The sequence below is a fragment of the Roseinatronobacter monicus genome, from assembly GCF_006716865.1.
Taxonomy (GTDB): domain Bacteria; phylum Pseudomonadota; class Alphaproteobacteria; order Rhodobacterales; family Rhodobacteraceae; genus Roseinatronobacter; species Roseinatronobacter monicus.
Genome location: NZ_VFPT01000001.1, coordinates 2,717,088 through 2,832,430, shown reverse-complemented (window position 1 = coordinate 2,832,430; position 115,343 = coordinate 2,717,088). Strand labels below are relative to the sequence as shown.

Genomic DNA, 115,343 nt, shown 5'->3' with positions numbered 1-115,343 from the left:
CGCGCGCCCGTCGATTGCATCGACAAATTCGAATGGGATCGAGCACGCTGACAACTGACACTTGATCTTGTCACGCCGGTCCGTTGCATCCTGTAAAGACACAACAAACACCTGCCAATGATCTGTCCCATCAAGTTGCATCTTTTGGTGCACCGAAGCCCCTGAATTTGCGAGAAGCTTTGCCTGTCGCGGCAGTCCCCGTTGCGATAACCGCCCGAGGCGTGAATGGATTATGATGCTCTCGGCGTCAAGTATGCAGTAATGAACCGCTACAGCGCGCAGTGTTCTTGCAGTGACTTGGAAAATTTGGCTGGGGTGGTAGGATTCGAACCTACGATACACGGTACCAAAAACCGATGCCTTACCACTTGGCTACACCCCAACTCTGCGGCGGGTTTTATCCAAGCATGCGCGGGGCTGCAAGCCCATTCTTCAGGCCATTTTACAACAATTTTGCTTGCCCCCGGACAGGGGCAGTCATGCCGGGCAGATTGCTGCTCGCAACAGGCATGGCAGAGTGCCGGGCGCGGCTGCAAATGCGCAAACGCCCCGCCCTGCCCATCTGCCAACCCGGCGCCTAACTGCGGCCACGTGTCGTGAAGCGGGGCAGCAGGGCCGAGAAATCGCGCCCGCGCCCATCCTCGTTCTCGACAAAATCGGTATAGAGCTCTGTCGCCCGCGCGCCCATCGGTGTATCGGCATCCACCGCGTCTGCGGCTTGCTGCGACAGGCGCAGATCCTTGAGCATCAACTCGGCTGCGAAGCCGGGGCGATAGTCGTTATCTGCCGGGCTTTGCGGGCCGATGCCGGGGGCGGGGCAATAGGCATTCATCGACCAGCTATAACCCGACGAAGTGGACACCACATCGAACATCCGCGCGCGATCCAGCCCCAGCTTGTCGGCCAGTGCGAAAGCTTCGCAGGTGACCGCCATGGTTGCGCCAAGGATCATGTTGTTGCAGATCTTGGCGGCCTGTCCGGCCCCGGCGGCGCCGCAATGCACGGCCTTCTGGCCCATGATCTCGAACAAGGGCAGAACGGTCGCAAATGCGCTGTCGCTGCCCCCCACCATGAAGGTCAGCGTGCCCGCACCAGCACCCCCGACCCCGCCCGATACAGGTGCGTCCAGCGCGCCCAGCCCTGCGGCCAAGGCCATCTGTGCCACGGCGCGGGCACTTTCGACATCCACAGTCGAGCAGTCGCACAGCACAGCACCACTTTGCATGGCCGGAATGACCTGTGCGGCCACATCGCGCAGAATCGCGCCGTTGGGCAGCATGGTAATGACCACATCGGCCCCGCGCACCGCATCATCTGCGTCTTGCGCCTTGTTCACGTCCTCGGGGCAGGGGGCGGCAAGGTCGAAGCCTGTCACCTCATGGCCCGCGCGCGCCAGATTCGCGGCCATCGGCGCACCCATATTGCCCAGCCCAATGAAACCGATTTTCATTTATGTGTCTCCTCCAATGTCTCGAATGTCAGCTCATCCGCGCCAAGCGCGGCCAGCATGGCGCTGGCCTCGGCCTGTGTTACGTCTGCAAGATGGGCATGGCGCCAGCGGGGGGCGCGGTCCTTGTCGATGATTGCCGCGCGGATGCCTTCGAGAAAATCCGCGTGCTCCATGGCGCGCCATGTAAAGCGGTATTCCTGCGCAAGCGCGTCGCGGATGCTGGCTTGCGCACCAAGATTGCGCAGCATGGCAAGCGTGCAGGCCATGCTCAGCGGTGAATTGCGCAGCAGGGCTTGCAGTGCCTTGGCGGCGAATGTGCTGTCATCTTGCTCGAGCGCCTGAGCAATCGCGGGCAGGCTGTCTTGGCCGAAAGCGGCATTAATACTGTCGTGATGGGCCGCAAGTGCGGCCTCTGGTGCGGGGCTGCCCTGTAGCGCGCCAGTGTCACCTGTGGCCACAAGCTGCGCTTTCAGGCTGTCCCAGTGATCCTGCGGGATGAACAGATCGGCAAAGCCCGCGCGGATCGCATCCCCCGGCCCCATACGCGCGCCTGTCAGGCCCAGATAGGCCCCCAAGGCACCGGGTGCGCGCGACAGTATCCATGACCCGCCCACATCGGGCACCAGACCTATGCCGCATTCGGGCATGGATATCTGGCTCGTCTCGCCCACAATCCGGTGACTGGCGTGACACCCCACCCCGACACCGCCGCCCATTACGAAACCTTGCAGAAAGCTGACGATGGGCTTGGAGTATTCCGCCAGTCGCGCATTCATGCCGTATTCATCTGACCAGAACTGGCGGCCATAGCTGTAATCGCCCGACTTGCCTGTGGAATACATCTGAGCAATGTCACCGCCTGCGCAGAATGCCTTGTCACCGGCCGCGTCGATCAGCACGAGTGCGACCGCGTCATCGCGCGCCCAGTCTTTGAGCGCCGCGTCGATGGCAAGACACATCTCATAGCTCAGCGCATTCAGCGCCTTTGGCCGGGTCAGGGTGATCCGGCCTGCGCGCCCCTCAATGCGGATGTCAATATCTGTCATCAGCGCGCCGCCAGCATTTGCCGCGCCACGATCAGGCGCATGATTTCATTCGTGCCCTCTAGGATCTGGTGCACCCGCAAATCGCGCACCAGCTTCTCGATGCCATAATCGGCCAGATAGCCATAGCCGCCATGCAGTTGCAGGCATTGGTCGGCAATGCGGCTGCCTGCCTCGGTCACGAATTTCTTGGCCATTGCGCAGAATTTGGTCGCGTCGGGTGCGCCTTGGTCCAGTTTCCACGCGGCTTGGCGCAGAAAGACCCGCGCGGCCTGCAACTCTATCTCCATATCGGCCAGCCGGAATTGCAGCCCCTGAAACTGGTCGATGCTTTGCCCGAAGGCGCGGCGCTCGCCCATATAGGCCAGTGTTGCATCCAGCGCCGCTTGCGCCCCCCCAAGCGAGCACGCCGCGATATTCAAGCGCCCGCCATCCAGCCCTGCCATGGCATAGGCAAAGCCGCGCCCCTCTTCGCCGAGCAGAGCATCTGCGCCCACGTGGCAATCGTCAAGCTGCACCTGCCGTGTGGGTTGCGAACGCCAGCCCATCTTGTCTTCCAGCCCGCCGAAACTCAGACCTTGCGCGCCGTCCATCACCACCAGTGCGGAAATGCCCTTTGGCCCATCTTCGCCGGTGCGCGCCATAACGATATAGCCATCTGAATAGCCGCCCCCTGAGATGAACGCCTTGGTTCCGTTCAGGATATAGCCTTCGTTGTCGCGCACCGCCCGCGTCTTGAGCGCTGCCGCATCCGACCCCGACCCGGGTTCGGTCAGGCAATAGGACATGAAGCATTCAAGCGCGATCACGCGCGGCAGAAATTCGGCCCGCATCGCGTCCGATCCGAATTTGTCAATCATTGCCGCGCACATGTTGTGGATCGACAAAAAGGCCGCAACCGATGGGCAAGCCTTTGACAACGCCTCAAAGATCAATGTCGCCTCCAGCCGCGACAGTCCTGCGCCGCCCGACTCTTCGCGGACATACAAGCCCCCGAAGCCAAGTTCTGCGAATTGCCCCCACAACGCTTTCGGGATCGTGCCTTGTGCTTCCCAGTCGCGGGCGAAGGGGGCGATATGCTCTGCCCCGAAACTTTCGGCCATGTCGAAAATCGCGCTCTGTTCCTCGGTCAAAGCGAAATCCATGCAGATGTCCTTCCATTCCAGTGCTGCGCCAAGGTCGTGCTAGGCGCAAATTGTTGCAGCAATTTTACAAGGCTCGCGCGCGGCGCGCGGTGCTGAGACGTGGTGTCGCATAGATATGGCCCCACTGCCCTTTCCCCCCATATATGGATCAAAAAGGAGTCGGAGATGTTTGATTTTGACCAGAACCAGACCGAGAATTTGACCCAGCACCATGCACCCCGCGACATGTCAGACAGGGTTGCGCTGCGGATCGTGAAATTCATGCGCATTTTCGCAGATGCCTTCTTTTCAAAACGCTACGGTCACAGGGCTGTCGTGCTGGAAACAGTTGCCGCCGTGCCGGGCATGGTGGGCGGCATGTTGCAACACCTCAAGGCGATCCGGCGTATCCGCGATGATCAGGGCTGGATCCGTGAATTGCTGGACGAAGCCGAGAATGAGCGGATGCATCTGATGGCCTTTATCAAAATTGCCCAGCCAAACCTGTTGGAGCGTGCGTTGATCCTGATCGGGCAGGGGGTGTTTTTCAACCTGTATTTCCTGCTCTATCTGCTGGCCCCCAAAACCGCCCACCGCGTTGTCGGGTATCTGGAGGAAGAAGCCGTCATCAGCTACACCCAATATCTGGAGCAGGTGGATGCAGGTCATGTTGAAAATGTGCCCGCACCGCAAATGGCGATCGAATACTGAAAACTGTCCCCTGATGCCCGCCTGCGCGACCTGATCATCGCTGTGCGCGCCGATGAGGCAGGCCACCGCGACAAGAACCATGATTTCGCCAATGCCATTTCCGACGGGCGGCATGACTGATCTGGAACGCTGGTTTGGGGGCAAATGCCCCCCAAACCTGTCGCTTATTCCATCGCCTTGAAGTTAAAGGCAGCCCCTTCCTTGATCCCGCTGGGCCAGCGCGATGTGACCGTCTTGGTGCGGGTATAGAACTTGAAGCTGTCCGGCCCGTGCTGATTCAGGTCGCCAAAGCCGGATTTCTTCCAGCCGCCAAAAGTGTGATAGGCCAGCGGCACCGGAATTGGCACATTGATCCCCACCATTCCGATGTTGATTCGGCTGGCGAAATCGCGCGCCGCGTCACCATCGCGGGTAAAGATGGCTGTGCCATTGCCATATTCATGGTCCATCGCCATACCAAGCGCGTCTTCATAGCTCTCGGCGCGCACCATCGTCAGCACAGGGCCAAAGATTTCCTGTGTGTAGATGTCCATATCCGTGGTCACGCGGTCAAACAGATGCGGGCCGACGAAAAAACCTTCTTCATAGCCCTGCAAGCTGAAATTGCGCCCGTCAACGACCAGCTCGGCACCCTGTGCAATCCCGGTTTCAACCAGTCGCAGAATGTTCGCTTTCGCTGCCGCCGTGACGACAGGGCCGTAATCGACATCATCGCCGCCTGTCCAAGGGCCAACTTTCAGCGCCTCGATCTTGGGGACAAGACGTTCGCGCAGCGCATCCGCTGTGCCTTCGCCCACTGGTACCGCCACTGAAATCGCCATGCACCGCTCGCCTGCTGCGCCGTAGCCTGCGCCGATCAGCGCGTCGGCAGCCTGATCCATATCGGCATCGGGCATGATGATCATATGGTTCTTTGCGCCGCCAAAACACTGTACGCGCTTGCCGTTAGCGCAGCCACGCGAATAGATATATTGCGCAATCGGGGTGGACCCGACAAAGCCTACGGCCTGCACAGTTTCATTGTCCAAGATCGCATCAACCGCGTCCTTGTCGCCATTGATGACTTGCAACACGCCATCGGGCAGGCCGGCTTCCTTGAAAATCTCGGCCAGCATCAGCGGCACCGAAGGGTCACGCTCGCTTGGCTTGAGGATCATAGCATTCCCGCAAGCCAGGGCCGGGCCCATTTTCCACAGCGGAATCATGGCTGGAAAGTTGAAAGGTGTGATGCCTGCGACCACGCCCAAAGGCTGGCGCATGGAATACATGTCAATGCCGGGGCCAGCGCTGTCGGTGAACTCGCCCTTCAGCAGATGCGGCGCGCCGATGCAGAATTCGATCACCTCCAGCCCGCGCTGGATATCGCCCTTGGCATCGACAAAGGTTTTGCCATGCTCAGATGACAGCTTTTCGGCCAGCTTGTCCATGTCGCGGTTGATCAGCCCGACAGCCGCCATCATTACGCGCGCACGCTTTTGCGGGTTGGTCGCGCCCCATTTCACCTGCGCTTTTGCAGCGCGGGCGATGGCATCGTCCATCTCTTCTTTCGAGGCCAGCGGCACGCGCGCCTGCACTTCGCCAGTTGCCGGATTGAACACATCCGCAAAGCGGCCTGACGTGCCTGCAACGCGCGCGCCGTCGATCCAATGTGAAAGGTTTTCCATGTCATCCTCCTCAAGGTGATTTGGCCACAGGATAGGCTTGCAAATTCGCCAATGGAATAGGGAATATTTCAAATAAGCCTTGCAAAAATGCAATACCGTGGCACAGTCCCCGCATGATGGACTGGGATGACATGCGCGTGTTTCTGGCGCTGGCAAGGATGGAAAGCCTTGGCCGCGCAGGCCAGCATCTGCGCCTTGACCCCGCCACTGTGGGCCGCCGCATCGCGCGGCTGGAAGAAGGGTTGGGGCGGCGCCTGTTCACCCGCTCGCATCAGGGTTACGCGCTGACCGATGAAGGGGCGCGTCTGTTGCCCCATGCGGTTGCGGCTGAGAACACAATGGCCGCCGCAGCACAAGAAGCGGGCGAGGCCAGCACTGGCCTAAGCGGGCAAATCCGAGTGGGCGCACCGGATGGCTGCGCCAATTATCTTTTGCCGCAGGTTGTTGCCGCGATATGCGAAGCAAACCCTGCGTTAGACGTTCAGATCATCGCGCTGCCGCGTGTCTTCAACCTCTCGCGGCGCGAAGCGGATATGGCCATTGGCGTTTCTGCCCCGCAAACCGGACGGCTGAGCGTGCAGAAAATCTGCGATTACCGCCTGCATCTGGCCGCTGCGACCCGCTATCTCGACCGGCACCCGCCGATCACCAAGGCCGAAGATCTGCGCCAGCACCGGGTCATTGGCTATATTCCCGACATGATCTTTGACAGCGAGTTGGATTATCTGGCCGAACTGGGGCTGGAGCGGGTAGCGCTCGGCTCGAACTCGGTCGCGGTGCAATTCAACTTCATCCGCCACGGGGCCGGGCTGGGTGTGGTGCATGATTTCGCGCTGCCCTCGGCCCCCGGCCTTGTGCGCATCCTGCCACATGAATTCAGTCTGAAGCGCAGCTTCTATCTGATCCGGCATCTGGACGACCGCCGCGTCAGCCGCCTGAACTGCTTTTCCGAAGCGCTCTATCGCGGCATCCGCAAAGAACTGGTCCGGCTTGAAGCGCTTGTGGACGGGGCGCGCGTGACCGAACCAGAGGCGCCGTAAGCCTCACAGCGCAAGTTCGGCCCAGATCGGCACATGGTCCGAGGGTTTCTCGCCTGCGCGCACATCGCTGTCGATCCGGCAGTCCTGCAACAGATCAGCGGCATAGGCATTCAGCAAAATATGGTCGATGCGAATGCCGTCATTGCGCTCGAAGGCCCCTGCCTGATAATCCCAGAAACTGTAATGCCCACCCCCTTGAGTGCGCGCACGGAAGGCTTCGGTAAAGCCCAGATTCAAAATGCGACGGTAAGCCTTGCGCGAGGGCAGGCGAAACAGCGCATCGTCCCGCCATGCGTCAGGGCGCGCGGCATCCTCGGTCTGCGGAATGATATTGTAATCGCCCATCACCGCCAGTGGCATTTCCAGCGCCAGCAATTCGCGCAAACGTGCCTCCATCCGGGCCATCCAAGCCAGTTTATAGGCATATTTCCCGCCTGCAACGGGGGTGCCGTCGCCCTCCAGCTCGACCGGGTTGCCATTGGGCAGATACAGCCCCACCACCCGCAACGCGCCTTGCTCGGTACTGACCGTCGCCTCGATCCAGCGCGCCTGCGGGTCGCTGTCATCACCGGGCAGGCCACGCGTCACATCTTCCAGTGGCAGTTTCGACACGATGGCCACACCATTAAAGCCCTTCTGGCCATGTGTTTCCAGATTATAGCCCAAATCCTCGATCAGCGCGCGGGGAAAGGTGTCATCCGTTGACTTGATTTCCTGCAACACCGCCAGATCAGGCTGCGCGCTCTCCAGCCAGCGCACAAGGGCAGGCCCGCGCGCCTTGATCCCGTTAATGTTGAAACTCGCGATTTTCATATGCCGTGCCCCGTTTTTGCCACGGCGGACACTGCCATTCCTGCCTGTGATCGGCAAGAGTGGATCAGGTGCGCGCACCCCGCCCATTTTCTTGCGACAAATACTCTCGCCGAAGGCCGCGCGCGCAGCGCGCGTTTCTTAACGCGATTAAAAATTAAGACTATGCGCTTAATTTTTAATCGAACCGCTAATCCTGAAGCCCTGTTCCCGTTCTGCCTTGCTGGCATGGATTGCGCAGATCGCTGGCAAAAGGACATCAGGTGCCTGAGGGGGCGCAGATGAACGCACAGGCCATGATCAACCCGCACCAGCGTAGCGCAGGCCATGCCAGCGCGCGGTTTGCACAGCGATCAGGTCGCCCCTCATTGATGGATTTGTGCCAGCACGGCTCTGCCAAGGCGATTGTGCTGGAACATTCGGACATCGTGTTTCTCAACACTTCGGGCGGGCTGACGGGCGGTGACAGGCTGGATTACCGCCTGTCCCTTGGTGCGGGCTGCCGGATGACGGCCACCACCCAGACAGCCGAACGCGCCTATCGCAGCACATCGGGGGCCGCGCGCATGTCGGTGGATCTGACTGTGGGCGAAGGCGGCCATCTGGACTGGTTGCCACAGGAAACAATCCTGTTCGACCGCGCGCAATTGCGCCGCCGCACGCAGATCACGCTGGCCGCTGACGCAACCTGCCTGATGGCGGAAGCGGTTGTTCTGGGCCGTGCGGCAATGGGCGAGACGGTCAAAGAACTGGATTTCCACGATTGGCGGCAGGTGCAGCGCGGGGGCACGCCGCTGCATCTGGAAGCGCTGCATCTGAATACTGAACGGCTGGCGGCGGGGGCGGCGGGCTTGGACGGCGCGCGGGCTTTTGCCACGGTTGTGATGGTGGCCCCGAATGCCGCCGATGCGCTTGGCCCGGTGCGCGCCGCGCTGGACTGCGCACAGGTGCGCGCCGCAGCCTCGGCCATGGAGGGCCGACTTGTGATCCGCCTGCTGGCCCCGGATGGCTGGCCCTTGCGCCGCAAGCTTGCCCAAATTCTGACCCTGCTGCGCCGTGCGCCCTTGCCGCGCGTCTGGCAAATATAAGGAAGGTTTGATGTTTCTGAACCCCCGCGAAAAGGACAAGCTGCTTGTCTCTCTGGCTGCAATGGTCGCGCGCAACCGCCTTGCGCGCGGCGTCAAGCTGAACCACCCCGAAGCGATTGCGCTGATCACCGATTATGTGGTCGAGGGCGCGTGCGATGGCCGCTCGGTTGCCGATCTGATGCAGGCAGGGGCGCATGTCATCACGGTTGATCAATGTATGCCGGGCATCCCCGAGATGATCCATTCGGTGCAGGTCGAGGCGACCTTCCCCGATGGCACCAAGCTTGTCACGGTCCACCACCCGATACGCGAAAAGGAGTGAGCCATGATCCCCGGTGAAATCATCTGCCCCGAGGGCGAGATCGAGGTCAATGCAGGCCAGCCCGTCACCACGCTGGAAGTGTCCAACACAGGCGACAGGCCCGTACAGGTCGGCAGCCATTACCACTTTGCCGAAGCCAATATCGGCCTTGCCTTCGACCGCGATGCCGCGCGCGGCCAGCGGCTGGACATTCCCGCAGGCACCGCTGTGCGGTTCGAGCCGGGCCAGACCCGCGAGGTGCATCTGGTCCCTTACGGCGGCGGGCGCGTGGTTTATGGGTTCAATGCCAAGGTTATGGGGGTGCTGTAAATGTCATACAAGATTGGACGCGACGCCTATGCCGATATGTATGGCCCCACTGTGGGCGACAAGGTGCGTCTGGGGGACACAGACCTGATCATCGAGGTCGAGCGTGACCTGATTGTCGAGCGCGGTGGGCATGGCGAAGAGGTCAAGTTCGGCGGCGGCAAGGTCATCCGCGATGGCATGGGCCAAAGCCAGATGACCCGTGCGCAAGGGGCGATGGACACGGTCATCACCAATGCGCTGATTGTGGATCATACCGGCATCTACAAGGCCGATGTCGGTTTGCGCGACGGGCGCATCCACAAGATCGGCAAGGCGGGCAACCCCGACACGCAAACCGGCGTGGATGTGATTATCGGCCCCGGCACCGAGATTATCGCGGGCGAGGGCAAAATCCTGACCGCAGGCGGGTTTGACGCGCATATCCATTTCATCTGCCCGCAACAGATCGACGATGCGCTGCATTCTGGCCTGACCACGATGCTGGGCGGCGGCACTGGCCCGGCGCATGGCACGCTGGCCACCACCTGCACACCGGGGCCGTGGCATCTGGGCCGGATGATTCAGGCGGCGGATGCGTTTCCGATGAATCTGGCCTTTGCGGGCAAGGGCAATGCCTCGCTGCCCGGTGCGCTGCATGAACAGGTGCGCGCAGGGGCGGCGGCGCTGAAGCTGCACGAGGATTGGGGCACCACCCCTGCGGCGATTGATTGTTGCCTGACCGTGGCCGAGGAAACCGATGTTCAGGTCATGATTCACACCGATACGCTGAACGAATCGGGGTTTGTGGAAAACACGCTCAAAGCCATCGCGGGCCGCACGATCCATGCGTTCCATACCGAAGGGGCGGGCGGCGGGCACGCGCCTGACATCATCAAGGTTGTCAGCAGTCAAAACATTCTGCCCAGTTCAACCAACCCGACCATGCCCTATACCGTCAACACGATCGAAGAACATCTCGACATGCTGATGGTCTGCCATCATCTGGACCGCAAGGTGCCCGAAGATGTGGCGTTTGCCGAATCGCGCATCCGGCGCGAAACGATTGCGGCTGAGGATATCTTGCACGATATGGGCGCCTTCTCGGTCATCTCGTCAGACAGTCAGGCCATGGGCCGCGTGGGCGAGGTGATCACCCGCACATGGCAGACCGCCCATAAAATGCGCCAGCAGCGCGGGCGACTGAGCGAGGAGACGGGCGAGAACGACAATTTCCGCGTGCGCCGCTATATTGCGAAATACACCATCAACCCCGCTATCATACATGGGATGAGCCGCCATATCGGCAGCATTGAGGAAGGCAAGCGCGCCGATCTGGTGCTGTGGCACCCGGCCTTTTTCGGGGCCAAGCCGGATATGGTGCTGATGGGGGGCTCGATCATTGTGGCGCAGATGGGCGACCCCAACGGCTCTATCCCTGTGCAGCCCATGCATTCGCGGCCCATGTTTGGCGCATTTGGGCGCGCGGTCGAACGCGCGGCCGTGGTGTTCGTGTCGCAGGCGGGGCAAGAAGCGGGCGTGCGCGACACACTTGGGCTGGCCAAGGACACAGTGGCGGTCGAGGGGTGCCGCGGCATTCAGAAATCCGACATGCGCCACAACAGCGCCACCCCCCAGATCGAAGTGGACCCCGAAACCTATGAAGTGCGCGCAGATGGCCTATTGCTGACCTGCGAACCGGCGCAAAACCTGCCGCTGGCACAACGCTACTTTCTGTACTGAGGGGGGGAAAGATGCGCACAAACCTGACGCAGAAATGTGGCTTTTCTGCACCGCAGCAAAATGTGAACAGGGCGGGCCGAGAAAACACGGATTATTCATGTTATATCTCTATCAGGGAGGGTGTCTTACGCCTGATGGAGATGCCGATGCCGATGTCGCTTCGTCCCGCAAATTCCCGGCTTAGCCCGCGCCAGTCCTTGCAGCTTGACTGGTTCCTTGCCGATACAGGCCTTGGCTGCAACCCCGCTCAGGACCGCGCCGCGCGCGAAGCTGAATTCGCCCGCTTGTCTGCCCTGCCCGATGGCGCTTTGCGCGCTATGGGGTTGTCGCGGCAGGGTTTGGCCGCGCATGTCTACCGTGATCTGTTTCATATAGGTGTCTCATGACCGATCTGCCTCCTGTTCGACGTCTGCTGAAAACCAAGCCCCTGCGCTGTGATGGCGCGGTTATACTGGATTATGACGCCCGTCTGATGCGCCGCAAACGCTTGCTGACCGCACAAGGGCGCGGGTTTCTGGTCGATCTGGCCGAAGTCACCAATCTGGATGAGTGGTGGGGGTTCGAGCTGGAAGATGGCACCTGTCTGGAGATTGTGCCCGCAGATGAGGCGCTGGTCGAAGTCAGTGGCGATCTGCCGCGTCTGGCATGGCATATCGGCAACCGCCACACGCCCTGCCAGATTGAAGACACCCGCCTGCTGATCCGCCATGACCATGTGATCGAGGCGATGCTCAAGCAGCTTGGCGCGCGAATGCGCCCCTTGTCCGGCCCCTTCACGCCTGAAGGCGGTGCTTATGGGCACGGGCGTACGATGGGCCATGACCACGGGCACCAGCACAGCCACGCCCGCCAGCACGACCACGACCACGCGCATTGACCATGCTATCCCCCGAAGCGCTGACGCTGAACCATTGGCTGTCGCCTGCCTTTCCAACGGGCGCTTTCGCCTATAGCCACGGGCTGGAACAGGTGATCGCGCGGGGCGATGTCACCGATGCACCGGGGCTGGAGTATTGGCTGGCCGATGTGCTGCGCTTTGGCAGCGGGTGGCAGGACAGCGTTCTGCTGGCCTGCGCGCTGGCAGACGGGGCCGATACGAGCGGTTTGGATGCACTGTGCCACGCGCTGCAACCCTGCGCCGAGCGTTTGCAGGAAACGCAAGAACAGGGCGCTGCCTTTGCCCGGACAGTGGCGCAGATCACCGGCCGCGATTTGCCGCCCCGCACATTGCCCATTGCTGTGGCCGAAGCGGCGGCCCCCTTGGGCTTGGCCCCGCAAACCGTGATCGCGGCCTATCTGCAAGCCTTCCTCACCAATCTGGTGACGATCGGCATTCGCCATGTGCCGCTTGGGCAGGGTGCGGGGCATGGGGTTCTGGCGCGCTTGCTGCCTTTGGTGCCAGCGCTTGCACAGGCGGCCAGCCTTGCTAGCGCTGATGATCTGGGCAATTGCTGTCTGGGGGCCGATATGGCCGCGATGGAACATGAAACCAAGGATGTAAGGTTGTTTAGAACATGAGCAAACACGGTTCCAGCAAACACGGGCCTTTGCGCGTGGGTATCGGCGGCCCTGTCGGTGCCGGCAAAACCACGTTGACCGAAAAACTGGCGCGCGCGCTGGCGGCGCGCTGCTCTATGGCGGTCATCACCAATGACATTTACACCCGCGAAGATGCGGATGCGCTGCTGCGTGCGCAAGTGTTGCCCGCAGAGCGCATTCGCGGTGTTGAAACCGGCGGCTGCCCGCACACGGCGATCCGCGAAGATGCCAGCATCAATCTGGCCGCAGTCGCGGATCTGACCCGCAAGATCCCGGATCTGGACCTGATCCTGATCGAATCCGGCGGCGACAATCTGGCGGCGACCTTTTCGCCGGAACTGGCCGATGTGACCATCTATGTGATCGACACAGCGGCAGGGCAGGACATTCCGCGCAAGCGCGGGCCGGGGCTGACGAAATCTGATCTGCTGGTGGTGAACAAGACCGACCTTGCCCCTTATGTGGGCGTCGATCTGGTCTTGCTGGAGGCGGATACAAAAGCCGCGCGCGGCACGCGCCCCTATTTGCTGGCGCGGTTGCGTGAAAGTATCGGTGTGCAAGAGGTCGTGACCTTCCTGCAACATGCGGGCGGATTGCAGCTTAAGGAACCCACCGCCTGAGCGATGCTATGGGCGATCTGTTCAGGCCAGCAACTGGCCGCGCGCGGCCCCGGTGATCGTGGCTGATACGATTGCGCCTACGGGCTGAGGGGTGGCAAAGCGCACTTCGGTGAATTGCGCTGTGCGCCCCATATGCGCGCCCTCGATCAGCACGTCATGCTGCTGGCCCTGCTGTGCCGCCAGATGCGCTTGCAGCGCATGCGCGCCCGCCATGCGCAGCCGTGCGGCGCGCGCGCGGATCACGCCCCCGTCCAGTTGCGGCATCCGCGCGGCAGGCGTGCCCTTGCGCGGGCTGAAGGGAAAGACATGCAGAAATGTCAGCCCACACTCTTCCACCAGCTTGAGCGAGTTTTCAAACATCGCCTCTGTCTCGGTCGGGAAGCCCGCGATGATATCTGCGCCAAACACCATATCGGGCCGCAAGGCGCGCGCCTGTGCGCAGAACTGGATTGCATCATCGCGCAAATGGCGGCGCTTCATCCGCTTGAGGATCATGTCATCGCCTGCTTGCAACGACAGATGCAGATGCGGCATCAGGCGCGGCTCGGTGGCGATGGCGTCCATCAACGCGTCATCCGCCTCAATCGAATCGATTGACGAGATGCGCAGGCGCGTCACATCGGTCAGCCGCAGGATACGCCGCACCAGATCGCCCAGACGCGGGCCACCGGGCAGGTCCGCCCCCCAAGAGGTCAGGTCCACACCTGTCAGCACGACTTCATGATAGCCTTGCGCCACCAGCCGCGTGATCTGTTCAACCACCACGCCTGCAGGCACAGAGCGCGAATTGCCGCGCCCAAAAGGGATGATGCAAAAGGTGCAGCGATGATCGCAGCCATTTTGCACCTGAACATAAGCGCGCGCCCGCGTGCCGAAACCGTCGATCAGATGGCTGGCCGTTTCACGCACTGACATGATGTCATCGACCTGCACCCGCTCGGTTGTACCAATCAGGTCGGGCACCATCTGCGCCCATGTTTCGGGCTGCATTTTCTCGGTATTGCCGATAACGCGGGTCACCTCGGGCATGGCGGCAAAGGTCGCAGGCTCGGTCTGGGCGGCGCATCCGGTCACGATGATGGGCGCGCTGGGGTTTTCGCGTCGCAGTCGCCGGATTTCCTGACGCGCCTTGCGCACGGCCTCGGCGGTCACGGCGCAGGTGTTGACGACCAGCGCATCGCGCAGGCCCGCCCCCTCGGCCAGTGCTTTCATGGCCTCTGTTTCATAGGCATTCAGGCGGCAGCCCAATGTGGTGAAATGCGGGCCGGTGCTCATGTCGCGCGGGCCAGAAATTCAGGGGTGAATGTGCCATCGAAGACATGTGCCACTGGCCCTGTCAGCCAGACACCATCGTCGCGCCAGTCCACGTCCAGTCGCCCGCCATCCGCCGTAATCGCCACGCGCCGCCCCGTCAGCCCGCGCCGGTGCGCGGCCACCGCTGTGGCACACGCACCAGAGCCGCAGGCAAGCGTGATGCCGGTGCCGCGTTCCCACACCCGCAAGCGCAGATGATCGGGCGCGATGAGTGAGACGAATTCAACATTCGTCGCCTCTGGGAACAGCGCGTCATGCTCGACCAGCGCGCCTTGTGTGGCGACAGGGGCCGCTTCGGCATCATCCACAAAATGAATGCAATGGGGGTTGCCCATGCCCACAGCCGCAGGCGCACCGGGCAGGGGCAGGGCGTCCAGATCAACCGCGCGCGCAACTGGCACCGCGTGCCAGTCGAGTAGCGGCGCGCCCATATTCACCCAAACCTGTCCGCCCCGACGCTCGGCCAGCAACACCCCGCGCGCTGTGCGCAAGCTCAGGCTGTCGCGGGCCAGCTCATCCATGACGCGCACCGCGACGCAGCGCGTTGCATTGCCGCAAGCGCCCGCGCGCGATCCATCGGAATTCCAGAAATCAAGGTCCAGATCGGCGGCATCAGAGACGCGCAATTCCGCCAGTTGATCAAACCCCACGCCCCGGTGCCTGTCCCCAATCGCGCGCGCCAGCGCAGCTGTCATCACCCCACCCGCGGCCTTGCGCGAGTCGATGATAACAAAGTCATTGCCCGCGCCATGCATCTTGGCAAAGGGCAGAGGGGGGAATGCATCAGACATGTCGGCGATATAAGGGCCGCGCCCTGTTCTGACCAGAGATCATTTGCACCGCCGCGCACGAATAGTGCCGAGCGCGACCGATTAGCCCTTGACCCCACCCCCACGCTTTTCTAAGTAGCGCCACATGTGTGGGCCGGTAGCTCAGTTGGTAGAGCAGCTGACTTTTAATCAGCGGGTCACAGGTTCGAATCCTGTCCGGCTCACCATAATATCCTGTTTGTGTGAAGCGTCACTAGGTTTTGCCTTTTGCGTCAGGGATTTTTCCTTTTTGGTCACGAAGACTTTCCTTCGAGCGTGATGCACGCGTCAAAGGATCAAAAGACGTGATCGCTGACCAACCCAGACCTGGCGCAGTCATCTCAGGCCACCACAGCATTTCAAACCGCGCAGCAAGAACATTGCGGCAACTTTTTTTGTCCTGAGAGCGACCTGCTTCGCTTCAGCGAGCTACGAGCGAGCTACGGGGCGCTTAAGATATGCGAGAGAGAGGCACGTCACCTTGCAACATTGCAATTGCGCGCACACTGAAGCTGCCAGTCGCCTCGCGTACTCTCGACGGCGGCAGCGTGGTGGGAGTTCCGTCGTGCTCACCTCAGGCGACATGCCCGGCCCTTTGCGGTCAGCCATCGTCGGTGGCACGCTGCAGTGCGGCTTCACCAAACCGGCCAATCGTGCATCGCGCAGCATTTTTTGCTATTTAGCGTCGCTGATGCGGGACCTTTCTGCCGTTCGCGGCGCCTGCGCAAAAACCATTCGTACTTGCCGCATCACGGACATGGAGGACCGGACCCGTAGGAACTGAGCAAGGAAACAAACTGCGCAGTGATTGCATTCTGTCGCCCAAATTTTTTAACTTTTACCTTAAGTTTGGCAGGGCACTATGAAATTACGGAATCTATAAAAACTCTTCAATTAGACTGAATTCCAACTGAGTCACATCAGTGCTTCCCTCGAGATATATGGAAATCTCATCGAAGATTTTTCCTGTATCAACAAGCTGCTCATCTGTATATATGAGGGTTGTAATTCTATACTTGCGAAAATAGTCACGCAACTTTCCGGCTTCTTTTTCAAAATTCTTCAACGCTTCCGCATTTATTACCTTTTGTGATTTCTTATTGGTGGACGCAATGTGCCCATGTGTGGACCACGGCGATAGCTCAAAACCTATTTTCTCAAGAGTTACAGGGTCGATCACGCAAAAGTCGAGCCTATACTTGTGCCTTTTCTCTTTGCCACGGTAGCGAAGCTCTGGGATCAGAAGAGGAACGTCTTCTGGATTTTTCTGCGACTTTACATAGGTACAATAAAGCGCCGCGATCTCCCTCTCGTATTTCGAGCCAGAAGGCCGCACCAGTACCTTGGTGAAGAAGTTAAGGTAGTCGTCTATGGTGCCAAAGGTTATAGGATTGGGGTCACCTTGAACGACCAGTCCGGTGACAAGCCAGGAGAATCGCTTTTGGACATGACTGCGTCATTGAGTGGGTTGCGCTTGTTGACGTGATGGATTCTGGATGGTGGCGTCATCATTTTGGAGCCTCCGGTCATGCAGATTTTCCTCGACGCCTTTGGCAATATTCCCGACCCGCGGGCCAGCAATGCCCGTCATGACCTTGGCGAGTTGCTTGTGATTGCGTTTGTTTCAGTGCTCTGCGGCTCCAGTTCCTGCGCGGAGATGGCAGAGTTCGGGCGTGCAAAAGAGAACGTTTTCAGAGACTTCCTGAAGCTCAAGCACGCCATACCCTCGCATGACACGTTTTCAGATGTGTTCGCGATGATCGACCCCAAGGCGCTGGATGCGGCCTTCGGCAAGGTGTTGGCCGAGGTCGCGGCACTGTTGCAAGACGGTGATGTGATCGCCATCGACGGCAAGGCATTGCGCGGCGCCCGGGGCAAAAGCGAGAGTGCGAAAACGCGGATGATGGTCTCAGCCTACGCCTCACGCCTGCGCCTGACGCTGGCCACGGTGCCCGCTGATCGGGGCGCGGAGTTGGAGGCCGCCATCGAAGCCCTCGGACTGATCGCGCTGAAGGGCAAGGTGGTGACGGGCGATGCGCTCCATTGCAACCGCCGCACCGTGGCCGCAATCAACGCCCAAGGTGGCGATTGGTGCCTGGCGCTCAAGGGTAATCAGGAGTCACTCTTGTCGGATGCGCGGGGCTGCTTTTCTGAGCCGCCCGAAGGTTACCCAGAAGCTATCACGGATGAGATGAACCATGGTCGCCGGGAGATCCGAAAGGCTGTCGTAGTATCAGCCAAGTCATTGGCAGAACATCATGAATTCCCGGGCCTCAAGGGCTTCGGTCGCATCGAGGCTACCCGCGAAGTAGACGGCAAGGTGACCTCAGAGACGCGCTTCTTCGCCCTGTCCTGGCTGCCCACGCCCGAGGTTTTGCTAGCCACGGTCCGCGCCCACTGGGCCATCGAGAACGCCCTACATTGGCAACTCGACGTGTCGTTTCGCGAGGATGACGCGCGTAACCGCAAGGACAATGGGCCAGCCAACATCGCCGTGCTCCGACGCCGCGCCCTTGACGTTGTCCGCCGCGATACATCCAAAACGTCGCTGTCCCTCAAACTCAAACGAGCAGGCTGGGATGAAGCCTTCCTGCGCAAACTTCTCACAAATATCTCAACGGCTTAGGCCAAAAGCGATTGCCCTGGGTGACAAGCAGGTGGCCTATCGTCCAGTATAACTTCGGAAAATGCCTGATTTCACTCTTGTCATTCTCCCAATCTCCGTTTGCATTGAACCTTGGAGTTATGAGAATGCCGTAATCACTATTGTTTTGCCCGATCCAAATCTCCGAGTCTGCAACAGCAGGTCGATTCCGAACCAGCTCATCGTAGTGGCGAAGGAATGACCTTTGAAGAAAAAGAAGAAAGTAACGCTTCGTCGCGTTGGTTTTAACTAAAGTGTTGAAATTCGATTTCAAAGTTGTCGAGCTGAAAGAAGTGCCCCCTGCGGTCCAACGGTCAGTTTCTCGAGCCTTTTTGAAGCCACGCAAGTAATCTGAAATATACTCATCAGATGACTTTATAACCTTCTCCTTCAGATCTATGAAAGTAGCAGCTTTTCCCCCGATCAATGCATTGAATGACAATTGATTGTCGTATCCGCTATCTATAGAAACTTGTGGCCACAGCTCGGCAAGCTCGGAAGTGATTTCCGGCTATTTCGCGGTTTGTGTGGGTGGCTTGGTTTCCGTTCATTTGCCTGTGGCACAAGATGTTGTGCGGTAGGGTGACGCTGGTAAGTGGGTGAGATTGCCTGCGATGAGGTATGACATGTTGATGAGGTTGCGGGTTTTGCGATACCCGCGCGCCCGAGCCTTTGCGGCCTGAATTAGGCCGTTGATGGCTTCGACAGCGCCGTTGCTCAGATCGCTGTCAAAACCGTTAAGTATACCATCCCAGTGCGCCTTGAGTGTCAGAGCGAGTTTCTTGAATGCTGGCAGCCTGCTGCGGCGCGCCCATTGAAACCAGGCGGTAAGCCGTTCTTCGGCCTCTGCCTTGGACTCGGCTTCAGCAAAGATGTCGCGCAAAGCCTCTTTCAAGCGAAACGCGCGTCCTGTTTTCAGGTGCATCCGAGATAGATCATGATGCTGTGTGATCTGCCGCTTCGTCCATCTCTTCTTGTCCTTGAGCCACATCCAGCGGCTGTGTTTCAACTCAGGTCTGCTGCGTACTTCGGCGCGGCGAACCTCTTCAAGCGCCACATTGGCCAGTTGGATGACATGGAATGGGTCGAAGGTAACATCCGCGTTCGGCAGATGCTTTGCGACGCCAGAAATGTAGGCCCTACTCATATCGATACAGGCAGCGGAGATGGCATCGGGATCACCGCCATGGGCGCGCAGATCTTCACCGAAAGCCGCCACAGTCTTTGCATCACGTCCTTCACAGGCAAAGAGAAGCCTGCCGGCCAGAAGGTCGTGAAATAGGGTGATGTAATTATGCCCGCGGCGCGCAGCTGTCTCGTCAATCCCAAGGGCGGTCACGGCGCTGAAGTCTTCGCGATCTCGCGCTGACGACACGTAATGGTCAAGAACCCGCCAGAGGCGATCGTCACCAACATCAAGCATATCAGCAACAGCCTTCACCGGCATCTGTCGCACCAGCGCAATCACAAAGGCTTCAAACAACTGACTGAAACCGCTGCCACTGCGCGCCCAGGGGACCGGAACCTGTCCGGTCTTGCTACATTGGCTGCAAGCAACACGTGGCACATCGGCATGGATGAAAGCCTTGTGCTCGAAAAAACGCAGGTGTTCCCAGATCCTGGATCGCGTGTCATGGACGGGCTGATCGGGCGCGCCACAGGAGGGACAAGCAAATCGACTTCCCGCCTTGAAGCGGACGTCAAAGTGGATCTCTTTGAGTTTGGCGTCAAAACGTACGTCCGTGACACTCCACGGAGCCTGCAGGCCAAGAGCTGTCGTGAACAAACTTGTCTCGGGACCCATGAATGCCTCCTCATCCGCTGGTTTCAGGAAGCTTCACCCTATCCAAAAAAACTGCCGCAGCTCAACAGGCTCGGCGCGTCTGACGCTGCGATATTTGAGGTCTCCGCGACAGACGCGCCTTATGTTGTGACCACAATATCTGGTAGAAGATTCAATCCGCCGCCCACCAGCAACCCACACAAATCGCGAAGGGACCTGATTTCCTTATCTCTTCTGTTACGCGCAGTTTTGTTTGGATCTCTTTTGGCCAAATCGATAACCCCAGCTTCGATGATCATACGCAACCTGCCAAGTGCCGCTCTTTTACACAAGTAGAATTTCGCCCGAGCGGTTCAATGTGTAGGTAAAGTGAGACCACCATTGGTAAGAGAAGCCACTGTGCATGTGAGAGCGGGCATCTGGCACGCGTATTCTCATTGGTGGTTTTGGGCTGGCTATGATGCTTCGCCTTTGAAGGGGCCTTTCATGCTGCGGTCTGCACGAATGTCGCTGATGGGCTCGAAGCCGCCCTGCGGCGGTGCAGCATGGCCCGCCGACTCTTCGAGGTCGACCATCGACACACCCGGCCCAGAGCGGACGGTCGAACTGGACCTATGCTGCATTGCCACATTCCCGGAAGCCGACATTCGACTGGCAGTGCAGCGAAGTCACGGCCAAGATCTCAGCCCGGAGGGGCGTTGCAGACGTTCGCGCGGCTTCACAATGACCTGTCCAGGACTGTCTCGACAGAATGACGGCGGAAGCGGGCACTCGCAGCAGCATGCACGAACGACCGGCCTGGGGCCGAGGATGACCGGTGGCTTTTCGATGGTAACGCAGGCTCTTCGATTGAGATCTACCCTCAGTGTTCCAATATTCCCGGCGAGCTTGCTGTACACGAAAGCGGTACTGGCCTTCAGTCAGCGCCCTGTCTCGTAGCGCAGTACATCAACTGTCTTGGCATGAGGCTGGTTTTCGGTACTTCGTGACGATGCCTTCCGGATTCGACGGGTGACAGCCCAAAGCGCTGATCGTCTCGCCACCCGAGAAACTCCCGGCCACAATCGACGCCCTCACGATATTCAGGCCAGTCCCGTCGGCGCAATTATACTCACTCGCACTCCCGCTTCCGCTCTCCTACAATGTCAATCGGGGATTGATTCGTGGGTGGGATATTGGAAGTCGACAAAAAACGCGAAGCAACAGCTTCAATTAGGGGCTATTTCTACCAGCTCGATGCAGCGTTACTTGAAATCCTGAACGCCGGCCTGGACGAGAGGGTTCTCATCGAGGGCATTGAAGACTTCGACCACTATACCGATGAAGGCGTCATTTACGGCCAGGTGAAATACTATGCGGAGCAAAGCTTGACAGACTCGGTACTGCGTGACCCCCTGCATAAGCTCTTTGTTCATTTCCATGGGCTCCAAGAAGCACAGCGGACAGGCCGAAAATACCTGCTGTACGGGCACTTTTCAAAAGTTAAGATCGATATTGGTGAGCTTACCGTCGAGCGCTTTAAATCGGTCATGGAATACCGAAAGGAAGTGAAGGCCGCTGACGGTACAAAATCCTATGAAAAGAAGTCTTTGCTCGACGGCATGGCCGCACCAGATGAGCTGATTGTGGCGTTCTGCAAGAGCTTCAGCATACAAATCTCGACGGAATTTTCTGAACATCGCAATCTCGTCATCGAGGCAATAAGGAAAAACCAGAGCGTCTCCGCGGTTGAGGCCGAAGGTTTTTACTATCCAATGGCGTTCGACTTCATCGCCACACTCGCCACGAAAAAAAATCACAACGATCGCAAGGTCACCCTTCGTAATCTGCTGGAACTTTTCAAAGGTACTCAAGCTATTCATAATCGTTGGCTTCTTCGGGAGAAGGAAGCGAGCGAGTACGCGAAACATATGAAACGCCTTTACTTCTCGCCCACGAACGGCGCAGGAATCGCACGTGCTTTCATCATTGAATGCAGTGCGGCAACCGACTGTTCGGTTGTCTGCGACCAACTCAGGGCAATCGGCAAAAACTGGAGTTCGGCTAAGACGCGCCGCATACAGAATTCCGAGCGCTACGCGCCATTCATTCTGCTACGCGGCGCGGATGAAAAGCTCATCATGCAAGTGAAGAACGAGCTTTTCGATACCGGAACTTTTTTCGTAGACGGTTATCCATATCGCGGATCGCCATTCCGCATCGATCACGTTAATAGCCAACAGACCCAAGAGCGCCAGATCGAAATTCGTCTTGTTGACGACCTCGACCAGTTGCTGGAGACCCTCGCTGGTGTGGGACGTAAGGTGTGCCATATCTACGACTTCTTCCTTGAACGTCCAGTAGCCATGGCTCCGCCTAGTCCAAAGACTCGGATGTATTCAATCCCCGTCAGCAGCATCTCCACAATCACGAAAATTATTTGAGGAAGAACAATGACTGAGGAAATCGCCAATGCTGAGGTTGTCGCCGTTTATCCCAACAAAGTCCGAGTGGCCGTCGATGATCTCTTGAACTTCCAGGCGGCGGGTGAGTCTCTTCGCGTTGGATCCTTTCTCAAGGTCTCGGACAATGACAACGTTTCTCTCATCTGCGTCATCGAAAGCTTTTCAATCGAGATGAAAGAGGTGAAAGGCGACGGCAGCAGTGACTACAAGCGCGTCTATATGATTGATGCTTATCCTCTCGGGACCCTTAAAGATGGAAAGTTCAATCGCGGCGGTGACGAACTCGCCATTCCGCCAAAGAAGGTCGTCCCGGCGACGAAAGCGGAAATCGCAGCCATCTATGCAGATTGCTATGCGGCTGAAGACCGCTTTTGCTTTTCATCACTGACCAGGCAACGTGATATCGTAGTACCTGTTCATGGGGACCGGTTCTTCAACAAACATATTGCCGTTGTGGGTGCTTCGGGATCGGGGAAATCATCGAGTGTGTCGTCAGTTCTGCAAAAGGCGATATCTGCCAAATTGGGCGAATACCAAGGACTCAATAACTCCCATATCCTGATATTCGATCTTCATTCCGAATATGCCACGGCGTTTCCGACGGCGAATGTCATCACCGTGGATCACCTCGTCTTGCCATATTGGCTTCTCAACGAAGACGAGATGGAGGACATGTTCCTGGAGTCCGGCGACAATAACAATTACAATCAAGATTCGCTGCTACGATCTGTGGTGACCATTGCCAAGAAGATCAGCAATCCTGACGTCGAAAAGGTAAACTTCGACAGTCCGCTTCGATATGACATTCAGCACGTAGCGAATGCTTTCCGCAACCTGACGCGGGAAACAAAAGACGCTGAAAACTCGCTGCATATCAAGTTTAAGGACGGTACTACCGAAACGTTCGATGATGTCGAGGGTCAGCTTGAGCATTATTGCAAGGCGCTGCGGGATTTCGCGCCCACGGAACGCAGCAAAATCAATAAAGGCCCCTATGCCGACGGTAGCATCGACAAATTCGAGCGTCGGATCAGATCAAAGATATCGAACTCTCGGCTTGACTTCATATTCGGTGCGAAGGCCAAAGCTGCGACATTGGAGCAGGTGCTTGAACAGTTTACCGGCTACAAGGCGGGAGGCCGATCGAATGTCACAATCATCGACCTCAGCGGCATTCCCTTTGAGCTGCTCAGCATTACCGTCTCGCTGATTTCCCGTCTAATGTTCGATTTTTGTTACTATGCGCGGCGTGTCGAAAGCAAAACAGAGCAACCGTTCCTCATGGTGTATGAGGAAGCACACAAATACGCACCAAAGAGCGGTCTTGCCCGCTACAAGGCTTCCTTAGCTGCAATCGAGCGCATTGCCAAAGAAGGCCGAAAGTACGGTATCAGCCTTCTGATTTCGAGCCAGCGCCCGTCTGAAATTTCAGAAACTATCTTTTCGCAATGCTCCAATTTCCTGGCAATGCGTCTCACCAACCCCGATGACCAAAGTTATGTCCGCCGACTATTGCCGGATACACTGGGCAATCTCACTGAGGGTATGCCTGCCCTTGAGCAAGGGGAAGCACTACTCATCGGGGACGCCGTCATCATGCCTTGCGTCGTGTATGTGGAGAAATGCGACCCAGAACCCTCATCCAGTGACGTGAAATACTTCGCGCTTTGGAAAGAGGCGTGGAAGGAGATCGACTTCAAAAAGCGTGCCGATAACTGGCGAGGGTGAGGGGCGCTGATCAAGGATCACAGGTCCGGATGTAACCACCCGATTTGAACCGCCTGCTTCTGGGCGCTTCGCGATGTTATGAGATGTCTTTAACGACGTCGTTAACGACGTCCCTTATTGGAGGCATTGATGCGCGGAGAAATACTTGGGGCTGAACGGCGGCGACGTTGGAGTGATGAGGAGAAGGTGGCAATCGTACGGTCAGTTGGAGTCGGTGGGGCGACAGTGACCCAGATTGCCCAGCGTCATGATGTGACGCGGCAGCAGATCTATAGCTGGCGATACGATCTGAAGAGGAAGGGCCTTTTGCCATACGACCCTGAAACGGTGTTTTTGCCGGTCGAGTTTTTGGAAATGGACCCTGAGGCATCGAGACCTTGTGCGGTTAGTGATGAGCAAGACGGGCGGGTTGAGGTTGTTCTGCGCAATGGCCGGAGTTTGCGCATTGATACAGATGTCGATGCGTCTGCCTTGACCCGGCTGATAAAGGCGGTGGAAGCGGCATGATTGGTCCGGGCACTGGGGTTAGGGTCTATCTGGCTTGCGGCTACACTGATATGCGTAAGGGGATTGCCGGCCTGTCGGCGATTGCACAGGATGTGCTACGCCAGCGCCCTGCGAGCGGCGCAGTCTTTGCATTCCGTGGGCGTCGGGGAGATAGGATAAAGCTGCTGTTTTGGGACGGACAGGGATTTTGTCTGTATTATAAAGTTCTCTCGAAGGGGCGTTTCCCATGGCCTTCGGCCTCTGACGGAAGCGCGCGTTTGACCTCTGCGCAGCTGGCCATGCTGTGGGAAGGAATGGAGTGGCGAAGGCCGGATTGGGGCGCGCCGCCAGCCCGTGTCGGATGATTTATCTTGCTGTAATTGCTTGTTTTTAGTGGATATAAGGCTTGGGATATGGTATAAATTTCCATGTCCCAAGCAGCGATTTCTCTCCCCAACGATCCGGCCGCTCTGAAGGTGATGATCACCTCTTTGCAGGCAGAGAACCAGAAAATCCTGGCCACCTTGCGCGCGCATGACTTGCTCGTTCAAGCCCTGCGCATCCGGATTGCCAAACTGAAGAAACAGAAGTTCGGTTCCAGCTCGGAAAAGATCGAGCGTGAGATCGAACAATTGGAACTCGCGCTGGAAGACCTGAATGTCGCTGTTGCCGAGGCACAAGACACGTCGCCAGATGAGAGTGAGGACGCTGACACGGACGCAGACGCGCGTAATACCACAGCAGATGCGCCAGAAAAGAAGCAACGCCGTCGTCCTAAAGTGTCGCCTGATACCCCCCGCGAACGCCGTGAGCTTGATCCTGGTGACACATGCCCCGACTGCGGTGGCAATCTGCGGGTGGTAGGTGAGGATGTCAGCGAGTTGCTTGATATGATCGCAGCGCAGATGAAAATCATCGAAATCGCGCGCATCAAGAAATCTTGCCGGTGCTGCGAGAAGATCGTTCAGCCACCCGCCCCCAGCAGACCAATCCCGCGCAGCATGGCGGGCCCAAACCTGTTGGCATTCATCCTGGTCTCGAAATACGATGATCAGCTGACTTTGTATCGCCTCAATGAAATCTTCGCCCGGATGGGAGCAGATATTTCCGATACAACGATGGCCGACTGGTGCGGCGGGGCAATGAAAGCACTGGCGCCACTGATCAAGATGATCGAGGACGCAATCATGGCCAGCGATCTGCTACATGCAGATGATACACCTATCCGGGTCCTTGATCGAAGTCGACGAGACAGAGGGCTTGGAAAAGGTGTGAAAAAAGGCCGCCTGTGGGCCTATGTTCGCGACCAGCGCCCTTGGGCGGGAGGAGCCCCGCCGGGGGCTGTCTACCAGTTCGCCCCTGACTGGAAAGAAGAGCATGTCCTGACCCACCTCGCCAAATCCAGCGGCATTTTGCAGGCCGATGGCTACAAAGGGTATACCAAGCTCTATGCTCCTGATCTCAACGGCAAGAGCCAGTTCCGAGAGGCTGCATGTTGGGCCCACCTGAGGCGCGACTTCCATGATGTTTGGATTGTGACGAAATCTGAAATCGCGCGCGAAGCGCTCGACCGGATCGGCGCGCTTTATGATATCGAGCGCCAGATCAACGGTCAGCCCGCAGACATACGCAAAGCAGTGCGCCAGGAAAAAACCAAACCCAAGGTCGAGGCCTTCCGGGTCTGGGCAGAGCAGCAATTAACACGCATCCCCGGCAAAAGCGATCTGGCCAAAGCGTTCCGGTATGGGCTGAGCCGCTGGAAGGCACTTACGCTGTTTCTCGATGACGGGCGCGTGGCCATCGATAACAATGCTGCTGAGCGGGCGCTCAGGCCGATCGGAGTCGGGAGACGGAACTGGTTATTCGCAGGCTCAGATGCTGGGGGCGAAACTCTTGCGCGTGCCATGACCATTATCGAGTCAGCAAAGATGAGCGGTCTTGATCCACAAGCCTATCTGGCAGATGTTCTGGATCGCATCCATGATCATATGAACCCCCGCCTTGGGGAACTGCTGCCCTGGAACTGGAAGCCAAAAACCTGAAGCCGCAGGATGACCACCGTGACTAATCTCTGCACCCTCGAATATGTCGCGGAAATGCTCGGCGAGGACCTCGAGATGTTGGAGGCTGTCATTTGGAATGATGACAACCTCAGTTATGGTGCGATCGTCAGCGTCCACACTGGAGCGGACGAATCCATCACGACCTTAACCGACGATGGTATCGAAGAGCTCAAAGACATGCTCAGCGATGCGCGCATATCACAGGATACATGGCATGCATTCCTCGAAGACTTCGTCGATGACCCCGAAATAATCGCACGCGTCAAGGATAAATGGCCGCGGTAGAAATCGGGCGGTTACGTCCGGATTGTAGATACGGATAAATAACCGAATGAAATGAGGCTGCCTGAGGGAGCTGTGAACCCCAAACCCGCCAGACCGCCGTAGGCTTCGGATGTGACGTTTCATCCGAGGCTCTGTGAGTGGCAACTTTCCCGCACACATAGATCTGACCTGCCAGTCCGCTAAATGGTTAGGGATGCTCATTCCGGCGGCGGTTACGGCAAAACTCCAACATCGGCTTCAGCCGGTCATGTCCGCTGCACCTGCGAAGCTCTCTGGCACGCTGCGACTTCTTTGAATGTCTCTGATTGGCTCGGAGTCGTTACCGAACCGTCAATTGGTAAGTCGGCCCCCTGCGCCGGTGGTCGAGCGTCCGGTTTGGCATTTCGGCGCGATTGTCGTGCTGCACGGCCTTCAGACGGCTTTCCGCCCTCCGCGTCGATCGTCTAGCAGACATAGTACCTTGTGTGAGGCCCCCACTAAAAAGGTGGTTCTTGTAATTCATTGCGGCCGATATGAATAGAGACTCACTGGGTGACCTTTTGATGATGGATTTTTATTTGGACGAACCATGCTATCATCATCAGCGACTTGAAAAGCTCAACGGCAGTCCATTCAGATCAGCCCGGACCTGACGCCATCCAGGCATGTGACGGTCTAGAACGGCAATGAATAGGTCATCATGTCGGCGAGAGATGAAATGAGCCATTTCGTGCAGGACCACATAGTCCAGAGCCTGCGACGGTTTCTTCGCTAGATCGAGGTTCAGCCAAACAAGGTGCTTTTCCGGATTACAGCTCCCCCATTTGGTGCGCATAAACCTAACACCCCATCGTGGCAGGGGTACCCCCAGAATTCCAGCCCACCGCTCAACCCGCGGACTTGCCCGGCCTTTCAGCTCTTCTCTGTACCAGTCGGATAACCATCGTGCTTTCTGGCTGGTCATCGCCTCCGGCGGGGTAACCATGATCAATCGGTCAGCCCCGTTCCGGAAAATTTGACACCCACTAGACCCCGTGGGCCTGACCTGCAGACGCAGGGGCGTTCCCCACAGGTAATGGGTCTCTCCGGACACGAAGCGCCGTTCTGGCTCTCGAGCCTGACCAGCGAATTCGCGTTGTTTCTTCTTGATCCATCCCAACCGTGTGACAATCGCCACACGGATCGCGTCTTCGCTGATGGCGGGAGGTGCGGCCACGCGGACGCGACCCTGCGGGGGATAGACCCCGATATGCAGGTTCTTGATCGGCTTCCGGACAAGCTCGACCGACAACCCTGATACCTCGATCAAGTCAGTATTCATCATGTGACCGGACAATCTCGATGATCAGATCGATCGCTTCTTCACTCTCAAATACCTCTGCCAGTTTTTTCCGGAGCATCCTTTCCTTCATGCGATTACCTCGCCATCCAGATTGAGCGTTATCACGGATCAACTGATCAACCGCTAAGGCATGCGCCTCATCCTGACCCAGATTGTCGAACAGAGCTTTGCGTCCTGGGGTCGCCATGGATGCAGGGTATTCCCCGCCATGTCCGGCTTTCACGGATCGGACAAGCTCGGCGATCTTCTCCAGATACTCTGCGTAAGCGATTGCGTCATCCCGGCGCTTCCGGACCAGATCAGTCAGCAATTCTGACATCCGCTCATAGAATTTCGGGTTCACCGGGGTTTCATCGATGATCAACCTGCGGACATTGTTCTCGATTGCCTCGGCCACATTCTCGCGATTTCCCTTCAACCCCTTGGGCAACCCATCTTCAACCGAGGCGCCCTTGCTGGCCACAAGGTCAATCAGGCTGATGTCATCGAGATGCGAAATCACCTCGGACCCGTCCGCTTTGATATAGCTGTCGATCAAATGGCGCATAGCAGGTTCGAACTGCTTCATGTCGACCGCATCGCCGCTGTGCAACCGCACGGCATCTCTGATGGAGAGGGCTTTCTCGACCTCACCACGATACTGGGAAAGCTGCAGGTCATTCACGCCGCTTGCAGCAGGGTCTTCCGCAACGGATGCGAAGGCCCGCGCATATGCGCCCGCCAATTTGTAAAGCGCCTGACGCCGCCGGGCTTTCTCTTCAGCGGCCGGGTCATTCTCCCACCCGTTGGGGCTTGAAAAGTATGCGTAAAGCTCAGCATCCCCTTTTGGCTGCTCCACAGGGTCCAGCAGCCCGAACCAGGCATCCCGTGCGGTATGCAGGTCAACCCCGGCCTTTTCGGCACGGTTCGAGATCAGCCCCTCGACATCCTCGGCGTCAAAGGCATCGAACGCTTCGGATGTGTAATCATCCACTGCCGCCTCGATATTCTTGAAGAGGTCCTTGTAATCCACGACATAGCCGTAATCCTTGTCCTCGCCGTCCAAACGGTTCACCCGACAGATCGCCTGGAACAGACCATGATCCCGCATCTGTTTGTCGATGTAAATGTATGTGGCCGTAGGGGCATCAAAGCCGGTCAACAAGCGGCTGACCACGATCAGCAACTTCATCTGCGCCGGTTCCTTACGGAATTTGCGCAGGGCCTCAGACTCGTAAGCCTCTTCATCCGTGCCCAAATCGGTCATCAGCCGGTCATAGACGCGGTAGACATATTGCTTTTCCGTCTCGCCCATCCCGGCCTCTTCGCCAGTCAACTCGGATGCATTGCGCTGGTAGGAGGTGACGATGGCGCACTTACCGGACAGCTCAGACCCGGAATTGCGGAAAATCTCGAAGAACCGGCAGGCCTCGGGGATAGACCCTGCCACCAGCATCGCGTTGCCGCGCCCGGACGCCAGACGCGGCTTGGTCGCCATGTCCATGATGATGTCATTGGCGATCTGTTCCAGCCGGTCCTTTGATGACAACACCCGCTGCAAGGTGCCCCAGCGTTGTTTCAGGGTTGCCTTGGCCACGGGGGTCAGCCCCTTGGTCTTGGCCTCGAACCACTCGTCAATCTTGGCGGGTGAGCTGATGCGCTGATCGATATCCCGCGCCTCATAGCGCAGGTCCAGAACCACCTCATCCTCGACCGCCTCGTTGAACCGGTAAGGCTTGCCGATATATGGCCCGAATGTCTCAAGCGAGGTCTGTTTATCCGTCTTCAGCAAGGGCGTCCCCGTGAACCCGACGAACACCGCATTCGGCAGGATCATCCGCATCGCACGGGCCAGCTTACCTGATTGCGTCCTGTGCGCCTCGTCGATGAACACGAAGAACTCGCCCACGGGCGCACCGATTTGGCCGCGCTGGATCTCGGCGATCATGGCGCCCATCTCATCCTCTTCGCGGCGGCCGAATTTATGCACCAGGGACGACACCACTCGTTCCTTCGGGTCGGCCAAGGCCGCGAGCAGGTCCGCCCCGGATTTCGCACGGCGCACCTTGTCGCCGGTGTTGCCGAACACGGCCTCGATCTGGTCGTCCAGTTCCTTCCGGTCGGTCACCACCAGAATACGGGCATCGGGCAGCGCCTCGCGGATCCAGCGGGCCAGCATCACCATGATCAGGCTTTTCCCCGATCCTTGGGTTTGCCAGATGATCCCGCCTTGCCGTGCCCTCACAGCATCTTGTGCGGCTTTCACGGCGAAATACTGGTTGGGACGGGTGATTTTCTTGATCCCTGCGTCATACAGGATGAAATCGTTGATCACCTCCAGAAACCGTGCAGGCGTCAGCATCTGCGACACATCGCGCGCCAGCGGGGCGGTGATATCGCTGTCTTCCTTCCAGGCCAGCCAGTAATTCTGGGGCGTCTGGATCGCGGCATAGCGCAGGCCCTGCACCTCGTTGCCGGCAAGGGTCAACTGCACCGTCGTAAAGAAATGCGGGATGAATTCGGGGCGCTGGTTGTCCAGCGTCTGGCGGATACCCTCGCCCAGATCGACCGTGGATTTCTTCAACTCCACCACGCCCAGGGCGATCCCGTTCACATACAGCACCAGATCGGGGCGCTTGTTATAGGCCTTGGGGTTGCGGGCGGAAATTGCCACCTCTTCGGCCACGCCCATGTCATTGGCCGCCGGATTGTCCCAATCGACAAAACGCACGGTCACGGGGGCCTCTCCGGGGCCGGGAGTGACCTGGACGCCATAGCGCAGCATGTCATAGGTGGCGCGGTTCGCCTCATAGAGCTTCAACCCGTCCATGCGGGCGGCCCGTTGCAATTCGGCGATGGCCTTGGTCACCACGTCCTTGTCATAGCCCCGAGAGAGCAGCCACGGGCGCAGATAATCGGGTTCGATATTGGCGTTGCTGCCGCGTTTCTGCCAATCGCCAAGGTATCGCCAGCCGAGGCCGCCGACCTTGCCAGAGGTATCGCCGCACATCTGGGCGATCATGCGGTTTTGCGTGGCGCGTTCCGGCTGGCCTATGGTCATGCGCGAAAATCCTTTGAGAAAATGGTATCCAAATCAAACGAGGCGCACCCGCCCTGTCAAAAGGTTTTGCATCATCCCCTCTTTGATCGCCCTTGCTTTGGTCAGGCGAGACTCGAGGGTCTGGATTTCGGCATCCATGTCAGAGAGGACGGCGGCGATGGCTTGTTGTTCCTTCGGTTCTTCTGGGACCATCAGTTCAAGAGAGGAAAGCGTTGTCTGATTGAGATTAATCATCGTTGTACCAACGGAACTCTCTTCAATTTTTTCAATTACTGCGCGACTAGCCAAATAGGCGCGGAGGAGTTGAGAATTCCCGTTTTCCTTGGGCCTTACAATCATCGAACCTGTACCGCAGAGAAATCCGACATGTTGGTTCGTCACGACCGCACACCGCCCCATTTCGCCACGCCTTCCAATCACGATATCGTTCTCTTGCAGAGCAAAAACTGATAACTTGTGAGCAAGATCGGGAGAGACGGCAATTGCCTCGTCAGGAATGATTTCACCGTCAACGATGTGCGAAGGGTTTATCAATGGAACACCGCCGCGTTTGTAATCTGACTTATGGAAAGTGCTTCCAAAAGGGCCGGTTCGAAAGTCTGCAAGCATGGAGAGTGCTACATTGATCCAACCTTTGGGAACTTTGACATGCTCTGAAGTTGGGTCGCCCCAGCCTGCGAGGCGGCGGCGGGCGGTGAGGAGGTCTTGCATCGCCCCCTGTTTGATCAGGCGCTTCTTCGCGATCACCCGCTCCAACCCCGCCACCACCCCATCCGCATCCGACAAAGCGGCGGCAATGGCCTGTTGTCCACGCTCATTATCTGGAAGCAGAATTTCGAGCGATGAAAGCGTTCCTTGGTTCAGGTTGATCATTGTTGTGCCGACCGAGTTTTCTTCGATCTTTGCGATTGCCCTGGGGCTTGCCAGAAAAGCCTGTAATAGTTCAGGGCTTACTCCGGAACGAGGTCTGACAATCATTGAACCGGTCCCGCACAGAAAACCTGCTTGATGTGACCGCACAACTGCACAGCGTCCCATATCACCACGTCGGCCAATAACGATATCGTTTTCTCGAAGAGCGAAAACGGACAGGCTGCTGGCAAGCTCAGGCGCAACCGCAACTTGCTCATCCGGTACGATTTCCCCATCAATAATATGCGACGGATTAATCAGTGGAACCCCACCACTCCGATAGTCTGACTTGTGGAAAGTGCTGCCGAATGGGCCTGTCCTAAATGACGCTAGATCGGCCAAAGGAACCGCCTTCCAGCCTTCTGATGCGCATTCTGACACTTGGGCAGAAAAGTCACTCATCCCGCCACCCCCATCGCCGCCAGATGCCCGGCCACCCGTGCCTCCAGCCCCGCCAGATCGTCCATGATCTGCGGCAGGGTCTGGCCATAGCGTTCGGTCAGCACCCGCACGCGGGCAGTCAGGCTTTCTGTCCGCGCCTCCACCTCTGCCCCGATGGCCGCCGTGATGTCGGTGATCCATTTATCCTGCACCACAAGGGTGCGGATGTCGTCTTCGGTCAATTCGGGGTATGCCTTGAACACGGCGGTGGTCAGCGCTGCCTCGGCCTCTTTCGCGGCTTTTTTCGCCGCCGCCTCTGCCGCGATCAGTTTCGCGGCCTGTTTCAGCAGGGGACGTTCCTCGGCATCTGCCTCGCCCGATTTCTCGCGGGTTTTCACCGATGCGGCGGTCAGTTTGCCGGTATCGGTCAGGGCATCCGCCAACAGCCCGCCCTCGGCCCCGTGTTCCTCGGCCAGTTCGTCAATCTCGCGGCCCAGTTCCTCGGCCCGTGCGGTGGCGGCATCAAGGGCATCCTTCAATTCAGGGAAAAACCGCGCCGTGATCAGGGCGGGCGGGATGACATCGGCCACAAGGCGGATTTTGTTCACCGTCAGGTCGCCCTCTTCCAGCCATTTGGTTTTGCCGTCCGCCACTTCCTTGCGGGCCTCTCGCAGATCACGGGCGGCCAGCCAGCCCCCGCCCGCAATGATGAAGACATCATCTTGCATGGTGGTGGACCAATAGGACATCAGGCGCTGATAGGCCTCATATTTATCGACCAGCGGGGCGGTGGCGAAGCGGGTCAGCATATCCTCGGCGATGTTGTCGATCAGGGCCTTGGGATGATCGCCTTGGGTGATGCCGGTCAGGTGGGGCGTGTTCCGGGTGATCCAGCCGTTCAGGATATCGGTGATCTGGCTGCGGAAGGCCGCGAAATCGGGATGGTTGCGGATGGTGCTGCGCACGCGGTCGGGGGCCACCAGCGGATCGGCATAGCCCGCACGGGGATTGGGGCCGAAGATCGTGGCCCGCAGGGTGGGCATGACATCCCAGAATTCGGCCAGGGCGTCGATGTCACGCTCTGGCACGCCGCCATGCAGATGGGCGGTGATGTCTTGCAGGTCTTCGGGGTCGGACCCGTCGATATAGCGGGGGATGTTCAGGTTGAAATCGTTGCGGGTGATCTCGGCAAAGGGGACAAGGCGGGAATAGCCGGGGATTTCCTGCGCCTTGGTGAAGGCATCGGTGATTTTATGGATATCCCGTTCGCGCAAGCGGTTCTTGTTGCCGTCCTTGATGAAGCCCTTGGAGGCGTCGATCATGAACACGGGGCGGTTTTCCTGCGCCTGAGATTTGTCCAGCACGATGATGGAGGCCGGGATGCCCGTGCCATAGAACAGGTTGGCCGGCAGGCCGATGATGCCCTTGATATAGCCCCGTTTCAGGATTTTCTCACGCAGGCGGGATTCGGCATTGCCCCGGAACAACACGCCATGCGGCAGGATGACCGCGCCCGATCCGGTGGCTTTCATCGACGTAAGGATATGCAGGAGGAAAGCGAAATCCCCGTTCTTTGCCGGGGGTTCGCCATCTGTGAAGCGGCCGAACTTGGTGTCTTCGGTCAGGCCCGAGGCCCATGCCTTGGCCGAAAAGGGCGGGTTGGCCACGACGAAATCGAAGGTCTGGAGCATGGTTTCATTGGCCAGGAAATGCGGTTCTGCGATCACGTCGCCCTGGGCGATTTCGGCGGTGGCGCGGTTGTGCATGATCATGTTCATGCGGGCGAGGCCACGGGTCGCGATGTCCATCTCCTGCCCGAAGATCGTGATGGGAACAGCGGCGGTTTCAGCGGCCTTGAGCAGCAGCGATCCCGATCCACATGTCGGGTCATAGACGGATTGTTTGGGACTGGTGGCCCGGCTGACCCCGGCCACCGTTGCCACGATGCGGGACACCTCGGCCGGGGTGTAGAACTGGCCCTTGGATTTGCCTGATTCAGTCGCAAAGTTGCGCATCAGGTATTCGTACGCATCGCCCAGAATGTCATCGCCATCGGCGCGGTTTTTCGAGAAATTCAGCTCTTCCCGGCTGAAGATGTTGATCAGCGCGGTGAGGGTGTTTGTCATCTTCTGGCCACGCCCGAATTTCTCGGCGTCGTTGAAGAAGGCCCGGTCGATCACCCCGGAAAGCTCGTTTTCTTCGGCGATCCGGGCGATGATCTTGTCCATCCCCTCGCCAATATCCTTGGACCCGCGCAGGGCTTTCATGTCGTTGAACGACGCTCCAGCGGGAACCTCGATCAGCGCATCCGCCTGACCGGCGCGGTCGGAGACGTATTTCACGAACAGGAGGGTGAGGATGTAATCCTTGTAAAGCGAGGCATCCATGCCGCCCCGAAGCTGATCGCAGCTTTCCCACAGGGATCGATAGATGTCACTTTTCTTGATGGCCATGCTGCCCCCATGTTTCTTGATTGTCGTGAGGGTACAGGGATTTGCCCGGAGATGACAGTCGGGAAAGCCGTCCGTCGTTATGGGGCTATGAAACAGATCGCTATGTCGCAATCGTTCTTTGTCGCTACTTGGCGCCGGTCTGCCTTTGGAGCGTTCGATACACCGTCGGTCGCGATACAGAGAACACCTCTGCCAGGTCGCTAACCGAATACTCGCCTGTATCATACATGCGCCGCAGTTCACGCGACTGGCGGTCGGATAGTTTGGGTTGCTTTCCTCGCAGCTTACCCTTGGCGCGGGCAATGGCCATCCCTTCACGGGTGCGCATGCGGATTAGGTCAGATTCGAATTCCGCGAATGTGGCCAGAATGTTGAAGAACATTTTGCCCATGGGGTCGCTAGGGTCATACACGGATGCGCCGAGCGCCAGGTTGACGCCCCGCGCCTGCAACTGATCGGCAATGTCACGAGCATCGGGGACGGAGCGCGCTAGTCGGTCAAGTTTCGGCACGACGAGAGTATCACCTTCCCGCACCGCCGCCAGGGCCTGATCCAACCCAGGGCGCGCTCGATTGCTGCCAGTCAGTCCGTGGTCAGTGTAGATCCGATCCTTTGCAACGCCGAGATCCTCGAGTGCCTTCTTCTGCGCCGACAGGTCTTGCCTGTCAGTCGAGCAACGCGCGTATCCTATTTTTGTTACAGCCATGCGAAGATAGTACGTATAGGGTGCCTCATGTGCAAATTTAATCGTACTATCTTTATGATACAATCAAGGCGCTCTTTTTTGCGATGTTCCTTTGCAAGCCAAGACGTCCGCTGATCGATCCCCTTACGGACGCCCGCAGTTACCTTTAGCCTTTAGCTGTTTTCATCCAGGCCCTGGCCCGAACGTCCCCCCCGATTCACTGCCATCTGGCAATATACAAAAATTTGATGCGAATGATCTTCAAGGTTTTCCTCTCTCACTTGCATTCAGGCTGTGAAATCGAAGCTTGGCGACGCAGGCACGTTCGATGGGCTAATTTCGGACCCCTTCTGCCGTTCGCGCCATCCATCTGATGCCCCTTCGCAGTTGCGGCATGACCGACGCAGAGGGCGGACAGCGGACTGACGGCAGTGCGGCATTGCGCTTGCAGCATCTGATGAAAGCGGCCGGTCGTTGCGGCACTGGCCCGCAGCGCCGGGCACGCGGTTGGGTGGCAAAGCTGTAAGTGTCGATCGATTGGAGTGATGTGGACACCGAGGCGGATGTTCGGTCGTCGTGATGCGACAGTTGCTATGCGCGCAGGCTGCAAGTCAGGGTGATGATCGGTGGTTTTCGGGGTGATTCGAATCACCTAGCGGTGTTCCCGCTATACCCCCTATAGTTCAATAGCTAAACTACCGCCTTTTTGGGCTGTTTTTTGGGGTAGCATAATACCTGCGGGCGGAAATCCGCCCGGAGGGGTCAAAATCGGGCGGATTTTCGCCCGACCAAGCGGTCGAAAGTTTTGCAATATCGTTTTATTACAGCCGCTTACAGGATGTGCATTTTTTTGAAGATTTTTGTTGATTTTGCTCAAACTTCTGCTCGACCGTTTTGGCTCAGCGTGCATCCAAACCCGCGATGCGACTGATGTAGCGTGTTTATAAGGAGACTTCCCATGCCAATGCCGGCGTATCTGACCATTGAAGGCGAAACCCAGGGCCTGATCACCCAAGGGGCGACCACATTTGATTCCATCACCAATGAATGGCAAGCAGGCCATGAAGACGAGATCATGGTGCAGGCGTTCTCACATGCGGTGATCACACCGCGCGACCCGCAGTCGGGCTCACCCACGGGCACCCGCATCCACCAGCCCTTTACCTTTACTTGCACGCTGAACAAATCGGTGCCGCTTTTGTACAACGCGCTGGTCACCGGCGAATTGCTCACCAAGGTCGAGCTGAAATGGTACCGCACCCAGGCATCCGAGCAGGTGCATTTCTTCACCACCGCGCTGGAAGAGGCTTTGATCGTCGATATCAATTGCGACATGCCACATTGCAAGGACATGACCTCCAAGGATTACACCCAGCTTGTGCAGGTCAAGATGACCTACCGCAAGATCATGTGGGATCATGTGGTCGCGGGCACATCCGGCTCTGATGACTGGCGCAATCCGATCCAGGCGTAATTAGCAACCATTTGATCCGCCTCAGGCATTTCCGCCCGAACCAACCCACTATTTCGGCTCGGGCAGAATATCTTGCACTTGGCCACGCTTAGGCTGTGCAGGGCGCTCCTTGATTGCTATCGGGGAGGACGTGTGAGCGTTACAAGTTTGACCGGCATGTCAGCGGATCTCGTAACGCCCCGTTCGGGGCACACTCCTCCGGCCCTGTCTGTGCATGTGGCGCAGATGGGGCCGGAGCCACCCTTGCGGCGCTCCCCTGAAGCTCTTGGAGTGGCCACAGCGGCGGGTGTAATTATGATTAGAGGAAAGTTCAGATGGGTGCATTCGAGACGATATCCAGCCTTGCGCAGCGGTTTCTGGATCAGGATCAGGATCTGGCCTTCGGGTTTGAAGCGGCGGCGGGGCGGTTCACGGTTGTGGGGTTCTCGGTGCAAGAGGCGATCAACACGCCCTTCGAGATCGTTGTGGATCTGGCCTCATTGGACCCTGATATCGATCTGGCAGCCCTGCTGGATGCGCCGGCCTGTCTGGGATTGTATAGCAAATACCAGGCCCCGCGTCATTTCCACGGGATTGTCACAGATGCCATGCGCGGCGATAGCGGGTACCGGCGCACCTTTTATACGCTGGTGCTGCGCCCGAGCCTGTCGCGGCTCGATCATGGCTCGGATTGGCGCATCTGGCAGGATATGACCGTGCCCGAAGTGGCCGCGCAATTGCTGTCCGAACAGGGCGTCACGGATGTGGATTGGCGGCTGGCTGAGACCTATCTGCCGCGCGAATATCTGACCCAGGCGGGCGAGACCAACCGCGCGTTCCTGGAGCGCATTCTGGCCGAGGAAGGGATTTTCTACGCCTTCGCCCATTCGCCCGACGGCCATAAGCTGATCGTGACCGATGCGCCGCTGGCCATGCCGATGATCGCCGATCCGGTGCTGGCCTATAATGCCAATCCCGGCGGGCAGTCGCGCGGGGTCTGGGTCAGCCGCTTCAGTCAGACCGAGCGGCTGCGCGCCTCGCATTATGCGATGGAGGATTACACGTTCCACAACCCCCCCGCCGGGATGGGCACGCTGGCCGTGGGCGAGCGGCTGGACGGGCTGAAAGGGCGCTACGAGCATTTCGCCTATCCCGGCCGCTACAAAGACCCCGCCAGCGTGGGCAACCGCTTCACCCGCCACCGGATCGAGGCTGAGCGGGTCGATGCCACCACTGGCGCGGGTGAGACGAATTGCCTGCATTTGAACGCAGCCTTCCAGATGACGCTGGCCGCCCATACTGACCCGCGCGCCAATAGCCGCCACCGGCTGCTGGCCGTGTCGCATTCGGGCCAGCAATCCGCCGCGCTGGAAGAAGATGCAGGCGACGCGCCCACGACCTATTCCGCCAGCTTCGTCACCCAGCCCGGACATCTGCCCTATCGCCCCGCAGTGCCGCGCAAACCGGTGGTGGACGGGCCGCAAATGGCCGTGGTCACCGGCCCCCCCGGAGAAGAGATTTATTGTGACAATTTTGGCCGCGTGAAGGTCCAATTCGAATGGAATCGCCACACACCTGCCGACGAACACTCCAGCTGCTGGATCCGCGTCAGCCAGAACTGGGGCGGAGGCGGCTGGGGCCATATGGCCATCCCGCGCATTGGCCAGGAAGTCATCGTGGATTTCTTCGACGGGGATGCCGACCAACCCATCATCACCGGCCGTACCTACAACGCCCGCAACCGCCCTCCTTACAAACTGCCCGAACACAAGACCCGCATGACCATCAAGTCCGACACCCACAAGGGCAAGGGTTTCAACGAGCTGCGGTTCGAGGATGAGGCCGGGCGGGAGGAAGTGTTCCTGCATGCGCAGAAGGACAGGAACGAGAAGATCCGTAACAACCACACAGAGCGCATCGACAATAACTGGGTGCAATCTATTGGTAACCACAAGGTCGTAGAAGTGGATGGCAGCCATAGTGAATCCGTGCACGGCAGTATGGCGGTTCACATCGGTCGAAGCAGTCGGGGACGCGCTCTTGCAAACTCAGATAGGTCTTCGCAGCAAGGTATTGGCGACATCGCGGTGAAGTTAGGAATCCCGGGCCTGCGCGATGCTGCGGCCGGATTCTATTCATTACATGCTGATGCGGTCATCTCAGAAACAACGCCTGGCGTGAAGTCGCAGGTCATTGGTGTGAGTAAATCCGTCCAGGTTGGCAGCACTTTGGTCGAGCAAGCAGGGAACTCAATCCAGCTTGCTTCCGGCTCTCAGATGTCCATAGATGCAGGGGACACGGTTACTGTCACCAGTGGAGGCGAGATTGAAATCCGGGTCGGTAAAGCGGAATTGCGGATGACTGCGGATGGTTTCATCAGGCTCAAGGGAGACACGCTCTACCTCGATTTCGAAAATGGCGTTGAGGTTGAGGGCGGCAAAGAGATCAAGATGGCCGCTTCAAAGATAAATCTGAATTGAGGTAAGAAGAATGAAAAAATTCCTAGCCATCGCGGCGGCCGTTGTGGCGGTTCTGTATATCGTGTTGTTACTGATCGGTCAGTCAACAATGAAACGATTTGAAGAGAGCCGACCTGTCGGCGAAGTCATATCGCCTTCCGGTCGGTTGGTCTGCTCATATGCGGCGTATATGGACTACGTTCAGACCAGTCTGAAGATTGCAAATGCTCTACTACAGTTTTATCCCTATCTCGAAAGTGAAGAAGATGTTGACCGACTTTTGGCCGCTTTTGACGCACTCGAGCTTGATGGCCCGGAAACAACCTTCGTTGCCGCGCATATACCCACAGGTGACACCTATACCCATACCTGTGAAGAAGAACCCTGCTCTGAACGTGACGCGTTGCACGCATGGTCCGAATGTCGCGAAGCTACGCTCGGCGTAGATTTAGGGGGTTATTGCATCGAGTTAGCAGTTCGCTTTCGCGAGCAAGACCACTGCCTGATCGCACCATTTCAGGGGGACCAATGAGCAATACATTTCCATTTGGCAATGACCTTAGCCAAGCCGAATCTTGGTTAGGGCATATGAACGCAAAATCATCGACTTGGCGTGTGGTCTATGACGGTGGCTTCGCGATCGGTGCTGGCTATCACAGTTTCATTTTCCTCGGCTTGGACAGCCTGACTATTGCTCTTGTACGATTTTACGGGGTCGGGCCGGCGGTCTCGGCACCATACGGAAAGGTGTTCAAGGCTGCTGGCGCGAGCGCAAGAGCCGCTTATCGCGCCGCCAGGACCTATGGCGCGGGAAACATGATATTTGGTTTGGCCGCTGAAATCGCCACGAGGCGTGAACAGAGCGCAGCCGAAACAGGAATGGACCTGTATCGCCGTTCGCTTTCGGCTTTGCCTGGACCTGTTAGACTTCGCCGACCTTTCTCGCTTCATGATATTGCAAATACGCGTGGTTCAATAATTGCTGCCGAAGTCGAGGTGATGGCTGCCGCGGGCGGCTATCAAATAAGTTCAGAAGGGCTGTTCGACGCCACCATTCCGAACACCGGAGACGGATTGGTCAATGCAGGTTTAGGAGCTATGTCTGGCGTCTGGAGCGTTGAGCGTTGGCATAATCTGTATCATGAACTAGGAGATTCAGCGCAAGCCCGCTGCGCCATTGAAAACCAAAGCCCAAGTTACGCTCAGCCCTACAGGCAAATTGCAGATGTCCATCCAATTATCGCCCAACTACCACCAGCTGGCTGCAGCATTTCAGAAACCGAGTTCAACCCCGCTTCGTTGCTCCCCCAATGACTGAGAACCGGCAGATGCACGATACCGTGTTCGATGATCCAAAAAACATGGCTTTGGCTGGGGCAATCCGCAGCGCAGGTGGTCAGACTTTACCCAACCTTTGGCGCATCTTGCATGACAATATGTTCCTCAAACTTCGCTTCGGGATGATTGACACACCTAGCGGAGACGGGAGCACATTGCGCATGATCGCAGATTCGGAAGCCGAATAGGCCGCTGACCTTGCAAGCGTTGCTGTACAGGATTGGGAAAACCTTTGCGCAGCAGCCGGTTGGACGGCAACGGGCGCCGCCGCTCTTTCCTGGTGCCAAGGCGCCACATTGCCCCAGGTCCTCGACGGTTGGCTCGCATCGGGGTTCCCGCTCAAGCCTCTGCCCGAGTATGAACGCCCTGCGCGCTACATCAACCCGGCGCTTTTGCGCCAGACCCGCAGCCTCTCGGCGTTGGTAGAGGCCGCGCAACCCAATGCCTTTGCGCTCTGCGTCATGATTGCCCATTCCCCCGAGCCGCTGGACTTCGATATGTCACTTGAGGCCCTCCAGTCAGTTCCCCAACCCCAGCTCGCAGCTTTCTTCAATGTTGAGCGACAACCACCTTGGCCGGTAGCGACAACCATCTTGGCCGGTGGCGCTGATCGGAGGGCGGGCTTGCCCGCCTGGAGGTCAGCGCCACCGGCCAAGATGATTTTGGGTTAGGTGCTGGTCGCTGCGGGTTGATAAGCCGGAAGCCTCTACGTTCCAACGGAGGACCCCGGTTGGCCTATCAATCCATCACCGACCAGCAATTGAGATTATACATGACCGACCTCAAAAATCACAGCCAATGCACATCAGCCGCCCGTGCCGGGTTCAGCGAAAGAACCGCTCGGCGATTTGATGCAGATCCAACGCCCCCTTCACAGCGCAAGATTGTTCACGGGCGTACAGTATCCGATCCTCTTGAAGGGTATTGGGAGAATGACATCCTTCCTGTTCTGGAGAACGACAATGCCCTGCAGGCCGTGACGTTGTTGCGTCACCTCCAGGGTCTACATCCTTTGGCTTTTCCAGATGATCGCATCCGCCGAACCCTGGAGCGAAGGGTCCGGCAGTGGCGCGCGCTTAAAGGCCCGGAGCGCGACATCATTTTTCGCCAGACACCAGAGCCAGGCTATATGGCACAGTCCGACTTCACCCATGCAGCCGAGCTGGAAGTGACCATTGCAGGCGCACCATTCCCGCACCTGCTTTATCATTTCGCAATGGTCTATAGCCGCTGGGAACATGTTGGTGTTGTCTTGGGCGGGGAGAGTTTTACGGCCTTGGCCGAGAACCTCCAGCAGGCGTTGTGGGCCTTGGGGGGTGTTCCACAAAACCATCGTACGGATAGTCTTTCAGCCGCATTTCGAAATCTGACGCGTGACGAGTGTGAGGATATTACCAAGCGCTATGAAGCGTTCGTCGGTCATTATGGTATGGATGCCAGTCGCAACAACCGTGGTGAAGCCCATGAGAATGGCGCCGTGGAATCGCAGAACCGTCACTTGAAGAAGGCCATCGCACAGGCACTGATCCTGCGCGGCAGCCGTGATTTTGCATCTGTGGCCGAGTATCGTCGTTTCATTGATATGCTGGTGGCGCGGCGCAATCGACAGCGTATGGAAGCGGTTGAGGTAGAACAGCTGCATCTTAAACCTTTGCCGCCGCGGCGCACCACAGACTATACGGAAGTTATCGTGCCGGTCACAAGAATGGGCGGCTTCAGGGTCAAAAGCATCTTTTACAGCGCGCCGTCACAGCTCATCGGGCAGCGTTTGCGCATCCATCTATATGATGACCGCCTCGACGCATTCTTGGGCAGCACCCTTGTCGCAACGCATCCCCGTGGCCGAGGCCGTAACGATGGCCATCGTGTCCATGTCATCAATTACCACCACGTTATCCATGCCTTGAAGCGCAAACCACAGGCTCTTTGGAGCTCGATCTACCGCGATAGCCTCTTCCCCCGCACCGAATACGCGCAGGCCTGGGAAGTGCTACAGCACAGCCTGCCGCGACGCGACGCCTGCCGCCGCATGGTCGCTCTGCTCTTTATTGCCCACGATCAAGCCTGCGAAGCGGAATTGGCACGTCTTCTTGCTGACGATCTCGGCTCTGGTTTGATACCGGACCCAAAGACGCTCGCGACACAGCTCACCCCTAAACACGCTGCCAAAGGATGTTGTGGTTTCTCATCCGTCGCTGGACAGCTTCGATGCGCTGCTGGAGGTACGCGCATGACCTCCCGGGAGATCGACATCCACACGCTGCCCAGCATGCTGAGCGCCCTGCGCTTACCCAGCTTCCACAAGCTATGGCAGGAAATCGCCACACGAGCCGATACCGAAGGCTGGCCGGCTGCGCGCTTCCTGGCCGTGCTGGCCGAATACGAACTCGCCGAGCGGGACATGCGCCGCATGCGCCGTCATCTGAATGAATCCCAGCTCCCAGCTGGAAAGACTTTGGCAACCTTCGATTTCAAAGCTCTGCCTACCTTACCACGCGCCCGGGTCGAAGCTCTGGCTGCGGGAGATTGGTTGGACGGCGGCGCAAACCTGATCGCCATTGGCAACTCCGGCACGGGCAAGACCCACATTCTCTGTGCCATTGGCCATGCCCTGATCGAAGCAGGCCATAGGGTCTTCTATACCCGGACCAGCGATCTTGTCCAAAGACTGCAAGCCGCACGTCGGGATCTGGTGCTCGAAGCAGCTTTGGCCAAGCTCGACAAATTTGACCTGATCATCCTTGATGACATTACCTATGCCCACAAGGATCAGGCCGAAACCGGGGTGCTCTTCGAACTGATTGCCCGGCGATACGAATATCGCAGCATCGCCATCGCGGCCAATCAGCCGTTCAGTGGATGGGATCAAATCTTTCCCGACAAAGCCATGACCGTCGCGGCCATCGACCGACTTGTCCACCATGCCAGCATTCTTGAGATGAATGCGCAAAGCTTTCGCCAAAGAAGCGCTGCGGCCAACATGAAAATGCAAAACGAAGCCTCAGCGACAACCAAAAACGACAACCAAGAAGAAGGAAAAAACCTGACCTAAAGACAGTAAAAAACACAACCCCGGCGGCCGCTATAACCGGCCAAGGTGGTTGTCGGCACCGGACAAGGTGGTTGACGCGCTACACTTCAAGTCACGCATGTTGCAAAAACCCGTCCGAAGCCCTGATGAAGACCAGCTGATCGTGATCTGGACTGCGACGGTAAAGGGCACGGAGTTCGACATATGGGAGGCCGCGTAATGCCCGCAATCGCCCGCGTTGGAGATGTTCATGACTGCCCCAGGCATGGAAAGAACACGATCACCGAAGGAGGATCAGGCGAGGTCGATGGCCGCGCGATTGCCCGCTTGGGCGACGCCTGCGCCTGCGGCGCGCTAATCACCGAGGGATCATCAGTGGCCGGGCTTGACGGCAAACCCGTGGCATATGTTGGGTGCAAAACCAGCTGCGGCGGCACAATCACCAGCGGCTCAGATACCGGCGAGGTTCCGGCGTGATGCCAAGCGGAAACAAGACCTCTGCGCCGGGCTCAGTTGCGCGGCTGCTACGATGCTGCGCAATGCACGAGTGACCGGTTCGGGAAAGCTGCACCGCGGCGCTGTGGTCATCCCGACCGGCAGCTGTGGGCCGGGTGTGTCGATGGTCGACCTCGAAGAGTCGGCGGGCCATGCTGCACCGCCGCAGGGCGGCTTCGAGCCCGAAAGTGCTGGTCACTTCTTGGCACAAGTGCCAAATGCCGCATCAAAACGAGGCCGATCAAGAAGATTAAGATGCTTAACCGCTGTAACCCACCGAAACTCGACCCATCGCACTGTTTGCGCGGCTGTTTGGCGCTTTAAACAGCAACTTTCGGCAGCAAAATGAGGAAAAGCAAGGCTGGCACTACAAGGAATGCGAGCAGTATACCGCGTTGAAATGAGGCGCGCAGTGCCAATCTTATCGCCACATAGATTGTGGTGATCAGATAGAGTGTGAATAAAAAGTATATCAACGAATACTGTTCGTCGGCAAAGCCTGCGGCAGCTCCTACAAAAAAGAAAACGACCAACACCAAGCCGCCAAAGCCAATGCCGATGAGGGCAGTGAGTGCGCCAAAAATCCGCAATGAGATTTCGACGGGCTTGCTCAACGCGCCATCTCCGATCGTGGGTCCTTTGTCCTAACTTGGTAAGTAAAAACCGCAAGAGGCACAACGGAAAGTGTAGTCTGCGATATTTTGAACGGCTTGCTGTGACTGCAAGGTCACGCCCCTTGCATTGCTTCCAGGAAATGATCCAGCTCCGCCGGACGCGGCCAATCGATGACACCCTCGCAGCCAACAGCCGGGGGCGAGGCTATTTAGGAAAAGAGCTCTTGGCCCCACCCGCCTCAACATAAAAGCTCACGCACTACCCCCCACGTGCCGATTCGCCCAGCTCGAAGCGTTTATGTCACCACAGACGCCGCTCGTGGCGAAAAACGCTTGCTCAACTGGCGCAATCAGGCGATCTTGACGTCAGACGGCAGGCCACGTGGGGGAAGCCGGGTGACATCACAAGGTGCTGCTACGGACTGGATATACCCATAGTGCGTGGCAGTGATTTAACTCTGTAGCGTGATAAGATTATGAAAAAGCATCGCATCCTTAGCCAAATTATCGGGATTTTTATCATAGCCTTGCCGGTCTACGCGGATGAACCGGGTACCGACAATCCGCTGGTCAGTCGTTACAGTGGTGCCGTCATGCATGGCTATCTGGAGCGCGAATATGATGCGGTTTCCCTGCCTTCCGGCCCCTTGCACATTGAGGCTTACCATAATCGGCGAGGTTGGGATGCCGAGATTCTTCAGGCTGTCGAAATACCCCTTGAGGGACGCGTGACGTGGATTACTTATCAAGCACCTGAAAATAGAAGCGTACTGGAAATCCTGCGCAATTATCAACAGGCGCTGGTAGCGGACGGTTTTGACCTACAGTTCGAGTGCGTTGATCGAACAGGCTGCGGCAGTTGGATGAGCAAGTACGTCCGCGATATGGTTATGCCTCGTAGTTACCAGCGACAACTGCGTCGTTCAATGGTACCGCCCACGTCCTTTCACGGGCGAGCATCGCTGGCAGGGCGTGAAAACCAAGCGGGCAGCGCCCATGTGTTTCTGTTTATTATGGATATGGATCAACCGGTCATTCATAAGGTGGTCGTCGAAGGGGTAGCCATGCAGGCTGGTCTGGTAGAGACCGGCGTGCGTAGCGCCGATGAACTTCAGGCATCACTGACTACCGTGGGTAAGGCGATTATTGATGGCATCTTCTTTGAGCACGACAGCGCCGATATTCGGCCTGAATCGATAGATGCCCTGGCGCAGATGGCGCAACTACTGGAGAACAATCCCGACATCAACGTACTGGTCGTTGGTCATACCGACAATCAGGGTAGCTTTGATTATAATGCTGACTTGTCCTTGCGGCGTGCCGAAGCCGTGCGTCGCGCACTAGCCAGTGATTATGGTATTACCACGAACCGCATGGTGGCCAAAGGCGCGAGCTTTATGGCCCCCGTCGCCAGCAATACCAGCGAAGAAGGGCGCGAACTAAATCGTCGGGTAGAGTTGGTGCTCAAATAAAGTAAGCCAATACATGAAGGGAGTATCATACTTGTCAGGCGTACTCGTAGCTTCTGATGCAGCGACCGACCGGAAGGCCCCGCATCAGCGACATTGTTCTGCAAGAGTCAGCGCGACATATCTCTCCTGAGTGACCGGTTCAGCGAAAACCGCGCCGCAGTGGTCGTCTCGATCGGCCGGAATGGGCCGGGAACGTTGGAGGTTGACCCTCATGGATGTCTCCATTGTAACTTGTAATTTCTTTGAGTAACGCACTGATAAAAATCACAGCGCCACTCAGGACACCTTTGCAATGAATATGATTGATGCCACAAAAGTTTGTTTTACCAAATACGCACAATTTCGGGGACGCGCGCGGCGAGCGGAATTCTGGTGGTTCATGTTGTTTTTGACACTTGCTGGCATCGTAGCTGATCTTATCACGATGATCTTGGGCTTCCATTGGGGAGTGCTTGGCCCCATCAGCGCAGTGTTCTCGCTTGCAACCTTCTTACCGGCGATCGCGGTTGGAGCTCGTCGCTTGCACGACATTGACCGCAGTGGTTGGTGGCAACTTCTATTGTTTGTGCCCATCATTGGGTGGATTGTGTTGATTGTCTGGTGGGCAACATCTGGTAGCAAGGGTGAAAACCGTTTCGGCTCAGATCCAATCTGAGCGACCGCAAAGTCTTTCACCAGCGACTTTGGCCGGCATGTGAGAATCGCTACGGCGCTCCTGAGTGACCGGTCAAGGGAAGCTGCACCGCGGCCCAGTAGTCATCCCGACCGGCCGCTTTGGGCCGTAAGTGATGTTGGTACAGGCGGCGCTACGCAAGGTTGCCAAGGCGCATCAGTAGTCCGAAGTGAGCCGTCGACGGCCAAGACTCACAAATCTTCCCGCCATTTAACGGCAGTCATCTGTAGCCAGCTGGGCAAGAACGGTTTCAAGGTCGGTGTTAGGTCCTCAGTGGCGGCGTTTCGAATCAGATTGAGAACCGACTTGTCATTGCGGCTGAGTGCTCGTTTCGGCCAGGCGCCCTTGATGCCATCTACCGCTTGCGCGAAGCCCTCGGTCCAGGCCTGGAAGCGCTTCAGGGGCAAGTCTGTGACCTCTACGCCGACCACGCCGAGGATAACAGCCTCGTTCAGCGCGCCATACCGCAACATAAGGATGTCGAGGATGCGCTGAATGGAGCCGTGACCCTTCACCTCGATTCCGTCCATCAGCGGCATCAGCCACTCATTTGGTGGCGTGAATTCCGGCGCGATCAGAACTGCGGTGAGGTAGCCATCGATCTGATCCGGTTTGAGCGGGCTACCCTTGAGCAACTTGGTCAGTTCTCCCGGTCGTTCGGGCTCGATTTCAGGCGTTTCAAAATCTCCGTTATCCCATTCCAAATCTTCGTCGAGATCGTCCATCGCGCGCGCCGCCGCCACTTCCAGCGTTTGCCCCAAGATATCCTCAAAGACGGGTATTTTCTTGATCTCTTGTCCAGCCTCCAGCGCCTGAGCAACAACGGCAAAGCTCATCCACGCCTCAGGCGGAGCGCTGCGGTCGTGGCGCAAGATCAGCGCTGATCGGGCAAAGAGTTTTGCCCAGCGTTCACGCCCCTCCTCAAGACGCCCTGCGACGATCTTATTTGCGCTGTGGGTGCTTGATGCCTCTTCTAGCGCTGCCATCAAAGTGGCATCAGAGGCGAACCAGCTGCTAGAGATGTCGTGCTCAGAGAACCAGTCTCTGCTCTTGTTTATCAACCGGCTTCGGCGGTTGTCTGATAGAGCCGCAAGCTCACCGTCCGGATCAACAGCTGCGAAAAGTGCCGTGTTCCCTCCTGGTTGAGGCGTTACATCGCCAATGCCGAACATCGGTGCGACATCCAAGAAACCTTGTGCGGTTACCGCACCGCGCGCCTGCCCATCGGCAAGGGCGCAGCGAATGGCGGGGGTGATGTATGCAGGCAACACGTCATGCATCGTCATTACTTGTTCAATTTGCTCAACGATGGTTTTCTGATCCCCTCTGCTTGTACAAGGAATAACATACGCGTCCTTTATCCCGTGCCCTTCCTTGATCATTACGGCGGCCACCGCGCGCGTACCTCCACGGCTACAAACGCCCAAAATGCTTTGCGAGCCGGTGCCGTCGGGAAGCGACGTCATCACCCGGTGAAGCTGCCACGGTCGCGGGACATTTCCACCTGACGGTTCCCGTCGCAGCGCAGCCTTGATCAGTGTATCGAGCGCTTTGCCGTTTGGCAGCCAGTTACGGATCAGGATAAGGTCGGACAGCAGGGCAGCATCCACATTTGCGTTTCCGGCAAGCAGCTCGAACCCGGCGATGGCCGCCCCGCGCATCTCAGCAACTGGATCAAGTAGAAAGTACCGCCCCACGGCAATCATGCGTGGATCGCCTTGCCCAATCATCTGCGTCAGAAATGCCGTTGTCATCTGAGCGGGCATGGCGCCGACAATTTCACGAAGCCCGGTATAGGTCTCAAAAGGCGTGGACCCCTCTGGGACAAGCGCTTCCGCGAGGTCCGCGACATCCGGAAGCTCGGGTATCTCGTCTTCCGCAAGCGCCTCGAAAGCGTCGGGTGCCGTGCGCAACTGGTCGGGGGGTGTGAGGCCGGAGCGCAGGTAAGCCTGGCAAAGTTGGAAGCAGGTCTCAGCGCCAAGCTTACCTTCCTCAGTCCGTTCTGCCAGGCCCTCAGCAAGGATCTGAAAAAAGTCGCGCGGCCCCGACCCCTCGTTTTCACGGTTCATTCGCGCCTCGTCCAGGATGCGCGACAAAAGGGCAAGACAGTTATCGGTGCTTTCTGTGTCAGCGTCGGACAGCGTGTCAACGAGCTCCAGAACAGTTTCCGGATCATCCGAAAGAGCCGCCGCCCAACGATCTACCCAAAACAGCATTTCTCTTGGATCATCTGTGGTTGGAAGATCCATAAGACAAGTTTCGACGATTTCAGTCACCTCTGCCCCCTAATTAAACTGCCAACCGCGTCAAAGGCTTTAGCGCGTCGCCATTCTAAATTCAGATTAACACGGACAAGTGCCGTCCAAAAGTCGGCTTCGTTCGTAGGCAGTGTGAAATCGACTGGGCCCGGCAACTGTGGGCCGAGTGTGTCGATGGTCGACCTCGAAGAGTCGGCGGGCCATGCTGCACCGCCGCAGGGCGGCTTCGAGCCCTTAGCTGCCACCGCTCAACCGGGGAAACTGCGCGACTGCACGGCTGAAGCCATGTGATTGAAACGGCCGAGAAATGAGTGTGCGCGTGGTCGTGGGTCCATCAGGTACTGCTCCGGACCAAGCATCTTCCTTGCATTTAAGTCTTTAGTTTCAAGAAGGTCGAAGTCCACGCCTACGATTTTGCAGTGCCAACCGGGGGCCGAAACCTTTGACCATCCCGAAATGTGATGAGCAAGGAGGTTTTTTCTGCAGGAATACCCACGGAAATCAAAGGCAAGGACGCCATCGGTTACGAAAATGTGGTTGCCGGCATGGCCTTTGCCCGGAATGATTCTCTCGGCGTAAAAACCAGCGAGAGGTGCAGCTTCAAGATAGATGCCCGCCAAGATATGACATGCGCCGTGTCCGAAGAAAATGCGGTCAGGCAGCTGCCACCGGCGCTGCGGGTCTTGCTTGATGCCCGGCTTCAGTTTGTACATGCGGTCATGATAGCCCAACCCGAATGGAACGAAAGTCCGCATCGTCCGCATCAGCGACGTTCAATAGCAAAAAATGCTGCGCGATGCACGATTGGCCGGTTTGGTGAAGCCGCACTGCAGCGTGCCACCGACGCTGACTGACCGCAAAGGGCCGACCACGTCGAACCGCGGGTCGACTTCGCAACGGGCGGAAAGCGGACTGTGACCTTGCAGCAATGCCCCCGCGGCATCTTGCGAAAGCGGATGGCCAGGCTTCAAAGAAAACGCCCAACCAAATGGCCGGGCGCAGTATCTCTTTCAGACAATATTGTCAGAACCGCATCCCGTAGTTCAGGCCAACACCGACCGACGGCGTGCTGCCGTAAACCGCCTGACCCACGCGCACAGTGCCGCTCAGGCTTTGGCCATTCCCGAAGTCATGGGTATAGCCCGCCGTCAGGAAACCGCGTGTCTTGTTGGTCTGGAACGTGCTGCCGATGTCAAAGGTCGCCAGCCCCGGAATGTCCGAGGTGCCGGTCAGGCGCGGCGCGGTGACCGACAGGTCATGCTCCACCCCCGCGCCCAGCGACAGACGGCCTTGCTCGCCCAGTTTCATGTCGCCCGCCACCCCCAGGGTCGCGACCGTGCGGCTGGTGGTCATCGCGTCATAGCTTGCGTTAAAGGCCGCACCCGTTTCGGTATAGGCCGCGCGGGTGGTGTCGTAATGCGCCACCCCGAGGCTGGGCGTCACCAGCCAGTCCCCCTGCATCATGCCATAACCAAGGCTCGCCTGCACCGCGCGGGTTTCCACGGCCGATTGCCCGGTCGCCAGCACAACATCGGTCAACAGCCGCCCGCGCGAAATATCGCCGGAATTGCGCGCATAGCCAAGGCTGCCGCTGGCCTGCAACCCCGTCTGGTCTGCGCCGCCCGCGCTGTAGGTCCCCCAGATCGCCCCAGCGAACCCGGTATCCATGCTGAAGGCGTTGTTTTGCAGGCTGGACCCCTGCGCACTGATCGTCGCGCCGAGGGTGAAGCTATCGGTGATCCCCCGGCCAAAGCTGAGCGCGGCCAGCGACGTCGTGCGCGCGCCCACCGTGGTCGGGTTGCGCCCGGTCGATTGCGCGCCAAGCTGGGCCGAAACAGACCATCCCCCCGCCTGTGCCAACGCGCCCGGCCTCATCAGCGCGCCAAGGGCGAATTGCTGTTCGGCCTGCATCACCGCGCTGTCATTGCCTAGAACGGGGAATGAGGTGATGAGGTTCTCGTGGTCCTCCATTTCCCCGCCGCTGTCCGTGGCACGCCAGATAAACGCGCGGTCGCCCGCGCTGCTGCCGCTCGTGCCCACCACAACGCTGCCATCGGCATTGACGCCCCAGGCCCAGCTCGAGCTCCCGCCCGTCAGCGTGCCGAGGCTTTCCATACCCGCGCCCGCGACCCAGCGAAAGGCGCGGTCGCCCGCGCTGCTGCCGCTCCGGCCCACCACTACGCTGCCATCGGCATTGACGCCGTGGGCACGGCTATAGCTTCCGCCCGTCAGCGTGCCGAGGCTTTCCATACCCGCGCCTGCGACCCAGCGAAAGGCACGGTTGCCCGCGCTGCTGCCGCTCCGGCCCACCACCACGCTGCCATCGGCATTGACGCCATGGGCCTCGCTCCAGTTCCCGCCCGTCAGCGTGCCGAGGTCTTCCATACCCGCGCCCGCGACCCAGCGAAACGCGCGGTCGCCCGCGCTGCTGCCGCTCCATCCCACCACAACGCTGCCATCGGCATTGACGCGATGGGCCCAGCTCGAGCTCCCGCCAGTCAGCGTGCCGAGGCTTTCCATACCCGCGCCCGCGACCCAGCGAAAAGCGCGGTTGCCCGCGCTGCTGCCGCTTTGGCCCACCACTACGCTGCCATCGGCATTGACACCCCGGGCAAAGCTCCGGCTTCCGCCCGTCAACGTGCCGAGGTTTTCCATACCCGCGCCCGCGACCCAGCGAAAAGCGCGGTTGCCCGCGCTGCTGCTGCTCTGGCCCACCACCACGCTGCCATCGGCATTGACGCCGTCAGCATAGCTATGGCCCCCGCCCGTCAGCGTGCTGAGGTTTTCCATACCCGCGCCCGCGACCCAGCGAAAGGCACGGTCGCCCGCGCTGCTGTAGCGCACGCCCACCACCACACTGCCATCGGCACTGACACCCCAAGCAATGCTATTGGTCCCGCCCGCCAGCGTGCCGAGATCGCAGATCTCGCTGTCTGCTGGCCCGCCGACGGGTGGGCTGATACAATCCAGCCCCTGCGCCGCCGCGCCGCCGGCCATGCCGAACCCGACCACCGCCGCCAAATTCACCACGCCCCGCGCGGTTTTCACCAGACGCCCACCCCGCACTACGCGCTGCTGTGTCGGACCCATTGCCACCCCCAATATCTTGACCTGAAATCTTTGCCTTTGAACGTCGCTACCCCCCCCCCTTACCTTTCGTCAACCTTGCACGCGGCGATTGCACCGCCCGGGCGCGGTAACGCCCGGCGGCGTGGCATCCGCGCCACTCCCCTCCATCAGGCGCTGCGCGGATGATTGACGTGCACCAGCCGGGGCCGGGGCCTGAACGCTTTGGCCACCGCATCGACCCCTGCGCGCAGGGGCGAATCCATCAGATGCTCATAGCGCTGGGTGGTCTGCATCTGGCTGTGGCCCAGAAGCTTGCCGATCACGTCCAGCTCGGTTGCAGAAATTATTGTCACTTTGCAATCGGGTCCCCGTTTGGATCTAGTGACCGGTTCGGGGAAGCTGCACCGCGGCGCAGTGGTCAACCCGACCGGCGGCAAAGGGCCGCTCGCGCCACACTGTGCTTGAAGATTTCATCCTTCCCACAATGTCGCTAGAAAAGACGCTGGAGAGAAGCTGGAAGGGGCTCAAGCCGTGACAAAGAACTGGACTGCGATAAAGGGGGCGTTGTCGGGGTTTTCTAGGGTGCAGCTCCTAGGCCTCGTACAGGACCTGTATCGTGCCGACCCGAACAACCAGGATTTCCTGCATGCGAGATTCCTGGTTTCGGATGAAGGCACCGACCTTTCGCCCTACAAGAAGCGGATCAAGGCCGCCATCAATCCAAGCCGCTGGGACGCACCAATCAAGTACCGCGACGCCAGACGTGCCATATCCGATTACAACAAGGCAAGGGGACAGCTCGGCGAAACGCTGGAGCTAATGTTCTACTACGTCAAATGCGGCAATGACGTCACGCTGGAGTTCGGCGATCTGGGTGAGACGTTCTACAGCAGCATGGGGTCGATGTTTGGCTCGATCGTGAAGAAAATTTCCGTGCAAGCCGACCCGGAGCTCACGGCAACTTGGCTGGATCGGCTGGAGAAAGAATATCAACGCGTTGCCAGTACCGGCTGGGGCTATGGCGAAGAACTTGGAAGCTACCTTGAAGACCTCAGGTCTTCGCAAGCGTAGTTCCTGTTCGGCCCGGTCAACGCTGCGTCAATAGTGTACACTCAGTACGACACAGATTTGTTCACCGCCCGGATTTGCGACTGTGTCGAATCTCCGGAACGACGGGCGGCGGCGCAGCATAAGGATCGGAGGCAGATGGCCGTCCAAGGGCCGAGCACGTTGCTGCGACTGCGCAAGTTGCTTCTATGCAGCCTTCTTCGTGAATGTCGCTGATGGGCTATCGCGAATGCGATCATGGCTGAGAAAATCAGTTTTTGGCTGGCCCCGCGACCACTACCAGAGGTGATTTCCAGCGAAGGCGATACTAAATGTCGAAGAGATATCGATGCGGCGCAACCGATCACGAATTTGTGAACGCTTGGGGCGCGCGCGAAACCTGATCTGACACCACAGGGCCGAATCAGAAGAAACCACTCCAGGCGTTTGAATTCCTTTGGCTATTTTCAGAACCGATTCGCCTCCTTTAAGATGTGCTTGTTTTGTCCGGTAAAGTTAGGATTTCGTAATTAAACCAATGGCTTAATAAAAATAAAACAGGCTTGCTTACTGATTCGGTTGCGGGCAAACATGAGGGCACAGGTGATTCGCAGGGACACTTGAAGGACAGGATCAGCCGCTAATCTCGGCGACGATTCTAGACTAGATCGGGAGCCGCAAATGCATATTGACTTGATCCGACATCTCTTGATTCGCAAGCGGCTCCGCGATGCAGGCAGCTCGATCAGCGCACTCGCGCGCGAGCTTTCGGTCGCGCCCGAAACGGTTACGATTGTTTCGCAGGGCTATCGGAAATCTCATCGCGTCCAGACGGCCATTGCCGAGACGCTCGGTGTAACGCCCTCAGAGCTATTCCCGGAGCGGTATGACAAACAGGAGGAGATGCACACACCCAGAAACTGACAAAGCACATGGGAAAAAGAAAAGCCCGGCGTTGGCGCGCCGAGCTCTTCAGGAGGGTCGCTGACCCGCAGTTATTAGCGTCACGATCCTCCTTCCCGCATCGAAAGTCAACCCCGCCGTGCGCCCATGGGCGCGACGGCTGATGTCTCACACTTTGTTGTGGAAGGAAAAAACATGCATAACCAAATTGGCGATCTCGCCCAAACAACTGCCCCGACACGTTTGCCGCTTCCAAGCAGCGCGCTGCGGCGGCCTGCGATGAAGTCGCCGATCAGCGTTCGAGGCTTTCTCGTTGCAAAGCTCCCAAGTGCGCCCGAAGGGCGTCAGATCTTCTTCGAGAGCGGCTTGGAGCGCAATTTCATTTTGCTCACTCTGGCACGGCAAGACGTCGTCAATGTCGAGGAGCAGTCGGTGTCCCTTCGCTACACCGACTGTCGCGGCCGCCTCGCGAAATACACGGTCGATTTTCTCGTCACACTTGCGGACGGCAAAAAGATCGCCGTGGAGGTCAAGCCTGCCCACAGAGCACAAGATCCAGCCCTTATAGAAAAGCTATCGGCGGTTGAGGCCATGCTCGTGCCAGAGCATGCGGATGAATTCCGCCTGTTCACTGATGCGCAATATTCTCCTTGGCAGGCAGCCAACGCAGGCATGCTTCACGAAGCGCGCAAGGCACCAGACTCAGCTGCGGACGCGCTGCTCGAAGCCGCAATCAGAACGCTCCAGGGGACTGTCTCCATAGCAGACCTGCATCGCTTGACCGGTCCTGGGAGCCGCGCCCACGGCGCAATTCTGCGCGCCATCGGCAATGGCAAACTTGCGCTCGTCTCGCCCGGCATCATTGCCCCTCATTCCTTCCTGAAGCCTGGGGGGGCAGTCTGATGCGGACGCGGTTTTCACAATTTGACCGGATCACAATCGGCGGCATCCACTACAAGCCTGTGGGCGAGCATGCAGATGGGGTCCAATTCGCTCGGATGGACAATACCGGTGCGGTCGAGCGCTTCACATGGGCGCAGATCCAGGAGCTGAAATCAGCGCGCAACTGGCGCTTTGAGCGTGATTTTTATGCTGTCGGGCCGCTCGATAAAGACCTCCAGAAGTCGCAGTTCCCGCTCGATCACCTCACTACGGAGCAGCGGCGCAAGGTCTTTTTCGATGCATGTGTTTGCGAAGTGATACGAGAGCTCAAGGATCAAGGCGCGTTGCGACTGACTGACGACTCGCTCACCGAGCACCGCGCGCTGATCGAACAGATGGTTTACGAGCGCGAAAAAACAAGAAACAGCGCTGGCCAATCGCCGCGTGGCGGCAAGCCGTTCGTCATGCGCCATCTGCCAAGTTCGCGCACCATCCGAAAAAAGTTCCGCATTTATAATCAGACATATCGTGATGCTGGAGTTCTCAGACCACGCTATGCAAGAAATGCGCGGGCGGAGCGCAACTACGAGGTCTCTGAACTTCTTACAGAATGCGTCCAAGGCTACGCTCGCGCCGAGCAGCCGACCAAAGCCATCGTGGCGGAAGAAACGAGGCTGCGTTTCAATGAGGAAAACAAGCGTCGCCAAGCGGACGGACGCCATTCTTTGCCAGTCCCATCGCGGCGCACAATCGAGCGGCGAATTGATCGCCTCGATCCGTTCCAGGTTGCATGCTTTCGCGAAGGCCCTGACGCTGCGCGCAGAAAATTCTCCAGCTATGGCAGCGGTTTGACCTCATCCGCACCCATGGAAAGGATCGAGATCGACGAATGGAAGGTCGATGTCATTTCACTTCTGCAGCAGATCGGGGTGCTGCAAAGCTTGCCTGATCATGTCAAAGCGAGGATACCGCGCGGCAGGCGATGGATTTGTGTCGCGATCGATGCTGCCACGCGCTGCGTCGTTGGGCTGGTTCTCGCAAGCGAACCGAGTGCCCAAGCGGCCATCGAACTGCTGCGGATGGTGGTACAGGACAAAACTGGTATCGCCCGCGAGATCGGCGCAGAGGGGAGCTGGAACCAGCACGGCGGGCTAGCGGCGATCGCGACGGACGCGGGAACGGCATTTCAAAGCGATGCGTTTCAGGCCGCTGCGCACGCACTGCATGCCAGGCTCGAATACGGTCCGGTACGCGTACCGGAAATGCGCGGGACGATTGAACGTTTCTTTGGGTCCCTGAGCACTAATCTGATGCCGCGCATTTCTGGCCGCACCTTTTCGAATGTGGTTGCGAAAGGTGATTATGCATCAGATGCGCGCGCTGTGCTCGACGACGGTGATCTGCTCCGCATCTTGCTCCTGTGGATCATTGATGTCTATCACAACACCCCCCACGGCGGGCTCAGTGGTCAGACGCCAGCAGCACGCTGGCGGCAATTGGAAAACGAGCGTTTTGTCCCCGAGCCCCCGGACCGCCACACGCTGCGAACCGCGACAGGCCTAGAGGTCACACGCAAAATCAACAAGTTAGGGGTCTGTTTCGCTTCAAACCATTACTCTTGCGAGGCCCTCCACGCGCATTTTCGGACGCGTAAAGCGCGCGACATGGTCATCCGCGTTGATCCCGACGATCTCGGCGAGATTTCAGTGCAAATCGAGGGTAAGTGGCATGCGGCAAGCTGCGTGGAAGGCGGCCTTGATGGTGTCTCTCTGGAGGCATGGAAAGCGGCGTGCGTGAAGCTGCGACAATCACATAGGGCGGAAGCGGCGTTGAGCGCGGATATTCGCGACAATGCTTTGCGCACTATCAAATCGATCGTTGACGGCAGAGTTGCGTCGCTGCTGCCCAGTTCACTCGACCCCAGCGCGAAGAAAATTGACCAACTCGAAAGGACATTGTTTCGAGGTCTGACTTTCGCCCCGCCTCCAGCCATTGACAAAATGCTGGGCGAAACAACAACCTTTGGCACCGAGATCAGGCCAGTTCAGTCAGAACCCGCAATTGAGCCAAAGCAACGCACTCCACAGCCGTCGGTGCGAAGCGATCAATCTTCCGTGCGTCCACCTGCGCAGCCGAGCTGGAGGATCGAAGATGAGTGATTACCGAGCAGACGCAGAGCGCCTTGTTGCGGTGGGCCAGATTGTCTCCGAACTCCGTGCACAGTTTGTGGTGCATGACGGTTATGAGCGATTGCGGCATGAATTTGACGTCCTGCTGCATCGCAGGCGTGCAGATCTGGCAGCGGGCAGGGCAGCGGAGGCACGCGGAATCGTACTTGTCGGAGCGTCAGGATGAGCTATGCGGGAATTTGGGTGATGGCATGAATTGAAAGGCGGCGTATTGTGGCGGGTGTCAAAGCCAGCCAGAACCTCACGAGGAGCAATACGCCTATGAAGAACGATACAACCATTCTACCGTTTCGCCAATCAGAAACTATCGTCGACCCGCTGACAGAACTGGCACGGGAAGGCGCACGCCGGATGCTGGCGGAAGCGCTGAAAGCCGAAGCTGATGCATTTGTGGCCAGCTTTGCGGACGAGAAGCTGGACGATGGCCGCCAGCGGATCGTCCGCCATGGACTTGGCCCTGAACGTCAGATCCAGACGGGCATTGGCGCTCTGAATGTGCAGCGCCCCAAAGTGCGTGACCGGATGGCGGCACTCGATCCTGCGCAAAAGATCCGCTTCACCTCGAATATACTGCCGAAATGGGCGCGCCGCTCGGTCAGCTTGGACGCGCTGTTGCCCGTTCTCTACCTGAAGGGCATTTCCACGGGCGATTTCCAGGAAGCGCTGTCAGCCATTATGGGCCCCGATGCACCCAACCTGTCTCCGAGTGTCATATCCCGCCTGACCGCAGGTTGGCAGGCAGAATATGATGCCTGGGCGCGGCGTGATTTGTCTGCGCGCAATTACGTCTACATATGGGCAGATGGCGTCTATCTGCAGGCGCGCATGGAAGAAAATGCCGAATGCATGCTGGTGATCATCGGAGCCACACCGGAGGGCAAGAAGGAACTGATCGGCTTTCAGGTTGGGCTTCGGGAAAGCTCGCAGAGCTGGCATGAATTGCTGAGCGATCTCAAGGCTCGGGGCCTGTCTGTCGCCCCCAAGATCGCGGTGGGCGATGGCGCCTTGGGGTTCTGGAATGCATTGGACAAGGCATTTGGCAGCACGAAGCACCAGCGCTGCTGGGTTCATAAGGTGAAGAATGTGCTGAACTGTTTTCCCAAGCAGATGGCCGCAGCCGTGAAATCTGATCTCGATGATATCCAGCATGCCGCTACGAAAGCGGAAGCGAAGGCCGCAATGGATCTGTTCAGTGAGAAATATAAGCAGAAATACGAAAAAGGCGTGAATTGCCTGACCAAGGACAGTGACGCCTTGCTGGCTTTCTTCGACTTCCCGGCTGATCACTGGGGCCATCTGCGCACGACGAACCCCATTGAGAGCGTCTTCGCCACGGTTCGGCACAGAACGGTTCGCACAAAGGGTGCGCTCTCGCAAAAGACCGCGAAACTGATGGTCTTTACCCTCATTCAGGCCGCGTCCAAGAAATGGTTGCGCCTCAATGGCAGAAATCAGTTGCCAAAAGTCATCGAAGGAATCACATTCAACGACGGCGTCGAAGTGATTTTTGACGCACCAAGCCGCGCCGCCTGAAAATGCGCGTCACCCAAATTCAAGCATAGCTCCGTCAGGATCTGGCAAGTCCACCGCGATCCAGCGACTGCTGCGCAAGCATCCCGACGCCGAATTTCTGTCGCCCGATCGGCTTGAAGCAGATGTTGCAAGTTTTTTGATTCCATCCCCAGCGACACTGAAATCCGTTGGCCTCGCTTGTCTTTCAGGCCTTGGTTATCCGCTCCGTCGCGAACGAACGGCCATGATGATCTGGGATCTGGTGCAGACGCATCTGCGCAGCCGCCGCGTGCTCTTTTTGCATCTCGACGAAGTCCAGGATCTTCATGTGAACCGCGCGGCAAGTGAACGTCAGGCCGTCGTCAACACGTTAAAATCGGTGATGCAGAATGCAACCTGGCCGGTCGGGCTGATCCTGAGCGGTACCACCCCGCTGAAAGACTTGGTCAATCTCGATCCGCAACTGTCGCGGCGCCTGCTCCCAATTGAGTTGGCACCAATCTCGGCGGTTGCACATGGCCGGGAAATCGCAACTGTTTTGGCACGCTATGCTGCCAGATCCGAGCTGCCGCTGGCATCCAACTTGGCAGAAAACAGCGACTTCATCAGCCGCCTGATCCACGCGGGCGCAGATGAACTGGGGCTCGTGATCGAAACAGTGGTCGCGGGCATCGAAGAGGCCCTTCTGTCACGCGCCACTGAGCTCGATGCAGACGTATTCCGACGGGCCTTCGAGCGGCGCGCCGGAGTGCCCGACGCGCTCAACCCATTTGTCGCCGATGACTGGCAGGCGATTGATGCGCGGCTGCTCATGCAGGCGGGGGATGAATTTGCGCCCGCGTCTGGACCTCAAACGAGGGTACGCTGATGAAACTTGCTTTGACAGTGCCGTTGGGGGCCACCGAAACCGCGACAGGCTTTGCGTCTCGCCTCGCTTGCAGAAACAACAGCCAATTCGTGCAGGATTTCGTGCAGGACATGGGCATCACATGGCAGAGTGTTATCAGCGGCGATGCTGAGGCACTTTCCGTCCTTGCCGAACTGGGCGGCATCGAGATGTCCGATTTGGAGCGCTGCTCCTTCAGGCGCGCCGCAGGGCGCGCGCGACGCCTTGGCGGCGAAATTGTCCCGATTCGCATGCTGCGTGTCACAAATCAGCGCGTCTGCCCGCTCTGCCTTGCGCAAGACGGGCCGGTGCCCGCAGCTGGCTCGGTGCTTTGGCAGTTCGAGCCTGTTCTGGCGTGTCCGGAACACGCGGTCGCATTGGTCGAATTGCCCGCCAGCAAATTTCCACGCTCGCCCTATGATCTTTCAGGGCGAATCCTCGACCACCGCAGGATGATTGACGCGGCCGCGATGCGTCCCCGGCCGATGGCGGTAACCGCGTTTGAACGATACTTTGCAGCAAGAGCGCTCGGAGCAGAACACCCGCCAACTTGGCTCGATCAGTTCAATGTTTCTATCGTCTGGCGCGCAAGTGAATCGCTGGGTGTTCGCATCAGACACGGGACCAGAGCAAGGGCTGATAGTTTGTCCGATCAAGAGCTGTCAGCTGCGCTCGACGCAGGTTTCAAAGTCTTGGCGGCAGGGCCTCACGCACTGCATGCGGCCATGAAGACAAGTCGCGAAAATCAGTCAATTGACGTGGGTGGATTCTACACCGAATTCGTCATGTTCGCGCGCTTCCTGCAAAAGCTTGAGAAAACCAACGAAACCAAACCTTTGCTTGACGCAGTGCGTGATTTCATCGAGAGAACCTACCCCATTGGGGATGGAGAGGATGTCATGGGGCGCCCTTGCGCGCAGCGCCATGTCCATTCCGTGCAGACCGCATCTCGGGAATTCGGTGTTGATTGGATCCGCATGCAGCGACTTTTCCAAGCCATTGCCGATACGCCCGGTCATCTTGGTCTGCCTGCGCCAACAGCCCACCTGTGGGTGCAGGCAGACGCCTGGTCGCCATGGCTTCGACGCTACGCCCGCGCGCTCAACCCCAAAAAGGCCGCGAAACGGCTGGGGCTGAAGACCGGCCCGTTCACACGGATGGTGAAAAGCGGGATCCTTCAACCGGTTGCGTCGCTCCCCGGTCTTGTTGATCGTTTCGATCCGGTCGAGATCGACGCGCTTCTCGCAAGGCTATTCGAGCGCGCCAAGCCGGTCGATCAGCTCGAGCCGGACATGGCGATGGCCCTGACAGCCCATGCGCGCTGCGGGCAGGACCTTATACCAATCAGCATTGATCAGAACTCTTGAGCCCAGTCGCGGGTTCCAATGGAGGTGATTGTGTCGGGCATGCTGACCAATTTGTTCCAAGCCTTGCAGCAATGATCTACGATGTCTTCATAGGTTTCGAAGATGAGGTTTGATAGCCAGTTGTCTCGCATGAATTGCCAGATGTTTTCGACTGGATTGAGTTCTGGGCATTTTGCGGGGATCGGGATGATGGTGATGTTGTCCGGAATGACCAGCTTGTCAGTCATGTGCCATGCGGCTTGATCCACGAGCACAGCCCCATGTGCTTTGGGTGCGACAGTTTGGGAGATTTCAGCAAGATGCAGGGCCATCGCTTCGGTATTGCACGCTGGCAGCACAAGACCTGCAGCTTTCCCGAGGGCTGGGCAAATCGCTCCAAAGATGTAGCTTGAACTCGTGCGCTGATCATGTGGGGCGGAAGGTCGCGTACCGCGCTTCGCCCATCGGCGCGTGATCTTGTTTTTCTGGCCGACACGCGCTTCATCTTGGAACCAGACTTCGATCACAGTGCCTTGCAGGAGCCGTGCGCGGAGCTTTGCTACTGCGGCTGCAAACCCTTTTTTTTAAAGTCCTCCAGTGCGGCTGTATCTTGCGCGTGATGGCGCGGGCGTGCTGTGAGTTTGACATAACCAAGCGCCCTGAGTTCCCGGCTTATCGACGTCTCGTGAAGTGAAATCCCAAATGTGTCTGCAATCCATTTCCTCAGATCACTCAGGCGCCAGCGGACGACCCCATGGACCGATAAGGTCGGACCGCTCTCAACAATTGCAGCAAGCGCCCTGCGCTGCTCATCGTTAAGCTTAGACTGCTGACCAGGAGCTTTGCCGTTGATCAAGCCGTCAGGCCCGCGGGCATTAAACCGCTCCACCCAGTCACGGACAATTTGTAGGCCAACACCACCAATCCGAGCAGCATCGCTGCGCCGACCGCCATCATAGATCTCCGCCAGCGCCAAAAGCCTGCGGGCTTGGTTGGCATCCTTTGTCTTTCGCGCAAGTTCTCTCAACTTCATGCCGTCGTAGTCTGTCCGTAACGCGAGCGCTGCGCCCATAGAGAGGCCCTCCCCAGAAAATCTGACGCCATTGAGTCAGATCTTCATAGATTTGGGAATCCCAAAACCCTCAGAAGAGTCAGATTTCGCGAGACTTGGTATTAGCGGCTTGCTGCGCCTCATTCTCGCGTGCGAACTCCCATTCGTTGGCCGGCTGGTTGGAACAAATGGTGTAGCGAGCCTGATCATCCGCCCACAAGACGTGTTGAACGCATGCCCCAGGCCAAGACTGGGCGGATATCACAGCGCCGATCTGATGCGCATTCTCGCGATCAACGCATCAGGTATCGCTCTGATCACGACAAACAATCTCATCAACTACGAGGAACAGCGTGATCCGCATACGGGCCGCAAGGTCAGAACGTTCACGCCAGAGGATCTCGGGGAGTTTCAGCGAAAATACATCTCATTGAGCCATGTCGCGACCCGACTGAATACCTTGCCCAAACACGCAGCCGCCAGATTGCGCGTACGCGGCATCCACCCTTTGCCCGCGCGAGGCCTCTGCAGCAAAATCTACCGGCGTGAGGATATCGACTTTATCTGACCTGAACTTTCAGGATCTTTCGACTCCGGCATAGCGTGGAGTGATCAGGAACCGGCCCGCCCTGCCACGCGCAGCAGGCTCGCTACCATTCTGCCTTTCTGCCTGAGCGGAAGCTTGAACAGCACCTTGATTGACAGGCATAACGGGAGCGCCGCATCAGAGAAACCGCCCATGGGAAATTTGGGCTTGGTGTGCTGATGCTTCACTCGACCGCAGAAGGACATCCACCCATGAACTCTCCGTTAGCCGTCGGGTCGACGATCAGGCAGAGCTGCTTACGCCAGCCGCTTTCCCGCTCTATGCTGTGTAGGACAGAAAAGGTTTGGGTGGAAATCGCGTGTGACTGAAAAGAGTGACATTGAGGCGGAGCTGGCGCGGGTTCGAGCACGTCTGGCCGATCTGGATGCCGAACGGCAGCAGCTTCAGCGCGAGATGGCTTCCCTTGAAGATTGCCTCGTCGAAGACCGCGCGCCAGCTGTGAAACAGCCGGCCTCCAGGAACGCCCCCGTCACGAATGCCTCGCCATCGCATGAAAAGGTCGACCTGTTCCGAAGCCTATTCGCCGGTCGGCCTGACGTATTTCCTGTGCGCTGGGACAACAGGAAGACTGGCCGATCAGGATATTCGCCCGCTTGTGCCAACGAATGGGTGAAGGGCATCTGCGGCAAGCCGAAGGTCAAATGCAGCGAATGCCCCAATCAGAAGTTCATACCGCCGGACGAAAGCGTCATTGAAAAGCACCTGCGCGGTGATGATGGCCGAAACGGGGATTTTGTCGCAGGCGTCTATCCGCTGCTGCCCGACGATACTTGCTGGTTCCTCGCGGCAGATTTTGACAAGACGTCCTGGGTGGATGACGCGAGCGCGCTGCTGGAAACCTGCCGGGCAAAGGGAGTTCCCGCAGCGCTGGAACGATCGAGGTCTGGGAACGGTGGTCATATATGGATATTCTTCTCCGAACCAGTATCTGCCCGCTTGGCACGCCAGCTCGGGTCAGTTCTGATTACGGAAACGATGGAACGGCGGCCGGAAATCGGATTTGCTTCCTATGATCGGCTGTTCCCAAATCAGGATATCATGCCGCTCGGCGGCTTCGGCAATCTGATCGCACTGCCGCTTCAGAACACTGCGCGCAAAGCTGGCAACAGCGCCTTTGTGGACGAGGATATGCGGCCATATGACGATCAGTGGGCCTATTTATCTTCCTTGCCAAGATTGTCAGCGGCGGCGGTGACCGACCTCGTCGAAGCGGCGGAGCTTTCTGGAAGGGTGCTGGGCGTGCGCATGCCGGTGGATGACGAGCAGGCGGCCGAACCCTGGAAGATGCCTCCGTCACGCCGGAGCACTCCGCAACGCCTCGATGCGCCCGCTCCATCGACCATCAAGGTAACGGTCGCAGATCAGATCTATATTGACCGTTCGGAGCTGCCTTCGGCCATGATTGCGCAACTGGTTCGGTTTGCTGCGTTCCAGAATCCCGAATTCTATCGTGCTCAGGCGATGCGGCTGCCGACATTCGGAAAGCCGCGAATTGTATCCTGTGCCGAATTGCATCCCCGACACGTCGCCCTGCCGCGCGGCTGCTTAGACGAAGCGTTGGGATTTCTGTTCGATCACGGCGTGACTGCAGATTTGGACGATTTGCGCGAAAACGGAACTCGCTTGCCGGAGACGGTTCGCTTCCGCGGCGAACTTCGCGCGCAACAATCGCGCGCATTTAACGCGTTGGCCGAACACGATACCGGCGTGCTTGCTGCCACGACTGCATTTGGCAAGACGGTCGTAGCCTCGGCGCTGATCGCACATCGTGCCTGTAATACGCTGGTTCTGGTCCACCGTCGCGAACTCCTTAGCCAGTGGGTCGAGCGCCTTGGATCCTTCCTGCGGATCGACCCAAAGCTGATTGGCACCATTGGTGGAGGAAAACGCAAACCCACCAGTGTAATCGACGTGGCGCTGATCCAGAGCTTGGTTCGCAATGGCGAAGTTGACGATATTGTTGCCGACTACGGTCATCTTGTCGTCGATGAGTGCCATCACCTGTCCGCTGCAAGCTTTGAGCTTGTCGCCCGCAGATCGAAGGCGCGCTACATCGCCGGATTGTCGGCAACCGTCGCTCGGAAAGATGGACATCATCCGATCATCTTCATGCAATGTGGCCCCGTCCGCCATCAGGTGAGCGCCAAATCACAGGCCGCAGAAAGCGGCATTCGCCATCGGGCGCGCGAACGTCACACGCGGTTTCGATTGCCAGAGGCACTCACCATGGCCGAACGCCCGTCAATGCCTGCGATCTATGCAGCTCTGGCGGAAGACGAAGCTCGAAACGATCTGATCTTTAATGACGTGCTGAAATCACTGGAGGCCAAACGCTCGCCAATCGTACTGACCGAGCGGAAGGATCACCTTGAATATCTCAAGCAGCGGTTCTCCCGATTTGCAAAGAACATTGTCGTGCTCCGTGGCGGCATGTCAGCGAGGGATCGGCAGGACGCGCATGCGGCGCTGAATGTCAATGACGATGAAGAGCGGCTGATCCTTGCGACAGGGCGCTATATCGGCGAGGGCTTCGATGACGCCCGGCTCGACACCCTGTTCCTGACGATGCCGATCGCCTGGAAAGGCACGCTGGCGCAATATGTTGGCAGGTTGCACCGACAACATCACGGGAAGAAAGACGTTCTGGTGGTTGACTATGTTGACAGCTCGGTGCCGGTCCTTTCCAGAATGGCTGCCAAGCGACGGACAGGTTATCGGGCGCTCGGCTATGTATTGGAGTAGTGCCCCGTCGCAAGCAGGGCGCTAATTTCATCTCTTCTATCAGGAACGCTGTGTCACGACGGCCAAATTCTGCATCAGCTTGTCCGACGGCTCCCAACTTTTTCGAAAGGAAGAAATTGCTGACGGAAAAGGAAAAACCTTTGACGTGCACGGTATATGAAAGTACTTGAAATCAATGACTTGCAATTTCTTGAATGGAAGAACTTGGTGACGCTCGACACTGTTGATATGTTTTGACATAGCGGCGACGCCCCCCTTTTTGGGTGCGTCGCGTTATTTGTTGCGTCAGGCGTGGTGCAGGTCCAGCGGGGGCAAGCGCGATTCCAACTCTGCGCGGCGCGCCTCGTGCTGGGGGGGCAGTTTCAGGCTTTGGCCAAGTGTGGCCATGGGTTCATCAATGTCAAACCCCGGTCCGTCTGTGGCGATCTCAAACAATATTCCAGCGGGTTCGCGGAAATAGATTGCTTTGAAATACTGGCGGTCCTTTACCTCGGTGACAGTCTCGCCGCGTGCCAGAAGCACCTCTCGCAGCGCCTGTTGATGCGCGGCGTCGCGGGCGCGAAAGGCCACATGATGGATCGTGCCCGGACCGGGACGTGCCTTGACGGGCGCGTCCGCGCGCCACAGGTCCACCACACGCCCCGGCGCATCGCCGGGCAGGGTGTAGCGGGTGCGCGTGCCATCCGTTCCGCGTTCTTCGCCTGCTAAGCTGTAGCCGAACACCTCTGTCAGAATCCGCGCGGTAGGCTCGGGGTCTGCAACCCACAGGGTGACAGAATGAAATTCCCCCCATGTGCCCGCATCCGGGTCGGCTACCATCTCAAACGCTTGGCCGTGCGGGTCGGTCAGCGACAGCACCTCTGCGCCAAAGCGCGACGTGCGCGTGCCGCCAAGAGTGTCGTGCCATTGCGCCAGATCGTCCGGTGCAATCGCATAGGCAAAGGCTTGCGTGGCCCCCACGCCCGCCTGTCCGCGCGCCCGCGTCTCGCTGTTGAAAAATGTCAGCACCGAGCCGGGCGTGGCATTTTGCGCGCCATAATAGAGGTGATACATCTCTGGCGCGTCGAAATTGACCGTCTGCTTTACAAGCCGTGTCTTGATCATCCGGGTGTAGAAATCCAGATTCTCTTGGGCAGGGCCGGAAATGGCGGTGACATGGTGCAGCCCGGCAATCGGGGCATAAGCGGTGGTCATGGCGGCATCCTTTGCGCTTGGTTACTACAGATATAGCGCGCTTCACCGCGTCGGGCATGTGCTATGCGCCAACAGCTGCTGTGCTAAGGCGCACATCGCGGGGCCAAGCCGTGCTTATGCGTCATAGCGCGTGGCACCCCGGCGGCTTTCATCGACAGGGGTTTTCAGCACGCTGGCCTGATGTGCGCGCTGATCGCAGCTTGCACGCGGGCAGATCCGGCAATTGATTCCGATCGGGGTCGCGGCGGCCCCTTGCAGTGCAATGCCATCCGCATAGCCGATTTCGGGCGCGTGCTGGATGGTGCAGCCCATGGCAACAGCCAGCCGGTTATCTTGTCCGTGGCGCTCGAATGTCGGGCGGTCCACCGTGCGCGCGAACACGAAATATTGCGACGCATCAGGCATCTCCACCAGTTGCGGGACAATCCGCCCCGGCAAGCGAAAGGTCATATGCACATCCAGCTTGGGGCACGCCCCGCCATATTCGGCCAGATGAAAATCGGTTGCGTTGAACCGCTTGGTGACATTGCCTGCCTTATCGACGCGCAGAAAGAAGAAGGGCACACCCTGCGCTCCCTCGCGCTGCATGGTGGTGGCGCGGTGGCAAGCCTGCTCGAAGCTGACACCAAAGCGCGTGGCCAGATGGTCGAAATCATATTTCGAGGCGCGCGCCTCGCGCAGAAAGGCGTCATAGGGCATCAGCACGGCAGCGGCGAAGTAATTGGCCAGTTCAACCAGACAGCGCGCACGCCCCTGCTTGTCGTCAATGCCAGAGGTGTTCAGCAACCCCTCGATCTGGTCGCGGCATTCGATCAGGCCCAGAACATGCACCAGTTGAAAGACGCGGTTGGGATGGTCGAGCGCTTCGGACAACAGCACCTCGGCGCGTGTCTGGTCATATTGGCGCAGGGTGCGGGGCAGGTCGTTGACCTGCACCAGCCTGACCGAAATGCCATGGCGCGCGTGCAGCCGCGCCTTGAGGGCGGGATACAGGTCATCTGTCGCGGGCGGCCCCTCGGCCCAGATATCAGCGGCGGCCTGTTCCAGAACGGGGAAATGGTTGCGCTGGCGGCGGAAAAAATGGTGCACCGCCCCTTCGGGCGAGGCGCTGAAAATCGGTTCCAGCTCTCCGGGTTGGGCGGCAAGGGCCAGCAATTGGTCAGATGTGGTCATATAGGCGCGGTGCAACCGCAAGAACGCCTCGATCACGGTGGGCCCATGCGTCTGTGCGCCGCGCAATTCATGCAGATCAGGGCGTGTGCCGTCAAATAGCGGGTCTTGCAGCGCACCGCGCATATCTGCCAGCCGCGCACCCGCGCCATCTTCGGCAATGTCGTGCCAGTCCACGCCGTAATGCTCGAACAGGCGCAACAGGATTGCGACCGAAACCGAGCGCTGATTGTTTTCCAGCAGGTTCACATAGGCGGCGCTGATTCCCAGTCGTCGGGCCATTTGCGCCTGTGTTTCTTCGGCGTCCTGTCGCAAACGGCGCAGATGAGGTCCGATAAAGGTCTTGCGCATTCTGCCCTCCCCAGTCAGCACCCGCAAATGTTAAATTAACAATATTACAAAAATGTATATGTGTAAACTCTCGCGTTTACAGCAGAACCCGCTTTCATTCGCAGCATCGTGTTAGCGTCTGTCATGGTCAGTTTAACGAGGGAGGATTCGTTATGTTGACCGGCACTGCCCATCTTTTCATTCCCGGCCCGACCAATGTGCCCGCTGATGTTCAGCGCGCCATGATCGTGCCGATGCAAGACCACCGTGCGCCAGAATTTGCCGCATTGTTGCAGCCGGTGCTGGACGGGTTGAAGCCTGTTTTCGGCACGCAAGCGGGGCGCATCGCGCTTCTGCCCGGCTCTGGCACCGCCGCGTGGGAGGCGGCGATCACCAACACGCTGAACCCCGGCGACAAGGTGCTGATGGCGCGCCACGGGCAGTTTTCGGCGCTCTGGGCCGATATGGCCACTGCATTGGGCCTACAGGTCGAGATCATTGATGTTGCATGGGGCGCGCCCTGTCCGGTGCGCGAGGTCGAGCGCCGTCTGGGGGCGGACAGGCACGGTGAAATCAAGGCAGTGTTCGTCACCCATAATGAAACGGCGACCGGAGTTACTTCGGATGTGGGCGCTGTGCGCCATGCGCTGGATGCTTGTTTTCATGATGCGCTTTTGTTCGTGGACGGGGTGTCGTCCATCGGATCGATCCCGTTCGAGATGGACCTTTGGGGTGTTGATATGGCCGTGGCGGGCAGCCAGAAAGGGCTGATGTGTCCGGCAGGTCTAGGCATACTGGCCGCCAGCCCCCGCGCTTTGGCTGCGATAGACAACAGCCACCTGTCGCGCAGCTTTCTGGACCTGCGCGCTATGCTGGCCGCGCATGAGGGCGGCTCGTTCTGCTTTACCCCGCCTGCGCAACTTCTGCACGGGCTGCGCGCCTCGCTGGCGCGGTTGCACACCGAAGGGTTGGAACATGTCTTTGCCCGCCATCACCGCCTTGCCGAAGGGGTGCGCGCAGGTGTCGCAGCCCTTGGGCTGGCGACCGTGGCCGAGCATCGCAGTTTCGCCTCGGACACTGTGACAGCGATCCGCACCCCTCACGGCATTGACGCGCGAGAAGTGATTGCGATTGCCCGCGACCGCTACAACACGCATTTCGGCGGCGGGCTTGGACCGCTTGCGGGCCGCGCGTTCCGCATCGGCCACTTGGGCGACCTGAATGAAGGCATGTGCCTGACTGCCCTTGGTATTGCTGAACTGGCGCTGAAAGCCGCAGGCGCGCCTGTCACGCTGGGCGCAGGCATCACCGCCGCGCAAAATATCTACGCGGGCACAAGCCACGCGCCCGCTTTTTCCATAGCCGCCGAATAAGGATTCCCCGAAATGAGCCACTCTCTGTACCCGCTGCGCATGCAGCGACTGCAACGCTCGACGCTTGCGGTGCCTGCATCAAACGTCACCATGATCGACAAGGCCGCCGAAAGTGCTGCCGATGTGGTGTTTCTGGATCTGGAAGATGCCGTCGCCCCCCCTGAAAAGGCGCAGGCCCGCAAGAACGCGATCGAGGCGCTTAACCGCATCGACTGGGAAGCGCGCGGCAAGACTGTCAGCGTGCGGATCAACGGGCTGGACACGCAATATATGTACCGCGATGTGGTCGACATCATGGAGCAGGCGGGCGACCGCGTGCATATGCTACTTGTGCCGAAACTGGGCGTGGTGGCTGATCTGTATATGGTCGAAGCATTGGTCAACCAGATCGAGCAGGCCTGCGGGCTGACCCGCCGTGTGGGGATCGAGGCGTTGATCGAAACAGCCCTTGGCATGGCCAATGTCGAGGAAATTGCCCGCTATGCCGCCACATCTGACTCGCGGCTGGAGGCGTTGCATTTCGGGGTGGCCGACTATGCCGCATCCATGCGCGCCCGCACCGTCAATATCGGCGGGTTGAACCCCGCCTATCCGGGCGACCAGTGGCATGCGTCGCTGTCGCGCATGATTATAGCGTGTCGTGCTTACGGCCTGCGCGCACTCGATGGCCCGTTTGGCGATTTCGCAGACCCAGACGGCTACATTCTGGCCGCTGAACGCGCCGCAGCCCTTGGGTTTGAAGGGAAATGGGCGATCCATCCCAGCCAGATCGAAATGGCGAACACCGTCTTCAGCCCGCCAGAGGCCGAAGTCACGCGCGCGCGCCGCATCATCGAAGAACTGCGCAAGGCCGAAGCCCAAGGCAAGGGTGCCGCCGCATTGGATGGAAAGATGATCGACGCGGCATCCGAGAAGATGGCGATGAATGTGCTGTCACTGGCCGAGGCGATCAATGCACGCGGCACGTCTGCCCAAGCGGCCGAATAGAGAGGGGGAACCGATGGATATTCATGAACATCAGGCCAAGGATTTGTTGAAGCGCTTTGGCATGCCGGTGCCGGATGGCGGCATTGCCTTTGCCCCCGAACAGGCCATGCACGAGGCCCGCAAACTGGGCTTTCCGGTCGTCGTCAAGGCGCAGGTCCATGCAGGTGGGCGCGGGGCTGCGGGCGGCGTCAAACTGTGCCAGTCCGAGGCCGAAGTCAGCGCCTTTGCGTCCTCGCTGCTGGGTCGCAATCTGGTGACCAAGCAGACCGACGCCAATGGCAAACCCGTCCACCGACTGCTGGTCGAACAGGCCACGGATATTGGCAAGGAATTGTATCTGGGCCTTGTGCTGGACCGCAAATCTGAACGCATCATGATCGTCGCCTCGCGCGAAGGGGGCATGGAGATTGAGGATCTGGCCGAAGAACAGCCCGACGCGCTGATCCGCATGGTCATCGACCCCGCCGTCGGCCTTGCGCCCTTTCAGTCGCGCGAACTGGCGTTCAGGCTGGGCATGGCGGGCGCGCAGGTCGCGCAATTCGCCACAATCCTGCGCGCCTGCTACCGCGCTTTCCGCGATCAGGACGCAACGATGGTCGAAATCAACCCGCTGGTCATCACCGGCAGCGGCGATCTGGTGGCGCTCGATGCCAAGATGAGTTTCGACACCAACGCGCTGTTCCGCCGCCCCGAAGTCGCAGCTTTGCGCGATCCGGGGCAAGAAGACCCGCGCGAGGATGCCGCTGCGGAGCATGGCCTGAGTTATGTGGGCCTTGAGGGCGACATTGGCTGCATTATCAACGGCGCGGGGCTGGCGATGGCCACGATGGATATGATCCAGCTTGCGGGCGGCCAGCCTGCCAACTTCCTTGATATCGGGGGCGGGGCGAGTGCCGAACGCGTGGTCGCAGCCTTTCGCACCGTTCTGTCAGACCCGAATGTGTCGGTGATCCTTGTCAACATCTTCGCAGGGATCAACCGCTGCGACTGGGTCGCGGCTGGCGTGGTGCAGGCTTACCGCGAATTGAACCTGTCGCTGCCCGTGGTGGTGCGTCTGGCTGGCACGAATGTCGAGGAGGGGCGGCGCATCATCACCCAATCCGGCCTGCCACTGCTTTCCGCCGATACCCTTGCCGAAGCTGCCGCCACAGCGGTCGCCGCACGCCCCCGCATGGCCGCCTGAAGGAGCAATCACCATGACGATTCTGATTGATGAGAACACCCGCGTTATCGTGCAGGGCATGTCCGGACGCATTGGCAAATTTCATGCCGAAGACATGATCAAGCACGGCACAAATGTTGTCGGCGGTGTGACGCCGGGGCGGGGTGGTGAAACCGCGCTGGGCCGCCCGATCTTCAACACGGTTAAAGAAGCAGTCGAGGCCGTGGGCGCAGAAGCGTCGCTGGTTTTCGTCCCGCCCCCCGGCGCAGCAGATGCGATTATGGAAGCCGCCGAAGCAGGGCTGAAATTCGCAGTTTGCGTGACAGATGGCATTCCGTCGCAAGATATGATGCGGGTCAAACGCTTTTTGCGCCGCTTCCCTGCCGCGCGCAAAATGCGCTTCATTGGCCCCAATTGCGCAGGCATCATCAGCCCCGGCAAGGGCTTCATGGGGATCATGCCGCCCGCGATTTACCTGCCGGGCCGTGTGGGCATTGTGGGGCGGTCGGGCACGCTGGGCTATGAAGCAGCCAGCCAGATGAAGGCGCTGGGGATCGGCGTGTCCACCTCGGTCGGCATTGGCGGCGATCCGATCAACGGCTCTAGCTTCCGCGATATTCTGGAACTGTTTGAAAATGACCCGGACACCGACGCCGTGATGATGATTGGCGAAATCGGTGGCCCGCAAGAGGCCGAGGCCGCTGCCTATGCGCGCGATCATATGTCGAAGCCGGTTGTCGCCTATATCGCCGGTCTGTCCGCACCCAAGGGCCGCAAGATGGGCCATGCGGGCGCGATCATCTCGGCCTTTGGCGAAAGTGCGCAGGAAAAGGTGGAAATCCTGTCCGCTGCCGGGATCACGGTCGCGCCGACGCCCTCGGCCATGGGCGAAACCATCGCGCGCGTCTTGGGCGTGAGGCAGGCCGCATGAGTAAATCGCAAGGCCCGATGCAGGGCGAAGCGGCCACACCAGAGCAGGCACAAGACTGGGTCGGGCGGGTGGACAGCCGCACAGGGGCTGTCAGCCCGGAATTTGCAGGCATGGTCATGGGGGCGCTGGGGCATCCAGCCGCCCCCCAACCGCCCATACACACAGGCGCACCCCTGCCGGTTCTGTGGCACTGGGTGGCATTCCCCGAATTTGTGCCAATCTCGGAAATTGCAACTGACGGTCACCCCAAACTGGGTGGCTTCCTGCCGCCCTTGCCGTTTGGCCGGCGCATGTGGGCGGGGGGCAAGCTGTCCTTCAAGGGCCGTTTCGCAGTGGGTGAGGCGATCACCAAGCGCTCGGAAATCCTGAGCGTCGATTTCAAGACCGGCCACACCGGCGACATGGCCTTCGTGCGCGTGGGCCATGATTTGCGCGGGGAAGGGGGCGCGCAGATCCGCGAAGAACAAGACATCGTTTATCTGCCGATCCCCGATCAATTCCGTGCGCCCCGCGCCATCGCGGCCCCCGAATCGCCGGTTTTCTCGGAAGCTGTTGAGGTCGGCCCGGTGCGGCTGTTTCGCTATTCTGCCGCGACCTATAACGCGCACCGTATCCATTATGACCGCGACTATGCCACCGGCGCCGAACGCTACCCCGGTCTGGTCGTGCATGGCCCGATGCAGGCGACGCTGCTGATGGAAGCGGCCATGCGCCACACGGGCGCCACGCCCACGCGCTTCAGCTTTCGCGGCGTGCATCCGATGTTTGACGGACATCTGCATCTTCAGGCCGAGGCCGATGGGCCAACCGCGTTGCGGCTTTGCACTGTGGCCCCCGAGGGTCACCAAGGGCTGCAAGCCCGCTTTGAATGGGAAGGATAAGCCGATGGGAATTCTAAAGGGGATGCGGGTCATCGAAGGCTCTGCTTTCGTGGCGATTCCACTGGCGGGCATGACCTTGGCGCAAATGGGGGCCGAGGTGATCCGCTTTGACCGGATCGAAGGGGGCTTGGACGCCAAGCGCTGGCCTGTCACCAATACGGGCAAAAGCCTGTTCTGGGCAGGCTTGAACAAAGGCAAGGCTCAATTGGCGTTAATTATGCGTGCCTTGAGATAGGCAGGATTCCTGCGGCGGCGGCGAGTATCGCGCGGGGAGTTTGGTGTTTTGGAATGACTGCAAGTTGAAACCAGCGCAGGTAGCTGTCCAAGTACTTGGTTGCGATGCCGCGATGGCGCCGCAGGAATGTCTTGAGCCGCTCATGTCGACTGTTCACGGTTTGAATGTGCAACTCCCCGCGAACACGTTGTCCTGCAGTCTGGTTGAGGCTTTCATGGCTGATGCCCATTGCTGCTGCGCAAGGCGGGTAACTGGTGCAGCCATCAGTGACCAAGAGCGCATCAGGATCGAGAAGCGGCTGCAAAACCGCCTGCAGATGTGCGGCCGTCACTGCTGGCAAGACAGCACTTATGGTGGTGCCGGATCGGTCGGCTGCGACCAAGACCGGAACCTGCTCCTCCGACAAGCCGCGTTTGGCGGCCTTGCCGCCACGTTTACGGGCCTTACGATCAAGGTTTCGTTCACCTTTTCGGCTGCTCAGAAAGAAGGTCTCGTCGGCTTCGACGATGCCGCGCAACTTGATCGCCCCAGCCGTCACCGCCCGAAGAAAACGATGACGCCAACGAAAAGCGGTCGTGCGCGCCACCATGCAACGCTCAGCGGATACCTTTACCGTTTCGCCGTCACGTAACGAAGCAGCGAACTCTGCCCAACGGCCCTTGTGGCGCAGGCGCGCCAGCGGAGTACCGGTCAACGCGTTGAAGGTTTTGCCGCAGCCTTTGCAAAAGAACCGGGAAAGGCCACTTGCATGACCCCTGATGATAGCTCCTTCTGAAGCGCAGTGCGGGCAGATACGGTCCTCACGAACCTTTGCCTCAAGGAGATCGACCACCGCCTGCAATGACGGAGACCCAGAAAGGATCCGACTCGCCTCGGCGCGCTGGTCCGGCGAGAGGTTATCCGTCTCATTGAGCCAAACCAGAAAGATGTCGTGGTCCATATATACCCCTCCACACAGTATGTTCACTATATGTTCTATCGCACATGGGCACGCATAACAAACGCTAATTGAGCCAAAGGCAAAAAGTCGGTTGCGGTTGATATGAAATCCCCCAAGGGGCGCGAATTGATTACCCGCGTCATCACAGCACCGGGTGACGACGCGGGCCTGTTTCTGACCAATCTGCGCGTACGTGGCTGGATGGACCACGAGACGCTGGCAAAGCACCGTGCCGATCTGGTCATGGTCGCACTGTTGGGCGACAGGCACGGACGCGCGGCGGTGGATTATTCGGTGAACCCCGCGCTTGGCTTTCCCGATGCGACCGGACCCGAAGGCTCGACCCAGCCTGTCTCGCATGTGCTGCCCGCTTGGGATTGTATCGCGGGCAATATGGCGGTCACGGCGCTACTGGCCGCCGAGCGGCACCGGCTGCGCACAGGGCAGGGGCAAGAAGTGCTGTTCTCGTTGAAAGATGCGGCCGCGGCGATGTTGGGCAATCTGGGCATTATTGGCGAGGTTTGTGTGAATGGCACGGACCGGCCCAAATACGGCAACGCCCTTTATGGCGGCTATGGGCAGGATTTTATATGCGCAGATGGTGCGCGTGTCATGGTGATCGGGCTGACCGACCGCCAATGGCGCGGGTTGCTGAAGGCGACCGGCACACAAGATGCAATGGCCCAATTAGAGGCGCGCCTTGGCGAAAGCCTGTCCGATGAAGGTGCACGCTTTCGGCATCGTGCTGCGATTACGGATTTGCTGTCCCCGTTTTTCGCGCGCCACAGCGTCGATGCCTTCGCCAAGGAGTTTGACAGCAAGGGTGTGACATGGTCGCAGTTCCGCAGCTTCGCGCAAGCGGTTCACGAAGACCCCGACCTGTCGCCCGAGAACCCGATGTTCCACATGATCGAGCAGCCCGGAATTGGCACCTATCCGACGCCTGCCTCACCTTTGGATTTCTCGCGGATCGCGCGGCAAGCACCTGTTGCGGCCCCGAAACTGGGCGCGGATACCGAAGAAGTGCTGGCCGATGTTGCGGGCCTGACAGCGGGCGAGATTGCATCGCTGTTCGACGACGGCACAGTAACCGGACCGCGAGGTGACAAGTTTTTCGTCAACGCCGCAGAGTAGCGCGTCTCGCCCCGGTTCTGCGCGCGGGGCGCGCGCAGGTGTCGGGTGGTTGCGATCATGCATTAAGTAGCAAGACCGGCATCACCACGCGCGCGGGTTGGCCAGTGCAAATGCCCGCATCACGCTGATGGGGTTTTGCCGGTATGGTTGGCGGCGCGGCTGTTGGGGCCACGCGTCAGCGCATAATCTCGATCCTGACGAGTTGCCATATGCTGCGCGACAACATGGCCTCGGTTGTGAAAGCCTCATCCTCGTCGAAGGGAAAGATCAGCCAGAATGGCCCCTTGTCGCGCACCGACATCAGCGCACCGTTGCGTTCATAGGCCACGATCGGGTAGCGGTCAGTCAGAACCTCTGACGACATGGTGACCACATAGTCATTTATGGCTGTCATCCGCATGTCAAATGCGCCTGGTATGTCTGGCAGCAAGGTGACAAGCGGCACTCCCACAAACTCCTGCACGCCCTCGGTCCAGGTGGTTGTGGTGCGCACCACAACCGTCTCAAGCGCGCGTAGGGTGTTCAGGTCATAGGTAGCGGTTGTTTCGGCATCTGGACCCGTGACCGAAAGGTCATACACCTCGGCCATTGCCGGCAGCAAGAACACGGCCATCAAACACAGGCATGCCGCTTTCACGCGCGCAAGTATATGATCGTTCAATTTCACCCATGCCTGCATTGCACGGTTTTCCTTTGTTCTGTCCAAGCGTCGAGCACCGCAAAGTTTCTATCCTTACTTACTACTATGCGCAAAGTGTTAAAAACAGATTATTCTGGTTCAGAAACTGGCGGCCAGTTATGTGGCTGTCCACGCGTATGGATTATTTGTTGGGTAATGTTTTTGTGCTATCTCTGACGCACGTGTTTGTTAGATGGGGGCGGTTCGGGTGGAATTATCCGCAAATGTGCCACCGAGGGTGGTGTCATATGCAGGTTACTGGTGCCAAACTAGCCCAGCGTGGTGGCTTGGACGGATATTGCTGTAAATCGTAATCGGTTTTCTTGAGTATGCTTTTGACTGTCGGGGAAGGTTTGCAAAGCTGATATGGGTTCATGAAAAGTTGCCAGTCTGGCAGGCGGATATGCACTTGCCATATCCGTTATTCACGGGGTGATGCATGAAAAAACATGCCGCACGCCTGCAAGGACTGATGCCGGACAGGCTGACGAAAGTTGGTCTGTGGGTCTTAATCCCGGTGTTTTTGGTCAGCAGCGTGCTGGTCTTGATCTGGCTTGCCCATCTGATCGACAACAAGTTTGACGACCTCAGGACAACCGGCGCTGACAATGCCTATTGGTCTTCCAGTCAGGCCGAGGTTGATGTGCACCGTCTGCATGTCGCTGTGATTGGCGCACTTCATGATCCCTCGGCAGAGCATATTGCCGAGGTTCGCCTGAGATATGATGTTCTGTACAGTCGCAGCCAGATCATGAGTGCTGGCGCTGTCGGGCGCGCGCTGAATGGTGCCACCGTTCAAGGCATGGTTGATTTTCCGCTTCCGCCATTTCTTGACACCTATATCGCCTTGATCGACGGGCCGGATGATGCGCTTTTGGCCGCATTGCCGCAGATGCAGGAAGAATTGCGGCACTTGTCCCAAGATACGCGCGAATTTGCGCTGCATGTGCTGCATTTTTTCAACGCCGAAGCGGATGAAAAGCGCGAAAGCCTGGCGCTGCTGCAACAAAACGCAAGAAATGTGACCTATTTCGTGGTGGTCGCTTTCGCACTTATGACGGCCGCACTTGCGCTTCAACTGCATCGCCGTGTGCAGGCAGAAGCTTTGTTGACGCAGCGCAATCGGCAATTGCAAGCGTCCGAGCAGGAAACCAAACAAGCAAGAGAGCAACTGCTATCGGCGATCGAGGCGCTCGAGGATGGCTTTGTTATCTTTGATGCGGATGAACGTCTGGTTGCGACGAATAGCAGGTATCGGGAAATCTTTTCGAAACTGTCGTCCATCCTGAAACCCGGCGTCACGTTCCGCGAAATTGTCGAATACGCCGCGCGCACCGGCCAGATTCCAGAGGCATTGGATCAGAAACAGGATTGGATCGAAAAACGCCTTGCGCAGTTTCGCCGCGCCGAAGGCACTGCCGAGCAGCGCACCGCAGATGGGCGCTATATCCGCTATTACGAAAAGCCAACGGCGGATGGCGGGCGCGTGGGCCTGCGCACCGATGTCACCGGCCTTTATGCCGCGCGCGAGCAGGCCGAGGCCGCAAGCCGCGCCAAATCTGCGTTTCTGGCCAATATGAGCCACGAGATCCGAACGCCGATGAACGGAATCCTCGGGATGGCGGAGTTGCTGTCGCAAACGTCGTTAAACAAGGACCAGATCCAGATGCTGGACACCATCCGCGAATCTGGCGATGCGCTGCTGACGGTTATAAACGATATCTTGGATCTCGCGCGGATTGAGGCGGGGAAACTGGCGCTAACTTCCAAACCCTTTGCCGCCATCGATCTTTTGCGGCGGATGGAGCGCTTGCATGGTGCCAGCGCGCGTATGAAGGGGCTTGATCTGACGCTGTCTTTGGGTCCGGGTCTGGATCGGGCGCGCATGGGGGATCGTGACCGTCTGGGCCAGATTCTTGAAAATCTGATCGGGAATGCGGTCAAGTTCACGGAAGCGGGCAGCGTAAACATCAAGGCAGAGGCGCCGGATGCGCAAACGCTGCGGGTCTGTATCCATGATACGGGGCTTGGTATGACCGAAGGCCAATTGGGCCGTGTATTTGAGGAGTTTGAACAAGCCGACAATTCTGTGACCCGTCGCTTTGGCGGCTCTGGTCTGGGGCTGTCTATCGTGCGCAAGCTGGTTGAATTGATGGATGGAGACTTGAAGATATCCAGCACACCCGGCCTTGGCACACAGGTGGAGCTGAAAATTCCACTGCCGCTTGCGGAATGCGATGGCCCTGTACAGGTTGAAAGCATGACCGCACCAACGGGCTTGCGGACGGGTCTGCATCTGCTTGTGGCCGAAGATAACCGCACGAATACGGCGATATTGGCGGCGATGCTTACGAAGCTGGGGTTAACGGCTGAATTTGCGACCAATGGGCAAGACGCGTGTGAGCGTTGGCAGCCAGACACGTTCGATCTGCTTTTGTTCGATATATCAATGCCGGTCATGGACGGGATTGATGCGCTTGCCACCATCCGGCAGCGTGCCTTGGATTTGGGCGTTGCCCCGCCGCTGGCTGTCGCGGCTACGGCCAATGTCATGCAAGACCAGATTGCAGAGTATATGCGCAAGGGATTTAGCGCCGTGCTTGGCAAACCCTATAAAAGTTCAGAATTGCAGGCCATCTTGAGCAAGGTGCTAAAAGCTGAGGTCGCGGAATGATCCTGCCTGTGGGGCATGATTTCCAAGGGATTGGGCCGCGAAGGCCATAAAAAAAATGGGGGCGACTTGCGTCACCCCCACTTTCAAAGTCACATTGTCTGAACATATGTTCAGGCAAGAACCAGGTTCGTCGCAGATTCACGGCCGTTACGGTCGCTTTCCAGATCAAACTGTACAGCCTGACCGTCATCCAACTGGCGAATGCCAGCGCGCTCCAGAGCGGAAACATGGACGAAAACGTCCTTGGAACCATGCTCGGGCGCGATGAAGCCGAAACCTTTAGTTGCGTTAAACCATTTCACGGTGCCTTTAGCCATCGTGATATCTCCTTGTGATAGTGCCATCCGCGAATTGCGATGACTTGGCTCAGTGTCGTCAGAGTCGCAACTGAAGCCTAAAGGAGACAGAAGATCGAATGAAGAAGCTTTGCACCCTGCATATGACTTGTATCGAGACGCATTGCAAGGGGGGCGCCGGAAATAAACCGATAGACTTGCGCGGTCCGGTGATCAGTTTGCGCTTTGGCGGGACTCGCGCAGGATGATGATGACGCCGCTCAGAACAATGATCGCCGCACCGGCAATTGTCGTCACGCCGGGAATGTCTTTCCAGATCAGCCAGCCCAGTCCGGTGGCCCAGATCAGTGCGGTATAATCGAACGGAGCGACCAGGGCAGCCGGGGCCAGCCGAAAGGCCTGACCGATCAGCGCCAGCCCAAGGCTGCCAAAGGCCGCAATCGCAAGGAACAGGCCAATATCGGCTGTCTGCACGGGTTCCCAAAAGGCTATAGCCATGGGGGCGGCATAGATCATCGGAAAGAGCATGGCGAACAGCATCATCGTCCAAAGCCGCTCGCCACGGTCGATCCAGCGGGCACTTATCATGAATATGGCGTAGCACAGCGCCGTTCCGACCGGCAGGATCGCGGCCATCTGGAATGTCGCGCCACCGGGTTGCACAATCACCAGCACCCCCACAAACCCAAGCAGGACCGCCGACCAGCGTTTCCAGCCCACATGCTCGCGCAACAGCGGCACAGATAATGCGGTGATGAAAATGGGCGCGGAAAACACAAGGGCCGTGGCCACGGCCAATGGCAGATAGATCAGACCGGTGAAATACATCCACGCCCCGGCCGTCATCAGCAACCCGCGCAGGGCATGCAGGCGCAAATGATTGCTGCGCATAGCCTGCGGGCCGAGCATGGCGAAAATCAACGCGGCAATAATCGGCACCGCGATAAGATTGCGCAAAAAGACGATCTGGATGGGGGGGTATCTGTCGGTCAACACTTTGGCGACGGCATCATTGGCGACAAGAAACGCAACGCCCGCACAGATGGCCAGAATTGCCAAAGGTGTTTCCCGTGCGTTCAATGTTACGATCTGGCGCATGGTGCCTCGCTGATATGCTCAAGACAGCATCGCTACCAGAGATCACGCCCCGATACGAGCGCTGCCTGTCGCGGCGTTACGTCTGCCACAGCGCAATGTAGGCGGGAACCTTGACCCGTTCAGAGCGTTGTAGATGCATACTCATTTTGAAAGGGGAAAGATCATGAACTGGGATCAAATTGAAGGTAAATGGAAGCAAATCAAGGGCTCCGCGAAAGACCAATGGGGCAAGCTGACCGATGACGATCTGGATCAAGCCGCAGGCAAGCGCGACAAGCTTGTTGGCAAGATTCAGGAAAGATACGGCATCGCCAAGGACGAAGCTGAAAAGCAAGTTGACGAATGGTCGTCCAAGAGCTGAATGATTATCCGGCGCTGCAACTTGCAGCGCCGGTTTTCTATTAAACGATACCCATTTTACAGGTTATTCTGGAATCAAGGCGGTTCACGCACGCCCATCCGACCGCGCGCACCAATATCAGAGCGTTTCTATTTCCGGGGGGGCCGGGACAGGCGGCGCCTCTCCCGACAAGAGGTTTGCGAATTTGCGCCAGCCGGGGATCTGTTCCGAGATGACACGCAAGGCAACCAGCAGCGGCACCGCGATCAGCATTCCTAGAAATGACCACATCCACGCCCAAAACGCGACCGACAGAAACACAAGCACCGTGTTCATGCGCAACCGTCTGGCCAGCAGGCTGGGGGTTATCAACTGTCCTTCAAATGTCGTCAGCATCATATAGACGCCTGCCACCATTAACACGCTCAACAATGTATCGTACCACAGCAGCGCCACCAATGATGCCAGCACAACACCCATCACAGCGCCCAGATAGGGAATGAAGTTCAGCAAAAATGCCAGCACCGCGAACAGCAACGGCACGGGCATACCCAGCGCCCACATTGCCAGTCCTATGCTGACGCCAAGGCCCGCATTGATAAATGACACTGTGCCCAGATAGCCGCCAAGGTTCTGTTCCACCTCGCGCAGCGCATTATAGGCGGCGCGCTTCTCTCCGAAGCCGTCAAAGCTCTGGATGATCTTCAGATAGATTAAATCGCTGGATGACAGCAAAAAGAACAACAGGACCAGCGCGAAAATGACCTGCGCGACCATCGCGGGGGTTTCGGCCAGATAGACCAGCGCGCCGCTGACAGTGCTCATCAGCAGATCGCTTTCCTGACTTTCGCCATTCTCTGCGATTGCCTCGGCAGGGGCAGGGCGCAATTGCGGGATGTCCGTCTCTTCGCCCGCGCGAAACCCTTGGACGATTGCCAGAAAAACATCGCGCGCGGCTTCGATCCGGGCGGTGATGTCCTGCACTATATCCGGCAGGTTATTCGCCACTTCCATAACCGGGCCACTCAGCAAGAAGAATATGGCCGCAATCCCCACCAAAAGGCCCAGCACCAGAACCGCAGCAATCGCGGCCCCCGGCAATCCGATGCGTTGCAGGCGGCGCTGCACCGGCACAAAGACGAAGAACAACAAAAGCGCCACGACGACGGGCAATAAAAACTCGCGGGCATGTTGCACAGCCGCAAGCAGCAGGATGATGAAGATACCAACCACTGCGCCCGCAGGCACCGGTGGATGCCGCGCTGCGCGCAAAGCGTCAGGGGGTTTGAAATTCGGCGTGGAAGGGGGCAATGTGTTTTCCAGAGCTAAAAAGCACGTGTGTGATTTGTCTAACGCATGAATGCGTGTAAGGTTCCGTAGTGACAAATTATTACGGGAACCAACCCGATGCGGTTGGCGTTATCCCAAAGTATTTCCAAAGCGCGAGACCTTCATGCCCCGACTGCCGCATCGTTTTCGTCGGAAGATCCGCGCGGGAGTTGCTGCGGTGCTGGGGCTGTTTCTGTTTTGGTTCTTTCTGATCGCGCTGATGCCCTATCGTCGAGAGCTGCGCCGCCCGGTGCCGCTGTGAATGACCCGCAGTTCAAGCGTGACATGGCCGGTCTGTACGGAAGCCCGATCCTTGGCGGCAACCATATCGAGACATTGATAAACGGGGATGCCATCTTCGATGATATGCTGTTCTCGATCAGTCAGGCGCAGCATTCGATTACGTTTGAAACCTATATTTACTGGAGTGGCCAGATCGCAAACCGGTTTTGTGATCTGCTGATTGAGCGTGCGCAGGCAGGGGTTCCGGTAAAGGTGCTGATCGATTGGGTCGGCGGCCTGCCGATGGATGATGACCTGATTGAGCGGATGCATCAGGGCGGTGTGGACCTGCGCATGTTCCGCCCAATGCGCCCGCGCACCCTGTCGCGGCTGAACAACAGAACGCATCGCAAGGTGCTGGTCGTGGATGGCAAGGCAGGCTTTATCGGCGGTGTCGGTATTGCCGATGTCTGGATGGGCGATGCGCGCAACGCGCAGGAATGGCGCGACACGCATTACCGCGTCACAGGGCCAGTGGTGGCGCTGTTGCAAAATGCCTTTGCGCATAACTGGGTCGAGGCCAGTGGCGAGGTCTTGCGCGGGCCAGCATTCTATCCGCTGTTGCGCGAGGTCGGCGAGGCCGAGGTGCAGATGGTCAAAAGCAACACCGGCAGTCGCAATGAAATTCACCTGATGTTCATGACGGCGCTGGCCGCTGCCCGAAACCATATCCGCATCTCGACGCCGTATTTTGTGCCTGACAAGGTGGCCATCGCGCAATTGCTTGAGGCGCGCGCGCGGGGGGTCAAAGTCGACTTGCTGATTGCGGGCAAACACACGGATTCTTGGCTGGTGCGTCGCGTGTCACGTTTGGCTTGGCGCAAATTGCTGGCCGCAGGCGTTCAGATTCACGAATATGCGCCGACATTTCTGCATGCCAAGCTGATAATTGTAGATGACTGCTGGGCTTCGGTCGGGTCAGCCAATTTCGATGAACGCTCTTTCCGGTTGAATGACGAGGCGAACCTTAACGTGTACGACGCTGGTTTCGTGGCCGAGCAAATCCGTATCTTTGAAACAGATTGCGCAGTTGCCCCATTGGTGAGCGAGGCTGATCTTGATAGGATTGGCTGGCTGGAACATGCGCAGACGGCTGTTCTGGGGTGGTTGCGCCCACATCTTTAGCCACCCCGCGATCCACCTCATCGAAGCGGTCCAGCAGGTCCGCCAGCGTATCTGGCAACCCGCCCGTTGGGTCGAGCTGATACGAGCGACGCAAATTCGCGTCAATTTGCTGCATCTGGGTCATAGGGGTACTCATGTGTCTTTCTGTCTTGCAGGTGGGTTTCATGCTGCGGTTGAGCTTACAAAATGGCTGGCCGGTCATTCGGTTCCGCCGCCAGAGGTGGTTTTCGCAATTTGCGACATTCCTGCCATAGCGCGGCACGGAACCTGATCGTGGGTTCTGCGTTTAGATTGTGAAACCCACATGCGGAAACACGCCGCCTGCCATTTCCATCACAGTAATTTTTGGGTTGGACACAGGTGGCGGGGAAAGGAAAATTTATGACCCCTCCCGACACAAACCTGAAAAAGCAGAAAAAGCGCCACAAGGGTCCGCTGATCGGTATGGCGCTTGGTGTCACTGTGGCGGTCCTGCTTTTGGGCTGGTTTATCAGCCAGACTATGATGGGAACGCCTGAAGCGGATCAGGCCCCCCCTGAGCAAGCCCAAGACGCAACAGGTATTCCTGCTGAAGGGTCTGTTTCTGGGCCAGATGACACAGGTGCCCCCCAGATTGAGGAGCCGGACCCTGCGTTAGAGGAAGATCCGGTGCCACCGGCAGGGGACTGAACGCCCGCAACCCGATTGTTCTGACCGCCAAAGGCAAAACCCCGCGCCCATCAGGGCGCGGGGTTTGCTGCGGTCACGTGCATGAGTTCACAAGCATATGACTGTTGATCTTAAGAAATTTTCAAAAGTGGCGGAACCATTGGTTTCTGCGTTTGTTAGGCTAATGTTCCCGTTCGGTTATTGGGGCGTATCTATTCCTCCCGATACCTCTCAGACCTGACTGGCCCGCCTTGCTCGTTCCCTCGTGGCAAGGCGGGTTCTTTCTTTTAGCAGCTTGTGATGGCAACCACGGGGAACAGGGTGAAAACTGTGGCCCCCAGCCCGATCCAAGTGGCGGCGCGCGGCAATTTGTGGCGCAGGTGCGGCCCAGTGGGGGCAATACGCAACAAGGGAATGAAGGCAATCAGCCCCAGCACCCAAAGCGAAACCAGCATCATACGGCTTGCGGAACCAAGCCCCTCTGGGCTGGTTTGGGCGGCACAGGCCCAACCATGCGCGCCATAGACAAGGCTGAACACGAGTGCCCAAAGTGTCGGGCCTGCGATCAGATGCGCAAGCCACCTCATGACAGCACCACCTGCGCGCCAAGCACCACCACCGAGATTAGCGCGACAGCCGTCGTGAAGCCTTGCCAAAGTTGCCACGCGCTCAGCGCACCTTGGGTTTGCGCGTCAATTTCCCTGCGCCGGAACTGGTCCAGCACAAACGCCGCCATCGCCGCTGCCACTAGTATATGCAGCCCGACATAGCCCGCAAGAACCGCGCGCAAGGCATCGCGCGCATGGCGCGTGGGGTCATCCATCTGGCTGAGCGCGAGCCATAACAACGCCAGCAGCCCCACAAGGTTCAAGCCCAGTGTCAGGGCAACAGCGCCGCGCGTGGGCGTGCGCGCAACCCCTGCGGCCAGTGCCAGCGCGATGGCTATGAGGCCAAGGCCAAGCGCGCCGGGCAGGGTTTGCGCCCCTGCACCTGGCGGCACGCTCGCGGGGGTGACGACAGACAAGAACGCTACCCCGAACATCAACGAGACGAACAACGTGCCATTTGCCACCAAAAACGCACTCAGGCCGGTTCTGCCAAGGCTGGGATGCACACGGTGGTGAACCGGCAGGCGCAGGTCAGGTGCGACAAGCACCCGCCCCAGATCGCCCGCAGGGGCCATGCCGCGCGCCCAGACCCAGATCAGCACCGCCACAGGCACCAGCGCCAATCCGGCAAGCGCATATTGGCCGGCCAGCATTAGGACCACAAACACCCCGATACTTGCCGACAGCCCCAAGGGCAGGGCCGTATTGCCGGGCAGGAGGGCCACGTGATGGGGCTGCGCATCGCCCACGGATGTGACCAGCAATTCCCGCCGCCCCCTTGGGGCACCCGGCAGCGCCCCTTCACCGCGCGCCAAAGACAAGACGGTGTTGTGCGCCGTGTGGCCAAGTTGCTGCGGTGTCGGGATCGAGGCGAAGTTATAGCTGGGCGACGGGATCGGCATGGCCCAATCCAGCGTCGGTGCGCGCCACGGATCGCGGCGTTCGCGTTTGCCAAGCGTCACTTGCAGGATCAAGTCCAGCACGAACATTGCAAACCCGATGGTCAGCACGAAACTGAAGATGGACGAGGTCAGGTTCAGCCAGACCCATTCGGGGTTGTCAGGATAGACATCTATCCGGCGCGGCATCCCCAGCAATCCGGTCAGATGCATGATGAAGAACGTGCCGTGAAACCCCAGCAGGATCACCCAGAACGCTGCTTCGCCCAAGCCCTTGATGCGGCGCTTGCCCGAAATCAGGGGCAACCAATAGGTTGCTGCCGCCATCATCGGAAAGACAAAGCCGCCGATCAGCACATAATGCAGATGGGCTGTGACAAAGGCCGTGTCATGGGCCTGCCAGTTGAACGGCACGATGGCCAGCATCACGCCTGTCAGCCCGCCCATCACGAAGGTCAGGAAAAAGCCAAGGATGTGATACATCGGCAGATGCATCTCTGGCCGTCCCTTCCACATGGTGCCGATCCACGCGAAAACCTGCACTGCCGTGGGCACGGCCACCAGCACGGACGCCGCCGAGAAAAACGCCAGCGCCATATGCGGAATGCCGACCGTGAACATGTGATGCACCCACAGCCCGAAAGACAGAAAGACCAGCGCCAATATGGCCGCGACTATCGCCCCGTATCCCAGAATCGTCGTGCGGCACATGACGGGAATGATCATCGACATCGCGCCCGCAGCAGGCAGAAAAATAATATACACCTCCGGGTGGCCAAACAGCCAGAACAGGTGTTGCCACAGCAGCGGATCACCCCCGCGTGTCGGGTCAAAGAACGGCCAGCCAAAGGCGCGCTCCAACTCCAGCAGGACCGAGCCCGCAATCAGGGGCGGAAAGCCCACCAGCATCATCACGCTTGTGCCCAGCATATACCACGCAAATAGCGGCATTTCGGTCAGCCGCATTCCCGGCGCGCGCTGGCGCAGAATGGTGACGGTAATCTCGACCGCCGCCGCAACGGCCGAAATTTCCACAAAGGTGACGCCCAGCAGCCAGACATCGGCATTTATGCCGGGGGAATGGGTGGCATCTGACAGCGGCGTGTACATGAACCAGCCATCATGCGGCGCCACGCCGAATAAAAGCGCGGTCAGCATGATCAGCCCGCCAAACAGATAGCACCAGTAGCCAAGGGCTGTCAGACGCGGAAAAGCCATGTCGCGGGTGCCCAGCAGTTTTGGCAACAGCCAGATGCCCAGCCCTTCCAGCATGGGAATGGCGAAGAGAAACATCATGATGCTGCCATGCATGGTGAAGATCTGGTTATACAGGTCAGTATCCAGAAACGCGCCTTCATGCGTGGCAAGCTGAGCGCGGATCAGCATGGACAGAATGCCGCCAATGGCAAAAAAGATCAGCGCGGTGCCCATAAAGCGCAGCCCCAGCGTGGTGTGGTTCACCGCTGTTATCTGCCCCCAAAGTCCGCGATCATTGCGCCAGACCCGCGTCAATTCCCGGTGCAGCCCCAAGGCGCGCTGGGACGGGTTGCGCGCAAGCGTGACGGGTGCCGCACGCTCTGGGGCCACAGTCGGGGTGGTGGCATCGGTCATGGCGCGCCCTCCTGCGTGTCGGTGTCAGCTTCCTCGGACCAGTCGGGCGGCCAGTCCGTATGCGCCTGCACGGAAAAGCGCATGCGCGCGTGCCCGATGCCGCAAAACTCGGCGCATAGGCCTTCATAAACGCCAGGGGCATCGGCCTCGATCCGGGTGCGGTTGGTGCGGCCAGGGATGGCGTCCATCTTGCCTGCAAGCTGTGGCACCCAGAAGGAATGGATCACATCCTCTGATGTGATCAGCACATCAACGGGCTGGCCCGCGGGGATGTGCAGCAGATTGGCTGTCTGCACCTCTTGCCCGTCTGCATCGGTATGCGTGAACTCCCACCCCCATTGAAACGCATGGGCCTGCACTGTGACCGCGCCATCATCGCGCGGCAAAATACGCTCGCCCACCCACAGACCAGCCCCCAGAACCGCGCTCAGGATCACCAGCGAGAACCACAGGCCCAGCCCATGCGTCCAGATCCGTGCCTGCACACGGCGCGGCGCACCGAATGCGAGGACCAGCAAGACCAGCACAAAAACCGTAATCAGCACAGCCCCCGCCAGCATCACCCACCACAGCCACGCAATATCGGCTGCAATCGGGCCAGAGGGGCGCAGCGTTGATAGCGGGCCATCGCAGGCGGCCAGCAAAGTGGTTGCAAGCAATAACAGGGCAGGGCGGGTCATAGGGGATTAAACCTTGCGGGTATCGGGTTGCCACGCGGCTCTTGCAGGATTGACGGCAGCAGTGCGATCAGCTCCTCCAAGGATGGTTTGGCAAGCACCAGCCACAGCACCAAGCCGATCAGCGGCACCAGCGCCAGCAGCGAAAGCCCCGCCATCGGCAAGTGAAAGTCACCGCGCCCCTCGCCGGCCTGCACGATCAGATGCCCCATCCACGCATGCAGCAGCACCATGCCCGCCACCGCGATCAGCTTGGCCAGCATCCAGGCGTTCAGCACCTCCAATGCGAAGATCAGGACTGTTCCGACTGACACAGCGATCACCGCCGCAGGGGTGATGACAGCGATATAACTGTAATGCGTCAGCCATCGAAATTCGGTGAATCCGGCCTGACTGCGCATCTCTGGCCTGCGCCCATAGATATGCAGCAGGATCGGCAGCAGGATCAGTCCGGCACACCAGATGGACAAGGCGATGATATGCGCCGCCTTCAATGCCGCAATCATATGTGCATGTCCCGGCGCAACACGCGCTGCGCCATAATTCCGGCCAGAATGGCCACAGGGATCATGCCGGGCACCCACATGATCAGGCCCGCAAGCTGTTGGTCCTGCAGCGCTGACAGCCCGAAGCGCTCGGCATGGGTCAGATGTTCAAGGTAAAACGGGCGCTGCGCAAAGGTCAATAGCGCCCCAAGCAGGCCCATTTGCCCCACCAGCGGAACCAGCCAGACCACATGTTCCAGCTTGCTGCGGCCAAGAATAACCGACCAGAAGGCCCAAGCGGGCAAGATCAGCGCCGCCTGCATGGCCCAGTAAACCAGCGCACTGTCCCATGCGGCGCTGTATACCTGCGGGATATGCCACAACCACAGCGCGGCTGACAGAGCTGCAAAGCTGGCCACAACCGGGACCTTGCGAATGGGAAAGGCCAGCGCCAAGGCCGGTGCAAGAAGCCCGAACACCACCAGATGATGCAATGTGCGCGCCGAGAACAACGCAACCGTCATCGCACATAAGGGCGATACGAAGGCAAGCAGCGCTGCACCCATAGCGAGTGTCGCCGCGCCTTTTCGGTCCCGTTGCTGATGGCGCAGGGTTAATGCGCCCCATAGACACAATACAAGTAGCGCAGTCAGCAGATAAGGGTCAAAATTCCATGCCCCAAACCAATCAGTCCGCTCGGGTGCAGGGCCGCAATATGGTGTCATACTGGTCATGTCTGGTAAAATATTCTTGGTCTCATTTCGTTATGATGGTCCCATAAGTGTCGGTTAAATGCAGCCGCAACGCGCTGTCTCTACGGGCCGCTTGCAGGGGTCGCCGCAAAACTCATAGCAACCCAAAAAGGAACAACAGGATAATTACGGGGATGGGAACCCCCACAAACCATAACAAAACACCGCGCATATCTGATCCTTTTCTGTTCCCAAGCGGCAGAAATGCAAGTCTGTCGATACAACGCGGTCCAGATCAGTTGGTTCCAACAGAATTTGATGCGATGCCCTGCACGTAAAACAGGCCCGCCTTTCGGCGGGCCTTGATACTCGTTACGCAACACTCGTTACAGGCGCGGAAAGATCAGCTCTCGTATTCGGGCAGGCTTTCCAGCTCTTCCTGTGTCATCGGCAGTTGAACGCGGACATCGCCATCGGCGTCGTTCCAGAGAATGTCGATATCATCAATCTCCAGTGCGACAGTGTGTTCTCCCATTCCAAGGAAACCACCCACGTCAATAACTGCATGTGTCACTTCGCCAGTGTCACCAAGGACAAGATCGTCCACAGTGGCGACGTTTTCACCTTCGCGGCCATACACATCGGCTCCAAGCAGGCGGTCAGCGGTGCGCTCTTCTGCGCCCATTACCTGATATCCATCCGGCACTTCTGTGCGGGCTTCGTGCTGGGTCTGCATGTCAGTTGGCTCGGTGCCTGTGGCATCCATGGCGACATCGTCATCATGCCCCATAGTTGCGCCTGCCCCGACACTGGCGTCCTGATGAGCGCGTTGTTCAAAGCCCATTGTGAGTTGGTCTTCGCTCCATTCGGGCAGCGCTTCCAACTGCTCTTCTGTCATGGTCGCCACAACGAAGAAGTCATCAATACCTTCGGCCTCAGGATCGTCATTGACGAAATACAGATCATCAATATCAACCATCACGCTGCGTGCACCGATGCCCAGAAAGCCACCCACGTCGATCAGGATGCCCCGGATTTCACCGTCCATCGTCATGATGATGTCGTCGATATTACCGACATTTTCCCAAGACTCGCGTCCAGAGGTAAAGACCTCGCCACTGCCCCAGCGTGCGCTGGTGCGTTCCCAGGCACTCTGATCTTCAGCCATCTCGCCCTCTGTCAGAGCGCGTGTTTCTTCAGTATCCAGCGTATACAGGTCCTTGCCAGTAAAGTCTGTGGCCAGAAACGCCGGAACATTCTCTGATGACTGTGCTGTGTCCGTATCAGCTGTTTGTGCAACGGCCCCCATCGAGGTGACTGCGACAATCGCGGTTGTAAGCATAAACTTGTTCATAACACTACTCCTATCATTCACTCGGCCTCCTAAAAGGCTCTGCCAGATAAACAGGTGAGATCAGATTGGGTTCCAGAAGTTTTGAAATAAGACCAACTTAAATTCGGGAATAAAAATCTCCGCGCAGGCGTGAGTAAGTAAGCGTGGAGTTTTCAGATTTTAGAGGGGATAACTAAGTTGACCGCGCCTTGTCTGCGCTCGCGCGACCGCTCTCGCGCGGGTTTGTCGCCTACGTCAGCCTGCGCACCAGACGGGGCTTGATCGACATGCTCGATGCGCTGCGTTCCCAGATCAGGCGTCTCTTCGATTGGATAAGGCACTTCATCTGTTGCGTTTTTCTGCTTCAGCTTCAACGCGTCTTTTGAGAGCGTCCTCTGCGAAGTCGTTCGGAAATTTTTTGGATGAGCTACTGTTTATTTCTTTCAGCTTGTGCATACAACGCTCTTCAGGCGAAACTGTTCCATTCAAGAACATATTATTTAGAAGTCTAAAGGTTCATTGCCAAATCTGTATATAACATTCTTGTTGAATTGCCGCGTCAAACCTTGTGACCCTCGTCTAAGTTTACCAAGACGTGAGCAGTAATATTGTTTCAAATATATTCAGGTATTATAAATTGTAGCGCTCAGGATCGATGTTCTGGTAACCCGGCTGCGAAAGATGGTCACCACGTTGGCTGGGCTGTGTGTACTGCTGAATCGACAAATTCACACGTTTGCGTTGCATTCGGCTGGTTTACATTGGCAGCAGAGTTGCTACAGATCGTTGTCGGTGGGGCAACTACCGGACGCGTCTATTCGCCCCTCTCGTCATGCCTGAACCGCTGTGACTTTTTTCAACGGCAAATGAAAGCTCGACACAGCGAGCAGCATATACGACGGTTTGCAGGAAACGGGTGGTAGGGTCGAAAGTGTCAGTCTCATCATCAGGGTCAGCCGCTGAAGCGCGAACTGTGCAGAACCATGCTTTGGTCATTGAACTGCTGAGTGATCTGATCCGCGCCCCTTTGTGCCAAACCGATGCCGCTATTGACCGCGTGCTGTCGCGGCTGGGTGCGTTTTGCGACATGGACCAAGCCTGTCTTGTTCGCCTGCGCCACAAGGACGGGAGCGCGTGTGCCGACACGACACATGCTTGGCGCAGCCCGCAAAACACAGCACGCACCGCGATGGGCGATGTGCTGTTGCCGCAGATCATTGATGCGTTGCGCACAAGGTTTGTCGCCGATTGTGACACTGTGATTGACATGCTGGATGTGTCAGCACTGCCCGCGACTGTGCCGGAAAAGAAACTGTTTTCGGCGTATGGTATTGGGGCTTTGTTGGCGTTGCCGATGCAGGCTGGGGGGCGGTGCACGGGCTTCATCGGTTTCACTGCCTCCTCCAGCCGTCAGCCCTTTGACGGGGCAGAGGTTCAGTTGCTCAAGACTGTTGCGGATGCTGTTGGCAACTTGTTGGCGCGGGTGGATGCCGAATCCGAAATTGCGCGCACGCGCGACTCGTTGGCTGCGGCACGCAACCGTTTGCAAGCAACCCTCGACGCGCTGCCAGACCTGATCTTGGAAGTGGACGCAGAAGGGCGCTATCGCAGTGTCCATACCAGAGATCCCGGCCAGATGATGCTGTCACCAGAGGCGTTGATTGGCCATACGGATGAAGAACTGATGCCGCCAGACATCGTGGCGCTGAACCGTCAGGCAATGGCAGAAGCGCGGCTTAAGGGGCGGTCGGGGCCACATCCGTTCGATATCGACACACCGCGCGGCCGCCGCCGCTACGTTCTGACGGTCACCACGCGCGCCGCCAACAAGTCTGACGAGAAACCGGGTTATGTCTTTATCGCCCGCGACATGACCGAAGAATGGCGCCTGCAACGCGAGACGGAGCGCCTGAGTCTGATCGCGCGGCATATGACCAATCTGGTGCTGATTGCCGATACCGAGCAGCGCATAGAATGGGTTAACCCCGCATTTGAGGCCCGCACGGGCTGGCTTTTGGAAGATGTGCGCGGCAGGCACCCGCAAGAAATATCCCGAGGGCCGGAAACCGACAGCACGACAAAGATGCGCATCGACACAGCTCTTGCGGCACTGGAACCCGTCCGCGACGAAATCCTGAACTACACCCGCGATGGCACACCCTATTGGGTCGATGTGCAGGTCTATCCTTTGTTGGGCAGCGACGGGGCGCATGTTGGCTATGTGTCTGTAGAAACCGATATTACAGAGCGAAAGCGACAGGACGCCGCCCTTGAGAGATTGGCGCATGACGCCAATGAGGCGCGCGCGCGGCTGGAAATGGCGGTCGAGGCACTGCCGGATGCCTTCGCATATTATGATGCAGAAAATCATCTGGTGCTGTGCAACCAGCGCCACCGTGACCTATATCCAAACGCCGAAGTGTCGACCGGCGCGCGCCTGAATGACCTGTCAGAGAGCATCGCTGGCATAGATGCCGCGATGACCTATTGTTTGGGGCCACAGTTTGCAGGGCAGGGGGCCTATACTAAAGGCTCAATTGGCGTTAATTATGCGTGCCTTGAGATAGGCAGGATTCCTGCGGCGGCGGCGAGTATCGCGCGGGGAGTTTGGTGTTTTGGAATGACTGCAAGTTGAAACCAGCGCAGGTAGCTGTCCAAGTACTTGGTTGCGATGCCGCGATGGCGCCGCAGGAATGTCTTGAGCCGCTCATGTCGACTGTTCACGGTTTGAATGTGCAACTCCCCGCGAACACGTTGTCCTGCAGTCTGGTTGAGGCTTTCATGGCTGATGCCCATTGCTGCTGCGCAAGGCGGGTAACTGGTGCAGCCATCAGTGACCAAGAGCGCATCAGGATCGAGAAGCGGCTGCAAAACCGCCTGCAGATGTGCGGCCGTCACTGCTGGCAAGACAGCACTTATGGTGGTGCCGGATCGGTCGGCTGCGACCAAGACCGGAACCTGCTCCTCCGACAAGCCGCGTTTGGCGGCCTTGCCGCCACGTTTACGGGCCTTACGATCAAGGTTTCGTTCACCTTTTCGGCTGCTCAGAAAGAAGGTCTCGTCGGCTTCGACGATGCCGCGCAACTTGATCGCCCCAGCCGTCACCGCCCGAAGAAAACGATGACGCCAACGAAAAGCGGTCGTGCGCGCCACCATGCAACGCTCAGCGGATACCTTTACCGTTTCGCCGTCACGTAACGAAGCAGCGAACTCTGCCCAACGGCCCTTGTGGCGCAGGCGCGCCAGCGGAGTACCGGTCAACGCGTTGAAGGTTTTGCCGCAGCCTTTGCAAAAGAACCGGGAAAGGCCACTTGCATGACCCCTGATGATAGCTCCTTCTGAAGCGCAGTGCGGGCAGATACGGTCCTCACGAACCTTTGCCTCAAGGAGATCGACCACCGCCTGCAATGACGGAGACCCAGAAAGGATCCGACTCGCCTCGGCGCGCTGGTCCGGCGAGAGGTTATCCGTCTCATTGAGCCAAACCAGAAAGATGTCGTGGTCCATATATACCCCTCCACACAGTATGTTCACTATATGTTCTATCGCACATGGGCACGCATAACAAACGCTAATTGAGCCATACTAAAACACGCATGGCGGCGGGGCGCTGGCTGCGGGTCATTGAACATGCCACGCCAGATGGCGGGCGCGTGGCGATGGAAGTCGACATCACCGAACTGAAAGAGGCAGAGCGCAGGCAGGCAGATATCATCCACGGCGCGCAAGCCGGAACATGGGAATGGAACCTTGTGACCGGCGTCAACCTTGTGAACCCGCGCTGGGCCGAGATGGTGGGGTATACGCTGTCAGAGCTTGGGACGAATGATATTCAGGTTTGGCGCAGGCTGGTCCATCCGGACGATCTTGCTGCCGCAGAAGCGAAACTGGCGCAGGTTTTTTCCAGAGAGATTGATCGCTTTGAGTATGAACTGCGCATGCGCCACAAACAGGGGCATTGGGTCTGGGTGTTGTCGCGGGGCCGTGTTGCGCGCTGGTCGCCCGAAGGGGCACCGGAAATCATGGCCGGTGTGCATATTGATATCACAGCCCTCAAGCGGGTCGAGGAACGGCTGGAGCAGATTATCGACGCGGCGTCTGCGGGCACATGGGAATATGATCTTGCAACTGGCGCGCAACATGTGAACGACCGTTGGGCAGAGATGCTGGGATATAGCCGTGCGGAGCTGTCAGACAGCCCGGATTTCGGGTTCAGAGCGCTTTTGCATCCGTCAGATTCGGCCATGCTTAACCAGCAGCAAAGGGATGCGGTGTTGATGGGCTGCGACAGTTTCGGCAATGAGATCCGCATGCGACATAAACAGGGGCATTGGGTCTGGATATTGTCGCGCGGGCGCGTAATTGCGCGCGACGACAGGGGGGCGGCCCGCAAGCTGGCGGGCATACATCTAGATATTACGGAGCGAAAACACCTTGAATCGCAACTGGTGGTCGAGCGTGATTACCTTTCTCGATTGATGGACACCTCTGCATCAGGGATTGCTGCTTTGGATGCCCAGGGCCGGATAATCTTCGCCAACCGCGAGGCAGAGCGCATCCTCGGGCGCAGCGCCAGAGAAATGCAAGGTATGACCTACGATGTCGCGAACTGGAAGATCGAGGCGCTGGATGGTGGCCCGTTTGATACGAATGATCTGCCCTTTGCACGCGCGATTACAGAACAGCAGATTGTGCGCAATGTCCGCTTCTCGATCATCCGGCCCGACGGGATGCGCCGTGTCTTGTCTGTCAATGCCGCCCCGATCAGTACCGAGGGTCTGGAAGTGCGGGTCGTCGTCTCCATCAGCGACATTACCGAACAAGCCGCCGCCGAAAATGAATTGCGCGTTGCAGCCCGTCAGGCAGAGGCCGCGAACCGCGCCAAATCCCACTTTCTGGCCAATATGAGTCATGAAATCCGTACACCGCTGAATGGTGTTCTGGGGATGGCGCAAATTCTAGAGGGTGAACTGAATGAGCCCGCCCACAAGCATATGTTGGGCATCATCCGCGATTCCGGTCAAACGCTGCTAAGCATTCTGAATGACTTGCTGGATATGTCCAAGATCGAGGCTGGCAAGCTAATCCTTGAGGAGGTGGCCTTCGCTCCGGTTGATATTCTGACCCGTGTCGAGAGTATGCACAAGCTTGCAGCCGTGGAAAAAGGGCTGAGTTTCGACCTACGCCTTGGAAAAGATGCGCATTTGCCCCGCTGCGGTGATCCAAACCGCCTGAGCCAGATCCTGCATAATCTGGTCAGCAATGCCGTTAAATTCACAGAGCATGGCGGTGTCACTGTGACGCTATCGGCAAGTTGCGAAGACAGTGTAGATATTTCGGTGCAAGATACCGGCATTGGAATGACGCCGGAACAACAGACGCGGATGTTCGATGATTTCGAGCAGGCCGACGGAACAGTCACGCGGCGCTTTGGAGGCACGGGACTGGGCATGGCAATTGTGCGGCGGCTGATCGGCCTTATGGAGGGCGAGATCACAGTGGAAAGTGCCTTGGGGCGCGGAACGACGGTGCATATTGCGCTGCCGCTGTCGCGCGCGTCGCATTCCTCGGAAAAAGACCCTGCGACAGTCACGCGCGCCCTGACCGGAATGCGGGTGCTGATCGCAGACGACAATGCGACCAACCTGCTGATCCTGAAAACCATGCTGTCCAGTCTGGGGGTCACATCGGTATCGGTCAGCGATGGCCGCGCCGCGGTCGAGGCGTGGGAACCGGGCCGGTTCGATGCCATTTTGCTGGATATTTCCATGCCGGAACTGGACGGGATCAGCGCATTGGCCCAAATTCGCGCGCGCGCCGATGCACAAGGTGTCGCCATGACCCCTGCGCTGGCTGTGTCGGCGAATGCCATGACGCATCAGGTGGCCGAATATATTGCCGCAGGGTTCACGTCGCATATTGCCAAACCTTTCAAGCGCGCCGATCTGGAAGCGGGCTTGTCTGCAATCGCCTTGCAGCGCGCATGACGTGGCGCGCCGCGCTTGTCGCGGTCTTGTGAAGGGCGCGATTGAAACTTTGCGTCACAACCCACGTATCCATGTGTAATATTTTCTCAAGGTTTGGAGGTAACATGGCCCTGACACGCAGAGTTTTCCTGACAGGTTCCGCGACGACACTTGGAGCGGGTGCACTTATCCCTTCCATTGCAAGCGCCAATAGCGTGGCTTTCGACAATGACTGGGACCATCTGACATTCCGGCGTCTGACCCCCAACCGGTTCGAGTTGCGCCAAAGCTCGCTGACTGTCATCTCGGAGGGGGCCTCGTCTATTCTCTACCGTATTCTGCCTGCGGGTTTGCGTGACCAGACAAGTGCAAGCTGGTCATGGGAAGTGGAAAGCTCTGCGCCGCCGTCGGACCTGTCGCAGATCGGCAATGATGACAGGAATCTGGGCGTTTTCTTTGTCAGTATGCCCGAACAGGATGCAGCCGGTGTGCGCGAAGGCTCTAGCATCGCGCGGCTGTTGCGCAACCGCTCGGCACGGGTGTTGATGTATACGTGGGGCGGCAATCAGGCACCGGGCACCGTTGTGCCCAGCCCACATGCGCCGGACCGTCTGCGCAATCTGATTACACGGCGGCCTGAAACCGGGCGCTTTTCTGAATCGGTCGATCTGACCCGTGATTTTCCGCGCGTGTTCAATACGCCTTTGGAAAAGCTGGTTGCGGTTGCCGTGTCATCCAACAGCGAAAACACACCAACGCGCGTGGTCGCGCATGTGCGCAATCTGACGCTTGGGTGACGGCAGGATCACCTGCCCTGCGCTTTGGGGGCAACCTGTGCGCGGTTGCGCCACGCGTACAGCACCCAAGGCACGGCCCCAAGCAGGGCCGCGCAGGCGATTGCGGCACCAAACACGATGCTGGCCGCAACGGCTGTTTGCGCGCCAATGCCCACAACGGGCCACAAAAGCGCCGCCGCCCCTTCGCGCAGGCCCCACCCGTTTAGCGTGACCGGCACCAGCATCACCATCAGCGTGACCGGCAGCACAAAGATCGCCACCTCAAACGGCAGGGCCACCCCGACTGCCCGCGCTGCCGCCCAGAACCCTAGCAGGTTGCATGTCAGAATGGCCGCGCTCAGCCCCAGTTGCGCGCGCCAGACCTGCGGCGCAAACCATGCGCGCTGCACGGCGTCCAGCAGCTTTGGCATTACCCGCCCCAGCGCATAGGACAGGGCTCCCAACGCGCCCATCCCGCCCAGCAGTGCAAGCCCAATCAGCGGGCCATACCACAGGCCCAGCCCGACCGCCGCAATCGCGGCCAGCGCGATCTGGCCCGCAAGCCGTTCAATCACCACAGTTGCCGCCGCCATCTGCCAGCCGCGCAAATGGCGCATCCGCAAGACGCGCCCCAGATCGCCCAGCACGCCACCGGGCAGAAACGTGTTCACCAGAACAGACAGCCCATATTCACTAAGCGCCAGACTGCGTGACAGCCCCAAATCAAGCGCCTGCGCCGTGACGCGCCAACGCAAGGCAGAAAGCGGGATTTGCACCGCCAGAGATAGGCAGGCCAGCATGAACCACGGCCCCGACATGCCCTGCAAATCGGTAAAGATATCGCCTGCACCGATTTGCCAGAACACAGCCGCAATCAACGCGAGTGAGGCAAGCGCGCGCAACAGAACCTTGACGCGTGCGCTCATGGTATGGTCGTGCTCAGCCGCTCCAGCAACAGATCGCGCAAGGCGTCCATGCGCAGGGCGGGCAGGTCGGGCGCAGGCTGCATCCCCGCGCTCCAGCCGATTTCGGCAAAGCGGTTGACCAGATCATCCGGCCCGATGATATGCACCGGCACATCATACCCCTGCACACCGGACACAAAACGCGCAGGCTCGTGATCGCCCAACATGACGATCAGCGGCGGGTCATCGGCATGGCGCGCGGCCCATGCCCCCACCGCTTGCAGGCTGTAGTCTATCGCCAAGCGGAACTGGTCGCGCACGCGGTCATGGTCGCGCCAGACAACCTCTGGCGGATCGCCTGACAAGGCCCATTGGTTGAAGATGGTGCCATCGCCAATCTCGTCCCACTCCACCAATTCGGGGATCGGTACCCAAGGCGCGTGGGAGGAAACAAGTGCCACCTGCGCCACTTGCGCATCGCGGTCCGGCTGGTCACGCTCCAGCCTGTCCAGCGCGTGCAGGGTGAACTGGTCAGGCATTGTTACCCAGTTGAACGGCTCACCCTCATAGCCCAGATCGGCGGCATTATAGATCGCATCAAAGCCGAAATAACCTCCTTCGGGCCACGGAAAAATATGCGCAGGCTTGATCGCAACTGTGCGCAAACCGGACTGTTGTGCGAAATGGAACAGGGTCTTGCGCGGGCTGGCCAGCAGCGCGCGGTAGCGCCCTTGGGTATTCAGCCACATGCCCGAAGCAACCGAACCATGCGCAAGCCAGCTTTGCCCGCCGACCATCGGCGCTGTGGCCCAGCCTGACCGCATGGACAGGCCACGGCCGCTCAAATCGTCCTCAATCTCTTGCAGGGTGCTTGTGTGGGTTGGAACATATAGCGGGTTCTCGAAGCTGGACCGCCCATAGCTTTCGACATAAACGATAATCAGATCGCGCCCGTCCAGCAGGTCCAGCAAGGGGCCAGCCCCGCGCATCGGGTCTTGCAGCGCGGCCTCTCGAAAACTTGCCAGATCGGCGCGGGTGTCACGAAATTGCTCGACCCGTTCAACCGCAACCCGCGCGGTAAAGGCCGCTCCGGGCAGATTGGCGCGCACAGGTTCTGGCAGGCTCCATGCGCGTCGGGCCTGTCCGATTTCGGCCACGGCTAGGGCAACGGTCGGCACCAGTGCGATAGCTGCAACAAATTGGCCCATGCGACCAGCAGGCAGCGCCGCCCAGACCCCCATCGCCCACCACAGGGCCGCGACCAGCGCCACAAACCCGACCAGCACGCCAAACACTGCCAGCCCCGCCAGCGGCAGGCCGACACTGCCTTGCAGCAATGTCCAGCCCGCATGGACAAGGCTCAGGTCCACCAGCAGGTTAAAGCCCCGGTTGAAGGCGATGAATGTGCCGAAATCGGCCAGCTTCAACAGCACGATCAACGCCAGTGCCGCGACCAACACTATGCGCAAGGCGACCCCGACCGCACTGCGCCCAAACAGGACCAGCACGGCCAGAAGGGCGGGCAGTTCCAGCGGAAACATCCGCAATGCGCCCCATGTCATCGCCTGCGGATGGTTGGGCTGGATCAGCACCAGAAACAGGATCAAAGTTGCGATCAGATAGCGCGCCAGTGTCATTGGCGTTGGCCTTTCTGGCCCAGCAGCCAGCGAATATCGACCGCAAAGGACAACACCATCGCCAATAGAAGCGCGCCTGCGATCAGGCTTGATACGGGCGGCTGGACAAGCGGCGCCAGCAGCGCCACCTGCACACTCATCTGCATGGCCGCCATTGCCTTGCGCCAATACGCATCGGGCAGGGGCGCGCGCAACGCAGGCCAGACCATGCTTGCCGCCAGAAATGCGGGTCGCAACAGCCCAAGTGCGACAAACCACAACCCGACCTTGTCTGCCTGCCACGCCAGCAAGGCCAGCACCAGCGCAAAGGCCACATCTGATTCCACGTCAAACCGCGCCCCGAAATCCGAGCGAAGCCCGCTGCGCCGCGCAAGCCACCCATCCAGCCCGTCCAGCGCAAGTGTCAGGCCAGCAAGAACCACCAGCAGCCATCCCAGACCGATCAGGGCGTGGGGAACAAAGATCAGACCGGCGAGAATGCAGATGCCTGCGCCGCGCGTGACCGTCACCACATTGCACAGCCCCAGCCGGTCATGCGGATACGCGCCCCGCGATAGCCCCATCAATACACCCATACTGCCCAGCCCCAAAAGCGTTGCCGTGGCCATGGCGGCGTCTTTTGGCATGGTCGAGCCGCCAAGCTCTGCAAGATTATAACTCAGCCATGTCGCCATTGGAACAAGCACAACCAAGGTGCCAAGCGCTTGTACCATGACAGAGCGCTGCGCCACTGTGGGCGCCAATTTGGAAGGGGATTGCGGGTTCAACATCGCTGTGATCTTAGTGCCTGCGCCCAAAGGTCAATCGAATTTGCACCAAACACACGAATTGATGATCGCCATGCGACCTTGCCTTGCCCGCAGAAGCACTATTATCAGGCTGAAATCTTTTGCTTGAGCGGATAGACACATGAGCGCCGACGCGATCAGACCAGTTAAATACGCAAGTTTTACGCGACTTTTGCATTGGGTCACCGCACTTATGGTCGTGGGCATGATCCCGATCGGGGTAATCATGCAGCAAGACGGGCTGGAAAGGGCCACGCAGGATTTCATGTTCATTCTGCACAAGAATGGCGGTGTGATCTTGTTGGTGCTTGTTCTGGCGCGCCTGCTCTGGCGCAGCGTGACCCCCGCCCCGCCGCCGCCCGCGCATTTGCCGCATTGGCAGGTGAAGGCAGCGTTCACGGTGCAATGGGGGCTGTATCTGATGTTGCTGGTGATGGCGATCAGCGGGTATGTCCGTGTGCGCGCAGGCGGTTTTCCGATCGAGATGCTTGATGCGTTGAATGTGCCCAGTTTCGTGCCGCAATCCGACCCGCTGGCGGAAACAGCGCAGACCATTCACTCCAACGCGCGGTTTGTGCTGGTTGCGCTGATCCTTGTGCATGTGGGCGCAGCGCTGCGCCATGCTTTTGCGCGTGACGGAGTTTTTAGCCGCATCTGGCCGCCTGTGGGGCGCGGATGAGACACGCGCTTACCCGCGCGCGCCTGCGGCACATCTACGTGACCACAGGCCTGACAGCCGCGCTGGGCGTGTTGTTGTTGAACGGGCTTGATCTGGGAGCCACGCATCCTGCGTTGTCGGCGCTTGTGCTCGTCTTGTTTGTGATCAACAGCTATATGCTGATCTCGGCTGCGGGTGTCACCGTGGTCGGGTTGGCGCGCGCGCCTTCGCGCGATGTCACCACGCCCCCCCCGCCCGAGGATCGCTGCGCGGTCTTGTGGTTGCTATGTGGCGAGCCGCCAGAGCCTGTTGCGCTGCGCGCCGCAGCCTTGCGCGGCGCGCTTGACCGCGCGGGCCAAGGCGCGCGCACGCAGATTTTCGTTCTGTCCGACACAACCGAGCCAGAGGCTGTGGCCCGTGAACAGGCCGCGTTCAGGGGCATGGACGGGCTGTTGATCTATCGCAGGCGGACGCAAGCGAAGGGCCGTAAACCGGGCAATCTTCAGGATTGGCTGACGGTTTATGGCGCGGATTTCGACACGATGCTGGTGCTGGATGCCGATAGCGGCTTCAGCAATGAACGCTTGGCACAGTTGCGCCAACGGATGGCCGCAGACCCCAAGCTGGGGCTGGTCCAGTCTGGTATCAGCCTGCGTCCAGCAGCCACACGGTTTGGTCAGATGCAGCGCCTGTCATCGCGCCTGTCGGGGCCGGTCTTTGCCAATGGCCTGTCGCGCCTTAGCGGGGATGCGGGCAATTACTGGGGGCATAACGCCTTGTTGCGGGTGCGTGCCTTTGAACAGGTGGCCAATTTGCCCGACCTGTCGGGGCCACCGCCCTTTGGCGGGCCGGTCCTGAGCCATGACTTCATCGAGGCGGCCTATCTGCGCCGCGCAGGCTGGAAGATTGTCATAGACGCCGATCATCGCGGCAGTTTCGAGGATGCGCCTGAAACACTGGCCGCACATCTGCGCCGTGACCGTCGCTGGGCGCAAGGCAATCTGCAACATCTGCGCATGATCGGGGCGGCAGGGCTGCACCCCTCCAGCCGCCTGCATCTGCTGGCGGGCATTCAATCCTATCTCTCGGCGCCGATCTGGTTGTTGCTGGTGGTCATGACCGGCTCTGGCGCGGTCCATGCCACGGCAGGAGTCATTTTCCCGCTGCTCGGGGTCTTGATCGCGCTTCTGGTGCCGAAACTGGTTGCTGTTCTTGCCCGCCGCGATCTGTGGCGGCATCACTGGCGGCGCGGAATTATGATGCGTGCCCTGTGGACCGAACTGGCGCTGACAACCCTATTCGCGCCCATCAGCATGGTGCGCCGGACCGGATTTGTGGTAGCGGTTCTGATGGGGCGGGCGCAAGGGTGGGTGCCTTCGGGTCTGGCAGTGCGCACCCCGCGTCTGCAAGGCATGGCGGAATCGTTGGTCGGGCTGGTCATCGTGGCGATGGTAACCTTGCCGCAAGCGTTGATCAGTTCGCTTTCGGCGGCGCAGATGTCGGGGCTTCTGGTCATGCCCGTCGCGTTCCCGCTGCTGTTCGCGCCGCTGCTCTATCGCTGGTTTGACCGCGTGGGTGGGTGCAATGCGGTGGCCGCCTATTACGACGCCAGCACGCGGCGGTTCCTGAATGTCGGCGGCAGTGGTGCCGCCCTTGCCATTCATCGCCCGCTTTGGGCCGAGGGGGTCAGCACCATCGAGCAGGCCTCGCACCATGTCAACGATCTGATTGCCGACGCCGCAGAGGGGGCGCTGGGCCATCCGCCACGCTCGGTACGCGATATGGGATGCGGGGTTGGGGGCAGTGTGTTTCACCTCGCACAGCGCTGGCCGGATGCGGATCTGTGCGGCATTACGATCAGCGAAGAACAGGTGCAGATCGCGCAGCACGTGGCGACAGAGCGGGGGCTTGCACAGCGCTGCCGTTTCATCCGCTCGGATTTCACTCTGCCCATGACCTTGCCGGGGGCAGAGCTGGTTATTGCGGTTGAAAGCCATGTCCATGCCCGCAGTGCTGCGCAGTTTCTTGCAGCCGCGCAGCGCCATGTGCTGCCGGACGGGGTGTTGATCGTTGTGGATGACATGCTGGCCCTGCCGCCCAATGCGCTGTCGGACCCCGACGCCGCACGGCTGGAGGCGTTTCGCAGGGGCTGGCGGCTGGGTCACGTGCCTGCGCGCAGCAGTCTGCTGGATGCGGCACGAGAAATCGGCTTTGACGCAGTCCAAAGCCTTGATCTGACCCCGTTGTTGAAACTGGACCGCCTGCGCGACCACGCGCTGCGCTTTGTCGGCCCCGTGGCAGACCGGCTGGGGCTGGCGCAGGTTCCGCTATTTGGCAACATGATTGGCGGCAATGCGCTGACCGAAGGTTATCGTGCCGGTGTGATGTGCTACAGCTTTGTGGTGTTGCAGCGCCGTGGGCTAGCAAGTCATGTGCGCCTTGATCATGCCGATGCTGCATCTGGGATACCGGCATGATGACACGTCGCGCGCTACTGGCGATGAGTGCGGCAATGCTGCCATCCCTCACTCTCGGGCTACGTCCGGCAAAAGCCACGGCAAGTGACCTGTCCCACCCTGAGGGGGTGATCGCGGCCGCCCGCGCGCTTGCGCAATCCCCTTATCAGCCCCAAGGCGGCACATTGGCACCGCCATTCGACGGGTTGGATTATGACAGCTATCGCGGCGTCACGCCGAAAGAAGGCAAGGCCGCCGCCCTTGCGCTGGGTGACAATTACCGTGCAGACCTGTTGCCGCCGGGGTGGCTGTTTCCTGACCCCGTCTCAGTCGATTTGCCGGGGCATGATATCGATTTCTCAGCCGATTTATTCGCTTTTGATGAACGGCTTGTCACGCCCCCCGATGCGCCGGTCGATTATTCTGATATGGGTTTTTCAGGGTTGCGGTTGCGCACGCGCCTGAATGCGCCAGATCGGTGGGATGATGTGTTGGTGCTGCAAGGGGCCAGCTATTTCCGCGCCTTGGCGCAAGACACGGTATATGGGCTGTCGGCGCGCGCTTTGTCCTTGGGGACGGGCGGAACTGCGCCTGAGGAGTTTCCGGTTACACGCCATATCTCGGTTTTCGCGGCGGACGCGGATTTGTCCTTCGGCTGCCTGATCGACAGCCCGCGTGCCAGTGCTGCTCTGATTGCGACCTTGCGACCGGGGCGCGAAACGGTGATGGACTGCGCGCTGCACCTGTTCGCGCGGCAAGAGATACCGGATGCCGGTATTGCGCCGCTGACGTCGATGTTTCAGCATAATGACCTTGGTCCCGCCCGCATCGATGACTTCCGGCCTGCTGTGCATGATAGTGATGTGCTGGTCATCGACAATGGCGCGGGCGAGCGGTTGTGGCGGCCCCTCGCCAATCCGGCTGCGGTTCAGGTGTCTGCTTTCGCGGATGAGGGCGTGCGCGGGTTTGGCCTGCTGCAAGCCCCGGTAGAATTTGAGCGCTACCGCGACGCAGAAGCCGCCTATCACCGCCGCCCATCAGGGTGGGTCACGCCGCAAGGCGACTGGGGGCAGGGGGCCGTCATGCTGCTGGAAATCCCGACGGAAAACGAGTTTGCGGACAATATCGTGGCGTTCTGGCGTCCGGCGGCCCCCCTTGCACCCGGTGCGCATCGGTTTGACTATCGGCTAAGTTGGCTTGCCCCCGCGACTGTCAATCTGCCTGCCGCGCCACAAGACTTTGCGCTCACCCCCGTGCACAGCGCCTCTGGGGTGGAGCCGAATGCGCGGCAGGGGCGTCTGTTTGTTGTGGATTTCCAGCTTGATCCGGCGGCACAGGCCGATATCGGGGAATTGGCCGGGGCGCTGGTTCTGGATATGACCTCAGGCTCCGGGGCCGAGATGGGCGACGCCGCGATCTATCCGCTTGCTGGGGCAACGGATGTTTTGCGCACCAGTTTCCTGCTGACGCCAGAGGCAGACACCGCCAGCGCTGAATTGCGCTTGCAGTTGCGCGACAGCGCGGGCGCTGCGGTATCACCTGTCTGGCTGTATCGGTGGACCCGCACGTCAGAGGGCGGGATCTGAGGGCGTTTGCCAGCCGGTAAACTACCCGATCTGTTGCAGCTTTTCAGATGTGGTGTTGGGCAATGACTGCGTTTCATCCGCAGGGGTGACGTCAAATTCGCGCACTCCCAGCGGGGCCACCGAAAACCGCAGCATGGCCCATGTGCCGCCCGCCGCGCCATTGCGCAATGTCAGTTCACCGTCAAGCGTGGTGGCAAACTGGCTGGCAACCGACAGGCCAAGGCTGTCGGTCTGTGCCAGATCAAAATCATCCGGCAGGCCGGGGCCATTATCGCGCAACTCCAGGCTGGCAAGTACCGCGCCTGTGTCTCCATCTGGTTCGGAACGAAGCGTGACCTGAATGGAAATTTCGCGGTCAAAGCCCGCGCCATGCTCGATCGAGTTCATCATCAATTCGCTGGCAATAAGGCCCAGTGGCACCGCCACATCATTGGGCACAACCAGTCTGCTGGCCTGTATCGACAGATCCACCGGCTTTTCCAGCTCTGCGACATCCAGCGTGTCTTGCAACACTTCGCGCAAATACTCGGCCACATCGACACTTTGCATATCGACGGAATGCAGGCGGCGTTGCAGGCGCGAGATCGACTTGATCCGCGCTTGCGACGCCGACAGGGCGCGGCGCGCGCCATCATCTTTTGTTTTGGCAGTTTGCAGCCGCAACAGGGCGACAATCGTTGCCAGATTGTTGGACACGCGGTGCTGCAATTCCGAGAACATAAGACTGCGCGAATGCGCCAGCCCATTTGCCCGAACGCGCGAGACATTCAACTCGCGCAGCGCCCAGACTGCTGCCGAAACAAACAGCACATCTGTGGTCGTAATCAGCACATAAAACCCGATTGCCAGAAGCGTGCCACTGGTCAGCCCGAATTGCCCCGCAGGTTCCAAAAACCAGAACCACGCGATGAAGCCACAAACGACCGCGACCGCGATTCCACACCGGATCGAGGCAAAGATCAGTGTCAGCATCACCGCAGGAAAGAATGTCAGAAACGGAAAGCCCGCTGGCAATACGCCATCGAGGCCAAAGCGCAACGCGGTGGCGATGGTCACGGCACACAGGCTGAAGACAAGCTGATACCGCAAGCTGCGCTGCGCCATCAGCGCCGAGCTCAGCCCATTCATGAACCGTTTGAATAATCCGCCATTGTTGAGGGAGGTTGAGTTCGTGTCGAAAAGCAAGCGGCGCCCCGTTCTTAAAACAGACAATATTCCAGTGCGAGGACCGCATGCGCATTCTCTGCTTACGGTTGTAAAGTATGTGACGCAGTCTGAACCCAGTGGCAAGCGCTTTGTACCAGTGTCGTAGCGACACTTTAATTTCTGGCGAAATACCGCTTCTTTGAGGGCAGTTCGCCGCGCCGATGCCCGATCACAGCCCGTGTCGTGCAAGATTTACATTTGCGGCGCAATCGCGCTGTCAGGGACATCAGATAATTCGCCCATGTCGCGCCGCAGTCGGAACCCTGCGCTGGCCAGTGCGTTATAGATATTGAACACGTCTCGTACATAAGGAGATTTTGATGACCTGTGCTGTATGCCGGTGCCCGTTCTAAGGCGCAACCACAAGACACCTACACATAATTGCAAGCGGCGCGCCACCATCCCTGCGCGCCATAGGAGAGACCATGTCACGACAAACCACCGATAAATCCCAGAGCAATTCCCAATCCGCCGCAAGCGCGAAAGCGGCGCAGGCCAAAGACAATGCCGCGCGCACCGCGCAGGATGTCGAGGAATTGGCAGAACTGACCTATGACGAGTTGCGCGAGCAGCTTGAATTGGTGAAATCCGATCTTGCCGAACTGACCTCTGCCGTGAAGCGGGCAGGACAGAACACCGCGCGCCACGCTGCACAATCTGCCCGTCGCCGGGGCCGCAAGGCATATGAAACAGCCGAAGACGGGTATGAATACGCAGCCGATCAGGTTGAAGAGGCCCTTGGCACGGCGGAAGATTTCGCAAAAGACCGCCCGGCCGTTGCTTTGGGCATTGCGGCAGGCGCGGGCTTCCTTCTGGCCATGCTCATGTCGCGGCGCTGATGCTGGTTCCGTACCATCAAATCCGGCTGAGGCTGCAATGGCAAATGCGCCAGATTGTCATCGCCGCATTGGGCGGCGCGCTTCTGGCGGTGGGCGGTGGCTTTCTGGTCTCGGCAGGGTGGCTTATCCTTGCTGAGGAATTTTCTCCGCTGATTGCAAATTTTGCCTGCGGGGCAATTCTATGTGGTCTGGGCCTGATTGTGTTGGCATTTCGCGGGCGCAGAGCGCCAGTAATCCCGACACTGGATCAGCAGTTGCGCGCGCAATCGGCGCGTGGCGAAGGATACCGGCCAAAAGGTGACTTTCCCGCCCTGATGGAAGCGTTCCTGTTTGGCGTCAGCATTTACGCACAGATCAAAAACCGCAAGAAGTGATCGCAAGATCGCTAATTTGAAACGCTGTGTTGCACCTAGCAGCACAGCGTTTTTCATGTGCCCTTGTCCCAAATTCCTGCGGCGGGCCGACCGCGTGTCCACCGTCTACACTAAGGGAAGCGCCATCGTTGCTGCCAGAGCAATGGCCAGCAGCGTTAGGAAAATGGCGAAATAGACGGCAAGTTTGGTGCGCATCTCTCAGACCAACTCAAAAATTTCGTGGTCGATATGGCGGGATTTGACGCCAAGCTTATCCAACTCCCGACGTACGGCCTGCACCATAGGGGCGGGGCCACATAGCAGATGCGGCCAGTTGCGCGTGTCGGCGGGCAAATGCTCGATCAGCGTCTCGCGGTCCACCCTGCCAGTTGCACCATCCCACCCTTCTGGTGGGTTTTCAATGACATGCACCAGCGTCAGGTTCAGATGCCGTTTCATATTGCCCAACTCTTCACGAAAGCTGGCGTCTTCCCAAGTGGCATTGCCATAGATCAGGATGATCGGCCGCGGATCGGAGCGGGCCTCTAAAGCATGTAAATTGGCCAGAATGGGCGTGATCCCGACACCGCCTGCGATCATGACAAGGCCGGGGGCCTTGGCCAGACGGTCAATCGAAAACGCACCGTAAGGGCCGTCCACATAGGCACGTGCGCCGACAGCGGTGTTGGCCAACTCTGCCGAGTGATCCCCTAGCGGTTTCACCGAGAATGTCAAATTTGGCCCTTTTTCCGGTGCCGTCGAGATGGTGAAAGGATGCTCGATCAGCGAATAGGGCGACCGCTCTACCTTGAGCCACGCAAACTGACCGGGTTTCCAGCGGTGCAGGGCGCGGGCCTGTGGCTCCAACTCCAGCGTGTGGACGCCGCCCCGTTCTTGGGTGTTGGCCACAACACGCCACGGATTGCGGGCCGATATCCAAGGGCGGATCAGATGCGTATAAACCAAAATCGCAACAAAGCCGAAGGTCACGCCCAGCCATAGCGCGCGCTTTGCGGGTGTGTCGGTCAGATTGCCCACGCCCAGCACATGTGCAGTGGCGGCGATCATGCCGCACAGCGCCAGCCCCAGATGCAGGCTGCGCCACCACTCGTGACGCAAATGCAGGCGTTTGCGGAACTCGGATGTCACGATCAGCGCCAGAAAACACACCAGCCCGACGCGCCCCGCAGTCAGTTCCCAGCGAGCCTCTAGCGGGTTGAGAACGCCCAGCATGTCTTGGTGAAACACATAGAGCAGCGCAAAATGCGCCAGCATCAACCCGACTGCCCCCCAACTGAGATAGCGATGCGCAAGGTAGACAATATCGGCCCCGAACGGGTGCGTGATCCAGCGCAGGCGGCCTGTCAGCGCGAATTGCAGCGCCGCCATACCAAGCGCGCCAAAGCCTAGTGCCTCGCTTCGGGGTATTTGACAGCTTTGATTTTTTCTGAATCTCTGTGGAGCGTAGCAGCTTTCTGGGGGTGAGATGATGACAAGAGGGTGCAAGCCGAAGTATGTAGTTCGACTGACGACAGAGGAGCGTGAACACCTTGAAGGGATGATCAGAACGGGTCGGCAAGCCGCCTACAGACTGCTGAAGGCGCGGATTTTGCTGAAGGCGGATGTGTCCTCTGATGGCCCGGGATGGGAAGATGCGCGCATTGCCGAGGCATTAGAGACCAGTCTCTCGACTGTTTTCCGCACCCGGCGCCAACTTGTGGAGGAAGGGCTTGAGGCGACTTTAGCGCGCAAAGTTCCAGCGTCGCTTTCACAACCTCGGATCTTCGATGGGCAAGCCGAGGCCAAGCTGATCGCGCTTGCCTGTTCCGAACCACCCGAAGGATATACGCACTGGACACTCAGGTTGTTGGAAAAGCGGGTTGTCGAACTGGGCATTGTTGAGCAGGCCAGTGATACCACAATCCAACGCACGCTTAAAAAAACGCGCTCAAACCGCACCGGAACCGGTACTGGGTAATCCCACCCAAAGCCAACGCTGGTTTCGTGGCGGCCATGGAGAATGTGCTGGACGTCTACACCCGTCCACACGATCAAAACCGTCCGCTGGTTTGTCTGGACGAGACCAGCAAACAATTGACCCGTGAGACCCGCACACCCATTCCCATGCAGCCAGGGCGCGAGGCGCGCCATGACTACGAATATGAACGCGCAGGTGTCGCCAGCCTGTTCATGTTATTCGCTCCTCTGGAGGGCTGGCGCCACGTCGAGATACGCGATCGACGCACTGCCATCGATTATGCCCATATCCTGCGCGATCTGGCTGATCTCCACTTTCCCTATGCCGAAAAGATCGATCTCGTGCAGGATAATCTGAACACCCACAACCCTGCATCGCTGTACGAGGCTTTCCCGCCTGCCCAAGCGCGCCGCATCGCACAACGGTTCGAATGGCACTACACGCCAAAACATGGGTCTTGGCTCAACATCGCTGAATGTGAACTCAGCGTCCTCGCTCGCCAATGTCTGGCCCGGCGCATCCCGGACAAAACTATGCTGAAGGCCGAAGTCGATGCATGGACAACAAATCGCAACTCCCAACGCGCCAAAACCAACTGGCAGTTCACAACTCAAGACGCGCGCACAAAGCTTATCCGGCTTTATCCGCAAATCGAGTGAATCGCAGGACTAGGCCCATGCTGAAATCCCAGATCACACCGCCGGACGGGGTTGGCCCTGTATAGTGCAATACGACAAACGGGGCCGCGATAGCGCCAATACCCAGCAGCAACACTGCTGTTGCATGTATCAGCACTGTGTATTTGCGGTCTGCGGCGGGCTGGTGCGCGCGTGCGCGTTGCGTGGCCGTTCTGGCAGTATCTTCCATCGGGGTATAACGAGTGATGGGGGGCATTGGTTCCACAACTCTGCTCGCGCCGAGCAGCTTAGTCCTTTGTGTCGGGCATTTTCGTGCCGATCTGATAGTCGAACACCAGCTTGCCCCCGTGCCAGCCTGTTACAGCCGTCAGGCCTGCGGCCACGAAAGACAGGATCAGGCCCAAGGGCAGCACCGCCCCTTCATAATCGCCGATGCGGTGCGCCCAGTTGGCCCCCATGATCGACAACAGCATCACAGCAAGAATGAAATGTGTCCAACTGGCCGAGCGGTTGCGAATGCCCCGGACCATCAGCAATTCCACTGTCCCGGTCACGCCCGCAATCACCCCCATAAGGAAAGCGCCGAACGCGGCCCAGCCCGCAGCACGCGCCCAAAATGCGTCGCCCGTCCACCAATACAGCAGATCAGCGCCAAAAACGGACATGGTCAGCGCTATTGGAAAGGCCACCAGCATGGCATGTAGCGGATGACCGGCAAGGGCGATGCGCGACTCGGTTTCATGCAGCGCGCGGTGCTCATCTACGGGGTCGGTCAGTCGGGGGGGAGTGTCTGACATTGGAATGCGCCTTTCGACAAGGTCAATCTGGCGGGCAGGGGCAGGGCAAGCAGGTCAGTCCTTCGGGGCGTCCGGGGGCGGCGGCGTGTCATTCAGGCCAGAGTCACCAAGGCGCAGACGCGTTTCCCAGCCATGACCCTGCGCATCCTGTACGGGGCCACTTTCGAAATCACCGTGAACCTGTAGCGCAAAGGCCGTCATCAATTCCTGACCCAGCCCATAGGTCAAGGCTTCCGTACCCGCGTTGGACAAAGAGTTGCGCACCCGCAATTCGGCATGTCCATCGCGCGCCAGAAAGCTGACCTTCATCTGGGGTGGGGCATTTTTGCGTGGTGGACTTGCATGTTTCACAGCATTCGTCAGCGCCTCGGCAAAGAGAAGGGCACTCGGGATGATCTTGTCCGGCGCCAGAACGACAGGTTCAAAATGTGTCTCGACTTCCAGATCCGTTTGCTCTGACTTCGCAAGCGCCAGGGTTTCGCGCAGGATCGTTTCAAAGAACTCGGTCGCATTTGAATGCGAGATGCGGTTTTGCTCATACAGCTTGCGATGGATAGAGGCCAGCGAGCGCACGCGCGACTGGACACCTTGCAAAATGGCGCGCGCTTCGGGGTCGGTCAGGCGGCGCAGTTGCAAATTAAGTATCGAGGCAATCAGTTGCAGATTGTTTTTTACCCGGTGATGTACTTCTTTCAACAAGACAGTTTTCTCACGCAGGGCGTTTTCGCGCTCGACCTCGTCGCGGCTGATGAGGCGCGCCATTTTGGTGAAGGTTGAATCAATTTCGCGCAGCTCACTTGGGGCTTCGTCGGGCAAGCGTTGAAATTCTGCGCGGTTTCCAAGTGCGAAGCGGCGCAGTTGCGTGTTGATATGGCGCAAGTGACGCGCAACCATATAATGTATTGCAAACATCACCACCGCGACCGAGGCAAGCCACATCAGAAGCGGAAAGCCGATCTGCCAGTAATTGAACTGGCGCAGACTGTGCGACTGATCGGCATTCCAGCTTCCCAGCACGAACAATTGTCCGGGGATAAGCTCCGCCAGTGTAAACAAACGCTCGTTGCCGCCGACGGTCCGGGCCGAGAAAATGCCTTGGCGATCGCTGATAGCGTCGTCCAGAATGTCGGGCTTTGGCAGCAACTCGTCCGCATCCGGGCTGTCAGAGCTGGTCAGGGTCTGCCCCAGATGATTGACAAGATAGGACACGCGGGGCGCATTTTCGCTGTCAGGCGGCGTCGCAATCATATCGAAACTTCTGCGCGAAATCGAAATTGACAAGAATCCAAGCAGCTCGTCTTCCTCGAACACGGGTCTGTTTATCAGCACGACAGGGCGGCCGGTAACCGCCCCTGTGGGTTGAAAACTGAACCATGCGCGCGGGCTTTCGACTGACTGCGCGAAAGATTCGCTGGCGCTGAAATCAACAGGCTCCCCCTCAGACACACAGGCCATCTGCCCCTCGGCATCAATGAAACCCGCAAAGGCGTAAAAGCCCGATTCTGAAATGAAATCTGCCAGAAAGGCAGAACACGCGGTGGTATTGCCCAACCTGTCCACCACAAGCGTGGACAGCGAATCCGACGCGATCATAGCGCTTTCCAGCAAGGCGCGCTGCCCGGTCACCGCGTCCACCGTCCGCGAGATCAACTGCAATTCGGACGCCTCTTTTTGCGTGCGCCACGTATCGAATTCCGAGTAAATCGCAACCGAGCCAAGCGGGGCCAGCGCCAATGTCAGCAGGATCGCCAGACGCGTCGCCAGGCGATTGCTGATCTTGGGCACTGACACTGTTCGCAACTTGATGTTCTTGTCCTCAGAATATTGTTGGTGACGCGGCCATGACCGCTGTCACCGAACTGTCGGTCGAGTCCAGTTGTTCGCCCTTGTCGAGATGCAATATTTCCGCCAATGCCTTACGCCCGCGATTGGCGCGACTTTTGATTGTCCCGGGCGCGCAACCACAGGTTTCTGCCGCTTCCTCAATCGAGAAGCCCAATGCACCGACCAGCAACAGCGCTTCGCGCTGCTCGACCGGCAGGGTCTTGAGCGCTTCGTTCAATTCCTGAAGCGCCAGACGTCCGTCATGGTCGGGTTTCGAGGCCAGTTTTGCAGCGAAACTGCCCGAACTGTCGGACACTTCTTTGGCCCGCTTGCGCTGCTGCGACAAAAAGGTGTTGCGCAAAATGGTGAACAACCACGCGCGCAGGTTCGTGCCCTCATGGAACTGGTCGAATTTGCTCCATGCCTTAAGCACTGTATCCTGCACAAGATCATCTGCGCTGGTTACGTTTCCTGTAAGGCCGCGCGCGAATGCGCGCAGCGCAGGCAAATACGTGACGATTTCGTCACGTGGATCAGCAGGCGTTTGCGCCTTTGTTTGCGTTGTCATTCGTCACCTGACTTTTCCTGAGCGTCTTTCTCTCGAAGCGCATTCAGCAGTTCAGTCAGGCTGGGGGGTAAATCTTCGGACGTCGCATCGGAATAAAGCCGTTTGAGGTTCTCATCAATTTGTTGCGCCACTGCTGGCGCAATTCCGTTAGACTCGTTATCGTCCGTTCCACTCATTGTTGTCATTTCGCCGTAGGCTCCAACTTCTTCAACCTGACATGATCTCGCTTGATACGCAAGATGGCGGCCGAGCCGCATTCAGGAACCAAACGCCAGCTATTGCGTTGGGTTCCATGAAACGAAAAAAATTCGTTCGCACGAAGAGTCAGAATATTCTGATTGTCACAGAAAGATGGTACTATTGCATGCACACACCCTTGGGAGAGAATATGTCGACATCGTTGCAGATCGCAAAAGAGCTGCCCTACCTGCGCCGCTACGCGCGCGCGCTCACCGGGTCTCAGAGCCCGATTTAAAAGTAGTTGAGTGAGTTCAGCAGGTTGTGATTCTATTCGGTTGTGAAGCTGAACGGAGACCCCAATGGCCTGGACCGAACTCACCCGTCGCCAACATGACCGAAAAGGCGGCAGATACGCAAGCGATATGACTGACGCAGAATGGTCGTTGATAGCGCCTTTGATGCCGCCACCCAAGACAACCGGCAGACCACGCACGACAGATTTGCGCGACATCTTCGACGCGATCCTCTACATCGCAACGACCGGATGCCAGTGGCGCATGTTGCCCCACGACTTTCCGCCGGTGTCGACGGTGCGGGGTTATTTCTACACGTGGCGTGATAACGGCTTGCTTGAGGAGATGAACCGCCAGCTGGTTGAAGCCGCGCGATTGGCCGAGGGCCGTAAAGCCCAGCCAACAGCCGGGGTCATCGATAGCCAGAGCGTAAAAACCACTGAAAGTGGAGGGGTTAGCGGCTATGATGCAGGCAAAAGGATCAAGGGCCGCAAGCGCCACATCGTAACCGACACGGTAGGATTACTGCTGAGCCTGGTGGTCCATAGCGCCGGAATTCAGGACCGGGATGGTGCGCCGGATGTGTTGAAAGCTATCGTCGCACGCTACCCGTCATTGCGGCACGTATTCGCTGACGGCGGGTATGCAGGGCCCAAGCTACGGGATGCGCTAAAAGCCCTCGGCCGATGGACCGTCCAGATCGTCAAGCGCTCCGACACCGCGGAGGGCTTTGAAGTGCTGCCACGACGGTGGGTCGTCGAGCGCACCTTTGCTTGGCTGAACCGATGTCGGCGCCTGTCGAAAGACTGGGAGAAATCCATCGCAAGCGCAGAAGCTTGGATCCTCATCGCACACATTAGACGCGTAACGCGGCATCTCGCAAGAAACTGAAATACAACGAAGAGTTTTGAATCCGACTCTCAGCAGTCCGGTGACAGTTATGCCGCCGCGACGCTAGAGGCGATCTT

At 58.7% G+C, this 115,343-nt stretch carries 106 protein-coding genes, 2 tRNA genes and 5 pseudogenes (2 of these 113 cut by a window edge); 64 read left to right on the top strand and 49 right to left on the bottom strand.

Annotation, left to right across the window (positions count from 1 at the left end):
- From BD293_RS13495 to BD293_RS13475, 5 genes are all read right to left on the bottom strand, one after another.
- Positions 1–141: the 5' portion of a glycosyltransferase family 25 protein gene (locus BD293_RS13495; RefSeq protein WP_142082533.1), read on the bottom strand. 621 nt of this gene lie to the left of the window's left edge; only the first 141 of its 762 coding nucleotides appear in the window; the start codon lies at positions 139–141; its stop codon lies beyond the left edge, outside the window.
- A gap of 166 nt (positions 142–307) precedes the next feature.
- Positions 308–382 (bottom strand) — tRNA-Gln (locus tag BD293_RS13490).
- A 195-nt stretch (positions 383–577) separates the two neighbouring features.
- Complete coding sequence (gene mmsB / locus BD293_RS13485; protein ID WP_142082531.1) at positions 578–1,450, bottom strand: 3-hydroxyisobutyrate dehydrogenase; 873 nt, start codon at positions 1,448–1,450, stop codon at positions 578–580.
- The gene (locus BD293_RS13480; RefSeq protein WP_142082528.1) at positions 1,447–2,496 is read right to left on the bottom strand and encodes an enoyl-CoA hydratase/isomerase family protein; all 1,050 of its coding nucleotides are present in this window, start codon (positions 2,494–2,496) and stop codon (positions 1,447–1,449) included. Before BD293_RS13480 ends, mmsB begins: the two co-directional genes overlap by 4 nt.
- Entirely contained in the window at positions 2,496–3,638 is a 1,143-nt protein-coding gene (locus BD293_RS13475) for an acyl-CoA dehydrogenase family protein (protein ID WP_142082526.1), read from the bottom strand. Before BD293_RS13475 ends, BD293_RS13480 begins: the two co-directional genes overlap by 1 nt.
- Positions 3,639–3,803: 165 nt before the next feature.
- Between BD293_RS13475 and BD293_RS13470 the strand changes: the two are divergent.
- A pseudogene (locus BD293_RS13470) lies at positions 3,804–4,448 on the top strand (alternative oxidase).
- Positions 4,449–4,492: 44 nt separating this feature from the next.
- Here BD293_RS13470 and BD293_RS13465 read toward each other — a convergent pair.
- Positions 4,493–5,992: a CoA-acylating methylmalonate-semialdehyde dehydrogenase gene (locus BD293_RS13465; RefSeq protein ID WP_142082523.1), complete on the bottom strand. Its 1,500-nt coding sequence runs from the start codon at positions 5,990–5,992 to the stop codon at positions 4,493–4,495.
- A gap of 116 nt (positions 5,993–6,108) precedes the next feature.
- Between BD293_RS13465 and BD293_RS13460 the strand changes: the two genes are divergently transcribed.
- Positions 6,109–7,032, top strand: a complete 924-nt coding sequence (locus tag BD293_RS13460) for a LysR family transcriptional regulator (RefSeq protein ID WP_142084592.1) — start codon at positions 6,109–6,111, stop codon at positions 7,030–7,032.
- A gap of 3 nt (positions 7,033–7,035) precedes the next feature.
- Here BD293_RS13460 and xth read toward each other — a convergent pair whose 3' ends face one another.
- Complete coding sequence (xth, locus tag BD293_RS13455) at positions 7,036–7,845, bottom strand: exodeoxyribonuclease III (RefSeq protein WP_142082521.1); 810 nt, start codon at positions 7,843–7,845, stop codon at positions 7,036–7,038.
- A 278-nt stretch (positions 7,846–8,123) separates the two neighbouring features.
- On the opposite strand from xth, the gene BD293_RS13450 reads away from it, so the two are divergent.
- From BD293_RS13450 to ureG, 8 genes are all read left to right on the top strand, one after another.
- Positions 8,124–8,930, top strand: coding sequence for an urease accessory protein UreD (locus BD293_RS13450; protein WP_142082519.1), 807 nt, complete (start codon positions 8,124–8,126; stop codon positions 8,928–8,930).
- A 10-nt stretch (positions 8,931–8,940) separates the two neighbouring features.
- Complete coding sequence (locus tag BD293_RS13445; RefSeq protein ID WP_142082517.1) at positions 8,941–9,252, top strand: urease subunit gamma; 312 nt, start codon at positions 8,941–8,943, stop codon at positions 9,250–9,252.
- A gap of 3 nt (positions 9,253–9,255) precedes the next feature.
- The gene (locus tag BD293_RS13440; protein ID WP_142082514.1) at positions 9,256–9,561 is read left to right on the top strand and encodes an urease subunit beta; all 306 of its coding nucleotides are present in this window, start codon (positions 9,256–9,258) and stop codon (positions 9,559–9,561) included.
- Positions 9,562–11,280: an urease subunit alpha gene (gene ureC, locus BD293_RS13435; protein WP_142082512.1), complete on the top strand. Its 1,719-nt coding sequence runs from the start codon at positions 9,562–9,564 to the stop codon at positions 11,278–11,280.
- Between the two features lie 146 nt (positions 11,281–11,426).
- Positions 11,427–11,666 carry a hypothetical protein gene (locus BD293_RS13430; protein ID WP_142082510.1) on the top strand — a complete coding sequence of 80 codons (240 nt, stop codon included), beginning with the start codon at positions 11,427–11,429 and terminating at the stop codon, positions 11,664–11,666.
- Positions 11,663–12,157, top strand: a complete 495-nt coding sequence (locus BD293_RS13425) for an urease accessory protein UreE (protein ID WP_142082508.1) — start codon at positions 11,663–11,665, stop codon at positions 12,155–12,157. The genes BD293_RS13430 and BD293_RS13425 overlap by 4 nt, the downstream gene beginning before the upstream one ends.
- Positions 12,158–12,159: 2 nt before the next feature.
- The gene (locus tag BD293_RS13420; RefSeq protein ID WP_142084590.1) at positions 12,160–12,798 is read left to right on the top strand and encodes an urease accessory protein UreF; all 639 of its coding nucleotides are present in this window, start codon (positions 12,160–12,162) and stop codon (positions 12,796–12,798) included.
- Positions 12,795–13,439: an urease accessory protein UreG gene (ureG, locus tag BD293_RS13415; protein ID WP_142082506.1), complete on the top strand. Its 645-nt coding sequence runs from the start codon at positions 12,795–12,797 to the stop codon at positions 13,437–13,439. The genes BD293_RS13420 and ureG overlap by 4 nt, the downstream gene beginning before the upstream one ends.
- Positions 13,440–13,460: 21 nt before the next feature.
- On the opposite strand, the gene mtaB is transcribed toward ureG, so the two are convergent.
- Positions 13,461–14,714: a tRNA (N(6)-L-threonylcarbamoyladenosine(37)-C(2))-methylthiotransferase MtaB gene (mtaB, locus tag BD293_RS13410; RefSeq protein ID WP_142082504.1), complete on the bottom strand. Its 1,254-nt coding sequence runs from the start codon at positions 14,712–14,714 to the stop codon at positions 13,461–13,463.
- Positions 14,711–15,544: a diaminopimelate epimerase gene (gene dapF, locus BD293_RS13405; RefSeq protein ID WP_142082502.1), complete on the bottom strand. Its 834-nt coding sequence runs from the start codon at positions 15,542–15,544 to the stop codon at positions 14,711–14,713. Before dapF ends, mtaB begins: the two co-directional genes overlap by 4 nt.
- A 130-nt stretch (positions 15,545–15,674) precedes the next feature.
- Between dapF and BD293_RS13400 the strand changes: the two genes are divergently transcribed.
- Positions 15,675–15,750, top strand: a tRNA-Lys gene (locus BD293_RS13400).
- Positions 15,751–16,439: 689 nt separating this feature from the next.
- Here the strand turns inward: BD293_RS13400 and BD293_RS22955 are convergent.
- Positions 16,440–16,742 carry a hypothetical protein gene (locus tag BD293_RS22955; protein ID WP_211841029.1) on the bottom strand — a complete coding sequence of 101 codons (303 nt, stop codon included), beginning with the start codon at positions 16,740–16,742 and terminating at the stop codon, positions 16,440–16,442.
- 348 nt (positions 16,743–17,090) lie between these two features.
- Between BD293_RS22955 and BD293_RS13390 the strand changes: the two genes are divergently transcribed.
- A complete protein-coding gene (locus BD293_RS13390) occupies positions 17,091–18,188 on the top strand; it encodes an ISAs1 family transposase (RefSeq protein WP_142082500.1) in 1,098 nt (365 codons plus the stop codon).
- A gap of 565 nt (positions 18,189–18,753) precedes the next feature.
- On the opposite strand, the gene BD293_RS13380 is transcribed toward BD293_RS13390, so the two are convergent.
- A complete protein-coding gene (locus BD293_RS13380; protein WP_142079999.1) occupies positions 18,754–20,010 on the bottom strand; it encodes an ISL3 family transposase in 1,257 nt (418 codons plus the stop codon).
- Between the two features lie 434 nt (positions 20,011–20,444).
- Entirely contained in the window at positions 20,445–20,612 is a 168-nt protein-coding gene (locus BD293_RS22725; RefSeq protein ID WP_170207142.1) for a hypothetical protein, read from the bottom strand.
- Positions 20,613–21,152: 540 nt separating this feature from the next.
- Between BD293_RS22725 and BD293_RS13375 the strand changes: the two genes are divergently transcribed.
- The 6 genes from BD293_RS13375 to BD293_RS13350 all read left to right on the top strand — a co-directional run bounded on the left by BD293_RS13375 (position 21,153) and on the right by BD293_RS13350 (position 26,995).
- Positions 21,153–22,412, top strand: coding sequence for a DUF4297 family anti-phage-associated protein (locus BD293_RS13375; RefSeq protein ID WP_142082498.1), 1,260 nt, complete (start codon positions 21,153–21,155; stop codon positions 22,410–22,412).
- Between the two features lie 9 nt (positions 22,413–22,421).
- The gene (locus BD293_RS13370) at positions 22,422–24,161 is read left to right on the top strand and encodes an ATP-binding protein (RefSeq protein WP_142082496.1); all 1,740 of its coding nucleotides are present in this window, start codon (positions 22,422–22,424) and stop codon (positions 24,159–24,161) included.
- Positions 24,162–24,290: 129 nt separating this feature from the next.
- Positions 24,291–24,668 (top strand): IS66-like element accessory protein TnpA, encoded by a 378-nt coding sequence (tnpA, locus tag BD293_RS13365; RefSeq protein WP_142080137.1) that lies wholly within the window; start codon positions 24,291–24,293, stop codon positions 24,666–24,668.
- A complete protein-coding gene (tnpB, locus tag BD293_RS13360) occupies positions 24,665–25,012 on the top strand; it encodes an IS66 family insertion sequence element accessory protein TnpB (protein WP_142080138.1) in 348 nt (115 codons plus the stop codon). Before tnpA ends, tnpB begins: the two co-directional genes overlap by 4 nt.
- A 63-nt stretch (positions 25,013–25,075) precedes the next feature.
- Positions 25,076–26,689: an IS66 family transposase gene (gene tnpC / locus BD293_RS13355; protein ID WP_142080153.1), complete on the top strand. Its 1,614-nt coding sequence runs from the start codon at positions 25,076–25,078 to the stop codon at positions 26,687–26,689.
- A 9-nt stretch (positions 26,690–26,698) separates the two neighbouring features.
- A complete protein-coding gene (locus BD293_RS13350; protein WP_142080139.1) occupies positions 26,699–26,995 on the top strand; it encodes a hypothetical protein in 297 nt (98 codons plus the stop codon).
- Positions 26,996–27,575: 580 nt separating this feature from the next.
- Here the strand turns inward: BD293_RS13350 and BD293_RS13345 are convergent.
- From BD293_RS13345 to BD293_RS13325, 5 genes are all read right to left on the bottom strand, one after another.
- Positions 27,576–28,298, bottom strand: a complete 723-nt coding sequence (locus BD293_RS13345) for a M48 family metallopeptidase (protein ID WP_142082495.1) — start codon at positions 28,296–28,298, stop codon at positions 27,576–27,578.
- The gene (locus tag BD293_RS13340) at positions 28,285–31,356 is read right to left on the bottom strand and encodes a type I restriction endonuclease subunit R (RefSeq protein ID WP_142082493.1); all 3,072 of its coding nucleotides are present in this window, start codon (positions 31,354–31,356) and stop codon (positions 28,285–28,287) included. The genes BD293_RS13345 and BD293_RS13340 overlap by 14 nt, the downstream gene beginning before the upstream one ends.
- A gap of 33 nt (positions 31,357–31,389) precedes the next feature.
- Entirely contained in the window at positions 31,390–32,670 is a 1,281-nt protein-coding gene (locus tag BD293_RS13335) for a restriction endonuclease subunit S (RefSeq protein WP_142082491.1), read from the bottom strand.
- Positions 32,667–35,102 (bottom strand): type I restriction-modification system subunit M, encoded by a 2,436-nt coding sequence (locus BD293_RS13330; protein WP_142082489.1) that lies wholly within the window; start codon positions 35,100–35,102, stop codon positions 32,667–32,669. The genes BD293_RS13335 and BD293_RS13330 overlap by 4 nt, the downstream gene beginning before the upstream one ends.
- Positions 35,103–35,226: 124 nt before the next feature.
- Positions 35,227–35,871: a recombinase family protein gene (locus tag BD293_RS13325; RefSeq protein ID WP_246086299.1), complete on the bottom strand. Its 645-nt coding sequence runs from the start codon at positions 35,869–35,871 to the stop codon at positions 35,227–35,229.
- Positions 35,872–36,181: 310 nt separating this feature from the next.
- On the opposite strand from BD293_RS13325, the gene BD293_RS23365 reads away from it, so the two are divergent.
- From BD293_RS23365 to BD293_RS13280, 10 genes and pseudogenes are all read left to right on the top strand, one after another.
- The gene (locus BD293_RS23365) at positions 36,182–36,313 is read left to right on the top strand and encodes a hypothetical protein (protein WP_281286666.1); all 132 of its coding nucleotides are present in this window, start codon (positions 36,182–36,184) and stop codon (positions 36,311–36,313) included.
- 432 nt (positions 36,314–36,745) lie between these two features.
- Positions 36,746–37,261, top strand: coding sequence for an Hcp family type VI secretion system effector (locus tag BD293_RS13320; protein WP_142079274.1), 516 nt, complete (start codon positions 36,746–36,748; stop codon positions 37,259–37,261).
- A gap of 314 nt (positions 37,262–37,575) precedes the next feature.
- Positions 37,576–39,720: a type VI secretion system Vgr family protein gene (locus tag BD293_RS13315; protein ID WP_142082487.1), complete on the top strand. Its 2,145-nt coding sequence runs from the start codon at positions 37,576–37,578 to the stop codon at positions 39,718–39,720.
- A gap of 10 nt (positions 39,721–39,730) precedes the next feature.
- Entirely contained in the window at positions 39,731–40,231 is a 501-nt protein-coding gene (locus BD293_RS13310; protein WP_142082485.1) for a hypothetical protein, read from the top strand.
- Positions 40,228–41,013, top strand: a complete 786-nt coding sequence (locus BD293_RS13305) for a hypothetical protein (RefSeq protein ID WP_142082484.1) — start codon at positions 40,228–40,230, stop codon at positions 41,011–41,013. Before BD293_RS13310 ends, BD293_RS13305 begins: the two co-directional genes overlap by 4 nt.
- A 14-nt stretch (positions 41,014–41,027) precedes the next feature.
- Positions 41,028–41,225, top strand: coding sequence for a hypothetical protein (locus tag BD293_RS13300; RefSeq protein ID WP_142082482.1), 198 nt, complete (start codon positions 41,028–41,030; stop codon positions 41,223–41,225).
- A gap of 108 nt (positions 41,226–41,333) precedes the next feature.
- Positions 41,334–41,708 carry a hypothetical protein gene (locus tag BD293_RS13295; RefSeq protein WP_142082480.1) on the top strand — a complete coding sequence of 125 codons (375 nt, stop codon included), beginning with the start codon at positions 41,334–41,336 and terminating at the stop codon, positions 41,706–41,708.
- A 101-nt stretch (positions 41,709–41,809) separates the two neighbouring features.
- Positions 41,810–42,832 (top strand): annotated as a pseudogene (gene istA / locus BD293_RS23560) (IS21 family transposase); the annotation flags it as partial.
- Between the two features lie 474 nt (positions 42,833–43,306).
- Positions 43,307–44,089: an IS21-like element helper ATPase IstB gene (gene istB, locus BD293_RS23555; RefSeq protein ID WP_246086342.1), complete on the top strand. Its 783-nt coding sequence runs from the start codon at positions 43,307–43,309 to the stop codon at positions 44,087–44,089.
- A gap of 198 nt (positions 44,090–44,287) precedes the next feature.
- The gene (locus BD293_RS13280) at positions 44,288–44,545 is read left to right on the top strand and encodes a PAAR domain-containing protein (protein WP_170207141.1); all 258 of its coding nucleotides are present in this window, start codon (positions 44,288–44,290) and stop codon (positions 44,543–44,545) included.
- Positions 44,546–44,883: 338 nt separating this feature from the next.
- Here the strand turns inward: BD293_RS13280 and BD293_RS13275 are convergent, their stop codons facing one another.
- Positions 44,884–45,177 (bottom strand): hypothetical protein, encoded by a 294-nt coding sequence (locus tag BD293_RS13275; protein WP_142082476.1) that lies wholly within the window; start codon positions 45,175–45,177, stop codon positions 44,884–44,886.
- Between the two features lie 476 nt (positions 45,178–45,653).
- On the opposite strand from BD293_RS13275, the gene BD293_RS13270 reads away from it, so the two are divergent.
- Entirely contained in the window at positions 45,654–46,649 is a 996-nt protein-coding gene (locus BD293_RS13270) for an OmpA family protein (protein ID WP_142082474.1), read from the top strand.
- Between the two features lie 292 nt (positions 46,650–46,941).
- On the top strand, positions 46,942–47,304 hold the full coding sequence (locus BD293_RS13265; protein WP_142082473.1) for a DUF805 domain-containing protein: 363 nt from the start codon (positions 46,942–46,944) through the stop codon (positions 47,302–47,304).
- 209 nt (positions 47,305–47,513) lie between these two features.
- Here BD293_RS13265 and BD293_RS13260 read toward each other — a convergent pair whose 3' ends face one another.
- The 4 genes from BD293_RS13260 to BD293_RS13245 form a co-directional block, all read right to left on the bottom strand.
- Complete coding sequence (locus BD293_RS13260; RefSeq protein ID WP_142082471.1) at positions 47,514–49,598, bottom strand: UPF0149 family protein; 2,085 nt, start codon at positions 49,596–49,598, stop codon at positions 47,514–47,516.
- A gap of 230 nt (positions 49,599–49,828) precedes the next feature.
- On the bottom strand, positions 49,829–50,293 hold the full coding sequence (locus BD293_RS13255; RefSeq protein WP_142082469.1) for a hypothetical protein: 465 nt from the start codon (positions 50,291–50,293) through the stop codon (positions 49,829–49,831).
- A 310-nt stretch (positions 50,294–50,603) separates the two neighbouring features.
- Positions 50,604–52,670, bottom strand: a complete 2,067-nt coding sequence (locus BD293_RS13250) for an autotransporter domain-containing protein (RefSeq protein ID WP_142082467.1) — start codon at positions 52,668–52,670, stop codon at positions 50,604–50,606.
- Between the two features lie 146 nt (positions 52,671–52,816).
- Positions 52,817–53,002 carry a hypothetical protein gene (locus tag BD293_RS13245; RefSeq protein WP_142082465.1) on the bottom strand — a complete coding sequence of 62 codons (186 nt, stop codon included), beginning with the start codon at positions 53,000–53,002 and terminating at the stop codon, positions 52,817–52,819.
- Between the two features lie 178 nt (positions 53,003–53,180).
- Here BD293_RS13245 and BD293_RS13240 point away from each other — a divergent pair, with 178 nt between their 5' ends.
- The 8 genes from BD293_RS13240 to BD293_RS13205 all read left to right on the top strand — a co-directional run bounded on the left by BD293_RS13240 (position 53,181) and on the right by BD293_RS13205 (position 61,435).
- Positions 53,181–53,720 (top strand): hypothetical protein, encoded by a 540-nt coding sequence (locus BD293_RS13240; RefSeq protein ID WP_142082464.1) that lies wholly within the window; start codon positions 53,181–53,183, stop codon positions 53,718–53,720.
- 657 nt (positions 53,721–54,377) lie between these two features.
- Positions 54,378–54,620: a helix-turn-helix domain-containing protein gene (locus tag BD293_RS13235; protein WP_142082462.1), complete on the top strand. Its 243-nt coding sequence runs from the start codon at positions 54,378–54,380 to the stop codon at positions 54,618–54,620.
- A gap of 174 nt (positions 54,621–54,794) precedes the next feature.
- On the top strand, positions 54,795–55,502 hold the full coding sequence (locus BD293_RS13230; protein WP_170207140.1) for a TnsA endonuclease N-terminal domain-containing protein: 708 nt from the start codon (positions 54,795–54,797) through the stop codon (positions 55,500–55,502).
- Positions 55,502–57,640: a Mu transposase C-terminal domain-containing protein gene (locus BD293_RS13225; protein WP_142082458.1), complete on the top strand. Its 2,139-nt coding sequence runs from the start codon at positions 55,502–55,504 to the stop codon at positions 57,638–57,640. The genes BD293_RS13230 and BD293_RS13225 overlap by 1 nt, the downstream gene beginning before the upstream one ends.
- Positions 57,633–57,836 carry a hypothetical protein gene (locus tag BD293_RS13220; protein WP_142082456.1) on the top strand — a complete coding sequence of 68 codons (204 nt, stop codon included), beginning with the start codon at positions 57,633–57,635 and terminating at the stop codon, positions 57,834–57,836. Before BD293_RS13225 ends, BD293_RS13220 begins: the two co-directional genes overlap by 8 nt.
- Positions 57,837–57,931: 95 nt before the next feature.
- Positions 57,932–59,203: an IS256 family transposase gene (locus BD293_RS13215; RefSeq protein WP_170207122.1), complete on the top strand. Its 1,272-nt coding sequence runs from the start codon at positions 57,932–57,934 to the stop codon at positions 59,201–59,203.
- Positions 59,178–60,050: a TniB family NTP-binding protein gene (locus BD293_RS13210; protein WP_142082454.1), complete on the top strand. Its 873-nt coding sequence runs from the start codon at positions 59,178–59,180 to the stop codon at positions 60,048–60,050. The genes BD293_RS13215 and BD293_RS13210 overlap by 26 nt, the downstream gene beginning before the upstream one ends.
- Positions 60,050–61,435 (top strand): TniQ family protein, encoded by a 1,386-nt coding sequence (locus BD293_RS13205; RefSeq protein ID WP_142082452.1) that lies wholly within the window; start codon positions 60,050–60,052, stop codon positions 61,433–61,435. The genes BD293_RS13210 and BD293_RS13205 overlap by 1 nt, the downstream gene beginning before the upstream one ends.
- Here the strand turns inward: BD293_RS13205 and BD293_RS13200 are convergent.
- Positions 61,423–62,486, bottom strand: a protein-coding gene (locus tag BD293_RS13200) for an IS630 family transposase (protein WP_142079576.1) whose coding sequence is annotated in 2 segments (ribosomal slippage) — positions 61,423–61,998 and positions 62,001–62,486 — 1,062 coding nt in all. Because the reading frame shifts where the segments join, the coding sequence is not laid out codon by codon here. The genes BD293_RS13205 and BD293_RS13200 overlap by 13 nt on opposite strands.
- A gap of 31 nt (positions 62,487–62,517) precedes the next feature.
- Here BD293_RS13200 and BD293_RS13195 point away from each other — a divergent pair.
- A complete protein-coding gene (locus tag BD293_RS13195; protein ID WP_142082450.1) occupies positions 62,518–63,033 on the top strand; it encodes a hypothetical protein in 516 nt (171 codons plus the stop codon).
- A 44-nt stretch (positions 63,034–63,077) separates the two neighbouring features.
- On the opposite strand, the gene BD293_RS13190 is transcribed toward BD293_RS13195, so the two are convergent.
- Complete coding sequence (locus BD293_RS13190; RefSeq protein WP_211841028.1) at positions 63,078–63,206, bottom strand: transposase; 129 nt, start codon at positions 63,204–63,206, stop codon at positions 63,078–63,080.
- A 166-nt stretch (positions 63,207–63,372) separates the two neighbouring features.
- Here BD293_RS13190 and BD293_RS13185 point away from each other — a divergent pair, with 166 nt between their 5' ends.
- Positions 63,373–65,814: a TOTE conflict system archaeo-eukaryotic primase domain-containing protein gene (locus tag BD293_RS13185; protein WP_142082447.1), complete on the top strand. Its 2,442-nt coding sequence runs from the start codon at positions 63,373–63,375 to the stop codon at positions 65,812–65,814.
- 285 nt (positions 65,815–66,099) lie between these two features.
- On the opposite strand, the gene BD293_RS13180 is transcribed toward BD293_RS13185, so the two are convergent.
- On the bottom strand, positions 66,100–67,008 hold the full coding sequence (locus BD293_RS13180; protein ID WP_142082445.1) for a ring-cleaving dioxygenase: 909 nt from the start codon (positions 67,006–67,008) through the stop codon (positions 66,100–66,102).
- 114 nt (positions 67,009–67,122) lie between these two features.
- The gene (locus tag BD293_RS13175) at positions 67,123–68,529 is read right to left on the bottom strand and encodes a helix-turn-helix domain-containing protein (protein ID WP_142082443.1); all 1,407 of its coding nucleotides are present in this window, start codon (positions 68,527–68,529) and stop codon (positions 67,123–67,125) included.
- A 152-nt stretch (positions 68,530–68,681) separates the two neighbouring features.
- Between BD293_RS13175 and BD293_RS13170 the strand changes: the two genes are divergently transcribed.
- The 6 genes and pseudogenes from BD293_RS13170 to BD293_RS13145 all read left to right on the top strand — a co-directional run.
- Positions 68,682–69,881, top strand: coding sequence for a pyridoxal-phosphate-dependent aminotransferase family protein (locus tag BD293_RS13170; RefSeq protein WP_142082442.1), 1,200 nt, complete (start codon positions 68,682–68,684; stop codon positions 69,879–69,881).
- 12 nt (positions 69,882–69,893) lie between these two features.
- Positions 69,894–70,868 (top strand): HpcH/HpaI aldolase/citrate lyase family protein, encoded by a 975-nt coding sequence (locus BD293_RS13165; RefSeq protein WP_142082440.1) that lies wholly within the window; start codon positions 69,894–69,896, stop codon positions 70,866–70,868.
- 13 nt (positions 70,869–70,881) lie between these two features.
- Positions 70,882–72,051 (top strand): malate--CoA ligase subunit beta, encoded by a 1,170-nt coding sequence (locus BD293_RS13160; RefSeq protein ID WP_142082438.1) that lies wholly within the window; start codon positions 70,882–70,884, stop codon positions 72,049–72,051.
- A gap of 13 nt (positions 72,052–72,064) precedes the next feature.
- Complete coding sequence (sucD, locus tag BD293_RS13155) at positions 72,065–72,961, top strand: succinate--CoA ligase subunit alpha (RefSeq protein WP_142082437.1); 897 nt, start codon at positions 72,065–72,067, stop codon at positions 72,959–72,961.
- Positions 72,958–73,842 (top strand): HTD2 family dehydratase, encoded by an 885-nt coding sequence (locus BD293_RS13150; protein WP_246086298.1) that lies wholly within the window; start codon positions 72,958–72,960, stop codon positions 73,840–73,842. Before sucD ends, BD293_RS13150 begins: the two co-directional genes overlap by 4 nt.
- 4 nt (positions 73,843–73,846) lie before the next feature.
- Positions 73,847–74,068 (top strand): annotated as a pseudogene (locus BD293_RS13145) (CoA transferase); the annotation flags it as partial.
- Here BD293_RS13145 and BD293_RS13140 read toward each other — a convergent pair.
- Complete coding sequence (locus tag BD293_RS13140) at positions 74,058–75,017, bottom strand: IS1595 family transposase (protein ID WP_142079320.1); 960 nt, start codon at positions 75,015–75,017, stop codon at positions 74,058–74,060. The pseudogene BD293_RS13145 and the gene BD293_RS13140 sit on opposite strands and share 11 nt — an antisense overlap.
- Before the next feature lie 87 nt (positions 75,018–75,104).
- Here BD293_RS13140 and BD293_RS13135 point away from each other — a divergent pair.
- Positions 75,105–76,151 (top strand): annotated as a pseudogene (locus BD293_RS13135) (CoA transferase); the annotation flags it as partial.
- 175 nt (positions 76,152–76,326) lie between these two features.
- On the opposite strand, the gene BD293_RS13130 reads toward BD293_RS13135, so the two are convergent.
- The gene (locus BD293_RS13130; RefSeq protein WP_142082433.1) at positions 76,327–76,818 is read right to left on the bottom strand and encodes a putative pterin-binding protein; all 492 of its coding nucleotides are present in this window, start codon (positions 76,816–76,818) and stop codon (positions 76,327–76,329) included.
- 451 nt (positions 76,819–77,269) lie between these two features.
- Here BD293_RS13130 and BD293_RS13125 point away from each other — a divergent pair, with 451 nt between their 5' ends.
- Positions 77,270–79,504: a hybrid sensor histidine kinase/response regulator gene (locus BD293_RS13125; RefSeq protein ID WP_142082432.1), complete on the top strand. Its 2,235-nt coding sequence runs from the start codon at positions 77,270–77,272 to the stop codon at positions 79,502–79,504.
- Between the two features lie 110 nt (positions 79,505–79,614).
- Here the strand turns inward: BD293_RS13125 and BD293_RS13120 are convergent, their stop codons facing one another.
- On the bottom strand, positions 79,615–79,821 hold the full coding sequence (locus BD293_RS13120; protein WP_071468711.1) for a cold-shock protein: 207 nt from the start codon (positions 79,819–79,821) through the stop codon (positions 79,615–79,617).
- Positions 79,822–80,013: 192 nt separating this feature from the next.
- Positions 80,014–80,898: a DMT family transporter gene (locus BD293_RS13115; protein WP_142082430.1), complete on the bottom strand. Its 885-nt coding sequence runs from the start codon at positions 80,896–80,898 to the stop codon at positions 80,014–80,016.
- Positions 80,899–81,061: 163 nt separating this feature from the next.
- Between BD293_RS13115 and BD293_RS13110 the strand changes: the two genes are divergently transcribed.
- Entirely contained in the window at positions 81,062–81,259 is a 198-nt protein-coding gene (locus tag BD293_RS13110) for a CsbD family protein (protein ID WP_142082428.1), read from the top strand.
- Positions 81,260–81,376: 117 nt separating this feature from the next.
- Here BD293_RS13110 and BD293_RS13105 read toward each other — a convergent pair whose 3' ends face one another.
- Positions 81,377–82,549, bottom strand: a complete 1,173-nt coding sequence (locus BD293_RS13105) for an AI-2E family transporter (RefSeq protein ID WP_170207138.1) — start codon at positions 82,547–82,549, stop codon at positions 81,377–81,379.
- Positions 82,550–82,691: 142 nt separating this feature from the next.
- On the opposite strand from BD293_RS13105, the gene BD293_RS22720 reads away from it, so the two are divergent.
- The 3 genes from BD293_RS22720 to BD293_RS13090 all read left to right on the top strand — a co-directional run bounded on the left by BD293_RS22720 (position 82,692) and on the right by BD293_RS13090 (position 84,643).
- Positions 82,692–82,829, top strand: coding sequence for a hypothetical protein (locus tag BD293_RS22720; protein ID WP_170207137.1), 138 nt, complete (start codon positions 82,692–82,694; stop codon positions 82,827–82,829).
- Positions 82,826–83,974 carry a phospholipase D-like domain-containing protein gene (locus BD293_RS13100; protein ID WP_170207136.1) on the top strand — a complete coding sequence of 383 codons (1,149 nt, stop codon included), beginning with the start codon at positions 82,826–82,828 and terminating at the stop codon, positions 83,972–83,974. The genes BD293_RS22720 and BD293_RS13100 overlap by 4 nt, the downstream gene beginning before the upstream one ends.
- Before the next feature lie 381 nt (positions 83,975–84,355).
- Positions 84,356–84,643 (top strand): hypothetical protein, encoded by a 288-nt coding sequence (locus tag BD293_RS13090; protein WP_142082420.1) that lies wholly within the window; start codon positions 84,356–84,358, stop codon positions 84,641–84,643.
- Between the two features lie 266 nt (positions 84,644–84,909).
- Here BD293_RS13090 and BD293_RS13085 read toward each other — a convergent pair whose 3' ends face one another.
- From BD293_RS13085 to BD293_RS13055, 7 genes are all read right to left on the bottom strand, one after another.
- Positions 84,910–85,209 (bottom strand): hypothetical protein, encoded by a 300-nt coding sequence (locus BD293_RS13085; RefSeq protein WP_142082418.1) that lies wholly within the window; start codon positions 85,207–85,209, stop codon positions 84,910–84,912.
- Positions 85,206–87,740: a cytochrome c oxidase subunit I gene (gene ctaD / locus BD293_RS13080; protein WP_142082416.1), complete on the bottom strand. Its 2,535-nt coding sequence runs from the start codon at positions 87,738–87,740 to the stop codon at positions 85,206–85,208. The genes BD293_RS13085 and ctaD overlap by 4 nt, the downstream gene beginning before the upstream one ends.
- The gene (gene coxB, locus BD293_RS13075; RefSeq protein WP_142082415.1) at positions 87,737–88,420 is read right to left on the bottom strand and encodes a cytochrome c oxidase subunit II; all 684 of its coding nucleotides are present in this window, start codon (positions 88,418–88,420) and stop codon (positions 87,737–87,739) included. The genes ctaD and coxB overlap by 4 nt, the downstream gene beginning before the upstream one ends.
- The gene (locus BD293_RS13070; RefSeq protein ID WP_142082413.1) at positions 88,417–88,923 is read right to left on the bottom strand and encodes a CopD family protein; all 507 of its coding nucleotides are present in this window, start codon (positions 88,921–88,923) and stop codon (positions 88,417–88,419) included. The genes coxB and BD293_RS13070 overlap by 4 nt, the downstream gene beginning before the upstream one ends.
- The gene (locus BD293_RS13065; RefSeq protein ID WP_246086297.1) at positions 88,920–89,468 is read right to left on the bottom strand and encodes a cytochrome c oxidase assembly protein; all 549 of its coding nucleotides are present in this window, start codon (positions 89,466–89,468) and stop codon (positions 88,920–88,922) included. The genes BD293_RS13070 and BD293_RS13065 overlap by 4 nt, the downstream gene beginning before the upstream one ends.
- A gap of 529 nt (positions 89,469–89,997) precedes the next feature.
- Complete coding sequence (locus BD293_RS13060; protein WP_142082411.1) at positions 89,998–90,948, bottom strand: PRC-barrel domain-containing protein; 951 nt, start codon at positions 90,946–90,948, stop codon at positions 89,998–90,000.
- Positions 90,949–91,100: 152 nt separating this feature from the next.
- Complete coding sequence (locus BD293_RS13055) at positions 91,101–91,301, bottom strand: hypothetical protein (RefSeq protein ID WP_142082410.1); 201 nt, start codon at positions 91,299–91,301, stop codon at positions 91,101–91,103.
- Positions 91,302–91,900: 599 nt separating this feature from the next.
- Here BD293_RS13055 and BD293_RS13050 point away from each other — a divergent pair.
- Complete coding sequence (locus BD293_RS13050) at positions 91,901–93,562, top strand: PAS domain-containing protein (RefSeq protein WP_170207135.1); 1,662 nt, start codon at positions 91,901–91,903, stop codon at positions 93,560–93,562.
- Here the strand turns inward: BD293_RS13050 and BD293_RS13045 are convergent.
- On the bottom strand, positions 93,475–94,434 hold the full coding sequence (locus BD293_RS13045) for an IS1595 family transposase (RefSeq protein WP_142079320.1): 960 nt from the start codon (positions 94,432–94,434) through the stop codon (positions 93,475–93,477). The genes BD293_RS13050 and BD293_RS13045 overlap by 88 nt on opposite strands.
- A 68-nt stretch (positions 94,435–94,502) precedes the next feature.
- On the opposite strand from BD293_RS13045, the gene BD293_RS13040 reads away from it, so the two are divergent.
- The gene (locus BD293_RS13040) at positions 94,503–96,914 is read left to right on the top strand and encodes a PAS domain S-box protein (protein WP_142082407.1); all 2,412 of its coding nucleotides are present in this window, start codon (positions 94,503–94,505) and stop codon (positions 96,912–96,914) included.
- 104 nt (positions 96,915–97,018) lie between these two features.
- On the top strand, positions 97,019–97,690 hold the full coding sequence (locus BD293_RS13035) for a DUF3047 domain-containing protein (RefSeq protein WP_246086296.1): 672 nt from the start codon (positions 97,019–97,021) through the stop codon (positions 97,688–97,690).
- Between the two features lie 8 nt (positions 97,691–97,698).
- Here BD293_RS13035 and BD293_RS13030 read toward each other — a convergent pair whose 3' ends face one another.
- The 3 genes from BD293_RS13030 to BD293_RS13020 are packed head-to-tail and all read right to left on the bottom strand — an operon-like array spanning position 97,699 to position 100,924.
- On the bottom strand, positions 97,699–98,595 hold the full coding sequence (locus BD293_RS13030; RefSeq protein ID WP_142082404.1) for a lysylphosphatidylglycerol synthase transmembrane domain-containing protein: 897 nt from the start codon (positions 98,593–98,595) through the stop codon (positions 97,699–97,701).
- Positions 98,592–100,211 carry a sulfatase-like hydrolase/transferase gene (locus BD293_RS13025; RefSeq protein ID WP_211841026.1) on the bottom strand — a complete coding sequence of 540 codons (1,620 nt, stop codon included), beginning with the start codon at positions 100,209–100,211 and terminating at the stop codon, positions 98,592–98,594. The genes BD293_RS13030 and BD293_RS13025 overlap by 4 nt, the downstream gene beginning before the upstream one ends.
- On the bottom strand, positions 100,208–100,924 hold the full coding sequence (locus BD293_RS13020; RefSeq protein ID WP_246086295.1) for a CDP-alcohol phosphatidyltransferase family protein: 717 nt from the start codon (positions 100,922–100,924) through the stop codon (positions 100,208–100,210). The genes BD293_RS13025 and BD293_RS13020 overlap by 4 nt, the downstream gene beginning before the upstream one ends.
- Positions 100,925–101,120: 196 nt before the next feature.
- On the opposite strand from BD293_RS13020, the gene BD293_RS13015 reads away from it, so the two are divergent.
- The 3 genes from BD293_RS13015 to BD293_RS13005 are packed head-to-tail and all read left to right on the top strand — an operon-like array spanning position 101,121 to position 105,699.
- Complete coding sequence (locus tag BD293_RS13015; RefSeq protein WP_142082402.1) at positions 101,121–101,678, top strand: cytochrome b; 558 nt, start codon at positions 101,121–101,123, stop codon at positions 101,676–101,678.
- A complete protein-coding gene (gene mdoH, locus BD293_RS13010; protein WP_142082400.1) occupies positions 101,675–104,134 on the top strand; it encodes a glucans biosynthesis glucosyltransferase MdoH in 2,460 nt (819 codons plus the stop codon). Before BD293_RS13015 ends, mdoH begins: the two co-directional genes overlap by 4 nt.
- Positions 104,131–105,699 (top strand): glucan biosynthesis protein, encoded by a 1,569-nt coding sequence (locus BD293_RS13005; RefSeq protein ID WP_246086294.1) that lies wholly within the window; start codon positions 104,131–104,133, stop codon positions 105,697–105,699. The genes mdoH and BD293_RS13005 overlap by 4 nt, the downstream gene beginning before the upstream one ends.
- A gap of 21 nt (positions 105,700–105,720) precedes the next feature.
- Here BD293_RS13005 and BD293_RS13000 read toward each other — a convergent pair whose 3' ends face one another.
- Positions 105,721–106,827, bottom strand: a complete 1,107-nt coding sequence (locus BD293_RS13000) for a sensor histidine kinase (RefSeq protein WP_142082398.1) — start codon at positions 106,825–106,827, stop codon at positions 105,721–105,723.
- A gap of 503 nt (positions 106,828–107,330) precedes the next feature.
- On the opposite strand from BD293_RS13000, the gene BD293_RS12995 reads away from it, so the two are divergent.
- Positions 107,331–107,744, top strand: a complete 414-nt coding sequence (locus tag BD293_RS12995; RefSeq protein WP_142082397.1) for an ElaB/YgaM/YqjD family protein — start codon at positions 107,331–107,333, stop codon at positions 107,742–107,744.
- 44 nt (positions 107,745–107,788) lie between these two features.
- Positions 107,789–108,118, top strand: a complete 330-nt coding sequence (locus BD293_RS12990; protein WP_142082395.1) for a hypothetical protein — start codon at positions 107,789–107,791, stop codon at positions 108,116–108,118.
- A 198-nt stretch (positions 108,119–108,316) separates the two neighbouring features.
- Here BD293_RS12990 and BD293_RS12985 read toward each other — a convergent pair whose 3' ends face one another.
- On the bottom strand, positions 108,317–109,603 hold the full coding sequence (locus tag BD293_RS12985) for a ferredoxin reductase family protein (RefSeq protein ID WP_281286664.1): 1,287 nt from the start codon (positions 109,601–109,603) through the stop codon (positions 108,317–108,319).
- Between BD293_RS12985 and BD293_RS12980 the strand changes: the two genes are divergently transcribed.
- Positions 109,587–110,734 (top strand): IS630 family transposase gene (locus BD293_RS12980; RefSeq protein ID WP_142084307.1). Its coding sequence is split into 2 segments (ribosomal slippage): positions 109,587–110,034 and positions 110,034–110,734, totalling 1,149 coding nucleotides; the frame shifts between segments, so codons are not numbered across the junction. The two genes, BD293_RS12985 and BD293_RS12980, sit on opposite strands and share 17 nt — an antisense overlap.
- Here the strand turns inward: BD293_RS12980 and BD293_RS12975 are convergent.
- From BD293_RS12975 to BD293_RS12955, 5 genes are read right to left on the bottom strand one after another with little or no spacing between them, the layout of a single operon-like run.
- Complete coding sequence (locus BD293_RS12975; RefSeq protein ID WP_142082392.1) at positions 110,706–110,969, bottom strand: hypothetical protein; 264 nt, start codon at positions 110,967–110,969, stop codon at positions 110,706–110,708. The genes BD293_RS12980 and BD293_RS12975 overlap by 29 nt on opposite strands.
- Positions 110,970–111,000: 31 nt before the next feature.
- A complete protein-coding gene (locus BD293_RS12970) occupies positions 111,001–111,510 on the bottom strand; it encodes a DUF2231 domain-containing protein (protein ID WP_142082390.1) in 510 nt (169 codons plus the stop codon).
- 54 nt (positions 111,511–111,564) lie between these two features.
- Complete coding sequence (locus tag BD293_RS12965; protein ID WP_246086369.1) at positions 111,565–113,301, bottom strand: sensor histidine kinase; 1,737 nt, start codon at positions 113,299–113,301, stop codon at positions 111,565–111,567.
- A 25-nt stretch (positions 113,302–113,326) separates the two neighbouring features.
- A complete protein-coding gene (locus tag BD293_RS12960) occupies positions 113,327–113,902 on the bottom strand; it encodes an RNA polymerase sigma factor (RefSeq protein WP_142082387.1) in 576 nt (191 codons plus the stop codon).
- Complete coding sequence (locus BD293_RS12955; protein ID WP_142082386.1) at positions 113,899–114,078, bottom strand: NepR family anti-sigma factor; 180 nt, start codon at positions 114,076–114,078, stop codon at positions 113,899–113,901. Before BD293_RS12955 ends, BD293_RS12960 begins: the two co-directional genes overlap by 4 nt.
- A 41-nt stretch (positions 114,079–114,119) precedes the next feature.
- On the opposite strand from BD293_RS12955, the gene BD293_RS23550 reads away from it, so the two are divergent.
- The 3 genes and pseudogenes from BD293_RS23550 to BD293_RS12940 all read left to right on the top strand — a co-directional run.
- Entirely contained in the window at positions 114,120–114,377 is a 258-nt protein-coding gene (locus tag BD293_RS23550; RefSeq protein ID WP_142082384.1) for a hypothetical protein, read from the top strand.
- Between the two features lie 64 nt (positions 114,378–114,441).
- Positions 114,442–115,266, top strand: coding sequence for an IS5 family transposase (locus BD293_RS12945; protein ID WP_142079963.1), 825 nt, complete (start codon positions 114,442–114,444; stop codon positions 115,264–115,266).
- 27 nt (positions 115,267–115,293) lie between these two features.
- A pseudogene (locus BD293_RS12940) lies at positions 115,294–115,343 on the top strand (response regulator); its annotated part runs 676 nt beyond the window's last position; the annotation flags it as partial.

Excerpts from the sequence above, each read along its gene's own strand:
- mmsB (WP_142082531.1), bottom strand. The coding sequence starts at position 1,450 with ATGAAAATCGGTTTCATTGGGCTGGGCAATATGGGTGCGCCGATGGCC.
- BD293_RS13480 (WP_142082528.1), bottom strand. The coding sequence starts at position 2,496 with ATGACAGATATTGACATCCGCATTGAGGGGCGCGCAGGCCGGATCACC.
- BD293_RS13475 (WP_142082526.1), bottom strand. The coding sequence starts at position 3,638 with ATGGATTTCGCTTTGACCGAGGAACAGAGCGCGATTTTCGACATGGCC.
- BD293_RS13465 (WP_142082523.1), bottom strand. The coding sequence starts at position 5,992 with ATGGAAAACCTTTCACATTGGATCGACGGCGCGCGCGTTGCAGGCACG.
- BD293_RS13460 (WP_142084592.1), top strand. The coding sequence starts at position 6,109 with ATGGACTGGGATGACATGCGCGTGTTTCTGGCGCTGGCAAGGATGGAA.
- xth (WP_142082521.1), bottom strand. The coding sequence starts at position 7,845 with ATGAAAATCGCGAGTTTCAACATTAACGGGATCAAGGCGCGCGGGCCT.
- BD293_RS13450 (WP_142082519.1), top strand. The coding sequence starts at position 8,124 with ATGAACGCACAGGCCATGATCAACCCGCACCAGCGTAGCGCAGGCCAT.
- BD293_RS13445 (WP_142082517.1), top strand. The coding sequence starts at position 8,941 with ATGTTTCTGAACCCCCGCGAAAAGGACAAGCTGCTTGTCTCTCTGGCT.
- BD293_RS13440 (WP_142082514.1), top strand. The coding sequence starts at position 9,256 with ATGATCCCCGGTGAAATCATCTGCCCCGAGGGCGAGATCGAGGTCAAT.
- ureC (WP_142082512.1), top strand. The coding sequence starts at position 9,562 with ATGTCATACAAGATTGGACGCGACGCCTATGCCGATATGTATGGCCCC.
- BD293_RS13430 (WP_142082510.1), top strand. The coding sequence starts at position 11,427 with ATGCCGATGTCGCTTCGTCCCGCAAATTCCCGGCTTAGCCCGCGCCAG.
- BD293_RS13425 (WP_142082508.1), top strand. The coding sequence starts at position 11,663 with ATGACCGATCTGCCTCCTGTTCGACGTCTGCTGAAAACCAAGCCCCTG.
- BD293_RS13420 (WP_142084590.1), top strand. The coding sequence starts at position 12,160 with ATGCTATCCCCCGAAGCGCTGACGCTGAACCATTGGCTGTCGCCTGCC.
- ureG (WP_142082506.1), top strand. The coding sequence starts at position 12,795 with ATGAGCAAACACGGTTCCAGCAAACACGGGCCTTTGCGCGTGGGTATC.
- mtaB (WP_142082504.1), bottom strand. The coding sequence starts at position 14,714 with ATGAGCACCGGCCCGCATTTCACCACATTGGGCTGCCGCCTGAATGCC.
- dapF (WP_142082502.1), bottom strand. The coding sequence starts at position 15,544 with ATGTCTGATGCATTCCCCCCTCTGCCCTTTGCCAAGATGCATGGCGCG.
- BD293_RS13390 (WP_142082500.1), top strand. The coding sequence starts at position 17,091 with ATGCAGATTTTCCTCGACGCCTTTGGCAATATTCCCGACCCGCGGGCC.
- BD293_RS13380 (WP_142079999.1), bottom strand. The coding sequence starts at position 20,010 with ATGGGTCCCGAGACAAGTTTGTTCACGACAGCTCTTGGCCTGCAGGCT.
- BD293_RS22725 (WP_170207142.1), bottom strand. The coding sequence starts at position 20,612 with ATGCAGCATAGGTCCAGTTCGACCGTCCGCTCTGGGCCGGGTGTGTCG.
- BD293_RS13370 (WP_142082496.1), top strand. The coding sequence starts at position 22,422 with ATGACTGAGGAAATCGCCAATGCTGAGGTTGTCGCCGTTTATCCCAAC.
- tnpA (WP_142080137.1), top strand. The coding sequence starts at position 24,291 with ATGCGCGGAGAAATACTTGGGGCTGAACGGCGGCGACGTTGGAGTGAT.
- tnpB (WP_142080138.1), top strand. The coding sequence starts at position 24,665 with ATGATTGGTCCGGGCACTGGGGTTAGGGTCTATCTGGCTTGCGGCTAC.
- tnpC (WP_142080153.1), top strand. The coding sequence starts at position 25,076 with ATGTCCCAAGCAGCGATTTCTCTCCCCAACGATCCGGCCGCTCTGAAG.
- BD293_RS13350 (WP_142080139.1), top strand. The coding sequence starts at position 26,699 with ATGACCACCGTGACTAATCTCTGCACCCTCGAATATGTCGCGGAAATG.
- BD293_RS13345 (WP_142082495.1), bottom strand. The coding sequence starts at position 28,298 with ATGATGAATACTGACTTGATCGAGGTATCAGGGTTGTCGGTCGAGCTT.
- BD293_RS13340 (WP_142082493.1), bottom strand. The coding sequence starts at position 31,356 with ATGACCATAGGCCAGCCGGAACGCGCCACGCAAAACCGCATGATCGCC.
- BD293_RS13335 (WP_142082491.1), bottom strand. The coding sequence starts at position 32,670 with ATGAGTGACTTTTCTGCCCAAGTGTCAGAATGCGCATCAGAAGGCTGG.
- BD293_RS13330 (WP_142082489.1), bottom strand. The coding sequence starts at position 35,102 with ATGGCCATCAAGAAAAGTGACATCTATCGATCCCTGTGGGAAAGCTGC.
- BD293_RS23365 (WP_281286666.1), top strand. The coding sequence starts at position 36,182 with ATGACCGACGCAGAGGGCGGACAGCGGACTGACGGCAGTGCGGCATTG.
- BD293_RS13320 (WP_142079274.1), top strand. The coding sequence starts at position 36,746 with ATGCCAATGCCGGCGTATCTGACCATTGAAGGCGAAACCCAGGGCCTG.
- BD293_RS13315 (WP_142082487.1), top strand. The coding sequence starts at position 37,576 with ATGGGTGCATTCGAGACGATATCCAGCCTTGCGCAGCGGTTTCTGGAT.
- BD293_RS13310 (WP_142082485.1), top strand. The coding sequence starts at position 39,731 with ATGAAAAAATTCCTAGCCATCGCGGCGGCCGTTGTGGCGGTTCTGTAT.
- BD293_RS13305 (WP_142082484.1), top strand. The coding sequence starts at position 40,228 with ATGAGCAATACATTTCCATTTGGCAATGACCTTAGCCAAGCCGAATCT.
- BD293_RS13300 (WP_142082482.1), top strand. The coding sequence starts at position 41,028 with ATGCACGATACCGTGTTCGATGATCCAAAAAACATGGCTTTGGCTGGG.
- istB (WP_246086342.1), top strand. The coding sequence starts at position 43,307 with ATGCTGAGCGCCCTGCGCTTACCCAGCTTCCACAAGCTATGGCAGGAA.
- BD293_RS13280 (WP_170207141.1), top strand. The coding sequence starts at position 44,288 with ATGCCCGCAATCGCCCGCGTTGGAGATGTTCATGACTGCCCCAGGCAT.
- BD293_RS13270 (WP_142082474.1), top strand. The coding sequence starts at position 45,654 with ATGAAAAAGCATCGCATCCTTAGCCAAATTATCGGGATTTTTATCATA.
- BD293_RS13265 (WP_142082473.1), top strand. The coding sequence starts at position 46,942 with ATGAATATGATTGATGCCACAAAAGTTTGTTTTACCAAATACGCACAA.
- BD293_RS13255 (WP_142082469.1), bottom strand. The coding sequence starts at position 50,293 with ATGTACAAACTGAAGCCGGGCATCAAGCAAGACCCGCAGCGCCGGTGG.
- BD293_RS13250 (WP_142082467.1), bottom strand. The coding sequence starts at position 52,670 with ATGGGTCCGACACAGCAGCGCGTAGTGCGGGGTGGGCGTCTGGTGAAA.
- BD293_RS13235 (WP_142082462.1), top strand. The coding sequence starts at position 54,378 with ATGCATATTGACTTGATCCGACATCTCTTGATTCGCAAGCGGCTCCGC.
- BD293_RS13230 (WP_170207140.1), top strand. The coding sequence starts at position 54,795 with ATGCATAACCAAATTGGCGATCTCGCCCAAACAACTGCCCCGACACGT.
- BD293_RS13225 (WP_142082458.1), top strand. The coding sequence starts at position 55,502 with ATGCGGACGCGGTTTTCACAATTTGACCGGATCACAATCGGCGGCATC.
- BD293_RS13220 (WP_142082456.1), top strand. The coding sequence starts at position 57,633 with ATGAGTGATTACCGAGCAGACGCAGAGCGCCTTGTTGCGGTGGGCCAG.
- BD293_RS13215 (WP_170207122.1), top strand. The coding sequence starts at position 57,932 with ATGAAGAACGATACAACCATTCTACCGTTTCGCCAATCAGAAACTATC.
- BD293_RS13205 (WP_142082452.1), top strand. The coding sequence starts at position 60,050 with ATGAAACTTGCTTTGACAGTGCCGTTGGGGGCCACCGAAACCGCGACA.
- BD293_RS13190 (WP_211841028.1), bottom strand. The coding sequence starts at position 63,206 with ATGGGCGGTTTCTCTGATGCGGCGCTCCCGTTATGCCTGTCAATCAAG.
- BD293_RS13180 (WP_142082445.1), bottom strand. The coding sequence starts at position 67,008 with ATGACCACCGCTTATGCCCCGATTGCCGGGCTGCACCATGTCACCGCC.
- BD293_RS13175 (WP_142082443.1), bottom strand. The coding sequence starts at position 68,529 with ATGCGCAAGACCTTTATCGGACCTCATCTGCGCCGTTTGCGACAGGAC.
- BD293_RS13170 (WP_142082442.1), top strand. The coding sequence starts at position 68,682 with ATGTTGACCGGCACTGCCCATCTTTTCATTCCCGGCCCGACCAATGTG.
- BD293_RS13165 (WP_142082440.1), top strand. The coding sequence starts at position 69,894 with ATGAGCCACTCTCTGTACCCGCTGCGCATGCAGCGACTGCAACGCTCG.
- BD293_RS13160 (WP_142082438.1), top strand. The coding sequence starts at position 70,882 with ATGGATATTCATGAACATCAGGCCAAGGATTTGTTGAAGCGCTTTGGC.
- sucD (WP_142082437.1), top strand. The coding sequence starts at position 72,065 with ATGACGATTCTGATTGATGAGAACACCCGCGTTATCGTGCAGGGCATG.
- BD293_RS13150 (WP_246086298.1), top strand. The coding sequence starts at position 72,958 with ATGAGTAAATCGCAAGGCCCGATGCAGGGCGAAGCGGCCACACCAGAG.
- BD293_RS13140 (WP_142079320.1), bottom strand. The coding sequence starts at position 75,017 with ATGGACCACGACATCTTTCTGGTTTGGCTCAATGAGACGGATAACCTC.
- BD293_RS13125 (WP_142082432.1), top strand. The coding sequence starts at position 77,270 with ATGAAAAAACATGCCGCACGCCTGCAAGGACTGATGCCGGACAGGCTG.
- BD293_RS13120 (WP_071468711.1), bottom strand. The coding sequence starts at position 79,821 with ATGGCTAAAGGCACCGTGAAATGGTTTAACGCAACTAAAGGTTTCGGC.
- BD293_RS13115 (WP_142082430.1), bottom strand. The coding sequence starts at position 80,898 with ATGCGCCAGATCGTAACATTGAACGCACGGGAAACACCTTTGGCAATT.
- BD293_RS13110 (WP_142082428.1), top strand. The coding sequence starts at position 81,062 with ATGAACTGGGATCAAATTGAAGGTAAATGGAAGCAAATCAAGGGCTCC.
- BD293_RS22720 (WP_170207137.1), top strand. The coding sequence starts at position 82,692 with ATGCCCCGACTGCCGCATCGTTTTCGTCGGAAGATCCGCGCGGGAGTT.
- BD293_RS13090 (WP_142082420.1), top strand. The coding sequence starts at position 84,356 with ATGACCCCTCCCGACACAAACCTGAAAAAGCAGAAAAAGCGCCACAAG.
- BD293_RS13085 (WP_142082418.1), bottom strand. The coding sequence starts at position 85,209 with ATGAGGTGGCTTGCGCATCTGATCGCAGGCCCGACACTTTGGGCACTC.
- ctaD (WP_142082416.1), bottom strand. The coding sequence starts at position 87,740 with ATGACCGATGCCACCACCCCGACTGTGGCCCCAGAGCGTGCGGCACCC.
- coxB (WP_142082415.1), bottom strand. The coding sequence starts at position 88,420 with ATGACCCGCCCTGCCCTGTTATTGCTTGCAACCACTTTGCTGGCCGCC.
- BD293_RS13070 (WP_142082413.1), bottom strand. The coding sequence starts at position 88,923 with ATGATTGCGGCATTGAAGGCGGCGCATATCATCGCCTTGTCCATCTGG.
- BD293_RS13065 (WP_246086297.1), bottom strand. The coding sequence starts at position 89,468 with ATGGGTGCAGCGCTGCTTGCCTTCGTATCGCCCTTATGTGCGATGACG.
- BD293_RS13060 (WP_142082411.1), bottom strand. The coding sequence starts at position 90,948 with ATGAACAAGTTTATGCTTACAACCGCGATTGTCGCAGTCACCTCGATG.
- BD293_RS13045 (WP_142079320.1), bottom strand. The coding sequence starts at position 94,434 with ATGGACCACGACATCTTTCTGGTTTGGCTCAATGAGACGGATAACCTC.
- BD293_RS13035 (WP_246086296.1), top strand. The coding sequence starts at position 97,019 with ATGGCCCTGACACGCAGAGTTTTCCTGACAGGTTCCGCGACGACACTT.
- BD293_RS13030 (WP_142082404.1), bottom strand. The coding sequence starts at position 98,595 with ATGAGCGCACGCGTCAAGGTTCTGTTGCGCGCGCTTGCCTCACTCGCG.
- BD293_RS13025 (WP_211841026.1), bottom strand. The coding sequence starts at position 100,211 with ATGACACTGGCGCGCTATCTGATCGCAACTTTGATCCTGTTTCTGGTG.
- BD293_RS13020 (WP_246086295.1), bottom strand. The coding sequence starts at position 100,924 with ATGGTACAAGCGCTTGGCACCTTGGTTGTGCTTGTTCCAATGGCGACA.
- BD293_RS13015 (WP_142082402.1), top strand. The coding sequence starts at position 101,121 with ATGAGCGCCGACGCGATCAGACCAGTTAAATACGCAAGTTTTACGCGA.
- mdoH (WP_142082400.1), top strand. The coding sequence starts at position 101,675 with ATGAGACACGCGCTTACCCGCGCGCGCCTGCGGCACATCTACGTGACC.
- BD293_RS13005 (WP_246086294.1), top strand. The coding sequence starts at position 104,131 with ATGATGACACGTCGCGCGCTACTGGCGATGAGTGCGGCAATGCTGCCA.
- BD293_RS13000 (WP_142082398.1), bottom strand. The coding sequence starts at position 106,827 with ATGAATGGGCTGAGCTCGGCGCTGATGGCGCAGCGCAGCTTGCGGTAT.
- BD293_RS12995 (WP_142082397.1), top strand. The coding sequence starts at position 107,331 with ATGTCACGACAAACCACCGATAAATCCCAGAGCAATTCCCAATCCGCC.
- BD293_RS12990 (WP_142082395.1), top strand. The coding sequence starts at position 107,789 with ATGCGCCAGATTGTCATCGCCGCATTGGGCGGCGCGCTTCTGGCGGTG.
- BD293_RS12975 (WP_142082392.1), bottom strand. The coding sequence starts at position 110,969 with ATGCCCCCCATCACTCGTTATACCCCGATGGAAGATACTGCCAGAACG.
- BD293_RS12970 (WP_142082390.1), bottom strand. The coding sequence starts at position 111,510 with ATGTCAGACACTCCCCCCCGACTGACCGACCCCGTAGATGAGCACCGC.
- BD293_RS12960 (WP_142082387.1), bottom strand. The coding sequence starts at position 113,902 with ATGACAACGCAAACAAAGGCGCAAACGCCTGCTGATCCACGTGACGAA.
- BD293_RS12955 (WP_142082386.1), bottom strand. The coding sequence starts at position 114,078 with ATGAGTGGAACGGACGATAACGAGTCTAACGGAATTGCGCCAGCAGTG.
- BD293_RS23550 (WP_142082384.1), top strand. The coding sequence starts at position 114,120 with ATGATCTCGCTTGATACGCAAGATGGCGGCCGAGCCGCATTCAGGAAC.
- BD293_RS12945 (WP_142079963.1), top strand. The coding sequence starts at position 114,442 with ATGGCCTGGACCGAACTCACCCGTCGCCAACATGACCGAAAAGGCGGC.